This is a genomic window from Segatella copri (assembly GCF_024330485.1).
Classification (GTDB): Bacteria; Bacteroidota; Bacteroidia; order Bacteroidales; family Bacteroidaceae; genus Prevotella; species Prevotella copri_L.
Genome location: NZ_JANDWX010000005.1, coordinates 57,672 through 140,197 on the forward strand (window position 1 = coordinate 57,672; position 82,526 = coordinate 140,197).

61 protein-coding genes are annotated in these 82,526 nt (G+C 45.3%); 27 read left to right on the forward strand and 34 right to left on the reverse strand.

What is annotated here, in order from left to right; all coding sequences use genetic code 11:
• Positions 1-64: 64 nt before the first annotated feature.
• Positions 65-1,522 carry an AAA family ATPase gene (locus tag NNC77_RS04810; protein ID WP_254970198.1) on the reverse strand — a complete coding sequence of 486 codons (1,458 nt, stop codon included), beginning with the start codon at positions 1,520-1,522 and terminating at the stop codon, positions 65-67.
• Between the two features lie 403 nt (positions 1,523-1,925).
• On the opposite strand from NNC77_RS04810, the gene xpt reads away from it, so the two are divergent.
• Complete coding sequence (xpt, locus tag NNC77_RS04815) at positions 1,926-2,492, forward strand: xanthine phosphoribosyltransferase (RefSeq protein ID WP_022120760.1); 567 nt, start codon at positions 1,926-1,928, stop codon at positions 2,490-2,492.
• A gap of 51 nt (positions 2,493-2,543) precedes the next feature.
• On the opposite strand, the gene NNC77_RS04820 is transcribed toward xpt, so the two are convergent.
• Both NNC77_RS04820 and NNC77_RS04825 read right to left on the reverse strand, forming a co-directional pair.
• The gene (locus tag NNC77_RS04820; RefSeq protein ID WP_437183275.1) at positions 2,544-3,737 is read right to left on the reverse strand and encodes an SGNH/GDSL hydrolase family protein; all 1,194 of its coding nucleotides are present in this window, start codon (positions 3,735-3,737) and stop codon (positions 2,544-2,546) included.
• Positions 3,738-4,100: 363 nt separating this feature from the next.
• Positions 4,101-4,244, reverse strand: coding sequence for a hypothetical protein (locus NNC77_RS04825; RefSeq protein WP_006847677.1), 144 nt, complete (start codon positions 4,242-4,244; stop codon positions 4,101-4,103).
• Positions 4,245-4,791: 547 nt separating this feature from the next.
• Between NNC77_RS04825 and NNC77_RS04830 the strand changes: the two genes are divergently transcribed.
• Positions 4,792-6,549, forward strand: a complete 1,758-nt coding sequence (locus NNC77_RS04830) for an ATP-binding protein (RefSeq protein WP_181976428.1) — start codon at positions 4,792-4,794, stop codon at positions 6,547-6,549.
• Between the two features lie 312 nt (positions 6,550-6,861).
• Here NNC77_RS04830 and NNC77_RS04835 read toward each other — a convergent pair whose 3' ends face one another.
• Together NNC77_RS04835 and NNC77_RS04840 are read right to left on the reverse strand one after the other, a co-directional pair.
• Positions 6,862-7,482 carry a hypothetical protein gene (locus NNC77_RS04835; protein WP_117588248.1) on the reverse strand — a complete coding sequence of 207 codons (621 nt, stop codon included), beginning with the start codon at positions 7,480-7,482 and terminating at the stop codon, positions 6,862-6,864.
• On the reverse strand, positions 7,479-7,622 hold the full coding sequence (locus NNC77_RS04840; RefSeq protein ID WP_153089775.1) for a hypothetical protein: 144 nt from the start codon (positions 7,620-7,622) through the stop codon (positions 7,479-7,481). The genes NNC77_RS04835 and NNC77_RS04840 overlap by 4 nt, the downstream gene beginning before the upstream one ends.
• A 266-nt stretch (positions 7,623-7,888) precedes the next feature.
• Between NNC77_RS04840 and NNC77_RS04845 the strand changes: the two genes are divergently transcribed.
• Positions 7,889-8,386, forward strand: a complete 498-nt coding sequence (locus NNC77_RS04845; RefSeq protein WP_254970199.1) for a PD-(D/E)XK nuclease domain-containing protein — start codon at positions 7,889-7,891, stop codon at positions 8,384-8,386.
• 182 nt (positions 8,387-8,568) lie between these two features.
• On the opposite strand, the gene NNC77_RS04850 is transcribed toward NNC77_RS04845, so the two are convergent.
• The 6 genes from NNC77_RS04850 to NNC77_RS04875 all read right to left on the reverse strand — a co-directional run bounded on the left by NNC77_RS04850 (position 8,569) and on the right by NNC77_RS04875 (position 22,880).
• A complete protein-coding gene (locus NNC77_RS04850; protein WP_153119049.1) occupies positions 8,569-9,393 on the reverse strand; it encodes a hypothetical protein in 825 nt (274 codons plus the stop codon).
• A gap of 95 nt (positions 9,394-9,488) precedes the next feature.
• A complete protein-coding gene (locus tag NNC77_RS04855; RefSeq protein ID WP_367399912.1) occupies positions 9,489-11,012 on the reverse strand; it encodes a SusD/RagB family nutrient-binding outer membrane lipoprotein in 1,524 nt (507 codons plus the stop codon).
• 54 nt (positions 11,013-11,066) lie between these two features.
• Complete coding sequence (locus NNC77_RS04860; RefSeq protein ID WP_234564147.1) at positions 11,067-14,252, reverse strand: SusC/RagA family TonB-linked outer membrane protein; 3,186 nt, start codon at positions 14,250-14,252, stop codon at positions 11,067-11,069.
• A gap of 977 nt (positions 14,253-15,229) precedes the next feature.
• The gene (locus NNC77_RS04865) at positions 15,230-16,876 is read right to left on the reverse strand and encodes a DUF5597 domain-containing protein (protein ID WP_118139262.1); all 1,647 of its coding nucleotides are present in this window, start codon (positions 16,874-16,876) and stop codon (positions 15,230-15,232) included.
• Positions 16,869-18,875: an alpha-glucuronidase gene (locus NNC77_RS04870; RefSeq protein ID WP_118139263.1), complete on the reverse strand. Its 2,007-nt coding sequence runs from the start codon at positions 18,873-18,875 to the stop codon at positions 16,869-16,871. The genes NNC77_RS04865 and NNC77_RS04870 overlap by 8 nt, the downstream gene beginning before the upstream one ends.
• An 84-nt stretch (positions 18,876-18,959) precedes the next feature.
• Positions 18,960-22,880, reverse strand: coding sequence for a hybrid sensor histidine kinase/response regulator transcription factor (locus NNC77_RS04875; protein WP_234564117.1), 3,921 nt, complete (start codon positions 22,878-22,880; stop codon positions 18,960-18,962).
• 251 nt (positions 22,881-23,131) lie between these two features.
• Here NNC77_RS04875 and NNC77_RS04880 point away from each other — a divergent pair, with 251 nt between their 5' ends.
• The 7 genes from NNC77_RS04880 (at position 23,132) to trmB (ending at position 31,301) form a co-directional block, all read left to right on the forward strand.
• Positions 23,132-24,337, forward strand: coding sequence for an SGNH/GDSL hydrolase family protein (locus tag NNC77_RS04880; RefSeq protein ID WP_234564116.1), 1,206 nt, complete (start codon positions 23,132-23,134; stop codon positions 24,335-24,337).
• Between the two features lie 65 nt (positions 24,338-24,402).
• Positions 24,403-25,836, forward strand: a complete 1,434-nt coding sequence (locus tag NNC77_RS04885) for an MFS transporter (RefSeq protein WP_234564115.1) — start codon at positions 24,403-24,405, stop codon at positions 25,834-25,836.
• Between the two features lie 37 nt (positions 25,837-25,873).
• Positions 25,874-26,998 carry an endo-1,4-beta-xylanase gene (locus NNC77_RS04890; RefSeq protein WP_118079668.1) on the forward strand — a complete coding sequence of 375 codons (1,125 nt, stop codon included), beginning with the start codon at positions 25,874-25,876 and terminating at the stop codon, positions 26,996-26,998.
• A 46-nt stretch (positions 26,999-27,044) separates the two neighbouring features.
• Positions 27,045-28,007: a glycoside hydrolase family 43 protein gene (locus tag NNC77_RS04895; RefSeq protein ID WP_233339093.1), complete on the forward strand. Its 963-nt coding sequence runs from the start codon at positions 27,045-27,047 to the stop codon at positions 28,005-28,007.
• Positions 28,008-28,286: 279 nt separating this feature from the next.
• A complete protein-coding gene (locus NNC77_RS04900) occupies positions 28,287-29,687 on the forward strand; it encodes a DUF5687 family protein (RefSeq protein ID WP_254970200.1) in 1,401 nt (466 codons plus the stop codon).
• A gap of 36 nt (positions 29,688-29,723) precedes the next feature.
• On the forward strand, positions 29,724-30,434 hold the full coding sequence (locus tag NNC77_RS04905) for an ABC transporter ATP-binding protein (protein ID WP_153112300.1): 711 nt from the start codon (positions 29,724-29,726) through the stop codon (positions 30,432-30,434).
• 96 nt (positions 30,435-30,530) lie between these two features.
• Positions 30,531-31,301: a tRNA (guanosine(46)-N7)-methyltransferase TrmB gene (gene trmB / locus NNC77_RS04910; protein WP_040553112.1), complete on the forward strand. Its 771-nt coding sequence runs from the start codon at positions 30,531-30,533 to the stop codon at positions 31,299-31,301.
• A 259-nt stretch (positions 31,302-31,560) separates the two neighbouring features.
• On the opposite strand, the gene rhuM is transcribed toward trmB, so the two are convergent.
• The gene (gene rhuM / locus NNC77_RS04915; RefSeq protein ID WP_234564113.1) at positions 31,561-32,571 is read right to left on the reverse strand and encodes a RhuM family protein; all 1,011 of its coding nucleotides are present in this window, start codon (positions 32,569-32,571) and stop codon (positions 31,561-31,563) included.
• Positions 32,572-32,984: 413 nt separating this feature from the next.
• Here rhuM and NNC77_RS04920 point away from each other — a divergent pair, with 413 nt between their 5' ends.
• Positions 32,985-35,336, forward strand: a complete 2,352-nt coding sequence (locus NNC77_RS04920) for a beta-glucosidase (protein ID WP_234564160.1) — start codon at positions 32,985-32,987, stop codon at positions 35,334-35,336.
• A 132-nt stretch (positions 35,337-35,468) separates the two neighbouring features.
• Here NNC77_RS04920 and NNC77_RS04925 read toward each other — a convergent pair whose 3' ends face one another.
• The 4 genes from NNC77_RS04925 to NNC77_RS04940 form a co-directional block, all read right to left on the reverse strand.
• A complete protein-coding gene (locus tag NNC77_RS04925; protein ID WP_118079662.1) occupies positions 35,469-36,563 on the reverse strand; it encodes a type II toxin-antitoxin system HipA family toxin in 1,095 nt (364 codons plus the stop codon).
• Entirely contained in the window at positions 36,560-36,898 is a 339-nt protein-coding gene (locus NNC77_RS04930) for a helix-turn-helix domain-containing protein (RefSeq protein WP_022121265.1), read from the reverse strand. Before NNC77_RS04930 ends, NNC77_RS04925 begins: the two co-directional genes overlap by 4 nt.
• Before the next feature lie 163 nt (positions 36,899-37,061).
• Positions 37,062-39,572, reverse strand: a complete 2,511-nt coding sequence (locus tag NNC77_RS04935; protein ID WP_118079660.1) for a hypothetical protein — start codon at positions 39,570-39,572, stop codon at positions 37,062-37,064.
• Between the two features lie 86 nt (positions 39,573-39,658).
• Complete coding sequence (locus tag NNC77_RS04940) at positions 39,659-40,522, reverse strand: GLPGLI family protein (RefSeq protein WP_118079658.1); 864 nt, start codon at positions 40,520-40,522, stop codon at positions 39,659-39,661.
• A gap of 202 nt (positions 40,523-40,724) precedes the next feature.
• On the opposite strand from NNC77_RS04940, the gene NNC77_RS16770 reads away from it, so the two are divergent.
• The 4 genes from NNC77_RS16770 to NNC77_RS04960 all read left to right on the forward strand — a co-directional run bounded on the left by NNC77_RS16770 (position 40,725) and on the right by NNC77_RS04960 (position 44,896).
• Positions 40,725-41,804: a winged helix-turn-helix domain-containing protein gene (locus NNC77_RS16770; protein ID WP_420377671.1), complete on the forward strand. Its 1,080-nt coding sequence runs from the start codon at positions 40,725-40,727 to the stop codon at positions 41,802-41,804.
• Between the two features lie 124 nt (positions 41,805-41,928).
• A complete protein-coding gene (gpmI, locus tag NNC77_RS04950; protein WP_118079656.1) occupies positions 41,929-43,446 on the forward strand; it encodes a 2,3-bisphosphoglycerate-independent phosphoglycerate mutase in 1,518 nt (505 codons plus the stop codon).
• 57 nt (positions 43,447-43,503) lie between these two features.
• Positions 43,504-44,169 (forward strand): uracil-DNA glycosylase, encoded by a 666-nt coding sequence (locus NNC77_RS04955; protein WP_022121270.1) that lies wholly within the window; start codon positions 43,504-43,506, stop codon positions 44,167-44,169.
• Between the two features lie 91 nt (positions 44,170-44,260).
• The gene (locus tag NNC77_RS04960; protein WP_022121271.1) at positions 44,261-44,896 is read left to right on the forward strand and encodes a DUF3109 family protein; all 636 of its coding nucleotides are present in this window, start codon (positions 44,261-44,263) and stop codon (positions 44,894-44,896) included.
• A gap of 83 nt (positions 44,897-44,979) precedes the next feature.
• Here the strand turns inward: NNC77_RS04960 and NNC77_RS04965 are convergent, their stop codons facing one another.
• The 4 genes from NNC77_RS04965 to rpsT form a co-directional block, all read right to left on the reverse strand.
• Positions 44,980-45,873 (reverse strand): alpha-L-rhamnosidase N-terminal domain-containing protein, encoded by an 894-nt coding sequence (locus NNC77_RS04965; protein WP_234564110.1) that lies wholly within the window; start codon positions 45,871-45,873, stop codon positions 44,980-44,982.
• A gap of 14 nt (positions 45,874-45,887) precedes the next feature.
• Positions 45,888-48,263 carry a glycoside hydrolase family 95 protein gene (locus tag NNC77_RS04970; protein ID WP_254970201.1) on the reverse strand — a complete coding sequence of 792 codons (2,376 nt, stop codon included), beginning with the start codon at positions 48,261-48,263 and terminating at the stop codon, positions 45,888-45,890.
• A 131-nt stretch (positions 48,264-48,394) separates the two neighbouring features.
• Positions 48,395-50,365, reverse strand: a complete 1,971-nt coding sequence (gene gyrB, locus NNC77_RS04975) for a DNA topoisomerase (ATP-hydrolyzing) subunit B (protein ID WP_234564108.1) — start codon at positions 50,363-50,365, stop codon at positions 48,395-48,397.
• 308 nt (positions 50,366-50,673) lie between these two features.
• On the reverse strand, positions 50,674-50,928 hold the full coding sequence (rpsT, locus tag NNC77_RS04980) for a 30S ribosomal protein S20 (protein WP_006847644.1): 255 nt from the start codon (positions 50,926-50,928) through the stop codon (positions 50,674-50,676).
• A 233-nt stretch (positions 50,929-51,161) separates the two neighbouring features.
• On the opposite strand from rpsT, the gene recO reads away from it, so the two are divergent.
• Complete coding sequence (recO, locus tag NNC77_RS04985; protein ID WP_234564107.1) at positions 51,162-51,887, forward strand: DNA repair protein RecO; 726 nt, start codon at positions 51,162-51,164, stop codon at positions 51,885-51,887.
• Between the two features lie 63 nt (positions 51,888-51,950).
• Here the strand turns inward: recO and ftsZ are convergent, their stop codons facing one another.
• The 12 genes from ftsZ to rsmH form a co-directional block, all read right to left on the reverse strand.
• Positions 51,951-53,285 (reverse strand): cell division protein FtsZ, encoded by a 1,335-nt coding sequence (gene ftsZ / locus NNC77_RS04990; protein ID WP_153072552.1) that lies wholly within the window; start codon positions 53,283-53,285, stop codon positions 51,951-51,953.
• An 89-nt stretch (positions 53,286-53,374) separates the two neighbouring features.
• Complete coding sequence (gene ftsA / locus NNC77_RS04995) at positions 53,375-54,820, reverse strand: cell division protein FtsA (RefSeq protein WP_022121277.1); 1,446 nt, start codon at positions 54,818-54,820, stop codon at positions 53,375-53,377.
• A gap of 39 nt (positions 54,821-54,859) precedes the next feature.
• A complete protein-coding gene (locus NNC77_RS05000) occupies positions 54,860-55,654 on the reverse strand; it encodes a cell division protein FtsQ (protein WP_254970202.1) in 795 nt (264 codons plus the stop codon).
• Positions 55,655-57,031: a UDP-N-acetylmuramate--L-alanine ligase gene (gene murC, locus NNC77_RS05005; protein WP_006847639.1), complete on the reverse strand. Its 1,377-nt coding sequence runs from the start codon at positions 57,029-57,031 to the stop codon at positions 55,655-55,657.
• The gene (gene murG / locus NNC77_RS05010) at positions 57,031-58,137 is read right to left on the reverse strand and encodes an undecaprenyldiphospho-muramoylpentapeptide beta-N-acetylglucosaminyltransferase (RefSeq protein ID WP_022121279.1); all 1,107 of its coding nucleotides are present in this window, start codon (positions 58,135-58,137) and stop codon (positions 57,031-57,033) included. The genes murC and murG overlap by 1 nt, the downstream gene beginning before the upstream one ends.
• Before the next feature lie 91 nt (positions 58,138-58,228).
• Positions 58,229-59,506 (reverse strand): FtsW/RodA/SpoVE family cell cycle protein, encoded by a 1,278-nt coding sequence (locus tag NNC77_RS05015; protein WP_006847637.1) that lies wholly within the window; start codon positions 59,504-59,506, stop codon positions 58,229-58,231.
• A 38-nt stretch (positions 59,507-59,544) separates the two neighbouring features.
• The gene (gene murD, locus NNC77_RS05020) at positions 59,545-60,882 is read right to left on the reverse strand and encodes a UDP-N-acetylmuramoyl-L-alanine--D-glutamate ligase (RefSeq protein WP_254970203.1); all 1,338 of its coding nucleotides are present in this window, start codon (positions 60,880-60,882) and stop codon (positions 59,545-59,547) included.
• A 43-nt stretch (positions 60,883-60,925) separates the two neighbouring features.
• Positions 60,926-62,194 (reverse strand): phospho-N-acetylmuramoyl-pentapeptide-transferase, encoded by a 1,269-nt coding sequence (gene mraY / locus NNC77_RS05025; protein WP_117692957.1) that lies wholly within the window; start codon positions 62,192-62,194, stop codon positions 60,926-60,928.
• Positions 62,195-62,218: 24 nt separating this feature from the next.
• Positions 62,219-63,682 (reverse strand): UDP-N-acetylmuramoyl-L-alanyl-D-glutamate--2,6-diaminopimelate ligase, encoded by a 1,464-nt coding sequence (locus tag NNC77_RS05030; RefSeq protein ID WP_254970204.1) that lies wholly within the window; start codon positions 63,680-63,682, stop codon positions 62,219-62,221.
• Between the two features lie 82 nt (positions 63,683-63,764).
• Positions 63,765-65,924: a penicillin-binding protein gene (locus NNC77_RS05035; RefSeq protein ID WP_254970205.1), complete on the reverse strand. Its 2,160-nt coding sequence runs from the start codon at positions 65,922-65,924 to the stop codon at positions 63,765-63,767.
• Complete coding sequence (locus NNC77_RS05040) at positions 65,921-66,427, reverse strand: FtsL-like putative cell division protein (RefSeq protein WP_181993556.1); 507 nt, start codon at positions 66,425-66,427, stop codon at positions 65,921-65,923. The genes NNC77_RS05035 and NNC77_RS05040 overlap by 4 nt, the downstream gene beginning before the upstream one ends.
• Positions 66,424-67,338 (reverse strand): 16S rRNA (cytosine(1402)-N(4))-methyltransferase RsmH, encoded by a 915-nt coding sequence (gene rsmH / locus NNC77_RS05045; protein WP_117692963.1) that lies wholly within the window; start codon positions 67,336-67,338, stop codon positions 66,424-66,426. The genes NNC77_RS05040 and rsmH overlap by 4 nt, the downstream gene beginning before the upstream one ends.
• A 356-nt stretch (positions 67,339-67,694) precedes the next feature.
• Between rsmH and NNC77_RS05050 the strand changes: the two genes are divergently transcribed.
• From NNC77_RS05050 to fic, 3 genes are all read left to right on the forward strand, one after another.
• Positions 67,695-68,522, forward strand: coding sequence for a glycerol acyltransferase (locus tag NNC77_RS05050; protein ID WP_117728192.1), 828 nt, complete (start codon positions 67,695-67,697; stop codon positions 68,520-68,522).
• Between the two features lie 72 nt (positions 68,523-68,594).
• Entirely contained in the window at positions 68,595-69,590 is a 996-nt protein-coding gene (locus tag NNC77_RS05055) for a GNAT family N-acetyltransferase (protein ID WP_200756791.1), read from the forward strand.
• Between the two features lie 238 nt (positions 69,591-69,828).
• On the forward strand, positions 69,829-70,710 hold the full coding sequence (fic, locus tag NNC77_RS05060; RefSeq protein ID WP_117692967.1) for a protein adenylyltransferase Fic: 882 nt from the start codon (positions 69,829-69,831) through the stop codon (positions 70,708-70,710).
• Between the two features lie 84 nt (positions 70,711-70,794).
• On the opposite strand, the gene NNC77_RS05065 is transcribed toward fic, so the two are convergent.
• Positions 70,795-72,132 carry a deoxyguanosinetriphosphate triphosphohydrolase gene (locus NNC77_RS05065; RefSeq protein ID WP_200756793.1) on the reverse strand — a complete coding sequence of 446 codons (1,338 nt, stop codon included), beginning with the start codon at positions 72,130-72,132 and terminating at the stop codon, positions 70,795-70,797.
• 168 nt (positions 72,133-72,300) lie between these two features.
• Between NNC77_RS05065 and dut the strand changes: the two genes are divergently transcribed.
• The 4 genes from dut to NNC77_RS05085 all read left to right on the forward strand — a co-directional run bounded on the left by dut (position 72,301) and on the right by NNC77_RS05085 (position 77,702).
• Positions 72,301-72,738, forward strand: coding sequence for a dUTP diphosphatase (dut, locus tag NNC77_RS05070; RefSeq protein ID WP_117692971.1), 438 nt, complete (start codon positions 72,301-72,303; stop codon positions 72,736-72,738).
• Positions 72,739-72,780: 42 nt separating this feature from the next.
• Entirely contained in the window at positions 72,781-74,628 is a 1,848-nt protein-coding gene (locus NNC77_RS05075) for a tetratricopeptide repeat protein (protein ID WP_254970206.1), read from the forward strand.
• A gap of 327 nt (positions 74,629-74,955) precedes the next feature.
• Entirely contained in the window at positions 74,956-75,870 is a 915-nt protein-coding gene (locus NNC77_RS05080; RefSeq protein ID WP_254970207.1) for a DUF4292 domain-containing protein, read from the forward strand.
• A gap of 50 nt (positions 75,871-75,920) precedes the next feature.
• Complete coding sequence (locus NNC77_RS05085) at positions 75,921-77,702, forward strand: murein hydrolase activator EnvC family protein (RefSeq protein WP_254970208.1); 1,782 nt, start codon at positions 75,921-75,923, stop codon at positions 77,700-77,702.
• 197 nt (positions 77,703-77,899) lie between these two features.
• On the opposite strand, the gene NNC77_RS05090 is transcribed toward NNC77_RS05085, so the two are convergent.
• Positions 77,900-78,190, reverse strand: coding sequence for a hypothetical protein (locus NNC77_RS05090; RefSeq protein WP_254970209.1), 291 nt, complete (start codon positions 78,188-78,190; stop codon positions 77,900-77,902).
• A 148-nt stretch (positions 78,191-78,338) separates the two neighbouring features.
• Here NNC77_RS05090 and NNC77_RS05095 point away from each other — a divergent pair, with 148 nt between their 5' ends.
• The 4 genes from NNC77_RS05095 (at position 78,339) to NNC77_RS05110 (ending at position 82,335) form a co-directional block, all read left to right on the forward strand.
• Entirely contained in the window at positions 78,339-79,301 is a 963-nt protein-coding gene (locus tag NNC77_RS05095) for a DUF5119 domain-containing protein (RefSeq protein WP_254970210.1), read from the forward strand.
• Positions 79,302-79,376: 75 nt separating this feature from the next.
• Positions 79,377-80,495 (forward strand): fimbrillin family protein, encoded by a 1,119-nt coding sequence (locus NNC77_RS05100; protein WP_254970211.1) that lies wholly within the window; start codon positions 79,377-79,379, stop codon positions 80,493-80,495.
• Positions 80,492-81,610: a fimbrillin family protein gene (locus NNC77_RS05105; protein WP_254970212.1), complete on the forward strand. Its 1,119-nt coding sequence runs from the start codon at positions 80,492-80,494 to the stop codon at positions 81,608-81,610. The genes NNC77_RS05100 and NNC77_RS05105 overlap by 4 nt, the downstream gene beginning before the upstream one ends.
• 14 nt (positions 81,611-81,624) lie before the next feature.
• Positions 81,625-82,335 carry a fimbrillin family protein gene (locus tag NNC77_RS05110; protein WP_254970213.1) on the forward strand — a complete coding sequence of 237 codons (711 nt, stop codon included), beginning with the start codon at positions 81,625-81,627 and terminating at the stop codon, positions 82,333-82,335.
• Positions 82,336-82,526: the final 191 nt, after the last annotated feature.

Below are 82,526 nucleotides of genomic sequence, written 5' to 3' on the forward strand. Positions count from 1 at the left end.
TTGGAGGTCATTAAAAAAAGAGAACCACCCATCGCTGGCAGTCCTCTTTCATTATTCTTCTATTTTATCGTTGAAATAATTGCTCAAGAGTTATCAGGTGATTGATGATGCTTGCATGCATATTGGAACTAAGTCCCATTGTTGTCACCAAAACAGTTTGTATTGAGCGAGTTTTGTTATGCATCTTGCTATTTGCGAAAGCGTCTATCTTGTGACGTATATTCTCCTCGACATCTTGTGTGATAGTAAAATTACCTGTTGAAAATTTCATTTCGCAGAGATAATCTGTTTGAGTACTTTTACTCTCCATGACTAAATCTATTTGAGCACCTTTTCCGTCTTCAGCTTTCCCACACCAACTGTAGTTTCTTTCAACCGAATGGATACGTAGAGTGTCTTGTATGTTTTGCAGATGCTCTATGCTCAAAAGTTCAAACGTATCTCCAGCCCATGTGTAGAATGTGGCTGTCCCATGGATAGCGTTCCATCCTCCTTGTTTGACTTGTTTGCCATGAACAAATCTCAGATAGAATAGAGAAAAGAAATCTTTTAGCTGATATACGGTTTCGACTCTTTCCTTTCCATAGCGGGGATACTCTCTCGTAATTCCTGATTCTCTAAGGTTGTCAAGTAGCTTTGTCAGGGTACCCCCAGTTTTGATACCTGTAGCCTTGGAAAGCTCTGATTGTGTCATTCCATAGAACTTACTGCCAATAGCTTTAACGATGTCGACGTATTTCTCTTTGCTGGAATAAAGTCCTGTATAAACATCTTTGAATTCCTGATGAATCAATTCATCAGCAAAGAATATGCAGTCTATGTTGTCTGTCATTGTTCTGTCGTTGCGGAGCTTATCCAGATAATAGGGGATTCCACCTATAGCCATATAACTCACGCACATTTCATAGCGTGAGAGATGAAAACCATTTTTCTTGTAGTACTTTTCGCATTCTGCTAGAGTGAAAGGGAATAGTTTGATGGTTTCCGTGAGTCTTCCATGCAGACCTCCATAGTCATGTATCACATTATCAAGCATCCAACTTGTAGCCGATCCACAGACAATGAGTATAATATTTCGTTCACTGTCTGCCCATGAATTCCAAAAATATCCCAGTTCTGCTATCATTTCCGATGATTGCGGTCCTGCAAGCCATGGAAGTTCATCGATAAAGATGATTTTCCTTCTGTTTCTTTTTCCTTCCAGAACTTTTCTCAAAAGTAAAAATGCCTCTCTCCAACAAGTGGGTTTCGACTCCTTTGTCGATAATCCTGCAATCACTAGCGAATCATAGAAATGCGCAAGTTGAAGTTGACGGTAAGACTCATAGTCCTTGTCTCCGTCTTTAATATAAGTACCTACTGCTTTGAAGAGAATCTTCTTTCCAAAGCATTCGCTTACGAGATAAGATTTGCCTACTCTTCGACGGCCATAAATGGCTACAAGTTCAGATTTCTTAGACTTGTATATTCTGTCGAGTATATTTATCTCTTTATTTCTTCCTATGATATTTGCGTAACTCATTGTAAGATAGTTTTATAATGTTGGTTGCAAAGATACGTTTTTTTTAGGATAACACCAAGAAAACTACTTAGAAAATCAGCGAAAACGATTGAATTTTCTTGCTTTTCGCTGATTTTCTAGAAAAGAATAACACTTTTCTTATAGGTTTTGCTTTTCTCGGCGAGGGTGGCATCGTCATAATAGATGAAACCTTGCAACCAGTAGGTATAAGTGTCCATGTTTTATGCGCTCATGACGAGAGGAGAGTTCTCGTTGACCGTGACTCCTTGCTCTTGCACGATGATTTCTGCTGCAAAATTACGCTAAATTGCAGACAAAACAAAATTATTGGGCGATAAACTTCCTTGTTTGCGAAAAAAGTAGTAATTTTGCACCCAATAACCATATTAAAGTTCAAGTCATAATGGATTTACTGAAAGAAAGAATTATGCAGGAGGGCAGATGCTTTCCTGGTGGAATCTTAAAAGTAGACAGCTTTGTAAACCATCAGATGGACCCTATTCTGATGATGGACTTAGCTAAGGAATTCGTGCGCCTTTTCAAGGACATCAAGTACAACAAGATTATTACTATCGAGGCTTCGGGCATCGCGCCTGCCATCATGGTAGGTTATCTGACCAATCTTCCTGTTGTATTTGTGAAGAAAAAGCAGCCTAAGACTATGGAGGGTATGATTACCTCTGTGGTTCACTCTTTTACAAAGGACCGCGATTATACGGTTTGTGTGAGCAACAGTTATCTTACTCCTGAGGACCATGTTATCTTTATCGATGACTTCCTTGCCAATGGTAATGCGTCTAAGGGCGTGATGGACCTTTGCGAGAAGGCTGGTGCCAAGATAGAGGCGATGGGTTTCATCATCGAGAAGGCTTTCCAGCATGGTGGTGACTTCCTGCGCAAGGAGGGAATCCGTTATGAGGCGCTCGCTACCGTAGAGAGCCTGGATGATTGCAAGATTGTCTTGAAGTAAAACATCTTATTATATATAGTAAAAGCCGCCTGTAATAGGGCGGCTTTTTTCTTACTTGACGATATCAGCGGCATAGATTCCCATCGCCTTGTATCCTGCAGGGTTCGGATGGAGCCAGTCGTTGCTGGCATATTCCCGCTTCATCCTTCTGTCATCATTCGAATCTTGCAGGAGTTTGGCGAAGTCCAGGATGCCATCCACGTTCTTTGCCTGACTTCGAATCCAGTCGTTTACATAGAGTCGGGCTGCTTCGTGGAAGTGGCTGTAGTAGCCGGCACCCTTGAAAGGCGTGATGGTGCCCAGGTAAACTTTCATCTTCCGTGCCTTCGCCTTCCTCATCATTCCCTGTATGCTCTCTATAATCTGGCGGGCTACCGTCTCGCTGTTTCCGCTCTTGGCAGCACCTATGTCGTTGATGCCTTCAAAGATAATTACCTTCTTTACGCCGCTCTGCATCAGAATATCTCGGTCGAAGCGTTCCTTGGCGAGTGCCCCGAAACCGCCCGGCACGGTTACGCGGTTGTTGCCGATGCCCAGGTTCAGTACACCCTGGTTGGTTATCTTATGCTTCAGCTGCAGCATCTCCGACATTACATCGGGCCACCGGTTCTGGGCATTATCCGTAGAACATTTGCCGTCGGTGATGGAGTTGCCCATGATGGCGATGGCACTCATGTTGGTGCTCATCGTATACACATCGATACCGCTGATGTTGTACCAGTGGTTCTCGCGGAAAGCCTTTTCGAAGTTGGAGTGGGCATTGGTTACTCCCTTCATGATATAAGAGGTGGTACGTGAGCCCATGTGGACGGTAGGCACATCGGGAGCCGAGGTGTAGTTGATGGTGATGGCAACGCGCTCCAGGTTCTTGAGATTGAACTTCAGCGCATCGCTCACTATCTGTCTGCCGGCAGGGATAGTAGCCTTGTAGCTGTTGCCGAACTTGAAGTATTGGGCCGATTTGGCATCAATCTTGAAGGAGTCTTTGGCGTGGGCGATATAGATGGAGCGTATCACTACGGGTTGCATCGAGTAGATATTGCTCAGTTTCAGTCTTATCACGTCGCCTCCCACGCTTACTTTTACTATCTGGCGAACCGAACGGTTTGTCATGTTGTTATTATAGGGCATAAACGCTTTCACGACAGTCTGCGGTGCCGTAGCCCAAGTTCCAATCCATGTTTGTGCCGCCATCTGTAGTGTGTATGTGCAGATGAAGCATAGTATCATTATAAATCTTTTCACCTTGTTGTATTTTAAAAGTATATATTTGTATGTTAATGAGGTGTTGTCACTAGGCTCGGCAGACCTGCTGACTGCAGTCGGCAGAGCTGCTGACTAGGCTCAGCAGAGCTGCCGAGCCTAGTGGGAATCTTCAAGAAGCAGTCTGCTTGAACCTCAGATACAGTCTGCTTGAACCTCAGATACTGACTCCTTGAACCTCCTAATCTATATCTTTGCCCCAGCGCAGTCGTATCCTTGCGTCCGATGAGCCGTCTCGTTACGCTTATTCAGCCGCATTGTTATACTTGCTCAGCCGCCTTGTTGACCATGTTTTTCGTTTAAGGTCTCAATTTGCGACCTTAAACGTTTTGCTTTTGCATACCTTTATCTCAAATGTGGTGCAACTTCTCCATTAGGTAAAAGAATTCCTGCCCTAATTAAAAAGGCACGTGCTGCTTCTTTACTGGCAGTAGAAGCCTTTCTTGCAGCCTCTAATCTTTCTTGTCTTTTGCTATCAAATAAATCCATATTCTACCTCCTTGTTTTAAAAGTTGAACATTTCTTTTGCAAAGATTATGCAAACGAGCGCAATGTAAGCTTGCTTACAAATTGCCGAGCGCCGCTAATCTTCTGCAAAGATTATGCCAGCGAGTGCAATGAAAGTTTACTTTCAGATTGCCGAGCGCCACTAATCTTCTGCAAAGATACGCTTTTCTTCTGAAAGATGCAAGGAATTTTGGGAAAATGTTTGAGGATGAGGGAAATAAACAGAAGAATTAAAACCCCGGGGTCATCACCAGCATCGAATAATCTGGGAGAGGGCCTTACCGGGACTGCGCTGCAAAGATAATAATTAAAATGGAATATACTAAAGATCTTTTCGAAAAATTACGTCCGGACGTATCTGTTGCTACGTCCCGACGCGTCTGTTGCTACATCGGGACGTATCAAATGCTACATCGGGACGTAATTTTTGCTGCATCGTGTTAGAAGTTTTTCGGGAAAAGCTTTGGAGATTAGGAGATAAAGTATTATCTTTGCCATCAGATTCAAAAACGAATAATCAAACTGAGTTATGATAGTAAGACCAAAGCGCATTTATCGCAAGCGCATACCATACGGCATGCAGAATTTTGAGGATGTCATAAAAGAGGATTGTTACTATGTGGACAAGACTCCTTTCATAGAGCAAATAGAAGAATCCAACAAGTATTTCTTCTTCATTCGCCCTCGCCGTTTCGGCAAGACACTTACCCTCTCCATGCTTGAGAATTACTATGACATCAACAAGAAAGACAAGTTTGATGAAATCTTTGGCAAGCTATACATCGGGCAGAATCCTACACCAGAGCATAGTACATATCTCATCATCCACCTCAATTTTGCCGAGGTGGCAGCAGGATTGGATGATTATAAGGATGGATTGGACAACCATTGTCGCCTTGTATTCAATTTCTTCTGCGACATCTATGCACATATTCTTCCTGCCAATACCAAGGAAGGAATGGAAAAGTTAACAGATGCAGTGTCTCAACTGAGGTTTCTTTGCCAGAAGTGTCAGGAGGTGGGAAAGAAGATTTATCTCTTCATCGATGAGTACGACAACTTCACCAACATGATTCTCGCCCATGAGGAGCATCTCGTGAGGTATCGCAACCAGACCCACGGAGAGGGATACTTGCGCCAGTTCTTCAACACCATCAAGGGTGCGGCTGGCAATACTCTGGGCAGAGTGTTCGTCACAGGAGTAAGCCCTGTGACCATGGATGACCTGACCAGCGGATTCAACATCGGAACCAACTATTCGCTCTCACCCGACTTCAATGAGATGACGGGATTTACCGAGGAAGAGGTGAGAAAGATGCTGGATTATTACGGCAGCGTCCTGCCATTCAATCACACTACCGATGAGCTGATCAAGGTGATGAAGCCTTGGTACGACAACTATTGCTTCGCAGAGGATAGATATGGTGAGACCACCATGTACAACTCGGTAATGGTGCTCAACTTCGTAGATAATTACATCCGAAGCAATTACCAAATCCCTAAGAAGATGGTAGAGACCAACATCCGTATCGACTATGACAAGTTGCGAATGCTCATCCGCCACGACAAGGAGTTCGCCCACGATGCCAGCATCATCCAGCAGTTGGTAACCCAGGGATTCGTGATAGGCACGCTCAACGAGAACTTCCCTGCCGAGCGAATCAACGACCCAGACAACTTCCTCAGCCTGCTGTTCTATTTCGGCATGGTGACGATAGACGGAACATACAAGGGTGAGACCAAGTTCATCATCCCGAATGAGGTGGTGCGAGACCAGATGTACACCTACCTGCTCGACACCTACAAGGAGAACGACTTGGTATATGATAGATATAGCAAGGGTAAACTGGAGAGCAAACTGGCATACGATGGACAATTTAAGCCATACTTTGAGTATATCGCCGACTGCCTGAAGAAGTACTCCTCCCAGCGAGACAAGCAGAAGGGAGAGGCTTTCGTGCATGGCTTCACCTTGGCGATGACAAGCCAGAACAAGTTCTATCGCCCTATCTCTGAGCTGGACAATGACGGCGGCTATGCCGACATCTTCCTCTCTCCGCTCTGTGACATCTACAAGGACATGGTAGATTCATATATCATCGAGTTGAAATATTGCAAGAGCCCAACCACAGATGAGCAAGTGAAAAAGCTCTTCGAGGAGGCTTCGGCTCAAATCTCTCGCTATGCGGACAGTGATATGGTCAGAGAGGCAGTAAAGACTACAAAGCTCCACAAGCTGGTGGTTATCTACCGCGGAGCGGAAATGGTGGCTTGCGAGGAGATATAAAACTATTTCAACCATACAGGTGGGAAAATGTTTGAGAGAGATAAAAAGAATAAGGTGTATCCTCGCTTGCCCGATGTATGGGGCAAGAAGGATACACCTTATTACATTATAGTTTTCCCTTTCCCAGATCAAAGTACAGAATACTGATGGAATATATTATATACCAAAGCTTTTGCCCTTATAGGGTGTAGTTTGCATAGCGATATTTCACCTAGTGCGGTGTCCTGAGCTATGTGGCTCATTGCTCATTCAGCCCGCCTTGGCTGTTACTATCTGTAACTGTTCGTGTAGTTTTTTACAAACGAGTAATAGTTATGGATTAGGATAATCTGGATTAATACCTCTAGGCAGGAAATATCCCTTGATGCAGTTTGGATTGCAGACACATATCTGAATATGGTTCTTTTCTCTAAATCCCGCATTAGGATAAAGTTCTTGCCCCTCCCAAAATACACCCTTCACGGAATCGTAAGGATGCTGGTTGGCTTTTGCATTAATTCTTCTGGCTGTTTGAACAACAGCACAATCTAATTTTCTAATCAACAAATCTGTTGATTTGCCAATTGTTTCATTTCTTGGTAATGGCATGTTAGCATCAGCATAAAGTTCTTTGAGTACAGAATAAGAAGTTTTTAATTCTTGCAAATAAAAACTATCTGTTAAATCCAGACAATAGCCAAGGTCTATAATTGCACCTATTACGGCTGGTTCTTTTACACTGGAGCTTTTTCTTGTTGACAATTGTTTAGCCCATTGCCAGGCCCTATCTTCATTATTTTCCCAAAAATATATACCATTGCCTAGCCAGTCATAGTCATTGGCGCTAGCAAGAAGTTCTGTTTTGCCAGCAATCACTGCATCCACTACAGATTTGTCACAGCCATGAAACCCAACAACAAGGTTGGATCTTCTTGAATATAGAGACTCTTTCATCGTAGGTGTGGTGCTAATTGCCCATCAGGGAGCAGGATGCCTGCTTCCTTAAGAAACTTTATCGCATTTTCTTTGCTAGCAGTAATCTCTTTGATTACAGCTTGCATCCTTTCTTGTCTTTTGCTATCAAATAATTCCATATTTACCTCCTATTTTAAAGGATTAATACTATTCGACTGCAAAGATACACTTTTCTTCTGAAAGATGCAAGGAATTATTGGAAAATATTTGAGACTGAGGGAGATAAAAAGAAAAAGGTGTATCCCGCTTGCCCGACATGTTGGGCAAGAAGGATACACCTTATTGATATTTAAATCTTGTTCGGATTTTTATTTGTATGCATCAGTACAACTTGGATTGTTGTAGTCTCTAACTGCTGCATTGTTGTTTACTTCGTTGATAGAGATTGGTCAGTTCATCCAAGCAGGACGATTTGGTATACGATAGATATAGCAAGGGTAAACTGGAGAGCAAACTGGCTTATCATGGAGAATACAAACCATACTTTGAGTATATCGCTGACTGCCTGAAGAAGTATTCCTCCCAGCGAGACAAGCAGAAGGGAGAGGCTTTCGTGCATGGCTTCACCTTGGCGATGACAAGCCAGAACAAGTTCTATCGCCCTATCTCCGAGCTGGACAATGACGGCGGCTATGCCGACATCTTCCTCTCTCCGCTCTGTGACATCTACAAGGACATGGTAGATTCATATATCATCGAGTTGAAATATTGCAAGAGCCAAACCACAGATGAGCAAGTGAAAAAGCTCTTCGAGGAGGCTTCAGTTCAAATCTCTCGCTATGCGGACAGTGATATGGTCAGAGTAGCAGTAAAGACTACAAAGCTCCACAAGCTGGTGGTTATCTACCGCGGAGCGGAAATGGTGGCTTGCGAGGAGATATAAAACTATTCCAACTATACAGGTCGAAAATGTTTGAGAATGAGGATTATAAAAGGCAAGTCGCTTCCTTGTCTGACCAGTGATGGGGCGGCAAGGATGCAACTTTGACTTTAAAGGTTGGGTTTATCTTTTCCCTAGTATATCAGAAAGGAATTATTGATAATACTAGGCGTTTTAACTCCTTTTTAGGGGGCTACGTCTGGTAGCCTTTTGAGATATTCAAAATTGCACCATATAAGGTAATGGATTTTCTTAACTCTGTTAGGTATAACTAGTATCAACACTATACATAACAGCAGCAAAAATCCTTTCAATATACAGATGAATTCAGGATAAGGCATATATGGATATAAGCTTTTGGGCAAAATAAGAAATAATGAAATCGGTATAATCATACTTTGCATAAATGCGACTTGTCCTTCAATAATTGAAACGTCATTATTGTATCCATTCTTGCTTGCGTAATAATAGGCTTCGTAATATCGATTTAAAATTTCGTGATTTTCTTTACTTGGAGCTACCGATGTATCTATTCCCTTAAAACTAAAATATAAGAGAAAGCTAAATGCTGCCAACGAAAGCAATTCCGGAATATAGATGTAAACGTTTTCGACCTTAATGCTGCTAGCTTGTAAAAAGCAAGCAACAACAATAGCTGCTAGCAAATAAATGCAAGGAATGGTAACATGTAACTGCTTCGTGTAAGAATATTCTTTTTGAGGAAGGTATTTATAGTCTTTTATCTCTTTTTTTGTATTCTGTAAAGTCTCAGCTAAAAAGTCATGGCTATTTCTTGTCTTATTCCATATTCGTGATGTTAGTACATGGTTTATAATGCCGATAAGGTAAGCAGCAATAAGCCAAATTGCCCAGATTATAGAATTGTCAACTTCAAAAGTATTTGGCATCCATGACAATTTACACATAGATAATCCCCCTAAAAGGATAATGAATCCTGGTACAATCATCGCCAAGATGTCATATAAAGAAAGTTTCGATAGAAAATTCATTGCTTATGGATTTGTAATTATCTAAAAAGGTGTATCTTAAAAGTCCCCTAGATGGACAAGAAAGATACACCTTTTGTTGTTTTTATATTTTTGTATTAGCGACTACCACCAGCCCACCATACATTTTCGGTAAAGATATACTTACCGGCATCATTTCCTGAACCGAAAGCTTCCTTCACGTTAGGGTTTGAAAGAACATCACTTGAACCATAAGGCAAACGAAGTGGCAAACGGTTGCCAATTGAAGAATTATTCTTTGGGTTGGTCAAAGCTACTGGATAGCTGCCATCCACGTATTTACAACGACGTATATCGTTGAATGTCTCCAACTGTTCATCGCGAGTCTGTGCGATATACTTCTGTACCAAGATTTCGCTCAATGGGTTTGCTGCAAACTTTGTAGCTGTCACACCAGAGAGGTATGCTGCAACTTCATCGTTAGAGAATGTTTCTCCGCATGATGTCGCATAGTCTTCCAAAGAAGCCTTTACTGCAGTTTCAAAGTCTGCTTTTGCATCTTGTCCAAGACGGGTCTTAACCTCTGCTCGGATAAAGTACAATTCTGATTTGCTGAACATATGGCTGCCCTGCTTGTTCTCAAATCCATAATCCAACCATGCAGGTACGTTCAATTCCTCAATACTTTGAGCTTGTTCCTCATTGCCAGGTTCTCCGATGGTATTGGTTCCAAACTCATTATTATTGTAAAGTGGCTCACGAGGGTCATTTCTTTCTATCAGCAAGTCTTCAACGGTCTTTGAAGAAGCAATATACTCACGGCTAGCCCAGTAAGCAGACCAAGAGTTTGTCTGACCAGCTCCATAACCAGTAAACACATCTAAGAGAGCACCATCAAAACCATCAGCAATTGCTGCATCTGTCTCTGACAAAACCTGTGTATACAAAGTATTTTTATCATCTACACGACCTGCTTTATGCAAAAGATAGCGAGCCTTCAAAGCATGGGCCAAACCTCTCCACTTGCTGCAGTTACCATTGAAAAGTAGATCTTGGCTACCTGCATTTTTCATCTTTCCATCGATAGCCTTGCCTAAGTTCACAATGGCGGCATCAAGCAAGTTATTGATGTTTTCATAAATACTCTCTTGTGAATCGACTTTAGGTGCAGATGCCTTAAAAGCCTCAGAACAAGGAATGTTACCAAACATATCTGTCATAATGCCCCAGTCGTATGCTGCCAAAATTTGTGCCATACCTAAGATATCTGCTTGGCCAGCATTTGCACCACTTTCACACTTGGTAATCATCTGCTGAATGTTATTCAAGGAAAGATATGTTCCATCCCACTCATTGTTGAATGTGGCACTTGCTGCAGTTTCATTAGCATTTCTCAGCTCTGCATTTTTTAATTGATTATTACCACATCCGAATAACTGTTCTGTATACGAAGATACATACCATGCAAAGCTACCACCATTTGTCGTAAATACGCTTGATACGATAGCATCTGTCAACTGGAATTTTGCATCAACAAATTCAGCACTCGGATGCCCGTTATCTTTGTTGATTCTGTCCATTGTGTCCTCAGAGCATGAAACAGTTGTCATTGCTACTGCTGAGATAGCTAGAATGCCTAATATATTTTTAAATTTCATCATTGTTTTATCTTTTTGTTGTTTGATACTTTAATGATTCCGAGGGTGACTCTCTGATTAGAATGTAATCTTGAAACCACCACCGAAGCTTGAAGTATTAGGTATAGAGAAGCGCTCGAAGCAACCACTCATGTTACCATTACCCTGAGAAGATTCAGGATCAAGATCCTTCATCTTAGACCAAAGGAGCAAGTTGCGCGCGAAACCATATACGGAAATGTCGATGCCTGCAAACTTAGGAAGCTGATAGCTCAAGGTTACATCACGTAGCTTTACGTAACTACGGTCGTAGATACCTGATTCTGTTACGTCATGATATGCATACCAGTATGATTGCTTGCTTACCTCAATTTTATTAGGCTGGCCTGTAGCTTCGTCAATACCATCTACAACCATTGTACCCTCATGATATGGTAAAGATTCCTTTGTTGCACCAAACATGTTCATTGTCATAATGGTACCATTGTACATTTTGCCACCCTTCTGCCAATCTAATGTTGCAGACAAAGACAGACGCTTCCAACGAGCCTTCAAATTGAAGCCCATATTGAAGTCTGGAGTACACTCGCCCAAGTTCTGACTATCAGATGTACCTTGTGGAAGACCATCCTTAAGCAATAAACGACCTTGTTCGTCACGCTTGAAAGCAATACCATAGATGTTTGGGTAAGTATAACCTGCCTGAGCACGAACCTGCGGCTCAACGAAACCACCCAGCATGATACTCTCTACGCCATCAGCCAAAGACTTAACCTTGTTGGTCAGCTTGGTGAAGTTTACGCCAAGATCCAAATCCCAATCCTTAGTCTGAATGATGCTTGCATTGATGGCAAACTCATGTGACCATGTAGTCATCTCACCAGCATTGGTACAAAGATATTGGTAACCTGTAGAACCTGCTGTTGGTACATTAAAAATTTGATCTTTAATATCCTGGTAGCTGGCTGTATACTCCAAGCGGATGCGGTTGTCGAAGAAGTTCAAGTCTGCACCGAACTCCCAGTTCATTGTGTTCTGTGGCTTCAAATTTGGGTCATACTTTACATAATATGGGGTATATGATCCCTGACCTGCTAAAGGATAACTAACAGGGGTGAAGCCATACATACCACTTCCATAACTTGGAACATAGTAATAGTTTGCATAGTAGTGACCTGCCTGACCTACTTGTGCAAATGATGCACGAAGCTTACCATATGAAAGGATGTGATTACCCTTCAAAGCAGGAAGCTCTGTGAAAATCCAGCCGAGTGATACAGATGGGTAGAAGAAACTACGATTGCCACGTGGCATGGTAGAAACAATATCATTACGGCCTGTTACAGTCAAATAGAGTTGATTAGCATAACTCAAAGACAACTGACCAAAGAAACCTACTGTGCGCTCCTCTGATTTGTACTCAGAGTTATATGTCATTTTGCTTACATTTGATATAGTTGGCTGTCCGTAAAAAAGGAAATTATCACCAGCATAGTCCCAAGTTCTTGCATTCTCATGATTGAACTCTGAGCCCAATAAGAATCCTAAATCCCACTTTTGAGCTGCATCTAACTTTGCTGTGAAATTGGCAGTAAAGAGGTTGTTGAAAACATTTCGCTGTACGCCGTAATTCTCTATGCTACCACCTGTCTTGTTGCCAGAAACCAAAGTACCATACTCATTGATATCATCATTAGTCGTTGTATATACATCAAGACCTGCTTGCTCGCGGAATACAAGGTTGAAACGCTCTTTGTCCCAATTGAAATTAGGACGGAACTCAACGTATGCATTACCAAAAACACGATTTGTTGCCTGACGATATTCACTATTAGCTGCCCACCAGTAAGGGTTCTGGAATACACCAGAACGATAAAGAACCTGATCAGATGGAGAGTTTGGCTTGTGGTAAGGAGTACCCTTTAAATTAAACTCAGCAGGTGCACCATACAAGTAACTCATAAAACTATCGTTCGCACCAGGGGCAGATGTAATTTTTGTAGAACTATAGTTTGCAGAGAAACCAGTCTTCCACTGCTTGTTGATTTCAAAGTCGACTGCACCACGAGCTGTGGTACGCATCATACCAGTAGAAGGAATGATACCCTTCTGGTAAGTGTCACCAATACCAAAAGAGTAAGCCAAGTTGCCATTCTTCTGAGAAATACCAAAGTTGGAATTCTGTGTGAAACCTGTATTGAAGAAATCACCTACGTTGTCGTATGTCTGAGGCGTAGTCCAACCATCAAGGCCTGCTGCAGCGTATTTAGGGTTGTAGTACATACCCTCATGCTTACCATATTGTTGGGTATAAACATTGTCAGTGTTACCTCCATAAGTTGCATCATTAGCTAAGTCAGTAATCTTTGGACCCCAACTCATGGATGAATTAGGATTATATGCACCTGTAGAGCCACCCTTTCCCGTATTGCCTTGAGCATATACTGTCTGACGTTCGAACTTCTTGCTGACAGTCTGAGCACTCAAGTCGGTAGAGAATGTAATAACAGGGCGCCCTGCATTGGCCTTACCACGCTTAGTTGTGATGATAATTACACCATTAGAAGCACGGATACCATAGAGAGCTGAAGCTGCCTGACCCTTCAATACGTCGATGCTCTCGATGTCGTCTGGGTTGATATCGATAGAGCGGTTAGCTTTGTCTGCACCTGTTACTGACTGACCAGTACTGAAGTCCGCAGAAGAAGCGATAGGCATACCATCTACAACATAAAGAGGAGTGTTGTCGCCAGAGAATGAACGGGCACCACGAATTATAATCTGAGCAGATGCACCAGGAGCACCAGAAGACTGACGAATGTCAACACCAGTCAACTTACCCTGCATAGCGCTAGCCAAAGAGCTAGTACCAGCAATGTTCAGATCTTCAGAACCTAATTTCTGTGATGCATAACCGAGGGCTTTCTTGTCTCGGGAGATACCCATTGCGGTAACTACAACCTCGTCAAGAGTCTTGTTATCCGCTTCCAATACAATCTTCATCTTCTGTCCAGCCTTTACAGTCTGAGGCAACATGCCGAGGTATGTTACTTCCAACTTTGCACCAGCTGGAACATTCAATGAGAAGTTACCATCAACATCGGTAACTGTACCGGTATTGGTACCTGCTACTTTGATAGATGCACCAATGACTGGTTCACCATCCTCTGCAGAGGTTACTTTACCGGAAACTTGAGTTTGCGCCAACGCCATTCCTAAACTAAGGAAGAGGCAGGCAATAAACGTCATGAGTCTTTTTTCCATAAATCTCTCTCGTTTAATTAATTAATAAATATATAATGTTTTATATTTCTTTCTCACTACATATCCTCCCAACTTTTATTGAGCGTGGGGGCTCATTTCTTGTCTCCAACTCTTATCCCGAACTGGTGGGGGTGGGTATGTTGCCATACCTTATTATATATAGGGAAGTATCTCAAACTTCACTAAATTTTAATAATATTTTTAATCGGCTGCAAAAATAAGCATTTTTTAGGAAATCACCAAACTTTTTTCTAGAAAAGTTGCACTTTGCTCGATATTTTATTATAAATATGCGGTTTTTATACACTTTTGCTTATGAAAAACAAGCGAAAGCGGCAGTTTTGTCAAAAACTGCCGCTTTCGCTGAAATACTAACTTTCTGCCTTTAATTCTTTGTCTAGAACAAAGAGCATATAGAGGGGGATGTTGATGGTTTTTGAACTGTTGTTTCTCTCGTATGGCAAGAGACTGGTGCGAACCAACTTGTCTTGCACCTTCCAGTATGAGTGGCTTTCTTCCGTGACTGTCTTTCCATTTTAACAATTGGGATATAAGTAGTCTTTCCATACGCTAAAAATTATGTTTTGGCAAAGATACTAATAAACAGTGAATTACGCAAGGAAAATCACATTTTCCTAAGGACTTTTAAGTATATTTATCACATTTTCCTGAGGACTTTTCTGTTAAATCATCACATTTTCCTAAGGAGTTTTAGGGGCTTAAATCGAGAATTCTGTCGTAATCTCAGAAAAAAAGCAAGATTACGACAACTTTTAAACGAGAAATCTGTCGTAATCTCGATAAAAAAGTGAGATTACGACAGATTTTCATGATTTTTCTCTTTAAAAGATTAATTATCTTGTTTCGTCTTTACTAATCTGTGGATGGATTAGAAATCAGAAACGCTTACGGCTGTGATAGGCACGATGCGGAAGTTGTCCAGTGCAGATTCCCTTTATACCTTATTATATATATATTTAGTATTCGTATAGCTTGATGTGGAGTATTTTGTTGTCTCCACATGAGATGCGGGCATGGCGCCCCTGGTGGTCCTGATCGCCATTATCACGACGGATAAACTGTAATTTGCCGTTTTTGTCTATTTCAACCTGGTCTACATATCCGATACCGATACGCTTACCTTTGAAGGTTGTGGCTTGTTTCTTTGTTTCGGTTCCACCGTTGTCTACAAATCCGTCCTCACCGAGTTTCTTTTCTTCAGCTTGCGCTTTTTCAGTCTTGCTTTGGAAGACTACGACGATTCCATTACCTGCTATGATGTATTCGTTCTTGGCTAGTCTCACAATCAAGCCACCGCCTTCAGGCCATTTACTTCCATCTGTAGCGCGAGGATCCCATGGTAGCGTGAAGAAGTGGCGGCAAGTCATGGTAATATCTCCATCTTCAATGATGCGCTCTTTATCTTCCTGGTCGAAGAGTAATCCCCAGTTTTTTCCCTTTCCCTGATGCTGAAGCAGGATAGGAGAGAGTTGGTCGATAACCTTATATGAACGTCTGAGACTGTTCTTCACCTTGTAGTTAGCTTCATCGAGAGCAAACGGACTGAAACTGATGGCATCTGTTTCACCGAAGGTATAATATGCTTTTACACCGCTATTGATATCGCATTTCACTTCTGGAGTGAAGAAAGGATTGTCGGCACGCTTGTATTTCTCTACCCATCCCTTGTAACCGGTATCATAGATATCTGGTGCAAAGATGTCGATACTTGGTGCACCGCATTTCCAGATATCAAACAGATGGGCAAGTGGTCCGGCAGAAGGATATTCGCCTGGTTTTCTGCCACGACTGTTCATTGCTGCATTTACATACATCGGAATATTGTAGATGGCTTTGCCTGCTGAGGCTAGCTGCTCTACATACTTGGCATAATAATATGCTTGGAATTTCTCGTCAGCATAACGGTCTGTTCCGAAAACTTCTGCCCATGTACCTTTCTTCTTGAGCTTGAGTGCCTTGAGCAATGAAGCAGGAACGGGTTGTCTGTAAGCTTTTTCGGCAAGAGGAGAGTGGTCGCGGGCAGATTCGAGCATGCCGATTTCGTTTTCTACCTGCATCATGATAACGGTATTCTCCTGACTGTCTACTGCTTTAATGTGCTTCATCAGTTCGCAGAATGCTCGCTTGTCTGCTTGAAGCAGGTTATCGCTGAAGGCTGTGCATATCTCTAATGGCTTGCTGTTCTCTGTGAGTGAACGAGGGAAACGCTTGGTGTTTTCCTTTACCCATAATGGAGCATAGCAGCTCATGGAGTTCTTCCAGGCACCAAACCATAGGAAGACAATCTTCAAGTCATGCTTACGGGCAGTTGTGATGACGCTGTCTACAAGTGCGAAATCATATTTGCCCTCGTCAGGTTCAACAAACTCCCAATATGCAGGAACGAAGACAGAGTTGACTCCGCTATTCTTCATCTGTTTCAATGCTTTCCTGATGTCGGCAGGACTCGTTGCAGCAGAGTTGCTCAACTCACCAGCCAGGAGAAGCATCGGCTTGTCATTGACAACAAGCTGGGTTGCAGAGCCTTGCTTCTGCAGTTTCACTCCAGCTTGTATGTTGATGCAGCATAATAATGCAAGAAAAGATAATACAATCTTATTCATAGATCTTCATTTTAGAAAAGGTTTGAAAATACTTGAGACAGGTATTGCGCCATTCCTTTGCATTCTCCAACTGTACATTGAGCAGAGAGTCTGTATGTTGCCATTCCTGCTCATGCCCCTTCATATACTGCTTGGCTGAGGTATGCCAGAAGTCGCGGTATACTTCTACCATCGCCACACCCATGTTGTACTTCATGCAGAGTTCCTGCCAGAGGGTGCTGCCTGATTTCATCTTGTAAGTCCAAGGCACATGATGGAACCAGAGGAGATATTCTTCAGGGCAAGTTGCGATGTTGTCATACAGACTGCGATATGGTTCTGGGTACTGACCGACAGCATCTGTGCCCTTGGATGAACGGTCGAAACCTACACCCTGAGCATCAGCCTTGTGATAGTAGACCGGACACCATTCCAAAGGATAACTTGCGATGAAACCATCTGGCTCCGGACCGTAGTGGTGGTCGAACTTGAAGATGTGGTGCAAACCCAAAGGCATCATATAGTTGACGCAAGCTTCGCGCGAAGTCATCATCATCATCTCTACAGGCTTGGTAAATCGCTCGTCCTGGTTTTCGTAGGTCTGTACGAGCCATTCGTGAGCAATCTCTTCGGCTGTAAGTGAAGGATTCCATGCCAATCGGCCAAAAGCATACCAGTTAGCCTGAGAGAAAGGATGACCGCACCAGTTGGCATCATCACCGATATTGGCTACACCTGAGATTCCAACCAGTCTGTCTGGATTAACAAAGCCAAAGAATTCCTTCCACATAGGAGCGAGATAGGTGAGGTGCTTCGACTGACCAAGATATTCCTGGGTAATCTGAAGTTCTGCTATCTGAGGAGTCTGTTTGATGTTGTCGAAGATAGGAGCGTATGGCTCACGAGGCTGGAAGTCGAGCGGACCATTCTTAGACTGTAGGATTACGTTGTCACGGAACTTGCCATCCATACCTTTGAATTCGCTGACAGCTTGCTTTACACGGTCTTCTCCCTTATGGTTAGCACCATATACAAAGCTTCGCCACATGATGATGCCTCCGTATGGTTTGACGGCATCGGCAAGCATGTTGGCTCCATCGGCATGGGTACGGTGGTAATCGCCAGGACCAGGCTGTCCTTCAGAATTGGCTTTTACGAGGAAACCGCCAAAGTCAGGGATGGTAGCATATATCTCTTTTGCCTTCTTCTTCCACCACTGCTGAACCTTCTTATCCAGTGGGTCGGCAGTCTTGGTGTAGCCTAAAGCCATAGGCGAAGCGAAGTTGATGCTGAGGTATACCCGGATGCCATAAGGACGCAGGATGTTGGCGATGATCTTCACCTTATTAATATATTCTGCGGTCATCATCTTTGGCGATGCGTTTACATTGTTCAGTACGCTTCCGTTGATGCCCAAAGAGGCGTTGGCACGGGCGTAGGTGATAAGACGGTCGTGCAGACTCTTGCTGATGCTGCCGCCCTTACCGTTTTTGCCGAGTTTGATTTCTTCCCATTTGAAGATGCTCTTTCCGGCGTAGCCACGTTCGATGCTGCCATCGAGATTATCCCAATGGTTGAGAATGCGGAGACCCACTTGTGGTTTCTCGGTCTCATCGATAGCTTTGCTGAAGTTCTGCTGATTACCGCTACCTGTGTTGTAGGCATCGGTGTTCTGAAGTCGAATCAACTCGTAGGCACCATAGAGCAAACCGATAGGATTGCTGGCGGTGATAGTTGCTTCGTACTGAATGTTGTCGCCTTGCTGGGCAGGACGGGCGTAGATGTTATAGCCCTCGCCCAGGTTGAGACTCTTGTCTATCTTGAGCTCAACATTCTTGCCACGCCAGTTGTTTTCTAACTCCTGCTTGGCAATCTTGGCTGTTGCATCATCAGGCAACTGTGAGATGACTTGGCATGAGTTAGCATACTGCTTTCCGAGCCATAACTGTGAACAATCACTCTGTGCAGAAACATGGAGTGATGTAAGTACCGTAAATAATAAAATGAGGTATTTCTTCATATCTTTGCAGATCGTTAGTTTGTATTGTTATTGTTTCTGCTGCAAAGATACGAAAAAATACCTTTTTATATATATAGCGGTCGTTTATTTTTCATTTCTCTTTGTTTCAGCATACTCGCTAGGCGACATGCCATAGTGTTTTTTGAACACGGTAGAGAAGTGGGTCTGGTTGTTGAAACCTACAGAGTAGGCTACCTGCGTGATATTAATCTGCCCCTCTTCGATGAGTCGTGCCGCCTGTTCCAGTCGGAGGTTACGTATAAATTCTCCGGCAGAAACACCAGCAATCTCCTTCAGTTTACGGTGGAGCTGTGCACGGCTGATACCTACCTCCTCGGTAAGTTTCTCTACATTGAGGTCGGGATCGGCAAGGTGGCCGTTGATATATTTCATCACGCGTTCCATCAGGGCATCGTTATTGCCCTTTACCTGAATCTGCTCAATCTTCGCCTTCTGGCCCTGTGCTCCGCTGTATTTGCCGCGGATACGTCGCACATTATCCACCAGGTTGTCGATAAGGATATGCAACTCTTCCATGTCGAAAGGCTTTGCCAGGAAAGCATCGGCTCCTCTGCGAAGTCCCTCCAACCGGTGTTCCACCTCGCTCTTTGAGGTGAGCAGGATGACAGGAATATCGCTGATGTTGCTGTTGCTCTTGATGTTCTTGAGCATGGTGATTCCATCCATCTCCGGCATCATCACATCGCTTATCACGAGGTCGTACTTGCCGGTGAGCAGCATCTTCAAACCTTCCTTGCCGTTGCAGGCACGCTCAAAGCGGTACCAGTCGCTCAGTTCGGTCTTGATGTATTGGGCAATCTCGCTGTCATCGTCAACTATCAGGATATTGAAGTTGCGGTTGGCCTGTACTTTCTTTTTGGTAATCTCCTGCTCCTTCTTGTCTTCTTCTTCAAGTATCTCGCCTGGCTGCAGATGGCTGTTGCCCAGCGGAATGCTTACTTCGAAGCAGGAACCCTTGATGCCGTCGGTACGGTTGTAGGCCTTGATCTTGCCTCCGTGCATTTCTACAAACGCCTTACAGAGGTTGAGTCCGATACCGGTTCCTTCGATATGGAGACCGCTGCTGTTGTTTCCCTGATAGAAACGTTCGAAGAGGCGGTCGGTCTTCTCTTCCTTCAGTCCGATGCCTGTATCTTCTACCCTGATGGTGGCATTCTTTTCGTCTTTACCTATGATAACAGTAATCTCGCCGCCATCAAAGGTATACTTCATGGCATTGGAGAGCAGGTTGGAGATAACCTTGTCAAAGTTGATGCGGTCTATCCAAACCTTCAGCTTGCCTTTATCGCCGCTGAGGCTTTCGTCTTCTTTGAGCTCAAGGGTGATGTTGCGCTCCTGTGCATTGAAGCGGTAGAGCGATACGATGCCATGCAGGAAATCCTTGAGCGGAGTCTCCTGGCAGTGAAGATGCATCTGGTTCTTGTCTATCTTTCGCTCATCAAGTATCTGGTTTACCAGAAGCAGGAGGCGCTGGGCATTGCGGTCGATGGTATCGATATCCTGTTTGCTTTCGGCATCTGTTAATCTTGTTTTCAGCTTGTTGAGCGGTCCCATGATCAATGTCAGCGGCGAGCGGATATCGTGGGTGGCATTAATGAGGAACTGCATCTTGGTCTCTTCCAGGTCTGCCTTGCGGCGGCGCTCGTATGTATAGATGACATACAGGATGACGCTTGCTGTGATCAGGATATAGAGGAGATATGCCTCGGGTGATGCATACCAAGGGTCGCATACCTTGATGTTGATGATGGTAGGATTCTTGGAATATCTGCCATTGCTGGTAGCTCTCACCTCCAGCGTATAGTCGCCCGGTTTCAACTTGTTGAATGCTACGGCATTGGCTCCCTCATTGGTGCTGTTCCATTTGCCGTCGTTGATGCGGTATTGGAAACTGATATTGTCGGTGTTCCTGTAGTTGAGCAGCGAGAACTCCAGAGTGAATGAATTCTGGGAGTAAGGAATGCTGAAGTCTTTGACCATACAGTTGATTGGCTTTCCGTCGATGATGAAGTTGGTGAGATGTACATCTCCCAATTCCATCTTCTTGGCTCTGACAACGTCAGGATAGAAGGTTGTGATACCATCACTGGTTCCGAAGGCGATAAGGTCGCTGGCGGTATGCATGGAAGAGCCCAGCACGTACTCACGGGTAGTAAGTCCGTTGCCGTTGATGTGCCCGATAAACTGTCTGTTCTTCTGTTCATACTGCCAGATGCCCATGGTTGTACTTACCCACAAGTCACCCTTCCTGTCTTTGATGATGCTGCAGACCTGCTTGCCTTTCAACGCTTCCGCATGAGGAAAGTCTGAAATCTTATTGCTCTTTCTGTCAAACAGATAGAGTCCTTCTTCGGTACCGATGATAATATCGCCGTTCTTTCCTTCGCAGATACCATTCGCCTGTCTGTCTTTCAGAATGTTGTGCCATCCGAAATCCTTGAAACTGAGCGTTCTGGTATTGAGGCAGGAAACTCCATTAGAGGTTCCTATCCATAAATGTCCTGTATGGTCGAGTGCCATGCTTCGCACCCAGTCGTTGCAGAGGAATCCTCTGTTGCCTCTTTGCTGCATATTCAGAACGGTAACCTTGCCGCTTTCCACATTATATATATATAGGCCTTTGCTGTATACTGAAATGTAAAGGTTGCCCTGTGCATCGTCGGTCATACAGTAGATGCCGGCGCTGGTAAAGGTGAGTTTCTGCTGGTATGTACCTGTATGAGGGTTGTAGCTGTAGAGTGCGCTGCCATTGCTGATCCAGTAATCGCCACGTCGGTCTTTATAGATGATGCCGGTACCTGCAGGTGACTGAGGGTGGGCGATAATCTTGCCTGAAGCGTCAAAACAGAACACACCACTGTTCTGTACCGTACACCATGTTTCACCATTCTCGCCTTGTGCAATAGATGAAACGCTGCTGCCGATGATGTAGTTCTGTGCAGAGAAACTCCAGCTGTTGAAAGCCTGCTGGCGCTGGTTAATCAGGTACAGACCTTTCTTATAACAGCCTATCCAGAGATTGTTGTCCTTATCTTCGATGATATCGTTGACGAAGGCGGTAGCCAGATTGAAACTGCTGTTGCTGTTCTCCAACTGTTCTACCCTGTTGCTTCCCTTTCTGATCATGAGAACACCATGTTCAGAGGTGCTGATATAGAGGTTGCCTTCGTGGTCGAAGGTAGCATTGTTGATGGTTACATTATTCTGATAACCGCCAAAGTCGTAGCCGGCATCAGCGATACGGCCTGTGCGGTAATCATAATAGACGATGCCATACATACAGACGATGAGCATGGTCTGCGGGCGATGTTGGATGAAAGCCACAGGTGCTCCGCATGGCGATTTGAAGTCTTTGCGCTGCACCTTGCCTTGTTTCTTGATGAAACGGGTGAAGATAGAAAGGTGGCTACTCTGCCAGAGATAATGATGCTTATCTTCGTAGATATGGGTAAAGAATACATCAGAATCGCGCTCTGCGTATTGCCTTTCCTGTCTGATAGTGAAAAGGTCGTCTGTTCCTTTCTGGGTATTTCTGTCTTTTACAGAATAGAGACCATATCCTGCAGTACCCAGCAGGATATCGCCATTGTGACTTTCTACCATAGAATAGATACGTGGCTTTCTGCCATCAGGAAACTGGAGACGGGTGAAATCGTTTGTCTCATAATTATAGCGCATCAGTCCCTTGGCACAACCTATCCACAGATTACCTTTCTTATCTACCAGCAGGTCGGAGATAATGTTGTCAGTAATGGAGGTTGTGTCTTCTTCGTTGTGCAGATAGTTGGTAAAGCGGTAGCCGTCGAACTTGCTGAGTCCGTATTCGGTTCCCACCCAGATATATCCGTATTTATCCTGCACAATGCAGTTGATAAGCGAACTTGACAGTTTGCCCGAAGTGAAAAGTTCACCACTGTCAGCCCATACCATGAGCGAGATGGTGATAGCGAAGAGTGCCGTGAGGCAATGTCTGATATGCTTCATGTTTTCTGTCCGTTTTCTTGTTTAAAATAGGTTGTTACGGCTGCAAAAGTAACAAAAAACAATGAAAGAAACAAATTCTAATGCAACAAAATGTTTCATTTCTTTTTGTTTCTTTATCTTTTTGTGCCCTTTTTGTAGGTATGAAACAAATAGAAAAGTAATGGTAACTATTAAATGCCTGTTATTTCGTTACTTATTAGTAAATTTGCATCGTCAACAACAATAGAAACATTAAAAGCATCATAATAACAATGAATAGACAAGCAATCAAAATCTTATCGCTGGCGCTCGTATTGGCTACGTCAGGTTCTGTAGCTTTTGCTCAGAAGGTATGGAAAGGATCTTGGGCTACTGCAGTGGAATGGACTGGTAAAGGAGATATGCCTAAGGAAAGCTTGAGCAACCGTTCTTGTCGACAGATAGTTCATGTATCTTTTGGCGGAGAGGAACTCAGAGTGAAGCTCAGCAACGAGCAGAGCAAGGAGCCGGTAGAAATCAAATCGGTGTATATTGCAGATACTGATGTTCCAAGCAATTGGGGAATCAATTCCAAGACAGTGAAGTATCTCAAGTTTAATGGCAAGAAGAATGTAACCATTGCTCCTGGCAAGGCTATCTTCTCAGATGATTTGAAATATGCCTTGAAGAGTGGACAGCGTCTCACGATTACCATTGATTATGGCAAGCAGACTCCAGTGAATGCAACATCCCATCGTGGTTCGCGTACTACCTCTTATATAGTAAGTAATGTGAAGGGCAAGGCGGTGAAACCTGCAGATGCAGCTTTCGATAAGCAGGAGAAGGCTGATCACTGGTACAATCTTTCTGCCATTGATGTGAAGACCGATAAGGCTACCCCTGTGGTAGCTATCCTCGGAAACTCTATTACCGATGGTCGTGGAAGTACTACTAACCATCAGAACCGCTGGACCGATTTCCTCTCGGATGCCCTGAATGCAGAGAAGCCATACGGCGTATTGAATCTTGGAATCGGTGGCAACTGCGTGGTGCAGGGCGGATTGAGCGAACCAGCCATGAAACGTTTCGACCGTGATATCCTGGGACAGACAGGTGTAGATAAACTCATCATCTTCGAGGGAACCAACGATATCGGTTGCTGCAGCGGAAATTATGAGCATGTAACAGATACCCTGATTGCCTGCTACAAGGTGCTGATAGCGAAAGCCAAGGCAAAGGGAATCAAGGTGTATGGCGGAACCATCACCCCAACCAAGGGAAACGGATGGTATTCTTTCTGGCACGAGGCGATGCGACAGACCGTGAACGAATGGATCAGAAAAAGTGGTGCCTTCGACGAGGTCATCGATTTCGATGAGCTGACCCGCGATCCGAAAGACCCTCAGCGTCTGAAGGCTGAGTATTCTGACGACTGGCTGCATCTCAATCCGAAGGGATATGAGGCAATGGGCAAGTTTGCCGCAGAGAAATTGAAGTAAATATATTATATGCATCTTTTATGTTATATATATAATAAGGTGTAAACTTAATGACAGAATAAAATATGGAACAGACATCTGTAACACAGGAATCTAAAGGATTCTACAAACTGAATTGGCTACAACGCATCGGATTCGGATCTGGCGACTTGGCGCAAAACCTCATCTACCAGACCATCTGCATGTATCTGTTGTTCTTCTACACCGACATCTATGGACTTAATCCTGGTGTTGCTGCCACCATGTTCTTGGTGGTTCGCTTGGTCGATGTACTCTGGGACCCGTTGGTAGGAACTTATGTAGATAAGCATAATCCACGTTGGGGTAAGTATCGTTCATATCTCGTCCTGGCGGGTTTGCCACTCACCGTACTTGCCATCCTCTGTTTTTGGAATGGTATGGAAGGACAGACAGAAACCATCAAACTTATCTATGCCTATGTAACATACGTAGGCTTGTCTATGCTCTATACATTGATCAATGTGCCTTACGGAGCCTTGAACTCTTCGCTGACTCGCGATACAGACGAAATAACTATTCTTACCTCTGTACGTATGTTCATGGCAAATGTGGGTGGACTCTGTGTATCGGCAGGTGTTCCAATCCTGGTAGCGATGCTCGCAGCAGCCAAGGATCTCCCTATCGAGATGGCACTCTTCATGGGTTTGGGCTCTTTGCCATCTTTCATCTTTATGCCACTGGTTCCTGCCATCAAGAAAAAGGTGGGCAAGAAGAATATGTTCTACATCTTCCTTACTGTGGCTATCGTGGGTATGGCGATGCTTTATATCATCAGCAAGATGGGACCTGTAAAGGATCATATCACGCTGGTTTATATCGCTCAGTTCATCAAATCAACAGGCGTAATCGTAGCTACAGGATATATGTGGGCTCTGATTCCAGAGGTTATCTCTTTTGCAGAATTTACCAGCGGCAAGCGTATTGCCGGCATCGTCAATGCCCTGACCGGTATCTTCTATAAGGCAGGTATGGCTCTGGGTGGTGTTATTCCTGGTGCAGTTCTTGCATGGACCGGTTATCAGGCAGCAGCTGCTCAGGAGGGCAACTCTCTTCCTACCGACAGTAATGCTTGGTTTGTTGCCATGCTGATTTTTGCCCTGGTAGGTTTCGCCCTTCTGGTATTCTGCTTTACCCAAACCAAGGAGCGTGTGGTAATGGATGAGAAGGAAACCAAGAATGTTAAGGTGAGTGACCTGTGGACAGAATTCTTCCATAACCGTCCTCTCCGTATCGTGGCACTCTTCTTCATTACAGCCTTCGCCATGATGTCGGTAGGTAATGCTGCCGGTGCTTACTTCATGAACGATTTGGAGCAGCAGAGTGCGCTGGCACAGGAGGGTATCCGTTGGCTGGTATGTGTGATTCCTGCCATCTTGCTGGGCTTGGCGATGTTCATCATCTCTAAATATGAGTTGACCGATGAGGTTATCGACGACATCAACAAGAAGATTGAGGCCCGACACAAGGAAGAAAACTAGAGACTATAATTATTAACGAGAAAAATAGATATAAGATATGAAAAAGATCACAACTCTGGCACTGGGGCTGATGCTTGCTTCAACAGCTTTCGCTCAAAAAGCGAACTCAGCAGCTCAAATCCCAACATTCCAGGAAACTATGGGTAAGTACTTCCTGGTAGGTGCTGCCGTTAATACCGATTTGCCTGATGGACAAGACCCTGCAGGTGAGGAAGTAGTGAAGAAACAGTTTAACCAGGTAGTTGCCGAAAACTGTATGAAGGGTGAGAAGAATCATCCGGAGGTGAATCGCTTTGATTTCACAGATGGCGATAAACTCGCCGACTGGGCAGAGAAGAACGGCAAGACCTTGATCGGGCATTGTCTGGTTTGGCATTCTCAGCCACCTAAGTGGATGTTTACCGATGATAAGGGTAATCTGGTAAGCCGTGAAGTGCTTATCGGCAGAATGTATAACCATATTATGAATGTGGTTACTCATTATAAAGGTAGAGTAAAGGGTTGGGACGTTGTGAACGAGGCTTTCGAGGATGATGGCTCTTACCGCAAGTCTTTATATTATAAGATTATCGGTCCGGAGTTCATCGAACTGGCTTTCCGCTTTGCTCATGAGGCTGATCCAAACGTAGAACTCTACTACAATGATTATTCTACTTCGAAGCCAGCCAAGCGAGAGGCTATCTGCAAACTGGTTCGCGATTTGAAGGCGAAAGGTCTCCGCATCGATGCAGTAGGTATGCAGAGCCACAATGGTTTTGATTATCCTGACTATGCTGAGTATGAGAAGAGCATCGAGGCTTTTGCTGGTGAAGGCGTGAAGGTGATGCTGACGGAGTTGGATATGAACATGCTTCCTAATCCGGAAGGATTCGGCGGAGCGGAAATCAGCCAGAAGTTTGAACTTCAGAAAAAGTACAATCCATACGTGAAGGGACTTGACAAGAAGGCGCAGAAACTCTTCAACCAGCGTTATCTCGATCTCTTCAAGATTGTAGAGCGCCATAAGGATGTCATCAGTCGTGTTACCTTCTGGGGTGTCAACGATGGTCACTCTTGGTTGAATGGCTGGCCTATCCCTGGCAGAACCAACTATCCACTGCTCATCGATCGTAACAACAATGTGAAGCCGGTGGTGAAGGAAATCGTCAATCTCTTTAAGTAAAATCTCTTTAGATAATATTGTACATCTCTTAAAATAATAAACAACAATGAAAGCAAGATATTTGTTCCCAAAGGATTATATGGCAGATCCATCTGCCAATGTGTTTAACGGTCGCCTGTATGTTTACCCATCTCATGACTGGGATAGCGGCGAAAGCTTCGACGATGATGGCGGTCACTTCCAGATGAAAGACTATCATGTTCTCTCTATGGACGATGTGATGGAAGGTGAGGTAACCGATCATGGTGTGATTCTCGATGTGAAGGATGTGCCATGGGCTGAGAAGCAGATGTGGGACAACGATGTAGTAGAGAAGGATGGCAAGTACTATCTCATCTTCTCTGCCAAGGATTATAATGGCGTGTTCCATCTCGGTGTGGCTGTGGCTGATAAGCCTGAAGGTCCTTTCGTTCCGAATGCCGACCCAATCCGCAAGTCATACAGCATCGACCCTTGCGTGTTCAAGGATGATGATGGCAAGATTTACTGCTACTTCGGTGGTATCTGGGGCGGTCAGCTTCAGTGGTACAAGGACAACAAGGCACTGAAGGATGAGCATCTTCCAGAGGGCAAGGAGAATCCGTTACCATCTCGTGTAGCCCTGATGACAGATGATGTGCAGCAGTTTGCAGAAATGCCAAAGCCTGTTGTCATCGTTGACGAAAAGGGTAATGTATTGCCAGCTGATGATCCACATCGCTTCTTCGAGGCCAGCTGGATGCATAAGTATAAGGGCAAGTATTACTTCAGCTACTCTACCGGTGATACTCATTATCTCTGCTATGCTGTAGGTGATAATCCTTATGGTCCGTTCACTTACAAGGGCGTCATCCTGGAACCGGTAGTAGGTTGGACAACCCATCACAGTATCTGTGAGTACAAGGGACAGTGGTATCTGTTCCATCACGACTGTGTGCCATCAAATGATACAACCTGGCTTCGCAGCGTAAAGGTGGCTCCTCTCTTCTATGATGAGGATGATAACATCTTGCCGGTTCAGCCTGAATAAGAGTATTATAAGTTTTAGATGACATACGTTTGAGTTGACTTTTAGGTTTATAATAGTTTTGATGAATAGTTGATATATAAGTTAATGTTAGTTTGGATGAAACGGCATCTTCGTGAGGAGATGCCGTTTTTGCGTATGTTCCTATTCTTTCTTTTCTTCTCTTTCCGTTTTCTCTTACTTTTCATCTAATGTTATTTTTAAGTTATTTCTATCATTTTGTAGGAGATTTCGGATATTTTTGTTTACCTTTGTGCCCGTAAACCATAAAAAGAATAATTTATGTTGAGATTACTTTTAAGGCTTTGGTGGTTGCAGCAGCGCCGTAACTTCCACAAGCGAGATGCCTTCGTGGCGTGCTACATCATCTTCCTGTATGTGGTGATGGGTGTGAGCTTCTTTCTCAGCTTCACCGAGAATGGGGGAGAACTTGGGGGCGAAGACATGCCTGCCCTGTTGGGAGCCGGTATCGTTGTCGGTATGCTGATTCCAGACATCATCATGAAGATGGTGATGAAGCGGGATATTACGGCGATGGATGATTACGTGAAGTCGCGCCCTGTGCCAGAGAAAATCTGGAACAAGTTCCTGCTCACTACCAATCTCGTGAGCTTCTGGAACTATGTGCTTCCGGTGCTTACGCTTCCGGTGTTTATCTATTTCCTGCCTGTAGGTCAGGTTATTGCCAGCTTCTTTCTGTTCCTGGCATTTTCTTATATTGACGGCATCTACATCACCTGTTACCGCAAGGCTACGGAGTGGATTCTGAAATGGCCCTTGATATTGGGATGGATGGGAATGTTTGCCGTGCTGATAGGGTATATGTTTGTGGCTTCCTTCTTCCCGGTATGGATGGGATGGATAGGTATCTTCTTCCTTGCTGGAGCGGTATTCACCGGACTTACCGCCTATCTCTATCACGAAAAGATTTATAACGAGCAGAAGCAGAAGGTTTCCAAGTTCCGTGGTTTCAGCCATATCAACCTCTTCAGTCTGCAATATATCGGCACATTGAGAGCAAAGCGTGTCCGTACGATGGTGATTATGATTACTGCCATCTTCCTTTTCGATGCCTATCTCTTTGCCTTGCTTCCAGCAGAAGCGGGACAGGAAATGGGGGACAAGGTGGCTATGACTACCCTCTATGTGGCGGGTGCCATCCTGCTGCCATCGGTGGTGTTGTCGCAGTGGACCTTTGGCATTGAGGCAAACTTCTTCCATGGTTTGATGACCAAGCCTGTCAAGGTTAAACAGATGCTGCAGAATTGCTTCTATTATTATATGGTGGTGAGTGCAGTCGCTTTGCTGCTCACCCTTCCGTTCCTTTTCCTGCAGGCAGGAATCGGAATCCAGGTGCTTATCAGTGGTTTCTGTCTGGCTGTATTCATCAATCTCTTTAATCTGCCTACGGCACTCTTCTCTTCCCGTCTGGAGATATTCCAGACTTCCATGTTCAGCATGCAGGGAGCGAATCTGAAGATTAATCTTTATGCCATCGCCTTCCTCTTCCCGCTGGCAGGTGTCTGTGCTGTCTATTATTTCTTCGGTGAGACGGCATGGTTTATCACCTGCGTAGCGCTGGCAGTCTTCAGCATCGCCATCCACAAATGGTTCATCGCCAAGATAGCTGCCATCTTCGAGAAGAACAAGTATAAGCGCATGGAGAAGTTCATGGAAAGCTAAGTAAACATTAAACACTACACATTAAACATTAGAATAATGGATATCAAGATTCAGAATCTCAAGAAGATATATAATGGCAATACCGTACTCGATATTGATAATCTGGGTGTTGCAAAGGGCGAGCTGATAGGACTCGTAGGTAATAATGGTGCGGGCAAGACCACCTTGCTCCGTCTGATTCTCGACCTGATTCAGGCTGATGATGGTTTCGTGGAAAGCAATGGACAGAAGGTGAACGAGAGTGAAACCTGGAAGGAATATACCGGCAGTTACATCGATGGCAGATTCCTCATCGACTTCCTCACCCCTGAGGAATACTTCGATTTCATCGCTGATGTTTATCACATTGACGATGAAACCCTGCAGGAGCGATTGGCGCAGTTTGAGGGCTTTATGCACGATGAAATCATGGGAACCAAGAAGTATCTCCGTGATTTTTCTCAGGGCAACCGCCAGAAGATTGGTATCATCGGAGCGATGATTATTAATCCGAAGGTTCTTCTTCTAGATGAGCCGTTCAACTATCTCGACCCATCTTCTCAGATGACTATCGCCCACATGATTCAGCGCATCTGCAAGGAGCAGGGCACCACGGTCATCATCTCCAGCCACAACCTCAACTTCGTTGCCGACATCTCCACCCGCATCCTTCTGCTGGAGAAAGGCAAGCTGGTGAAGGATCTTCCTAATGCCGATGGTGCTGCCATCGCCGAACTCAACGAGTACTTCGGTATTCAGGCGGAATAAACTTTTTCCGTTAATATTATACAAATTCCATGATATGATTTGTATAATTATCGTTAAATGCTTACCTTTGCACTCAAACGAAGAAAAAAAGAATCAATGAGCAAAGGAAAATTAGCTAAGTTTGCGGATATGGAGCGTTTCGAGAACGTGTTCCAGTATCCATATAGTGTAGTAGATGACGTGCCTTTCGATATGAAGGGCAAGTGGCGTGAGATGTATTTCCACAATGATAATCCTATCGTGCTGGAGTTGGGATGCGGCAAGGGTGAATATACCGTGGAACTTGCCAAGCTCTATCCTGAGATGAACTTCATCGGTGTGGATATCAAGGGTGCACGAATGTGGACCGGTGCCAAGAAAGCGATAGAGGAAGGACAGAAGAACGTGGCTTTCCTCCGTACCAATATCGAGATTATCGACCGCTTCTTTGCTGCGGATGAGGTGCAGGAAATCTGGCTCACCTTCTCTGACCCGCAGATGAAGAATCCTCGTAAGCGTCTTACATCTACTTATTTCATGAACCGTTATCGCCATTTCCTCGTGGATGGCGGCATCATCCATCTGAAGACGGACTCCAACTTCCTCTTCACCTATACTACTTATATGGTGGATGGCAACCATCTGCCTGTGCTCTTCCGCACCGAGGACCTCTATCATCAGGAGGGCATCGATGAGGAAACCCGTAAGATTCTCTCTATCCAAACCTATTATGAGAGTATGTGGATAGAGCGTGGCTTGAACATCAAGTATCAGAAGTTCGCCTTGCCACGTGAGGGCGAGTTGGTGGAACCTGATATTGAGATTCCGCTGGATGATTATCGCAGTTATCGCCGTGATAAGCGAAGCTCAAAGGATACAGCGAAGTAGATTTCTACAATGATTTGAATAAGCTTCCGCAATGCTTTGAATGCCTTTCCTCAAGCGTTATTGGCGTTTGAAGAATGCGTCATAAGTATCTGAAAGAAGTAACTGAAGTTGTTCGGAGATACAATAGAAGTTGTTGGAACAGTAAGTATCTCGAAGCGCACAACAGCTGATATGCGGTCGCACATCAGCTGTTGTGCGCTTGTCTTTCAGCTGTTGTGCATGCGTAGAACAGCTGTTGTGCGGCTTTTTAATGGCAATTCTATTGATTGTCTTTGTTAATCAAGTTGACGACTACTTTTACCATAACATCTTTTTCCTCAGTTCTGCTTTCTGCAATCATCAGAGTCAGTGCTACGAGTGTGTTGTCGGCAATCCTCTTATGTCTATTTTCTGCATACAGAATGCCATTCTTCTCCATAAACCAAAGAAAAAGCATGGCCGCAATTCTCTTGTTGCCATCGCTGAATGAATGGTTTTTTACGACAAGGTAGAGCAGCATGGCTGCTTTTTCTTCTACCGAAGCGTAGAGTTCTTCACCGCCGAAGGTTTGGTAAATCTGACCTATGCTGCTCTTGAATGAATCATCCTTCTCATTGGCAAACCATTTACTGCCTCCAAACTTTTCTTTCAAAGCATTGATGGCTTCCATTGCATTTTCGTAGGTGGCATGGAACGGCTCGGCTTGAGTCGTCTTGTCTATGAGTAATGTCTGATAATCATATTTGTCGAGAGTATCCAGGGCATAAACATAGTCGCTGATGACATTGAATAGTCCGTTATATTCGCCTTCTGAAACCTGATCTTGTAATGTAATCGCACGTGACATCAAACGAACCACTTCTTTCAGTTCGTTGTAATTGTCTAGGCGCTTCTGGTTGATGGCATAACCCTTGATAATGTATTGCTTCAAGATGGAATTAGCCCATTGACGGAATCTGGTACCATTGATTGACTTTACACGATAGCCTACGGAGATAATGACGTCCAGGTTATAATATTCCGTTTCGACAACCTGTTCAAAGCCGTCGTGGCGACCATATTTCTTGGTATGTGCAAATTTTGCACATACCAAGGATTTGTCGAGTTCACCTTCTTTAAAACAGTTATTGACATGTCGTGAAATCACAGTTCTGTCACGGCCAAACAACTCTGCCATTTGGCTTTGTGTAAGCCAAACGGTATCATTCTCTAATTTTACATTCAGCTCTATGTTTCCCTCTGGAGAACGATAGATTTCGATGGAAGATTTTCTCTGCTCCATACCTTTCATTATTTAAATGTCCTTACCCTAGTACCCAACTTTTGGATAATTCGGCAAAGATACGATAATTGTTTGATTCCTACAAGGTTTTCGAGTATTTTTTCTTCTTTTTGATGAAATTTGCGAAAGATTTTAATGGAAGGAATGTTTTGTTTTTGATTATTTCCAGATTAAATATCAGGACTAGTCTTAGGATGGGGATATGTATAGTATGTTATGTTCTTCCTATACCTTTTGTTAAATCCGGGAATAATCTTGTTGAATTCAAGAAAAAAAGGTGGAAATGCTTGGCGTTTCCACCTTATTTTATTATATTTGCAGCAAGTTTTTGAAGAAATGCAGTATTCTCAGGGACTGCATGGAACTGACGAAACGACTAAAAGAACAGAAAAGTAATAACTAACGAAATAAACGACAAAATGATGAACTACAAGAAATTGGCTCTTACCGTTGCGGCTGGAGCGATGGCAACTACAATGATGGCGCAATCAGCACCAAAACTGAATGCCAATAACATCGAAGAAGTAATCAAGGCGATGACCTTGGAAGAAAAAGCCCAGATGCTGGTGGGCGGTGGTAACGATGGATTCGTGGGCAGCGGTGCTATGCTCGGACATCAGAAGAAGTTCGTGCCGGGTGCTGCGGGTACTACTGTAGCCATCCCTCGTCTCGGCATTCCTACTACCGTTCAGTGTGATGGTCCTGCCGGAGTTCATATCGATGCTCATCGCGAAGGTGACAGCCGTAGCTACTTTGCCACTGGTTTCCCTATCGGAACCTGTCTGGCTTCTACCTGGAACACCGACCTGGTGCGCAAGGTGGGTGAGGCTATCGGTAACGAAACCCTGGAGTATGGATGTGATGTCGTGCTCGGACCGGGTATGAACCTGCATCGTAATCCGCTCTGTGGCCGTAACTTTGAGTATTATTCAGAAGACCCAATCGTAACGGGTCTTATCGGAACCGCCTTTGTACAGGGTGTGCAGAGTCAGGGCGTGGGTGTAAGTGCCAAGCACTTTGCCGTGAACTCTCAGGAAACTGACCGTACCAAGGTGGATGAGCGATTGAGCCAGCGTGCTCTCCGTGAGTTGTATCTGAAGGGTTTCGAGATGATGGTTCGCAAGAGCAATCCTTGGACTATCATGTCTGCCTATAATAAGATTAACGGTGTTTATGCCCAGGGCAACAAGGGACTCTTGACCGATATTCTCCGCAACGACTGGGGATATAAGGGAATCGTGGAGACCGACTGGATTGGTAAGCGTGCCGACCTTCCGCTGGAACAGGAAGTAGAGGCTGGCAACGACCTGATGATGCCGGGTTATCCAGCACAGGTGCAGGATATTGTTGATGCCGTGAAGAATGGCAAGTTGGATATCAAGGATGTGGACCGCAATGTTCGCCGTATGCTCGAATATATCGTGAAGACTCCTCGATTCAAGGGATATAAATATAGTGGTGAGCCAGACTTGAAGGCTCATGCAGCTATCACCCGTCAGAGTTCTACCGAGGGTATGGTGCTCCTGAAGAATGATGCCGCTCTTCCTATCCAGGGCTTGAAGACCGTGGCACTCTTCGGTGTCAACTCTTACGATTTCATGTCGGGTGGTCTTGGTAGTGGAGCCGTTAATGTAGGCTATTCTGTAGATATGGTTACCGGTTTGAAGAATATCGGTGTGGCAACTACTCCTCAGCTTACGGAAATCTATCAGAATTATGTGAAGTATGCCAAGGCTAAGTTGAAGGCAGACAAGAATCCGATGATGTGGTTCCTGGATCAGGGGCAGCCAAAACTCGATGAAATCGAGATTACTGAGCGCTGTGTAGCTGGCGAGGAGCCAAAGGCAGACGCTGCCATCATCACCATCGGCCGTCAGGCAGGTGAGGGAATGGATCGCCAGATCAATGGTGAGTTCAACCTCAGTCAGATAGAGCAGGATATGATTTTCCGTGTATCTGATGCTTTCCATGCCAAGGGCAAGAAGGTGATTGTCATCATCAACTCTGGTTCTGTGATGGAGACTGCCAGTTGGAGAGACCGTGTGGATGCTATTCTCGTAGCTTGGCAGCCAGGTATCGAGGGCGGCAACTCTGTTGCTGATATCCTGACCGGTAAGGTGAATCCATCGGGTAAGTTGACCATGACCTGGCCTATCGCTGCTACCGATCATCCTTCTACTGCCAACTTTGCCAAGGATTACGATATGTACACCTACAAGAATCTGCTGGATTGGAGCAAGGGTAATATCAAGGGTTACGATTATAGCAACCACGAGGAGGATATCTACGTAGGTTATCGCTACTTTGATACCTTCAAGAAGAATGTGGCTTATCCTTTCGGTTATGGCTTGAGCTATACTACCTTCGAGTTTGGCAAGCCATCAGTCAAGGCTAAAGGCAACAATATCGAGGTTAGCGTAACTATCAAGAATACCGGTAAGGTTGCCGGCAAGGAAGTTGCTGAGGTTTATGTCACCGCTCCAAAGGGCGCTTATGAAAAGCCAGCCAAGGAACTCAAGACCTTCGGCAAGACCAAGTTGCTGAATCCAGGTGAGAGCCAGACTTTGAAGATGACCCTCGAAAAGCGCGATCTTGCCAGCTTCGATGAGGCTAACAGCCAGTGGAAGGTAGATGCAGGTAACTATCTCTTTAAGGTAGGTAGTGACGTAGAGAACATCAAGGGAACTGCCACATTGAAGGTGGCAGAATACACCGAGAAAACAAGCAATGCTTGCGCTCCTAATGTTCAGTTGAACTATCTGAAGCAGAAATAGTTCGTAGTTTGTGCAAAATGAAATAGATTAAACAGAAACGCCTCTATCCTAGAAAAAGAGATAGAGGCGTTTTTATTGTAATTCCGTTTAAGGAATAGACCACACAGCGCACGCAGATAGTTCGCTTTTATTCTAGCATTGTTCGGTTACCTCTTCGTAGATTTCGCGGCATCTCTTTTCCTTCATTTTGTTCTTTACGCCAACGGCAATCATATCCTCTACGGTCGGATGCCCAGTTCTATTTACAGATGTTGCGTGTTCACCATTATATCCCTCGGTGCAATGGGTGAGGTCGTAGGCTGGGGCTAAATGCCAGTGCCATTTGCCATCGCTCTCTTTCTGAACCAAGAAAGAGAAGTTCTTGCAGTGGTCATCCTTGTTGTCCATTATATAATTAAAAACCATGCGGCGGAACATCTCTTCCACATCCTCTTGGCTCTGAGTAAGATAACCAGTAAGCGCCAAAAGGTTGAGATAATCGAGAATGGGGTTGGAAAGGGAAACGTTGAGCAAGGCTCCAGCTGTGGCTACGTGAATGCGTTCGCCTGTTGGAGAAATGTCGAAGCGACGGCAGGCAAAATACTTGTCGTTTACCAGTTTGAAGTCTGGTACTTGAATACCACATTGCTTGGCTATCTCATTATAATGATACTCTTGCTTTCCCATATCTTGTGGGTCGTAGGTATGGCGAAACTTGACCAACCAATGACCATCCTCATTTGTAAAAATGGCTTTCGGGCGACAACCGCCACTATTACCACTATTATATAATAGCAATCCTGCGTCATTATCCTGTTGCTCCTTCAATACTTCCAAGGCTTTGGCTTGTAAAAGGTCAAAGTCCTCTATCTCGTGTCCAGTCTGGATAGAAGTAATAGGTTCGTAGGTCAATGCGCCCATACCTCCATTGCCCACGATGCTCAGTCGGTCAAGAGCAGATAGCTCAAAGTCGTTGATGCCCTCTTTTAGCAAGGTTTTATGCAATAGGTATCTACCATATCCATCGGGAAGGCTGTCTTCGAAGATGCCAAAGTTCCCGTTGAAAGGGGTGGCTTTGGCAATGAAAAGACCAGGCTTCAGTGGCAATTCCAACGGAGATATACTAAAGCCAGATGCCAACCACTGATTGTCATACTCGAATGTGCATACTTTTCCATCGGCACTCAATGACAGTGTGCCGACTTTCTCCTGGTGATATTTCACGGCTAAAGATTCTATATGTTTCATTGTCTGTAAGCCTTTTTCTTGTTAGCGTTTCTTTTTATCTGTTGCAACTCCTCCATGGTGGAGTACTTGGGTTGCGAGAAGACGTTCTTGATTTCTGAGGTGTAGTCCAAAGCTATGGCGATACCAATCAGATTTTTGAGGGAGATGAGGCCCTTTTGTTCGAATCTGGTGATGTTGCTGACGGCAACGCCTGACTTGTCTGCCACTTGCTCACGTGTCAGATTCTTCTCTATTCTTCGTTTTCTGAAGTCGTTTGCCATCTCCTTTGCAATCTCATCAGGATTGTCGTGGAGGTAGTTATCTAATATTGCTAATATATTATTCGTTTCTTGCATAATTATGGGGATAATAACAAGATATTATCAGTTGCAAAGATACAAATAATAATGTTATGTTCCAAATAAAAATCAACTAAAAAAGTTAAAATCCCTTATAACCTTGTCTCTTATCCTTAAAAGCAAAGAACTCCCGTCTCTTTTCTGAGATGGGAGTTCTTGTTTAGAAGGAATACTGGGCGGAAATCATCAGTTCGCGAGGGCGAAGATAATAGCAGTCGGTCAATGTACTGATGCCGCTATAGATGGTTTCCATATAATTCTTCTTATTGAATAGGTTTCGAAGCTCTGCTGAAAGGCGGAGCTTTTTCATTCTCCAAACTGCCGAGGCATCGCCAAGGAGGGTGTTAAGGTGGCTGCCCTCTTGCAGTTCATTGCGATAATGTACGAGCGAGAAGGAGAGGTCCACATGGCTGATGGTAGCGGTGGCAGATACGCTTTGGTGCCAATTAAATAACGATGACTTCGCCATTTTTTGACGTTTCGAGTTGTAAAAAGAGAATTCTCCCTCATAGCTAAAGGCGCACCAGGACGGCGAGAAGTCGATGCTAGGCTTTACAGTATAGTTGTCGGCGGTGTAGCTGATGGCTTTGCTGCTGCTGTATTGCTCACCCTTGCTGTAGTTGTAACTGCCCTCCAGGCGGGTCTTCAGATGAAGGTCGTAGAAGCCCTTCGATATGTAGAGTGATGCCCCTAGGTTGTTGCTCTTGCTGTCCTGCTTATATAATGAGGTATAGTATTTGCCATCCACGATGCGTAGGTCGGATGCTGTGTTCATCCAGTTTTTGCTGGCATTGACCGATGCGCTGAAGAAGATTTCCTTGATAGGGCGCTTGTAGTCGTAACTCAACTTGCCATAAAGAGAGCGAGTTATCGGAATGATGTCGCTCGAAGTGTACCAAGAACGATAACTTTGACGATATTGCTTCATGGCGTAGTTGGTGGCATTGCCTGTTCCTGTACTGTATCCTGTGTAGATAGTCAACTCTCTACGGAAATCCAATTTCTTATATAAGTAAAGGTAGGGTGATATGGTAAGTAGAGTTTTCTGTGGATAGGTGAAGCGTTCCCAGATGAAATCGGGAGAGAACGACATACGGAATGTCTCGGTCTTGTATTGCCAGTAAGGGGTGAACTTCCCTGTGATGTTAAGACTGTTTTTGCCGATTTCATCGCTTCTTTCCTGACATTTCGCATAGATGTTGTTGAGGTCGATACTCATTCTATATTCCTGTGTCCAGTGGAAGTGATTCCTCATCCACTGTAAGGCGTGGGCAGTATGCCAAAGGTTGGTGCGGATGCGATTGCGCTCGTCGTTAACGTAGAGGTCCGCCACACCATGGTGATAGTCGGCAGTGCTACGCCAAGAGAGTTGACTTTTCTTGAAGACGAAGAGACGGTAGATACTTGCCGAGAGGTCGAGCTTTGGGATGCGGACACGTTGGGTAAGCGTGTCGTTGATGTTTGACAAACCGTCGCTTTGTGCTGTGCTGAGGCTGATGCTCTCGTTGCCATAATGCTCAGCCTTGTTTACCTTGTTCTCCCATTGCAGATTGAAGGCATCGCTGATCATCGTCTTGTGGTTGTGTTCCGTGGTAACTGTGGGAGCTTCGCCGCCGAGGTCGTAGATACTCATGTTCTCTCGCTCTTGTCGAGTTACCGTACGAAGATAGTTGGCTTCTATGCGAGTCTCTGCATCGTCCTTGTTCTTCTTGATATGGTTGATGGAGTATTTTTGCGAGGTGTTGAAGCGCAGGCGTTCTTCGTCGATAGGAGCGTCAAGCGATGGTACTGATATCCATGATGGAAGGGAGGCAGGAGCCAGACGATTGCTGTAAGATGCGAGTTGGTTAAATGCATAGCCGAGATTTTTACCTGTTCTGTCGTATTCTGCATCATACATCATCTGTTTCTTCTTGCCAATTTGCATGATATTGATGCTTCCGCCTACGTGGGATGGATGCCCTACGAGTAAGTAGGGCTTGAGAGTAGGCATCAGTTTGTCGCGGGCACTGTCTTTCAGGGCGATGTTCATCGCTACATTATCTGTAAAGGTTTTGTTCTGGAGCGCCTTGATAGGTTGGTCATGCTCGATGACTTCGGCCTTTTTTACGTCTTTTGCCTTGATGTTCTCCTCTAGTTGGTTATATTTGCCACCGGTCAGGTCTAGACCTTCCACAGTGAATCGGTTGATGGGCTTACCATTGTAGTTGATACGGCCATTCTTCTCTATATCCACGCCTGGCAGCTTTTTCAATACATCCTTCAGACTGTTGTCCCGCTCATTGGCAAAGCGGGTGAGATCGAAAGAAATGGTATCCCGCCCTGTGATACGAGAGCCTTTTACTTGTACTTCCTTCAAGACAAAAGCTGTTGAAGCCATACTGATAATGGTTTCTTTTCCCGATGAAATCGATGTTTTTGTCTTTTTATACCCCATAAACGTGGCCTGCAGTTTGTCGTTGGCTTGCTTTTCGGTGATAGGAAGCACGAAGGTTCCGTCCTCCTTTGTTCTTGTAAACTTCAAAGGTTTGCCATTGCGGAGCAGTGTGATGGAGACGTTGGCTAGACGGTTATGGGTCAATGAATCTTCTACATAACCGCTAATCTTCTCTTGGGCAAACGCATGGCACGCCACGAACAGAATAGTGAAAAGAACTATTATTTTCTTCATCTTTTTCTCTCTTTTCTATTTTACCTTAGACACTTATCTTGCTAATGTCTTTAAGACGCTTGTCTGGCAAAAATGTAAACTGCTAATTATCTTTCAATCGGATTGTATGGCTCAGCACGCTTGGAATGCTTCAGGATATTTCCTTTTTCATCCTTGATCTTTACAATTGCAGCATACTTGGCATCTTGAAGCAGATAGCCGATAGGGTCGGCATAGTATTTCTTGTAAATGGAGGTCAATGATTTGCGGTCGATAGGCTCGAATGTCTTACCTTTATAATAGATAGGTGTGGAGCCTTTGTCTGTAGTGAGTCCTACAGCCGTAAATCCATAATCGTTCTCGGAGTCGTGAGCCTTGAGTATCAATCCCGGCAGTCCGCTCAGTTTCCAGGGACCATTGTCAATAGGGATGTCTTCCGTGTACCATGCAATCCATGTTCTACCCTTAAACTTGGCAATAGCCTGGTGGCACTCGTAACCGCAGATGGAATCGATACTGTCTGTGAGTTGCCAGTCTATCGGTTCCATCGGTTCAATGCACAAATATCTGTCAGCAGCAAAGAAATCGAGATAGGCAGTCTTGCCCTGTTCTGGATAGTTCTTATATACTTTCCAATTAATCTGTCCGCCATTACCGGAGAAATTGACAGGTATTCCTTTTGCCATATTTGCGGAGATGATAGAGTCTCTTTGGAATATCGGATAACTGTAGAATGCGGAATACTTGTTGCCAATCTGCAAGAGCATTTTCTCTTCGATGCGCCCAATGATGGTGTCGGTCTTGGTATATTTCTTTTCGTAAATATACTCGGCATCATATACTACCTGATACTTTACCTGATCAATGGAATCTCCCATGCCAATGCTTGATTCATCGAACAGGTTTACTGTTTGAGCTTGGAGCATGCATGCATATAATGCAAGCCATGCTATTAATAATACCTTTTTCATAATCTTCGTCTATTATTCATTATTTTATCTGTTTCATTCGTTTTTGTGATGCAAAGGTACTGAGCTCATCCGATGAAATCGATGATTTCTGTTACTGAGTTATTACTTTTGCTTCTTTTCGCCTATTATTATTTTATTACTCTTGCCTTTGTTTACGGATTTTTCAGTAACTTTGCCGTCAAATTCAAAAGATCAGGAATGTATGAAAAGTAACAGTAAGCTGAAAATAGTGTGGATGGTATGTGGGGTAGCAATCGTATTGTTGTTCTGCACGCAGGCATATTGGCTCCATCTTCAATGTCAATATAGCTTAGACCAGCAGGTAGAGCAATTCAAGAAGGATTGTGATGAAGTGTTAGCGCAAGATTTGAAGAATAGAAAAAAGTTGCAGGAGAATTCATCTACGAAAGGTAGAAGAGATACGGTTATGCTTAAAATAGAATCTGAATATGATATGAAGAAGGGATGTAGCCGTACTACGCTTTCTTTTTGGAACAATCACCGCTTTCTTGTCCGTTTGAATGATCCTGATCTTACGGGTGATGATGCTTATCTCATCATCAGCAGATATCTGGCTTATATAGGTAAGCATCCCTCGTTGGCTTCTTATCAAAGATTACTGGATGATAAGGGATATGGGAAGATATCCTTTTTTCGCCATCTGGATTACAAGACTGTCTTCCTGAATGCAAAATATGATGTCGAAGGCAGATGGTCACGTGTGGTGACGGTAAAGTATCAGACGAACCCAATGTTTCGCCAAGGTATTTCTTTTCAGGTGCCCATTCCTATTACTCGAACGCTCAAAGCCATGATGTGGCAATTGATAGGAAGCATCTTTCTCTTTTTCATATTGATAGGATGTCTGTATTATCTGGTTAAGACCATAGTCTTCCAGAAACGCATTGATGGCATTCGCCATGAGTTTCTGAAGAATATGATTTATGAGTTGAAGCAACCGAAAGAAGACGACAAAGGTGAAGAATCTGCTGTTTTTATCGGTTCCATTGCTTTCTACTATGCGCAAAATGAACTGCTATGTGGTAATTCCAGAGTAGTCATCACATCTCGTCAAGCTGAAATTCTGAAGCTTCTTGCCGAGAACCAGAACCAGCTTGTAGAGCGGGATTTCATACTGAATGAAGTCTGGGGGGATGACTCATACTCCAATTCCCTTGCCCTGAACGTGCAGATTACCTATCTTCGACGTGCATTGAATCTGGATGAAAAGGTAAGCATCGAAGCCGTCATCAAGAAGGGATATATCCTGCGAACCTGTTGATCTTGTAATCAACTCTCATCTTTTTAGAAAGGTGGAAGTTTTTTTATCTTAATTTATTTTGTCCTTCACCTATTTTGTTGTAACTTTGCAGTCGAAATTCGAATTTAAATTATTTTATGTAATTATGGCAAAAAAAGCTCTTTTAATGATTCTCGACGGATGGGGAATCGGTAAGCATGATAAGGGTGATGTTATCTTCAAGACTCCAACTCCTTATCTCGATTATTTGACAGCAGTTTCAGCACATTCTACTCTCCAGACTTGTGGCGAGGACGTAGGTCTTCCTAACGGTCAGATGGGTAATTCAGAGGTTGGTCACCTCAACATCGGTGCTGGTCGTGTGGTATATCAGGACCTCGTTAAGATCAACAAGGCTTGCGAGAGCGGTGACATCTTGAAGAATCAGGAGATCATCAACGCTTACAGCTATGCTCAGAAGACAGGTAAGAAGCTCCACTTGATGGGCTTGACTTCTACCGGTGGTGTTCACTCTTCTTTGGATCACCTCTTCAAGTTGATTGAGATTGGTAAGGAATATGGTTTGAAGGAGACATACGTTCACTGCTTCATGGATGGCCGTGATACAGACCCTAAGAGCGGTAAGGGCTTCATCGAGGAGGTTCAGGCTTGCTGCGACAAGAACGGTGCACACATCGCAAGCATCGTAGGTCGTTTCTATGCTATGGACCGTGACAAGCGCTGGAACCGTGTGAAGGAAGCATACGACTTGCTCGTTGAGGGTAAGGGTAAGCAGGCTGACGATATGGTGAAGGCAATGCAGGAGAGCTATGATGAGGACGTAACAGACGAGTTCATCAAGCCAATCAATAACTCAAAGGTTGACGGTACTATTCAGGAGGGTGATGTTGTTATCTTCATCAACTACCGTAACGACCGTGCCAAGGAGTTGACACAGGTATTGACTCAGCAGGATATGCCAGAGGAAGGCATGCACACCATCAAGGACTTGCAGTACTACTGCATGACTCCATACGATGCAAGCTTCCAGGGCGTTCACATCCTCTTCCCTAAGGAGAACGTAATGAATACCCTCGGTGAGTACTTGAGCGCACAGGGCAAGAAGCAGCTCCACACTGCAGAGACAGAGAAGTATGCTCACGTAACATTCTTCTTCAATGGTGGTCGTGAGACTCCATACGAGGGTGAGGACCGTATCCTGGTTCCTTCTCCAAAGGTGGCTACTTACGACTTGAAGCCAGAGATGAGCGCTTACGAGGTAAAGGATAAGTTGGTTGGTGCTATCAACACACAGGAGTACGACTTCATCGTTGTAAACTTCGCTAATGGTGATATGGTAGGTCACACAGGTATCTACAACGCTATCGCTAAGGCTGTTCACGCTGTTGACAACTGCGTAAAGGACGTTATCGAGGCTGCTAAGGCTAACGATTATGAGGCTATCATCATCGCTGACCACGGTAATGCAGACCACGCTATCAACGAGGACGGTACACCAAACACCGCTCACTCTTTGAACCCAGTTCCATTCATCTACGTAACTGACAACAACTCAGCTACCGTTAAGGATGGCCGTTTGGCAGACGTAGCTCCTTCTATCCTCCATATCATGGGCTTGGAGCAGCCAGCTGATATGACAGGTGAGAACTTGATTATTGACTAATAATAATTTCGGAAGTCAAGGCTTTTTGGAGCCTTGACTTCTTTAACTTAAATCATTATGGACGTAAAGATAGAAGAAAGTTGGAGACAGCATATAGGAGAAGAGTTCGACAAGCAGTATTTTGTTGACCTCACAAACTTCGTAAAAGAGGAATACTTGCGTACGCCCTGTTATCCTCCTGGCCGCTTGATTTTCAATGCCTTCAATCTCTGTCCTTTTGATGATGTAAAGGTAGTGATTATCGGACAGGATCCATACCATGAGCCGGGTCAGGCGATGGGACTGAGTTTCTCTGTGCCGGATGGAATCACTTTTCCACCATCATTGATTAATATATTCAAGGAGATTCAGATGGATCTCGGCACTCCGATGCCAGCCACGGGCGATTTGACCCGCTGGGCAAAACAGGGAGTACTGCTTCTCAACGCCACGTTGACCGTTCGTGCCCATCAGGCTGCGAGTCATCAGCGCAAGGGCTGGGAGGAATTCACAGATGCTGCCATCAAGGCGCTCAGCAAGGATAAGGAGCACCTGGTGTTTATCCTTTGGGGCGGTTATGCCCGGAGCAAGGCGAAGCTCATCGATACAAGCAAGCATCTGATATTGGAAAGCGTTCATCCTTCGCCATTATCAGCCAACAGAGGCGGATGGTTTGGTAATCATCATTTCTCCCGCTGCAATGCGTATCTGCAGCAGAACGGAATTGCGCCTATCCAATGGTAGGTACACCTATTAATATATAGCTATCCACTCATGGGTAGCTATCATTATTTTTATTATACACTCAAAGAAATTTATTCATCTCAAAAACATTATGAAGAAAGACGAACTTCGTATTCTGCAGGTGGGCAACGTGTTGGTTTCACCTGATATTATCACCGAAAAATTCTGTTGCGACCTTGATGCCTGCAAGGGCGAGTGCTGCATCGAAGGCGATGCGGGAGCTCCTGTTACCCTGGATGAGATTATGGAGATTGAGGATGCGCTGGATGTGGTTTGGGATGATCTCTCGGCTTCTGCCCAGGCTATCATAGATAAGCAGGGCGTGGCTTATACCGATATTGAAGGCGATTTGGTGACGAGCATCGTGAATGGTAAGGATTGTGTGTTTACCTGCTATCAGGACTTGAAAGATTTAGGCGATGGACATACGATTCCGAATTGTTGTCTCTGTGCCTTGGAGCGTGCTTATCGCGAAGGAAAGTCGAAGTTCAAGAAGCCTATCTCCTGTGCTTTGTATCCAATCCGTGCCAAGGATTTCGGCAACGAGGTGTATGGCATCAACTATAACAAGTGGCGCATCTGCAAGGATGCCATCAAGAAGGGTGAGGAGTTGAACCTTCCGGTTTATAAGTTCCTGGAGGGTCCGCTGGTAGAGAAGTTCGGTAAGGAATGGTATGATGAGCTTTGCGAAGTGGCAGAGCAAGTGCTTGCCGAATTGGAAGACTAAATTCAGTTAGAGACTTTGGAAGATAATAGTTCCGAAGTCTTTTTTTGTTTTATAAAAAAAGAGATTTCGAAACGCTGTTGAGCTTATTCCGAAATCTCTAATCCTTCTATATTTGTGATATTACTTCTTCTAAAACCTTTATCCCAAGTTATCACGAAATCTTTTTGATGCTCAGCATGGATGCGGTAATAGGCTTGCTCGTCCATTTCGCCACTGCATACATATTGGTTTCCGTTAATATGAAGTGTTGTTCCTTTGCTGGCATTGCGTATCGTGAGCCTGATGGTTCCACGGAACGGACGTCCGAAGTCTATACGGCATCCTTGATGATCAAATTCCTCCTGGTATGGTTCTAATACCATTTGAAGTTTGTTCTGGGTGAGGTATGGCAGCTGGTCAACAAAGATATAGTTTACCGTATCTTTGAAGGCGCCTGTCGGATGAACCCATCCTGAAGATTGGTATTCAGCCGATTTCCACTCAGTAGTGTATATTCTATTGTCAAAGTGTTCTTTTTCGTTGTAACTGCCGCCCTTCAGGGGCTTGCACCACCATGTTTCGTCTGCTTTATGATAAAAAGAAACAGAGTCTGTATACCAGCCATGAAGTTCCAACGAGAGTTGTTTGCTCTTATTTCTTATTCTTCCTGGTGCATACCAGACCGCAATAATATTTTCGCCCTTTTTCAGATATCTGGAGATATCTATGGTTTGCATCAGAAGGATGCTGTCTCTGGCTCCTTCGTTGAAAATGCTTGGCGTAGCATTTCTTTCGTTGATGTATAGGCGGGTATTTCCTCCACTTGCCATGTTTATCTCAGCCTTTAAAGGCTTTTGATCAAGATGATAGATTTTCCTGAATAATATCTCAGAAGAATCGTTGGGGAATGGATATGATACCCAATGGGTACCGAATTCCTGTGCATAGGAATTCAGCACCCAGAGAGTTGTAAAGATGAGAATTGTAAAATATCTCATAGATGATTATTTGTCTATTTTATGAGTTTTGTTTCGCCAGCCTTGAAACTAAATGTTTTCAACTTACCATTATACTTGACGGTCAGGTTTCCGGTATTCTTGCTAGTGATGGAAGCTTTGCTGACCTTTCCATTGTTCCATACGAGATTAATCTCGTAGTTTCCACGTGCTTTGATACCCTTAATTTCGCCTGTAGGCCATTCTTTAGGTAGAGCAGGAAGAAGATGCATAGTCTCGCCATCGCATTGCATCAGCATCTCGCATACGCCTGCTGTGCCTCCGAAGTTGCCATCTATCTGGAAAGGTGGATGGGCATCAAAGAGGTTAGGGTAGGTGCCACCGCTACGGTGTTTGCTGTCCTTGTAGACTTCAGGGCTTACGTAGGTGAGCAGCTTGCGGTATATCTGATAAGCTTTGTCGGCACGATGCAGACGAGCCCAAAGGTTGATTCTCCAGCCTGTACTCCAACCGGTGGAATTATCGCCCTTGATTTCCAGGGTCTTGGTTGCGGCAGCAGCAAGTTCCGGAGTCTTGTTTACCGAAATCTGATGGAAAGGATAGAGCCCCAGCAGGTGTGACTGGTGGCGATGATGCCAATCCTGGTCTTCCCAATCGTGGTACCACTCCATCAGATTGCCTCGCTTACCTATGTGGTAAGGGCGCAGGCGATTGAGGGCTGATTGCAACTGCTGCTGGTAATCGTTGTCGATGCCCAGGGCTTTTGCTCCCTTGATGGTATTCTTGAAGAGCTCGCGGATGATGGCGAGGTCGGCGGTTCCGCCATAGAAACTGCTGCCACGATAGCCCTTATCGTTGATGTAATCTGCCTCTGGCGATGTGCAAGGAGCAGTAATCAGCTCGTTTGGATTGTGTGGATTCGGAATGAGCCACGCAAGCATGAAGTCGGCAGTCCCCTTCATCAGCGGATAGGCTGTATTGCGAAGATATTCGGTATCGCGGGTATAGTCATAGTGATCCCAAAGGGTTTCTACAAGCCAGGCTCCACCCATAGCCCAGTTGCTCCATTGCGGACTTTCGTTTCCGGTTCCTACAGGATTGGTCATTGCCCAGGCATCAGTGTTGTGTCCAGCGCACCATCCCTTATCGATACCATAGAAGTGCTGGGCATTGTGGCGACCTGTCACAGCCATACCCTCTACCAATCCGTCTACTGGGGCTACCAGTTCTGAGAGGTTCGCAACTTCTGCCGGCCAGTAATTTTCTTCCAGGTTGATGTTGATGGTATAGTTGCCGCGCCATGGCGAACGGAGGGCTGGTGCCCAGAGTCCCTGCAGGTTGGCAGGCACTCCCTTGGTTCTACTGCTGCTGATGAGTAGGTATCTGCCATACTGGAAATAAAGCTGTTCCAGATAAGGGTTGCTCTCGTGGTTGTCGCTGTAGGCGAGCAACTGTTTGTCGGTAGGGCGGGTGGCATCAAACTTGGCTCCTTTCAGGTTCAAACTTACTCTATCAAAGAGTTTCTTGTAGTCGGCGATGTGACGCTGTTTGAATTCTTCGTAAGTGAAGTTGGCAAGGTGCCAGGCTTCATCGGTTACGTTCTCGATGTATGGAGCTCCTTCCTTCACAGGATGCTTGTCGAATCCGTTGTAACTTGTTTCGTTTACGAGATAGATGATAGCCTCGCTCACATCCTTCAGATGGAGTACAGAATCGCTTGCCCACACTTTTCCGTCGGTGTTCTTCACCTGAAGCATGGCACAGTAATGCGTACTGTTGGCTTCATCGCCGAGAACATGTCCCGTCATGGTGAGCTGTCCTCTGGATGCTTTTACCTGATGGGGAATGAGGGAAGTGAGTGAGATGTCGCTGTTGATGGATCTCTTCTGGGAGGCACTCAGCTTGATGGCAATCATCTTGTCGGGATGAGAAGCAAAATACTCTTTGGCGTATTGGATGCCGTTGCGCCTGTAATGAACAGTAGCCAGGGAGTTGTCGAGGCTCAGTTCGCGGTAATAATCCGTAAACTCGCCCTGGTTGCAGTCTTTGATATTGATCATGCCCAATGGCTGATAGAACTCCGAGTTATGGCCTTGCACATAGTGTTGCAGGGAATCGGCGGTCTTGTAATCCTCCTTGAACAGCGCCTCTCTGATTTTCGGAATCCACTTGTAGGCTTCGCCACCTTCGTTGGGATTCACAGGCACGCCCGTCCAAAGGGTGATGTCGTTGAGCTGGATAGAGTCATTATTGGCTCCACCATAAACCAGCGCACCCAGTTTGCCATTGCCTAATGGCAGTGACTCTTCGAAGGCGTATGCAGGCTTGTTGTACCACAACTTGTTGGGTTGCAACTCTTTACTTACTGTTGTTGCCTGGCAGTTCCACGTACTAGAGGCAGCTAACGCAATCGTAAAAAATATATGCTTCATAAAGATGGTATTGTTGGTTTTTAAATTCGGTGCCCAGAAACGAAGTCGGAAGGTGATGCTCATTGGATGAGGCTATCCAAAAAAGGGGGAAGACTCTCGCTGAGTCTACCCCCAATATGTTCGTGTTAACTTTAAGCGTCGATATTGGCGTAAGTAGCATTCTGTTCGATGAACTCGCGGCGTGGTTCTACATCATCACCCATCAACATAGAGAAAATCTCATCAGCCTGGGCTGCGTTCTCGATAGTAACCTGCTTGAGCAAGCGTGTAGATGGGTCCATAGTAGTTTCCCAAAGCTGTTCTGGGTTCATCTCGCCCAAACCTTTGTATCGCTGGGTGTGGATATTCTTGTCTTCTACTCCATCTCCATACTTGTCGATGAATGCCTGGCGCTGCTGCTCTGTATAGCAATACTCGCTTACCTTGCTGCGATAAGTACACTTGTAGAGTGGTGGGGTAGCGATATACAGATGGCCTTCTTCAATAACCTTTGGCATGAAACGATAGAAGAGTGTCATAATCAATGTGTCGATGTGAGAACCATCGACGTCGGCATCGGTCATGATGATAATCTTGTCGTAACGCAACTTGTCGGTATTAGCCTCCTTGCTGTCTTCGCCATCTACACCGAAGCGGACACCGATACTTTGGATGATGTTCATGACAGACTCAGCTTCGAATACCTTGTGCCACTGTACCTTTTCTACATTCAGAATTTTACCACGCAATGGGAGAATAGCCTGACGGAAACGGTCGCGACCCTGCTTGGCAGAACCACCGGCGGAATCACCCTCGACGAGGAAAATCTCGCATTCTTTAGGATCCTTCATTGAACAATCGGCAAGTTTACCAGGAAGACCACCACCTGTCATGAAGTTCTTGCGCTGTACACTCTCACGTGCCTTGCGGGCAGCTATGCGGGCCGTAGCAGCCAGGACAACCTTTTCGCAGATTCGCTTTGCCTCGTCTGGATGTTCTTCCAGGTAATCAGACAAAGCCTCGTTTACAGCCTGCTGAACGGCACCTTGTACCTCGCTGTTACCGAGCTTGGTCTTGGTCTGTCCCTCAAACTGAGGTTCAGCTACCTTGATGGAGATAACGGCAGTAAGACCCTCGCGGAAGTCTTCTGGTGCAATCTCTACCTTTGCCTTCTCAATCTGCTTAGAGATGGTTGGGTCAGCTTCTGCGTAAGCCTTCAAGGTGCGGGTCAATGCCATACGGAAACCAGTCAGGTGGGTACCACCCTCAATGGTGTTGATGTTATTGACGTATGAGTGGATATTCTCAGAGTAATCTGTGTTGTACATCACAGCAATCTCGATAGGAATACTCTGCTTTTCTGTCTTCAGATAGATAACATCATCGAAGAGATGAGTGCGGTGACGGTCTACGTAACGGACGAATTCCTTCAAACCATCCTTAGCGTGGAAAACCTGCTCCTTGGTCTTACCTTCCTCGTCAGGGCGCAAATCTTTCAAGGTAATCTTGATACCTGCATTGAGGAATGCCAACTCGCGCATACGGTTGGCAATGATGTCCCACTTATAGACAGTGTGAGTAAAGATGGTTGGATCTGGCCAGAACTGCTGGCGTGTACCGCGCTTGTTGGTTTCACCTACCACCTTAACCGGATAGAGAGGCTTACCCTTCTCATATTCCTGCTGGTAGATTTTGCCGCCACGGAACACCTGTGACAACATGTGGGTAGAAAGTGCATTCACACAACTTACACCCACACCATGTAAACCGCCAGATACCTTGTAAGAACCCTTGTCGAACTTACCACCTGCGTGAAGCACGGTCATAACGACTTCGAGGGCTGATTTATGTAGTTTCTCGTGCATATCCACAGGGATACCACGACCATTATCTTCTACGGTGATAGAGTTGTCTTCGTTGATGGTAACTTCGATGTCGGTACAGTAGCCCGCCATTGCTTCGTCAATAGAGTTGTCTACAGTTTCGTTTACCAAGTGATGAAGACCCTTTTCGGAGATGTCACCAATATACATCGCCGGACGTTTGCGAACAGCTTCCAGGCCTTCCAGAACCTGAATGTTACTCGCAGAGTAATTATTTGCGTTGTTTTGATTTTCTGCCATTTTAGTATTGTCTTATTTCCGTGCAAAGATACTAAAAAAAGCTGAGAAACAGGAACTTTTGTTTGTGAAAAATCACCAAAAAGTGAAGAAAAAACGTAGAATGTGAACTTTAGCGGCAAAAGTGTCTTGAAAAAGCTGTTTTATAATCGTTTTGCGCGTTTTTATAGGGTATGTTGTAGTATAAAACCGGTTGTGATGGGAAGATTTTATGATGCAGGAAATGGGTAGTCGGGTTCATAGAAATAGAATAAGGCTGCGACCCTATAAAGGATTGCAGCCTTATTTATTTCTTTGCTTTGACTTATAAGTTAGGCCAACTTAGCGATGTGCTTTGTAAGACCAGACTTCAAGTTTGCAGCCTTGTTGTCGTGGATAACGTTGATCTTAGCCAACTTGTCTAAAAGCTTCTGAACAGTAGGATAGAGCTTTGCAGCCTCTTCCTTGTCAGACATGTTGCGCAACTTGCGGACAGCATTGCGCATAGTCTTTGCATAATACTTGTTGTGCAAAGCCTTCTTCTTGTCCTGACGGATTCTCTTGATTGATGATTTGTGATTTGCCATCTTCTTTATGTTATTTTTTTTATTTCTTAAATGTTTGTAGTCCCTAGCAGAGTCGAACTGCTCTTTAGAGAATGAAAATCTCTCGTCCTAACCGATAGACGAAGGGACCATTGCTTATTTGCGGGTGCAAAGTTACTACTTTTATTTGAATCTAGCAAATTTTTCATAGAAAATTTTCGCTAAATGCGCATTTTTTTGTATTTTTGCCCTGTTTTTCACTAATATTAGGCAAAATGGAGATAAAAACTAGTGCTATCGTATTGCAAACCATCAAGTATGGGGACTCTCAACTTATCGTGGATTTCTTCACCGAAAAGTTGGGAAGACTCTCCTTTATGGTACGTGTGCCTAAGTCATCTAAGGGGAAGATGAAACGGCAGCTTTTCCAACCGCTCATGGTCTTGAATTTAGAATTTGATTATCGTCCCAAGTCAAATCTGCAGCGCCTTAGGGATGTTTCGATTCAGATTCCATTCTCTGATATCCCTTTTTCTCCATACAAACTTGGCATTTCCATGTTCTTGGCAGAACTGCTTTCATATGCTACCCGTCATGAGCAGGCTAATGGTGCGCTCTATCTTTTCATACAGGACAGTATCGAATGGTTAGACCATGCTAAAGGTGTTATTGCCAATTTCCATATAGTCTTTATGATTCAGCTCTCTTTTCATTTGGGTTTTATGCCCAATATTGAGAGCGGTATGTCTGGCGATTATTTTGATTTGGTAGATGGATGTTTTGCAGCTCATGTTCCTTCGCATGTACATTACTTAAATAAGGAAGATTCTATGCGGCTTGTGTCTTTGTTCCGTTTAGACTATAAAACAATGCACCTCTACACAATGTCCCGTATCGAACGGAACAGGTGTGTAGAGGTGATATTGGAGTATTATAAACTTCATTTGCCAGGTTTCCCGGAAATGAAGAGCTTTGCTGTTCTTCAGGAACTTTTTGCTTAGTCATTTTTGGTTTCCTCGCTTACTTGACGTAAAACTGAAATAAACCTAGCCTATATTCTCTGTTTAGGCAAAACTGATGACGCCCTGTACAGAAGAAGCATCATCGTTATTGTCTTCTTTTGGCTCAGTGTTGCCAGAAGCAATATTGCGGATCTCTTCCAAAGTCTGTCGGGTACGCTTATAGGTAGGCGTGTTTTCTACCTGAAGGATGACATCCTCGTTATCCAAATCTTCCTGGCGGAACAGGAATATGTGTGGATGACGCTTATACTGTGTCGTATTGCCATCGCTGCCATAATAGCGCTTGCGGCGGTCTTCTCTTTCAGCACGTTTCTCCTCTTCTTCAGCGAGACGGCGAGATTCTTCCTCAGTATGTTTCTTGAGGTGGCGGTTCATTCCCTCTACATCCTCGAGTCCGAAACCTGTTGCGAGAACGGTTACCTTTACGCGGCTTCCCAATTCAGGGTCAATAGCAAGACCCCATTTCAGCTCGAAGTCGTCACCGAATTTCTCCATAAAGTCGTTGACATCATTCATCTCGTCCATGGTCAAGCCAGGATTATCTTTCTTCTCGCTTGCAAATGCGATGCTGAGCAGAATCTTCTTAGAGTTGAATACGTCATTATCGTTAAGGAGTGGTGAGTTCAAGGCATCTTCTATCGCTTTCTTTACTCTTCCTTCTCCCTCACCGTAACCTGTACTCATGATAGCCACACCGCCATCTTTCAGTACGGTCTTCACATCATTGAAGTCGAGGTTGATGAGACCATGTACGGTAATGATTTCAGCGATACTCTTGGCAGCTACACTCAAGGTGTCGTCAGCTTTGCCGAAGGCATCGAGAACGGCAAGGTCTGGATAAATCTGGCGAAGACGTTCATTGTTGATTACCAGTAAGGCATCTACATGCTTCGACATTTCCTCTACACCATCCAATGCCTGGTCAATCTTCTTAGGACCTTCAAAACGGAATGGGATGGTTACGATACCAACGGTAAGAATACCTAACTCCTTACTTACTCTGGCGATGACAGGTGCTGCACCTGTACCGGTACCGCCACCCATACCCGCTGTGATGAATGCCATTTTTGTTCCATCGTTGAGCATGTTCTTGATATCTTCAAGAGTCTCTTCGGCAGCCTGGCGTGCCTTGGCAGGTTTGTTTCCTGCACCCAGACCTTCCTTACCTAGCTGCAGGTGTACAGGCACAGGTGAGTCGTTAAGTGCCTGGTTGTCTGTGTTGCAGAGTACGAATGTTACATCGTGTATACCTTCGCGGTACATGTGGTTGACGGCATTTCCACCGCCACCACCAACACCAATCACCTTGATGATGCTATTTTCTTTTTCAGGTTCCCCAAAGTCAAGAATATGAGGAGCGTTTCCATTATCTAGCATAGTCGTATAATCTTTATAGGGTTTATCTATCTGATTTTTTATTTAACCTGTTGTGAAATCTGTTTTCTGATAGCCTGGTCTTTGGCATCTTATTCTTCTTCAGAAATGGTATCTTTCACAAACTTCTTGAAACCTCTCATCATTTTATGGATGAGACTGTTTTCTTTGCGTCTCTTTTCTTCTTCTTCGGCTTCTTTTTCTGCCAGAAGTCTTGCCTCAGCTTCTTCCAGTTCTTTTTGCTTGCGGGCAGCCTCGTCAGCAGCCGCTTTTTCTGCCGCAGTAAGAACAACGCCCTTGCCGGCAGTCTCGTTAGGGTTTCTTGGAGCCTTGTGCTGCTCGGCTGCTACTGGCTTTTCTGCAGAATTGCTGAAGAGATCAGTGCCGATTTCGTCACCTGCACAGTTCATGTCTCCCTTTGCCAGGAGTCCCAATACGGTGTTCATTGTACCATCGTGATTGGTAATCTTAGGATCCTTTGAGTTGACTGTTTGAGAAACAAACTTGGCAATGCGTACTTTGTCGATGTGGGTATGTGTCTTGAAAACCTTATCGATTTCAGGCATGTTGCTGCCGCCACCTGTAAGGATGATACCACCCAACAGCTTATCTGAGAATTCCACAGGAATCTGGAACCATGCGTTTTCTACGATTTCCTCTACGCGTGCTTCTACGATTTCGATGAACTTCTTGCTTTCAACCACTCTATCCTTGTCGATTGGGTAGTTCAGGGTTGGGTCGATATTGTTGATATCGGTATAAGCCTTGGCATACTTGAGTTTCATCTTTTCAGCATCAGGCTCTTCAATCTGAAGACAAGTTAAGTCTTTGGTCACGTTGCCGCCGCCCAATGGGATGACAGAGAGATGACGAAGTATACCTTTATAATATACAGAAACGGTTGTCGTATCGGCACCCAAGTCAACAAGCATACAGCCTGCACGCTTTTCTGAGTCTGTCAAAACGCTGTCAGCCATAGCTAAAGGAGCCAGGTACATTTCTGCAATAGGAATGTTGGCATTTTCAAAACAGGTATTGATATTGTTATAGAAGTTCTTGCGCCAAAGTATATTCAGGAAGATACCTTCCAGATGGTTACACTGTATTCCTACAGGGTCTATCTGGTATTGGTTGTCTATCTTGTATTCCTGAGTTGCAGCATCCAGGATTTCCTGGTCCGGATAGGTCATGTTGCGGTTGATATCCATCAGTTCATTGATCATCTCTTGTGAGATGATGGTGTTACCTGGGAGATCCTTGACAATGACGTTCTTGATACTGCGTATAGAGCGACCGCCCACGCCTACATAGACCTGGGTAATATCCTGTTTCAGTATATTCTTCAACTTCTTGATGATGTTGGTCAAGCATTGGCAGGTTTTGTCAATGTTATAGATCACACCCTTTCTGATGCAAGAAGATGAATCTTCCTCTACGGTGGCAAGTACGGTGATGCTGCCGTCCAAATTCTTCTGACCTGCTATACCTGTCATCTTAGATGAGCCAAGTTCGATAGCTACAATAAATTCCTTTGGCATAGTTCTTATATGTTATCTTAATCTGTTTCTATTTTCTAATTAGCTATTTTGATGCTTTTTACATATGATCTGGTTGTCGAATTCGATATTGATATACGAATACTTGTTCCAGCCAGCTTGTGAGAGTCCATACTTATAGAATTTCTCTAATCGATTCATCTTCTTGTTGACGAAATCGTTGATGGCTTGCTCTCGTTTGTCGATGAGGTTGGTCTCTGGCAGGTTACCTATATATATAATGTGGTTGCCTACTCGCGGTACCAGTTCTATTCCTCTATCAGGCAGGACATTGATCTGTTCTATCTGGTTTCGCCAGAGTTCATTCGTCATCAGCGCTTTGCTTAGTAATGAGATGTATTTTTTAGCATACCACTTGTTGATGTAGCCCGTTGCGATGATAATGTCGCATGTATAGTTTGTGTTGGGCATGATCTGATTGTGGTCATCAATATAATAGTCCTCGTTGCTGATGCTTTTGATTCTGACGATTGGCATGCGTTGGGTGAGGTAGATGTCAACAAGACCATCCTGAGTCTTTGAACATTCTGCCGTCTTGACGAAAGGACTGGTCTTCAAGGTTTCTTCTATCATGCGGGCGTTCACCTCTTTGAGTGGTTCCCCCAGCGGATAGAGTTTCCTGGCTTCCAGTCGTTTCTTGATTTCCTTCGCATTCAGAAAGCCATTCGTCATCTCATCTTGAATGTTGATGTTCACCTTGGTGCATACCACCTTCGTTTCATCAGGTTTGTTAAACCTGGTGAAAGCGAATACCAGATAAGTACCGAGTACTAAATCCAGTGCGATGATGATGGTTTTCTTCCAATTGATATGCATTTATTTCTCTTCAAGTATTTTGGTAATTTGTGGAACATAGTTGTCCAAATCGCCAGCTCCTAAGATAACTAGAACATCGAAGTCTCGATTCTTTACCAGGTCAAGAACGTCTTCTTTGTGAATCATGCTCTTTTCTACACCTGGTTTCAGATTGTCATAGATAAGCTTGGAGGTTACTCCTGGAATAGGCTGCTCGCGAGCTGGATAGATGTCGCAGAGGATAACCTCGTCCAAGAGACTCAAACTGTTGGCGAAATCTTTATAGAAATCGCGGGTTCTAGTATACAAGTGAGGCTGGAAGATGGCTGTTATCTTACGGTCCTTGTATAACTCTCTGATACTCTTAGCACTCTGATATATCTCCTTTGGATGATGAGCATAATCAGACAGGAATACCAGTTTGTTATTCTTGATCTTAAAGTCGAAACGGCGGTCAACTCCTCCGTAGGTCTTCATGCCGTTACGGAGTTCATCGGCTGTGCAACCATTCAACTGTGCCATTGCCATTGCTGCCACACCATTTGTGATGTTGATAGGCACAGGCTGTCCGAGTTCTACGCCCGTTACGTTCTCGATAGGAGAGATGAAATCAAAGGTGATACCTCCATTCTCAATCTTGATGTTCTCAGCGTGGAAGTCGCCCTCGTCCTGGCTGTATTCGTATATCTTGACACCGTCTTGTACGTGTTGCTTCATCTCCAGACCTTTGTGGATGATGAGTGCACCGCCAGGTTGGATCAGTTCTGTATAGTGACGGAAACTCTCCAGATAAGCCTCCTTGGTGCCGTAGATGTCGAGATGGTCTGGGTCTGTAGCCGTGATGACGCTCATCCATGGGCGCAACCAGTGGAAACTGCGGTCAAACTCATCTGCTTCAATGACAACATAGTCGCTCTTGTCGGAGAGGATATAGTTGGTGCCATAGTTCTTTGAGATACCTCCCAGGAAGGCATTACAGTCAATATGGCTTTGGTGCATGATGTGAGCACACATGGTAGATGTTGATGTCTTTCCGTGTGTACCCGCTACGCACAGTCCCTTATGTGTACGGGTTAATGTACCCAGAACCTGAGCTCGCTTCTCGATGGTGAAGCCATTCTCATGGAAGAAAACCAGTTCCTTGTGTTCTGCAGGAATTGCCGGTGTGTAGACTACCAATGTTGTCTTGGCGTCCTTGCAGGCTTCTGGTATGAGGTCAACATTCTCCTCATAGTGGATAAGCATTCCCTCTTTCTCCAACTCATGAGTTAGATTGGATGGAGTCTTGTCATATCCGGCTACAACCAACTTCTTGCTGAGGAAGTATCTAGCGATGGCGCTCATTCCGATGCCGCCCGCTCCTACAAAATAAACTGCTTTAATATCTTTTATTTCCATTACTTTGTTGCTAATTTGATTACTTCGTCGGCGATGACGTCGGCAGAGTTCTTTAATCCTAATTTCTTGATATTCTCACAGAGCGAAGCAAGCTTAGCCTCGTCTTTTACCGTGTCAACTGCTTTCTTGAGCAATACCTCTGGTGCATCGGCATCCTTTACGTAGATGGCAGCATCTTTGTTGACTAATGCCATGGCGTTCTTGGTCTGGTGGTCTTCTGCCACATTAGGGCTTGGAACCAGGATAACCGGTTTGCCGATGAGGCAGAACTCGCTGATACTGCTGGCACCTGCGCGGCTGATAACCAGGTCGGCTGCCTTGTAAGCTGCACCCATGTCGCTGATGAAATCAGTAACCTTGAGCATTGGTAGCTCCTGACCTTTCAGTTGCTCCATGATGGCAGCATTATAGTATTTACCTGTTTGCCAGATAAACTGTACGCCGCTTTCTTTCACCAGGTCGAGGTGCTGGAGCACACTCTCGTTGATGGTTCTTGCGCCAAGGCTGCCACCTACGAGCAAGATGGTCTTCTTTTCAGGGTCGAGACCGAATTGCTTGCGTGCTTCTTCCTGGGTGATGGTAGTTTCCAATACATTCTGGCGAACAGGATTACCGGTCATGATAATCTTGTCTGCAGGGAAGAAACGCTCCATTCCTTCGTAAGCCACACAGATTTTTTCAGCTTTCTTGGCCAAGAGCTTATTGGTTACACCAGCGTATGAATTCTGCTCCTGGATGAGACAAGGTATTCCTTTGCTGGCACAAACATTGAGAGTCGGACCGCTAGCATAGCCACCTACGCCCACAGCTGCCATAGGCTTGAAGTTTTTGATGATGCTCTTTGCCATGTGCTGGCTCTTCCATATCTTGAAGAGTACGGCGATGTTCTTGAGCAGATGCTTTCTGTCGAAGCCGCAGATAGGCAAGCCCTTGATCTCATAACCTGCAGCAGGTACACGCTGCATTTCCATTCTGCCGAGTGCACCTACAAACAAAATCTTAGCATCAGGGCGCTTCGCCTTGATGGCATTTGCAATGGATACGGCAGGGAAGATGTGACCACCTGTGCCGCCTCCGCTTATGATAATTCTTAATTCATTATTCATATCCGTTCATGTTTATAACGCAAAGGTATAAAAAAATATCGATTTAACGGCATTTTCTGCCATTTTTTCACCTTAATTTATAAAACTCTTGTCAGGCAGCCACCATTTTGCTGTCGTCGAGCTCATTTTGAGGTATCTCTTTCTTCTTGGCTGTTCTACTGATACTCAGGATGATGCCCAGGTACAGACAGTTGATGATGGTAGATGTACCACCTCTACTGATGAGTGGCAGTGGCTGTCCTGTAACAGGAGCCAAACCTACTGCTACTGCCATGTTGAAGAGTGCCTGGGTAACCAGCATGATGGCGAGTCCCATGCAGAGAAAGGCAGGGAAATTGTTCTCACACCTGTTAGCTATTCTGCCAGCTCTGAACAGGAGGATGATGTAGAGGAATGCAACCAGTGCGGCTCCCCATATACCCATCTCTTCGATGATGATGGCATAGATGAAGTCTGAGAACGCCTGTGAGAGGAAGTCTCTTTCTACCGAGTTTCCAGGCCCTTTGCCTACGATGTTGGAAGAGGCGATGGCGATGTTGGCATGTGCCACTTGGGCATCTTTGTCGAGATCGACATCCTGTGGGGCTACAGGCTTTGAGTTCATAAACTTGTCAATACGGGCTTTCCAGGTGTCGGCTCTATGGAACATCTTTTCTGCCATGTTAGGCTTGTTCTGTTCCTGCTCAACCTTCTCGGTCAGCGTATTTTCCGGTTTATTGCCCTCTTCGCCCTTGTCCTGTCCTACTATCATGATACCTGCAAAGGCTGTGACGATGACAATCATGCACAGTCCCACCAGCTTGCCAATCTGGTTCATCGGCACTCGTCCGATGAGCATCATGGCTAAGATTGTGATACTGAGGAGCATGGCTGTGGATAAGTTTTCCAGTCCGATGAGAATAACAAATGGAGCAGTTGCTACAAGTATGAACTTGAAAGCCTTCCTGTTGGCTCCCTGAGTTGTTTGCATAGCACTAAGAATCTGAGCAACAGCCAGAACTACCGCTCCCTTCGCTATCTCAGAAGGCTGGAACTGTATGCCCATCAGAGAGAACCATCGGGAGGCTCCGTTGGTAGATTGACCGGTAGCCAAGACCAGGACGAGCAACAGTAATGAGATGCCCATCACGACGGGGGTAACAATCTTGAAGTACTTGCATTTCACCTTGAGCATGCAAATCATGGTGAACAGACCGCCTCCCAAGAGCAAGATGTGGCGGATGACAGGTGCCATGTAGTTTCCTGTCTTGTACGACAAGGAGCTGGAGGCAGAATATACCTCCACGATGCTTATCATACAGAGAAAGAAGAAGACCATCCAGATCACCTTGTCTCCCTTGAAAATATTACCAATGCTCTTGTTATTCATTTCTTTATAGTTCTATCTGTTCTATTTGTTGAAAACTGTTATTCTCCGATAGCTCTTGCCAGCGCCTTAAACTGCTCGCCTCTATCTTCCATGTTCTTGAAGAGGTCGAAACTTGCGCAGCATGGGCTGAGGAGTACGGTATCGCCCGGTTTTGCCAATTCCTGGCAGGCTGCCACGCAATCCTTCATGCTGTGAGTGTCGCGTACAGGGATGCCGAGTGAGTCAAAGTTGTCGTGCAACTTCTGGTTGTCGGCTCCGAGATATACGATACCAGCACATTTCTCCTTTACCAGGTCCTTGATCTGGTTATAGTCATTTCCCTTATCCTTACCGCCGATGATGAGGATGGTAGGGGTGGTCATACTCTCCAGCGCATACCAGCAGGCATCTACGTTGGTAGCCTTTGAATCGTTCACATAGTAAACGCCCTGGAACTTGCCCACTTTCTCCAGACGGTGCTCTACACCAGGGAAGTCGCTCAAGCCTTTGTGCAGGGTCTCGTGGTCGATGCCTACGATGTTACATGCCAGACCTGCAGCCAGACTGTTATAGATGTTGTGCTTGCCGCGTAGACTCATGTCTGCCTGTGGCATTTCGAAGTCTGAAGGGAAGTTGAGTTTGTATTTGCCGTCTTCGATAAAGCCAACACAACCCTCCTCCTTGAACTCAGAGAATGGGCAGAGATGTGACTTGAGGTTGTATTTAGCCAGCTCCTTTGTAACGATAGGATCATCGTTCCAGAAGATGAAGCTGTCTTCTTCTGTCTGGTTCTGGGTAATGCGCATCTTGGCATCGGTATAGTTCTGCATCTTAAACTCATAGCGGTCCAGATGGTCTGGAGTGATGTTGAGCAGGATGGCCACATTGGCACGGAACTTATACATATTGTCGAGTTGGAAACTGCTCAGCTCGATGACGTAGTACTTATGAGGAGTTTCAGCCACCTGAAGGGCCAGACTCTTTCCGATGTTGCCTGCCAGACCTACATCATAGCCAGCCGACTTGATGATGTGGTAAATCAGCGAGGTAGTGGTTGTCTTACCGTTACTTCCCGTGATACAGATCATCTTGGCATCAGTATATCTGCCCGCAAATTCTATTTCGCTGATGATAGGTGTACCCTTAGCCATCAGTTTCTGTATCATAGGTGCTTCCTTAGGAATACCCGGACTCTTGATGACTTCATCTGCATCTAAAATCTTTTCTTCTGTATGGTGACCTTCTTCCCATTCGATGTTGTGGTCATCCATCAACTTCTTGTAGTTATCCTTGATCTTTGACATGTCTGAAACAAAGACCTCGAATCCCTCTTTCTTTGCCAGCACGGCTGCACCTGCGCCACTTTCGCCAGCTCCTAAAATTACAATTTTGCTCATTGTCTTATTCTCTATACTTGTCGGGCTGATAAGAGCCTGTATTTTATCTGATCTTCAATGTGATGATGGTCAATGCTGCCAGAATGATGGTTACAATCCAGAAACGGATGGTAATCTTTGATTCATGGAAGCAGTTGCGAGGCTTCTTCCACAGATACTTGCAGTCAGGATCCAGCTGACTGTCCTGTGTGCGGAAGTTGTCGTGGATAGGTGTGCGCTTGAAGATACGCTGCTTCACACCTCTCCGCTTTCCTATCTTGTAATAGTAAACCTGCATCATCACGCTGAGGCTTTCTACGAAGAAAATACCGCAGAGGATAGGCAGCATCAGCTCCTTGTGGATGATGATGGCACCTACTGCGATGATACCGCCGATGGTCAGCGAACCCGTATCGCCCATGAATACCTGGGCAGGGTAGGCGTTGTACCAGAGGAAACCGATGAGGGCTCCGATGAAGGCACAGAAGAATACTACCAGTTCCTCAGAACCAGGAATATACATGATATTGAGGTAGGCGGCAAACTCGATGTGCGACGACACATACGCAAGTATGCCTAGCGCCACACCTATGATGGCGGAGTTTCCGGCACACATTCCGTCCATACCATCGTTGAGGTTGGCACCGTTTGATACGGCTGTTACAACGAAGATGGTCATGATGACGAAGAGAATCCAGCCTGCTGCTACCTTGTACTTACCGCAGAAACTGGTGATGCTGGAATAGTCGAGGTTGTGTCCCTTGACGAATGGGATGGTGGTCTTCAGCGATTTTCTTGCTTCCGTACGATGCTTTACCACCGTTTCCTGTCCCTGTTGCTCGATGGCGAGGTTCTCGTTCATCTTTACATCAGGTGAAGACCAGAGTACCAGTCCCACGATCAGGCCGATGCCAATCTGTCCTATTATCTTATATTTGCCCTTCAATCCCTCCTTGTCGCGCTTGAATATCTTGATGAAGTCGTCCATTCCACCGAGAAAGCCGAGCCATACGGTGGTGATGATCATCAGGATCAGATAGATGTTGCGCAAACGTCCGAGTAACAGTACCGGTACGAGGATAGCCAGGATGATGATGACACCACCCATAGAAGGAACGCCAATCTTCTTGACACCGAACGGGTCGATGCTGGCATCGCGCTGTGTCTCTGTAATTTGCTTGCTCTTGAGATACTTGATGAATTTCTCGCCGAACCAGGCAGAGATTACCAATGATAAAATCAGCGCAAGCAGGGCACGGAATGAGATGTAGCCCCACATGTGAGAACCTGTGATGCCCCACTGCTCCAGAAATCTAAAGAGATAGTATAACATTTTTCTTTCTTTTCTTGATTGATTTTACTTCTGTGAAATTCCGAAGATGTCGCGAATCACCTCCTTATCGTCAAAGTGGTGCTTTACGCCCTTGATTTCCTGGTAATCTTCGTGTCCCTTACCGGCTACAAGAATCACGTCGCCCTTCTTTGCCAGCATGCAGGCTGTGCGGATGGCTTCCTTGCGGTCTACGATGCTGATTACCTTCTTCATCTGCTGGGCATTGAGTCCGGCAAGCATGTCGTTGATGATGTCCTGTGGCTCTTCGAAACGTGGATTGTCGCTGGTGATGATTACCTTATCGCTCTGCTTTACAGCCTCCTGTGCCATCAATGGACGCTTGCCCTTGTCACGGTTGCCACCGGCACCGCAAACGGTGATGACTTCTCCGTCCTTGCCTTCGAGCACTTCGTGGATGGCGTTCAATACGTTCTCCAGTGCATCTGGTGTATGGGCATAGTCAACAATGGCGGTATAACCTTCTGGCGACTGGATTGGTTCCAGTCTTCCGCTTACGCTGTGAAGGGTACTCATCACTACGAGTACATCCTCTGGCTTCTTGCCGAGCATAATGGCTGCACCATATACGGCGAGCAGGTTGCTCACGTTGAACTTACCGATGAACTGTACGCCCACTTCTCTGCCGTCAATCTCCAGATACATGCCGCCGAAGTGACACTCCAGAATCCTGGCTCTGAAGTCTGCCATGCTGCGGGTAGAGTAGGTTTTCACGGTAGCCTTGGTGTTCTGTACCATGATCATGCCGTTCTTGTCGTCGGCATTGGTAATGGCAAAGGCAGTCTTAGGCAGTCCGTCGAAGAAAGCCTTCTTGGCGTTACGGTAGTTCTCGAATGTCTTGTGATAATCGAGATGATCGCGGGTGAGGTTGGTGAACAAGCCTCCGGCAAACTGTAGGCCTCCGATACGCTTCTGTGCGATGGCGTGAGAAGAGCACTCCATGAAGGTATACTCGCAGCCTGCCTCTACCATCTTGCCCAGGAGCATGTTCAGCTCGATAGGGTCTGGGGTGGTATGGTCGGCAGGGATAGCCTCGTCCTCAATGTAGTTGCAGACGGTAGAGAGCAAGCCACACTTATGGCCGAACTTGCGGAACATATTATATAATAAGGTGGCAATGGTGGTCTTACCATTGGTACCTGTTACGCCTACCAGTTTGAGCTTTCTTGAAGGGTCGCCGTAGAAGAGGGTTGCTACCTTGCCGACAGCATCCTCGGTCGAAGCGACCTGAATGTAAGTTACGCCCTCAACTTTCTCTTCAGGCATGTCTTCGCACAAAACCGACTTTGCGCCCAGTTCCAATGCCTTTGGAATAAACTTGTGACCGTCAACCTGCGTTCCCTTCATGGCAACGAAGAGATGACCTTCCTTAATCTTGCGAGAGTCGATGTTTACTCCCGTAACCTCTACATCAGCATCGCCGATTATCTGAACCGGCTTGATGTTTTTGAGTAATTCTTGTAACTTCATATCCTGTTTCTGTTTTATATTCTATATATTTCTTTATCTACACCTTATTATATATAGGGTTTCAGATAACTGTTTCTGAGATTTATTCGAGCACAATGCTGCATACGGCACCTTTCTTGATGACCGTTCCCGGCACCAGACTCTGCTTTACTACCTTTCCTCTACCTATAATCTGGGTCTTGATGCCCCGGCTCTCCATATTGTAGATAGCGTCTCGGGCTCCCATTCCTGTAATGTCAGGTACGATCGTCTTGCCGTATTGCTTCTCCCTGATGAGCTTGATGCTGTGGTTACCCACGCGCTCTGCCTTGCCCCAGATAGGGTTGCCGTCGGCATAGCTGCCACTCCAGTTGGCATTGGTCTTGATGCCGAGGTGGCTGAGCACATAGTTGGCAGCAAGGATATTGCCTGCCTTTACGTCAGGAACGAAGACTGATGCAGAGTCGCGGGCGTCCTTTACGTCAACTTTCAGACTCTGCGCCATGATGCCTTCTGAAATCTCATGGAACACCTTACCGCACATCGTACCGCCCGAAGCAGGCAAACCGGATTTCTGTATGCAGACGATACAGCTGTAGCGTGGCGCATCGGCAGGGAAGTAGCCTGCGAAACTGATGAGATAGCTGGTTCCGCCACTCTTATATCCACCGGCACCTTTTGAAATCTGGGCTGTACCGGTCTTTCCTGCCACTTTGAAGTTAGGCGAACCGGCTTTCTTTCCCAGTCCCAAGCTTACCACCTGTTCCAGGATGGTTTGCAGTTCCTTGATGCTCTTCTCCTTGGCTATCTGCTGGCGCATCACTTCAGGAGGAAATTCCATGATGGTTTCTCCGTTCTTCATTACCTTGCTCACGAATCTTGGTCGCATCATCTTGCCGTTGTTGGCGATGGTGTTGTAGAAGGTGAGGGTAGAGATAGGCGGTATCTGGGTCTCATATCCGATACTCATCCATGGCAAACTGGTCTTTGCCCAGTTGTCATATTGTCCGTTCTTGTTTCTGTGCGGCATGCGGATTCTGGCTGGCGTTGCTCCCACCAGCGGAATCTTCAGGTCGTCGTGCAGACCGGTACGGTAGATACCCTTTACGAATTTCTCCGGGTTGTTGCGGTAATGGTCGTCTATGATGCGGCTCACACCGATGTTCGAACTGTACCACAGGGTCTGTGCGAGGGTCAGCATTCCGTATCCTCCTTTTCGCCAGTTGTGGTCTTTCATTTCTCTGCCGTACATCGGCCATATACCGCCACCGGTTTCTACGTGATAGGTTGTGTCTACCACTCCGTCGTCCAGCGCTACGAGGATAGAGGCTGGCTTGAACACCGAACCTGGCTCCAGAAGGTCGCTCACGGCATGGTTGTGGATTTCTCTGTATTCGCCGTCGAAACATTTCTCCATGTTTACGATGGCCTTAATGTCGCCCGTAGGTACATCCATCACGATGGCTACACCCACATTGGCGTTGATTTCCTTCAGCTCGTCGATGAGTGAGCGTTCGGCAAGGTCTTGCATGCTCACATCGATGGTGGTCACGATATCGGCTCCGTCAATAGGAGGGGTATCGGTAATGTCGAGGAACTTGTTGCGCACCTTGCGGCGATGCACGATACCGTTGGTGCCTCGCAGGATGGAGTCGTAACTCAGCTCCAGACCGAAGCGGGCGGTATCCTTGGCGCCATACATGGCTCCGATGGTACGGCCTGCCAGCGAACCGTAAGTTCTGGTTCGGGCATTATATTCTTCCCAGTGGAAACCGCTCTGGTAGGGTTTCAGGCGGAATACAGGGATGTCCTTTATCTCGGTGAAGGTGTTATAGTCTACACGCTTCGGATAAACCGGCCAGTGGCGGCTCATCTTGGCGCGACCTTCGGTGAGGTGCTTCTTGAAATCAGCCTCGCTCAGGTTCGGGAATATCTGGTGCAGGCAAAGACAGATGGAGTCTTGCTTGGCATCCCACAGCGAGTCGTTTTCTGCATCTTTCAGCGCCTTGAAGTCCATGAAAACCTTAAACTCCGGCAGCGAACTTGCCATCAGCTGTCCTGTGCAGCTCAAGATGTTGCCTCGGTTTGGCTTTACGGTCACGGAATCCTTCTTCTGCCGTTCTGCCACCTTCATCCAGTAATCATGCTTGGCGGTCATGATGTAGAGCGCTTTACCCACTACGGCTATGGCGAAAATCGTCATGATGATGGCGATGGCGCTGTAGCGGGGCATTACTTTCTTGTGATCAAATTTGCTGCTCATTCTTCGGGTACGTTTATGATGTATGGAGGTTGGGTAGCGATGTGCAGCACGCTGTCTTTGTTGTTTTTCAGCATGTCGAGCACATTACTTTCACGACTCTTCTCTGTTATCTGGCTGCTTGTAGACAGCGCTTTGTATTTGGTGTCTTGCAGTTCTTTTTGCAGTTTGTCCAACTCGATGATATCGTTCTGGATATTGTATCGGTTGGATATGTAGATAATGACAAAAAACACGATGAGGATAACGAGCCATATCTGCCGGCGTATGATCTGTGCGGTAAGAATGTCTCCACCCAGAATCTTTCGCAGCGTAAAGCTCGATGATCCTGAAGCCTCTTCCTCTATGGCTTGCTTGGCAATCACTTCCTTGAGCGAAGCCTGTGGAGCCTCCTGCTGCTGTGGCTCCTGCTGCGGAGTTGCCTGCTTCGGCGGTTCCTGTGATGCCTGTGCCTTTTCTTCGGCTATAGGCTTCTCGCTGATGTTTATGTCTTTATCGTTTATCATTTCTTTTCTGCTATTCTTAGTTTGGCGCTTCTGCTCCTAGGGTTTCTTTCCTGCTCGTCGGCATCGGGAACGATTACCTTGTTGTTCACGAGTTTGAAAGGGGTTTCTATTCTTCCGAAGAAGTCCTGCTCTATCTTGCCTTCTGCATTGCCCGCTTTCATCATGTTCTTTACGATTCTGTCTTCCAGCGAGTGATAGGTGATGACGCTGAGTCGGCCTCCCGGTTTCAGAAGTTCCGTGGCTGAGCGGAGCATCTCTTTCAGGGCGTCCATCTCGTGGTTCACTTCTATGCGCAGCGCCTGGAAGAGCTTTGCCATGTCTTTCTTCTCGCGTTCCCGCTTGAAGAGGGGCTCTACGGCTGCCATGAAGTCTTTGGTGGTGAGGATGGGCTTCTCGGCTCTTGCCTTGACGAGTGCCGAGGCGATGCGGCGCGAGTTCTTCAGCTCACCGTATAGGTAGAAGATGTCGGCAAGGGCACCTTCGTCATATTCGTTTACGATGTCGGCAGCAGTCTTGCCCGCACGCTTGTTCATGCGCATGTCGAGTGGGGAGTCGAAACGGAAGGAGAAACCGCGGGTCTCGTCATCGAAGTGGTGGCTCGATACGCCCAGGTCGGCTAACAGTCCGTCGAGTCCGTCTACCCCGTAGTAGCGCATCCAGTTTTTCAGAAATCTGAAGTTGGAGCATACGAAGGTGAAGTTCTCGTTTGCCACCACGTTGCGCTCAGCATCGGCGTCCTGGTCGAAACTGTACAGGTGCGCTCCCTCCGTCAGGCGCGACAGAATCTCTCTGGAATGTCCGCCACCACCGAAGGTTACGTCTACATAGATGCCTCCTGGCTGTATGTTCAACCCGTCAACGCTCTCCTTGAGGAGCACCGGTACGTGATATGTTTCTGCTGTCTTTATCATATATCTTTTTGCTGTCTTATCGCATTATAATATTGCGTGCGTACTTATTAATGTATAAATTTGGGTTCAAAGGTACATAAAAATCTCCATATAGCCTTACATTTTCCCACAAAATTTATAAAACTTAATGAAAAAGTTGTTTTTGGTCAACTTCACCTTCCTGTTTCGGGCATCGCCTTTTTGTTCTCATCAAGTGTGATGTTTTTGCAAAAATACATGCAAAATGGGCTCGATTTGTCGTGATAGTTTTAAAAAACTAATAAATTTTCGCTTTTTTGCTATTTTTTTGGAAAAAATGGCACGTATTTGAAAAAGTTGAGTTACTTTTGCACTAACTTATATAAGTTTTAGCAAACATGAGTGATTCAATAGAGAAAACGATAGACATAGATAAGATTCTGAAGAGCAAGATGGGAAGCAAGGTGAAATTCGTACCGCGCTTCCTGGTTTCCTGGCTCAAGAAGATTATTCACGAGGACGAGGTGAACAGGTTCTTGTGGGAGAGCCGTGGCCTTTCGGGTACTGAATGGCTCACCGAATGTGTGCGCTATCTGAAGATGGATGTTGAAATCGTAGGCTTGGAAAACCTGCCTGACAAGAACGACGGCAAACTCTATACCTTTGTTTCCAATCATCCTCTGGGCGGACAGGACGGCGTATGTCTCGGTTCCATCATCGGCAAGCACTATGATGGCAAGTTCCGCTATCTGGTGAATGATCTTCTGCTCAACTTGCCGGGTTTGAAACCTGTAAGTATCGGCATCAACAAGACGGGTCGCCAGAGCCGCGATTTCCCACGTATGGTGGAGGCGGGCTTCCAGAGTGACAACCACATGCTGATGTTTCCGGCAGGCTTGAACAGCCGCAAGCGCAAGGATGGAACTATTCACGACCTGCCTTGGAAGAAGACGTTTATCTCTAAGAGTGTAGAATATCAGCGCGATGTGGTGCCTATCCATTTCGGAGGGCGCAACTCTGAGCGTTTCTACCGCATCGCCCGATTTAGCGACAAGTATCTGCCGTTCAATCTCGCCATGCTGTTCCTGGTTGACGAGATGTACAGGAATGTGGGCAAGCATTTCCGCATCTCCATCGGCAAACCGATTCCTTGGCAGACTTTTGATAAGAGCAAGTCGGCTACCGAGTGGGCGCAGTATGTTGAAGACAGGGTTTATGAACTTTAATGGTTTGCAAAACCTGGAAGAATTGTTTTATATTAACGAAATCGTAGAATCATAGCATATAAGAAGAGTAATATGGAAGAAGAAATCATCCAACCGATTGACCGTGAGCTCCTGAAGAGCGAGCTTACACCCGACAAACAACTGAGAATGACCAATAAGAGCCATAACGAGATTTACATCGTTACGGCAAAAGATTCGCCTAATGTGCTGAAAGAGATTGGTCGACTTCGTGAAATCGCATTCCGCGAAGCGGGAGGCGGAACGGGCAAATCTATGGATCTTGATGAGTTCGACTTTGGTGACAACTGTTACAAGCAGCTGATTGTCTGGAATCCTGAAGCCGATGAGATTATCGGCGGTTACCGTTATCTCCTGGGTAAGGACTGGCTGCTCGATGAGAAGGGACAGCCTAAGCTGGCAACCAGCCACATGTTCCATTTCTCCGACAAGTTCCTCAAGGAGTATATGCCTTATACCGTAGAGTTGGGCCGTTCCTTCGTTTCGCTCGAATATCAGAATGTGCGTACCAACACCAAGAGCATCTTTGCTCTTGACAATCTCTGGGATGGTTTGGGCGCTTTGACGGTTCTCTATCCGGAAGTAAAATATTTCTTCGGCAAGATGACGATGTATCCGTCTTACATCCGTCGTGGTCGCGACATGATTCTCTATTTCCTCAAGAAGCATTTTGATGACAAGGAGAACCTCGTAATCCCGATGAAACCGCTGAAATTGGATACTCCGGAGAGTGATTTGGCTGCCATCTTTACAGAAGATGACTTCAAGGCAGACTATCGTATCCTGAACCGTGAGGTTCGCAAGTTGGGTTATAATATCCCTCCTCTTGTTAATGCCTACATGAGTCTGAGTCCTACGATGAAGCTTTTCGGTACCGCCATCAACTATGGTTTTGGTGATGTGGAGGAGACCGGTATCCTCATTGCCATCGATGAGATTCTCGAAGAGAAGCGAGTTCGCCATATCAACAGTTTTATTAAGGAACATCCTGAGGCTCTGAAGATTACGAGCGGAGCCAATAAAGTAATTTATAAGGAAAAAAATATCTAACCTATACCGCAGAATCCCATGTTCTTATTGCTTATTGGCAATAGAAACATGGGATTTTTGTTTTCTGTAAAAACTGCTTGCCTCGGTTAAATAGTCTTAATGAATCTCTGAAAAGGCAGCGGAATTTTGGTTTTATGTGTCGAAAAGTGTATCTTTGCGCAGGTTTTATGTGTCAGAAAGTGTAAAGATATATCACCAACATGCCGTTATACGGGGTGTCTTTAAAATGAATTGCAATATGGACAGAAAATTATCAATCAGATTTTATAAAGACAGGGAAGTAAGAGCGGTTTGGGACGGGGAATACAACAAGTGGTGGTTCTCTGTGCTGGATATTATCGGCGTATTGAACGAGCAGGACGATTATAGCAAGAACCGTAATTACTGGAAGTATCTGAAAAATAAACTGAAGAAGGAAAATAATGAACTGGTTAGTGCTACTAACCAGTTGAAATTACAAGCTCCTGACGGCAAACTGCGTTTGACCGATGTCCTCGACAACGAAGGTATTATGTTGCTAGCCAGGAACTTTCCTAACAATAAAGCTGCCGACTTTCTGGATTGGTTTACCTATAGCGATAATACCATTGATGGCCAGAGCCGCAAGAAAGCATACACTCTTTTTGAGAGTGAACTGATTAATTCCATTACTGAAGGTTCTGTCAAAGGTTTGCAGCAGATTCATGCTTTCCTCTTTGGTGGTCTATACGATTTTGCGGGACAGATCCGAACTATGAACATTGCAAAGGGCGGTTTCCAATTTGCCATGGCGCAGTATCTTCCACAAACACTTGCTGGAATCGAACAGATGCCGGAAAGTACGCTGGATGAAATCATCGACAAATACGTAGAAATGAACATTGCTCATCCTTTCCGTGAGGGAAATGGCAGAGCTACGCGCATTTGGCTTGACTTGATATTGAAGCGCAGGCTGAAAAAATGCGTGGATTGGAGCCTTATTGACAAGAACGATTATTTGGCTGCGATGACACAAAGTGTTGTTGATAGTAGTAGCATCAAACAGCTTATTTCCAATGCTTTAACAGATCAAATTGAAGACCGTGAGGTCTTCATGAAGGGCATAGACTATTCTTATTATTATGAGCAGGTGGATGAATAAATAAAAAGAAAAATAACACGGACAAATTCAAATTGTCCGTGTTATTTTTTAGTTTAAGATCTGTTTTATCCCTTACATTTTCCCTTATACAATAGGCAGACTGATTCCGTTGATTTTCTGATAGATGTCGAGCGCATAGATGTCGGTCATGCCGCTGATATAATCAATTACCGCCATGATGCGCTCCTCCAGATTCTCGTTCTCTATATCATACTGGCTACTTACCCGGCGCAGGAGCTGTTTGGAGTAGAAGCGCGATGGGTTTACGGCAGCTTCGATGAAAACCTCCATCAGAGTTGCCATGATTTGATAACCCGACAGTTCTATGTCGAGTACCGGCTTGCTTTGGTAAATCTTTGAGTAGGAGATCTTCTCACATTCCTTGTATGCCTTTTTCTGGCGCTCGGAAATGTGGTCGATGAGACAGCCCTCGAAAGTTCCGGCAAGGATTTCCTCCTCGTGCGCCAGGAAGGCTGCCACACATTCGTTCTCCAGTTTGCCGATGACGCTGGCTCTCATGTAAACCACTTTCTCGTTTTCGTCAGTCAGTTCTTCGTCGATGATGCGCTGGCGTATCTTCTGCTGGATATCTTCATCGAAGAAACTCAGCAGCAAGTGCTCGGTCTCGGCAAAGGAAAGAATCTTGAGCTTATGGGAGTCTTCGATGTCCATGATTTCGTAGCAGATATCGTCGGCAGCTTCTACCATATATACAAGTGGATGGCGGGCGTATTTGAGAGGCTCACCCGGTGCAGATTTGCAAAAAATGCCCAATTCATCGGCAATTTTCCTATAAGATTCCGTTTCTGAAGCAAAGAAACCGAATTTTCCGTGGTTGCCGGCAAGACAGCTTGCAAACGGGTATTTCACGATGGAAGCAAGCATGGAATAGGTCATGACGAAACCACCCTGACGGCGCCCCTTGAATCGGTGGGTCAGGATTCTGAAGGCATTTGCGTTACCTTCGAAATGCGTAATATCATCCCAAAACTCCGATGAAACCATTGATTTTATCTTCTGACCCGGTCCTTCAGAGAAGAAAGTCTGGATGGCTTTCTCGCCGGAATGACCGAAAGGCGGATTGCCCAAATCATGTGCCAGACAGGCTGCACTTACGATGGTACCTATCTCTTCGACGAGCGTATCCTTCAGTTCAGGCCGCTTCTGGATGACACGTCGGGAAATGTCGTTACCTATCGACATGCCCACACTTGCCACCTCCAGACTGTGGGTGAGGCGGTTGTGAACGAAGATGCTGCCCGGCAAAGGGAAAACCTGCGTCTTGTTCTGCAGGCGGCGGAATGCCGATGAAAAGATAAGACGGTCGTAATCGCGCTTGAATTCAGAGCGATCATCATGGCGCTCGGCATGCTTATGCTCCTGTCCGAAACGCTTGTTGGATATCAGTTGTTTCCATTCCATATTATTGTATTACTTGATTCTGTAGCGCAAAAATACACTAAAGTAAGCACAAATCAAAATAAAATATGATAAATTACATGTTTTTATCCTCAAAAATTCATTTATTCCATCAAAATTGCTTATTTTTGCAGATTATTAAACTCAGACACAGATAAAAAAGAAGAAGTCATGATAAAAGTACAGATTATCAACAAGGGGCATCAGCCTCTACCTGCGTTTGCCACACCTCAGAGTGCCGGCATGGATTTGCGTGCAAACATCGATGAGGCAATCGTGCTTCATCCTATGGAGCGACGACTGGTGCCAACCGGTCTTTATATGGCTTTGCCTGCAGGTTATGAAGCGCAGATCCGTCCTCGCAGCGGTCTGGCTTTGAAGCATGGCATTACCGTATTGAATACGCCGGGAACCATCGATGCCGATTATCGCGGCGAAATCATGGTTCTGCTCATCAATTTCTCTACAGAGGATTTCGTTATCAACGATGGCGAACGTATAGCCCAGATGGTGCTGGCTAAGCACGAACAATGCGATTTCATCGAGGTTAATGAACTCGATGAAACCGAACGTGGAGCCGGCGGATACGGTCATACGGGTGTAAAATAACAGATTATTAAAGATAGAATAGAAAGGATTAGAATCGTGAAGATGAATCTTAGAAATATCAGTTGGGCAATGGGGCTGGTCTTGCTGGGTTCGGTAGCCATGCCGTCGCTTGCCCGTAAAAAGAAGGTGCAGCCGGTTCAGAAGCCGGCGGTTCAGGAGGACCATCTCTCTCCGAACGACCGCCAGCGCTACAACTATTTCTTCCTGGAGGGAGCGCGCCAGCAGGCTGCCGGCAATTATTCGGCAGCTTTCGACCTTTTTGAGCATGCCCGGAAGATTGACCCGAAGGCGGCTGAAACCTATTTCTATGAGTCGCTTTTCTATTCTCAGCTCAAGCAGGATTCCCTGGCACTTGCCTATATGCAGAAGGCAATAGAACTGAATCCGGAAAACCAGACCTATGCAGAGCAGTTGGGCAGATATTATATAGGTAGCCAGAAATACGATCTTGCCATCGATGCCTATGAGGATCTGTATGCCAAAAACCACGATAATACCGATGCCCTCCGCATCCTGGTTCAGCTTTATTCCCAGAATAAGGATTATAAATCGGTACTCAAAACCATTTCGCGTCTTGAGGTGGAAGAAGGTGAAAGCGAACAGTTCACCCTCTCTAAAATGAGAGTTTATGAACTGATGAACGACAAGAAGGCTGCCTATCAGGAACTGAAGTCGCTGGTAGACCAGCATCCGCTGGATATGCAGTACAAGACAATGCTGGGCAACTGGCTCGTACAGCACGACCGCAAGAAGGAAGCTTACAAGTGCTTTACCGATGTACTGAAGGAAGAGCCTGACAATTCCTATGCCCAGATGTCGCTTTACGACTATTATAATGCCACCCATCAGGAGCAGCTTGCCGAGCAGATGCTCGATAAGATATTGATGAGTCCGAAATCGGATCTGGAGACCAAGGTGATGATGTACCGCTCTTTCATTCAGAAAAACGAGAGCGAAGGTGGCGATTCTACCAAGGTGATTGCGCTGTTTGACAAGGCGCTCAACGTGGCTCATCCGTCAGCCGAAGTGGCAGAGATGAGAGCTGCTTATATGAGTTTGAAGAAGATGCCAGCCGACTCTGTTTGCCGTGCCTTCGAAAAGGTGCTTACCATAGCTCCGGATAACGTGAATGCCAGAATGCAACTTGTACAGATGCTCTGGAACGAGAAAAAATATGACCTGGTTTCCCAGCAATGTAAGGCGGCTCAGGAGTATAATCCCGAAGAAATGGTGTTCTATTACTTCGGTGGAATGGCGTATTATCAGAAAGATAAGGAAGACGAGGCGCTCCGTGAGTTCCGTCTCGGATTGGCGCAGGTGAATGCACAGTCGCCGGCTGACCTGGTTTCTGACCTCTATGCCGTAACCGGCGATATTCTTCATAAGAAAGGTGAAGAGCAGGAAGCCTTTGCGGCTTACGACTCCTGTCTGCAATGGAAAGATGACAACGTGATGGCGCTGAACAACTATGCCTACTATCTCAGCGAGAAGGGCGTTGACCTGCATAAGGCTGAGGCGATGAGCTACAAGACCATCAAGGCGGAGCCGAACAACGGTACTTATCTGGATACCTATGCCTGGATTCTCTTTATGGAAGAACGCTATGCTGATGCCAAGACCTATATAGACCAGGCACTCAAAAACCGCGATTCCACCGCAGATAACAGTACGGTTATTGAGCATGCCGGAGATATCTATTATATGAATGGTATGGCCGATGAATCCGTAGATTTCTGGAAAAAAGCCTATACCGGCGAGAACCAGACTGAGGTGCTGGCATGGAAGATTAAAAACAGACAATATATTACCGAAGAAGAACTGAAGAAGCGTAATGCGCCAAAGCAGAAACCTGCAGCTACGAAGAAGTCAGTTAGAAGAGGTAAGAACTGAACTTTCGCATGTGGTTCAAGTACGGGCTGAAGGCCCAAAAGCTCCAGAAGCAGCACGCCCTGAAAGGGCAGAAGCTCCTAGCCCAGGGCAGCGCCCTGGGTATAATAGCAATCAGCAAGGCGCCCTGTAAGGGCAAAAGCTTTGTATGTTGCCAGGTATTTGAAAGCTTTTGCCCTTACAGGGCGACAGGTTTGCGCCCATAAACACCCAGGGCGATGCCCTGGGCTAGGAGCTTCTGCCCTTTCAGGGCGTGTGGGGCTTACTTGCGAAACTTCAGTAAGAAGAAATAAACGGAAAGTAGAAAAATCAGGAAAGATGAAATATACAATGAAGAAGAATAAGATGATGCTGCTTGCCGCAGCCTGCAGCATCCTGCTCCTCGGTTCTTGCGGAACCAGCAAGAATGTACAGGGCTCTGGCTCCTCATCAGCCAGTCATCAGAAAGAGAATGCCACCAAGGGTTCTGGCTCCCGTCAGAGTGAGACGCTCAGGAAGTTGGCTTTCGTACAGAAGGTTTCAGACAATCAGGTGTATACCAGGAATATTGTAGGCAACATGTCGTTTACTCTCCAGGCTGGTGATAAGGACATTACTGTGCCGGGCAAACTGAGCATGCGCAAGGATGAAATCATCCGCATCCAGCTCTTTATTCCTATCTTGGGTACAGAGGTGGGCCGTCTGGAGTTTACTCCCGACCATGTACTTATCATCGACCGTCTGCACAAGGAATATATCAAGGCAGATTATACCCAGGTAGACTTCCTCAAGAAGCAGGGCATCTCCTTCTATTCTCTGCAGGCTCTCTTCTGGAACCAGCTGCTCCTGCCGGGCGAAAGGACTGTGAAGGAATCAGACCTGAAGAAGTTTGATGCCAGACTGGATGTGGCAGGAGATGCTGTGCCGGTTAGTTTCAGGAACGGCAATATGACCTATGCCTGGACAGCCAACCGCACTACCGGCCGTATCACAGCAGCAGATGTTGTCTATAAGAGTGCGCAGAACGGCACCTCCAATCTCCACGTCGACTATGGCAACTTCAAGAGTGTAGGCGTCAAGATGTTCCCTGCCTCCCTGAATTTGTCGATGACCACTACTGCTACCAGAAAAAAGCAGGAGGCTAAGATCAGTCTGCAATTGAATCAGGTGAAGACCGACAGCAAATGGAGCACTCAGACAGAGATTTCCAGCAAATACAAGCAGATTTCTCCAACAGATGTGCTCAGCAAGATATTGAGTATGTAGATGCTCATCAAGAGTTTGAAATTATAGAACATGGGTTTTTAATATAAGAAATGAAGCGAATCTTATTATTCATCATGGCAATCACCTTCTCGCTCGCACCTTTTGCGCAGAAGCATTCTGCCCAGAAGAAGCCGGTGAGAAAGACTGCCGTAACTGCGAAAAAGAAGGCTGCTACTCCTGCCAGAAAGACGAACAGCAGAAGTCATGCGGCCAGAAAGACATACAAACCAGCTGCGCCAACCAGAGCAGAACGCAAGGCGGCAACCTATAGCAATGCCTCTATCCGAGGTTTGCAGGGACAGCGCGCTTCTATCCGGAAGAAGATCAGAGAACAGGAGCAGGCTTTGCAGAGAAATAAGGCGGATGTGAAGAAACGTCTTGAAGACCTGATGGCGCTGAACGGAGAAATAGACCAGCGTCAGAAGAAGATTGACGGCATCCAGAAGGATATCCATCATATTGACGGCAATATCGGCATTCTGCAGGCACAGTTGAAAACGCTTCAGCAACAGTTGCAGGACCGCAAGAACAAGTATATCCGTTCCATGCGCTATATGAGCCGTCATCATACGGTTCAGGACAAGCTGATGTTCATCTTCAGTGCCAAGAATCTGACACAGATGTATCGCCGCCTTTCCTTCATACGCCAGTATTCTTCCTATCAGAAGGTGCAGGGCGAGGCTGTAAAGGCTAAGCAGAAGCAGGTGAACGAGAAGCACCAGCAGTTGCAGCATGTAAAGGGACATAAGAACACCTTATTATATAAGGGTAAGCAGGAGAAGACGGCATTGGAAGGCAAGCAGACCCAGCAGCAGGAAATGGTGCAGGGACTGCAGAAACAGCAGAAGACCATTCAGGCTGTGATTGCCGACCAGCGTCAGAAAGATGCGGCAATCAACGCTCAGATTGACCGCTTGATTGCTCAGGAAGTAGCCAAGGCTCGTGCCCGTGCTGCTGCCGAGGCTAAGAAGAAGGCCGCTGCCGCTGCTGCCGCCAAGAAACGTGCCGAGGAACTGGCTCGCAAGAAAGCTGCTGCCGAGGCTGCTGCCAGGGAGAATGCCCGTCGTATAGCCGAAGCCAAGGCGCGTGAGGCTGCTGCCGAAGCTGCCCGCAGAAAGGCTGCCGAAGAAGCAAGACTGGCTGCCGAGGCAGCAAGAAAGGCTCAGGAGGAGGCTGCTGCCCAGGCAGAAGCAAAGGCGAAGGCTAAAGCGCAGGCTAGGGCGCGTGCTGCTGCCGAGGCTGCCAAGCGTGCTGCCGCAGAGCAGGCTGCCCGTGAGGCTGCTGCCGAACAGGCTGCAAGAAAGGCGGAGGCTGAAAGACAGGCTGCCGAGTTGAAGGCGAAGATGGATGCGGAACGCAGTACCCGTGAGATTGCCGCTGCCAAGAAGGAGGCACAGGAGGCTTCTACCTTGAGTTCGGTAGACCGCATGCTGAGCGGTGGATTCGAGGCTAACCGTGGTAGATTGCCGATGCCTATCAGCGGCAGTTACCGTGTGGTGAGTCATTTCGGTCAGTATAACGTGGAAGGCTTGAAGGGCGTAACGCTCGACAATAAGGGTATCAATATCCAGGGCAAGCCGGGTTGTGTGGCTCGCAGCATCTACGATGGTGAGGTGAGTGCCGTCTTCGGTTATGGTGGCATGTGGAACGTGCTGGTCCGTCATGGAGCCTACATCTCTGTTTACTGTAATCTGAAATCGGTCAGCGTTCATAAGGGTCAGAAGGTACGTACCCGTCAGGCTTTGGGTAGTGTTGGCTCTGAAAACATCCTCCAGTTCCAGCTTCGCAAGGAGACTGCCAAGCTCAATCCGGAGGCTTGGCTGAGCAGATAATGTATGAATAGTTCCCCCACACGCCCTGAAAGGGCAGAAGCTCCTAGCCCAGGGCATCGCCCTGGGTATAATAGCAATCAGCAAGGCGCCCTGTAAGGGCAAAAGCTTTGTATGTTGCCAGGTATTTGAAAGCTTTTGCCCTTACAGGGCGACAGGTTTGCGTCCGTAATTGCCCTGGGCTAGGAGCTTCTGCCCTTTCAGGGCGTGTGGGGCAAAACAGGGCGTGCTGTTTCTGGGAACTTCTGGGTCTTCAGGGCGTGCTGCTTCTGCTCTTTCAGGGCGTGCTGCTTCTGGGCTTTTGCCCTTTCAGGGCGTGCTTCTGGGGCTTTTGGGCCTTCAGCCCGTAAACTACTTGCGAAACTTGAATAAATGATAGAAATGAAACCTCCAATCAATAGGTTTGATTGTAGGTTTTTTAATTGCTTACTAAACCGGTAGCTACTGGCATTTTTTTTGTGTTGTAACAAAAATGTTATCTTATGTATCATTTAATTTTTATTAAATATTGCTTTAAGACCTAAATAAATTTTATATTGTACTTTTGCACCCAGAAATTTTGAAATGAATATGATAATTAGATAAGAATATAAAGATGAAGCATTCATGAAAAGATGTAAAAGATGTATAGAACTATTCTTGTACTGTTGGCTCCTTATCATTTCGCTTACTTCTTGCGTTTATGATGACTATTCCAGTTGTCCGCCAAAGGATGGCCGTAGATTGGTGCGGATTAATGTAGATTGGCGTTTGTTTGATAAAGAGGTGCCTACAGGTATGACGGTCATGGTGTTTCCCTGGTCAGGTGGTGCTCCGCATACTGCCTTGACTAATGATATAACACATGCCGACTTTTTCTTGGAACCTGGAAAATATCATGTACTGGTATTCAACCAGAGTACGACCGAGTTTGGTACACTCGAATTTCAGGGAATGGACTCTTACGAGACGGCGCGAGCTCTGGTACTGCATACAACATCGCGCTGGTACTCACGTGGAGATAATGAACTGATAGGGGTTGAGCCCGAGTGGCTTGCCTCTGATAAACTCGATGAATTCGATGTTTCTGGAGACTTTTCTGAGGCTACTTTAACGCCAAGGAATGTGCTTTCGCATATCCGGGTCAACGTGAAAGTTCCAGGTATAGGAAACCTGTATTCTGCGAGAGGATCCTTAACTGGTATTTCAGAAGGATTTCTGCTGGGACAGGGAAAGCCGCTTCAGAGTAGTAAGGTGACTTATCTTCTGGAGTCCTGGACGAAAACGATAGATAAGAATGACGCAACACTAGGAACGTTGACGACATCGTTTAAATGTTTTGGCCTACCAGAAACTGCCCATCCTGATGCAGAAAACAATAAGCTGTCTTTTTCAGCTTTGTTGATAGACAAAAAGACGCAGGTAGATTATCAGTTTGCGGTAGGAGATAAGTTTCAGGAAGATGAAAATTCATCGGAGTTAGGTTATTTTTCTTCTCTCCATGTTGATGTTGAGTTGCCGAACCCTTTACCTGATGTGAAGCCTTCGGAAGGAAGTTCTGGCGGTTTTGACGTCACGGTCAAGGATTGGGGTAAACCTGAGGATATTGATATGGAACTGTAGAAAAAGTGATAAGAATCAGATAAAAATAGTAAAAGATTAATAATAGATTAGTTTAATTTAAAAATCCAAAAAGATATGGATAAGAAATTTGTTATGAGTATTGCTGCAATGGCAGCGTTGACATTGGTAAGTTGTTCAAGCGATGACTTGGATAGTTTTTCAGACAATTCTTCTAAGAATGAGGCTATCAGCTTTGATGGCTACTTGGGAAGAAGTGCAGTTGCTGTAAATGGTTCACGTGGTAGCGTGGAGACAGCGAATACGCTTAAGACTAATGGTTTTGGTGTGTTTGGTAGGTATAACGCTGGTGCTGGTCAGACTTCTGATCCTGATTTCTTCAAAAATCAGAAGGTAACTTATTCAAATAAAAAGTGGACATATTCTCCTCTTAAGTATTGGCCGACAAATGGTCAAATTGATTTCTTGGCGTATGCTCCTTATGATAGTGAACAAAAATTGATCGAAAATTCTAAACTTGCATTCGAAGTTAAGCCAACAGCTACAGAGCAGAAAGATTTGTTGTGGGCTAATGCTACGGGTAAGATAACAGAAAATTTCGAAGGTACAACAAAAGAGAAAGTGAAGTTTCAATTTCATCATGCTTTGTCTAGACTTGGTTATACTGTAAAGTTATCTGGAGATTATTCTTCTAATGCAACTTTTACATTGAAAAAGATAACATTGGCAGGATCTCCTGATGAAACAACGAAGGCTTTCTATACAAAGGGTACCATAGATTTGTCTACGGTAAAAGATCCAACATCAAGTGTAACAACAGGTCTTTGGAATACATCATCATCTGATAAGCAGAATTTTGATTGGGTCTCTACCCCTTATGATTTAACTAGTACAGATAAATATAATAATCCTGATAAAGATAATAATTATTTGTTTGTAATTCCACAGGATTTCTCTAAAGATAAAACACCAGGAGGTTCAAATGTAGATGAACTTTATGTTATCGTACAGTACACTATAAAGTATAATGGTGGTGGAGAGCAAACAAATACGGTTTATAAGCGACTTAAACAGAACTTCTTGCAGGGTAAGGCATATATGCTTAACTTGACCATTGGTCTTCCAATCGAATTCGATGTTGATGTTGATACTGTTAATGGTGTTGATCCTTGGGATGAAGTAAATGATGGTAAGGGCGATATTGATTCTTGGGATGATATCGAACATAAAAAATGAATTTAAATTATCATAAGATGAAGTTTCTTCGTTTAGCTTTTTATGTTTTGATAGCACAGCTGGTATTATCTGGCTGTGCCGGCGAAGCTGTGGAAGAAACTTCATCTTCTTCAGCTTCTGAAATCAACTTTGATGCTTATGTGGGTCGGAATGCTTCAACCCGTTCTAATATAACCGATATTGATTTTCTCCGAAGTGGGGAATGGAACGCCGGATTTGGTGTCTTTGCAAGATACGGCAATACTCATCTGATGGATACTGAACACGTAACCTGGAGAGGAGATCATTGGGGATATGACCATATCCGATTTTGGCCAAGTAGTGGAAAAGTGGATTTCTATGCCTTTGCGCGTTATGTTCCAATCGTAACAATGGGCTGCCTACCTGATACTCTGGGTGGTAATCGTACAGAAGAAACTTATATAAATTTTCCTTCTAACGAATCTCCTATAGATTTGATATGGGCCAAAAAAACAGGTCAAGAAGCACCAACATCTCCTGGTAGTAAAGTGACATTTCAATTTAAGCATGCTTTGTCTCGTTTGAGCTTTAAAATCACAGCCAATCAGAAATTATTGGAAGATGGTGCAGTTATAAATGTTAAAGAGGTGAGACTGTATGGCGCCGAAGAACATAAAGGCATCTTTCGTATGGCGGGCTATCTGAATCTTAATTCTAATTCGGGAGATTGGAGGCCCTACAATAATGGTGTTAGTTGGTTTTATACTTGGACAGAAACTGGCAAAAAAGATGGCGTAAATGATTCTATCCAAAAAATAGATGGTCCCGTATTAAAGTTAAGTGCAGCTAAGTTAGACAGAGACAATAAAAGTATAACAAATGATGAAAATTCTTATATCTTTATAATCCCTCAGGATCTGCCCGAAAACTTTAATCTAATGATAACTTATACGGTAACGCAGGGAGATTTTGTGGAAGAGTTGACGGTAAAGAAAAATCTGCGAGACGTTCTTCTTAAAAAAGATAGCAATTTTAAGTTTGAACAAGGAAAAGCGTATGTCTTTAATTTGAAACTGCTTGATCCTGTCAATTTCAGCGTAACGACAGATGTCGTGAAGTGGGGACCGGGTGACGATAAAACAATACCTTTATAATGATAATCGGGAATATGAAGCGGAATATTTATAGTTATAGTAAGTTATGGATGATTCTCTTTGTCTTGATGGGTGCAGCCTGTACCAATCAAGTGGAGGATGCTATTCCTGTATCTGGTCAGCCTATTGAGTTTTCTGTGCAATCAGATTGGAAGGAAATTCCCAATACTCGCTCGGATGATAAAACGCAATTTATCGGAGGTGACGAGATTCAGATTTTCGGTTTTCATAAATCTTCTCAATGGGCGGTTGAGAATGTTCAGTTTATGTATGATGTAAAAAATCCGAATAATGGTCAGATAGTAGAATTAGATGGAGATGGTAAAACCTGGAATTATACCCCCAAGCGTTTCTGGCCTAAAGAGGGACTGCTAGATTTTTATGCCAGTTATCCATGCAATACATACAACTCTATTCACTATGACGTAGAAAAGAAGTGGATGACTTATGAAAATAATTTGACACAAGATCTGTTGTATGGCTTAGCTACCGATCGTGATTGTGCAAGAAAAGATGACGTACCGATCTGGATGGTGCATGCCTTGGCTAAGGTGAAAATTATTTTTGACACGTCGTCTTTGGGTGATATCGGACAAGTTACAGTCTCGGGTTACAAAGCTGGCCATTTCTCTCCAATGAGCAATAATGATGGAGTCCCTGTTTGGACAATTGATGATGATAACACGCATATTAAAGCTGACTTTGGATATAACGAAATTCACTAGTGTCCCGTTAAAACGAGACGATTATTAAATAAGTTATTAATACTCAAAAGTTTACGGACTTTTTGTAGTGTATTCGATTTGATTTTGTATCTTTGCACGCATATTTAAAATACGTGTGCGATGAACAAAGGCAAAACTATATTCTCTCAGATTATGTCACTTATACCAGAACGTGATTTCAAAACTTGTGT

What these genes read in the sequence shown, in the direction of transcription:
- NNC77_RS04810 (WP_254970198.1), bottom strand. Translation starts at nt 1,522, where the DNA reads ATGAGTTACGCAAATATCATAGGAAGAAATAAAGAGATAAATATACTC.
- xpt (WP_022120760.1), top strand. Translation starts at nt 1,926, where the DNA reads ATGGATTTACTGAAAGAAAGAATTATGCAGGAGGGCAGATGCTTTCCT.
- NNC77_RS04825 (WP_006847677.1), bottom strand. Translation starts at nt 4,244, where the DNA reads ATGGATTTATTTGATAGCAAAAGACAAGAAAGATTAGAGGCTGCAAGA.
- NNC77_RS04830 (WP_181976428.1), top strand. Translation starts at nt 4,792, where the DNA reads ATGATAGTAAGACCAAAGCGCATTTATCGCAAGCGCATACCATACGGC.
- NNC77_RS04835 (WP_117588248.1), bottom strand. Translation starts at nt 7,482, where the DNA reads ATGAAAGAGTCTCTATATTCAAGAAGATCCAACCTTGTTGTTGGGTTT.
- NNC77_RS04840 (WP_153089775.1), bottom strand. Translation starts at nt 7,622, where the DNA reads ATGGAATTATTTGATAGCAAAAGACAAGAAAGGATGCAAGCTGTAATC.
- NNC77_RS04850 (WP_153119049.1), bottom strand. Translation starts at nt 9,393, where the DNA reads ATGAATTTTCTATCGAAACTTTCTTTATATGACATCTTGGCGATGATT.
- NNC77_RS04855 (WP_367399912.1), bottom strand. Translation starts at nt 11,012, where the DNA reads ATGATGAAATTTAAAAATATATTAGGCATTCTAGCTATCTCAGCAGTA.
- NNC77_RS04860 (WP_234564147.1), bottom strand. Translation starts at nt 14,252, where the DNA reads ATGGAAAAAAGACTCATGACGTTTATTGCCTGCCTCTTCCTTAGTTTA.
- NNC77_RS04865 (WP_118139262.1), bottom strand. Translation starts at nt 16,876, where the DNA reads ATGAATAAGATTGTATTATCTTTTCTTGCATTATTATGCTGCATCAAC.
- NNC77_RS04870 (WP_118139263.1), bottom strand. Translation starts at nt 18,875, where the DNA reads ATGAAGAAATACCTCATTTTATTATTTACGGTACTTACATCACTCCAT.
- NNC77_RS04875 (WP_234564117.1), bottom strand. Translation starts at nt 22,880, where the DNA reads ATGAAGCATATCAGACATTGCCTCACGGCACTCTTCGCTATCACCATC.
- NNC77_RS04880 (WP_234564116.1), top strand. Translation starts at nt 23,132, where the DNA reads ATGAATAGACAAGCAATCAAAATCTTATCGCTGGCGCTCGTATTGGCT.
- NNC77_RS04885 (WP_234564115.1), top strand. Translation starts at nt 24,403, where the DNA reads ATGGAACAGACATCTGTAACACAGGAATCTAAAGGATTCTACAAACTG.
- NNC77_RS04890 (WP_118079668.1), top strand. Translation starts at nt 25,874, where the DNA reads ATGAAAAAGATCACAACTCTGGCACTGGGGCTGATGCTTGCTTCAACA.
- NNC77_RS04895 (WP_233339093.1), top strand. Translation starts at nt 27,045, where the DNA reads ATGAAAGCAAGATATTTGTTCCCAAAGGATTATATGGCAGATCCATCT.
- NNC77_RS04900 (WP_254970200.1), top strand. Translation starts at nt 28,287, where the DNA reads ATGTTGAGATTACTTTTAAGGCTTTGGTGGTTGCAGCAGCGCCGTAAC.
- NNC77_RS04905 (WP_153112300.1), top strand. Translation starts at nt 29,724, where the DNA reads ATGGATATCAAGATTCAGAATCTCAAGAAGATATATAATGGCAATACC.
- trmB (WP_040553112.1), top strand. Translation starts at nt 30,531, where the DNA reads ATGAGCAAAGGAAAATTAGCTAAGTTTGCGGATATGGAGCGTTTCGAG.
- rhuM (WP_234564113.1), bottom strand. Translation starts at nt 32,571, where the DNA reads ATGAAAGGTATGGAGCAGAGAAAATCTTCCATCGAAATCTATCGTTCT.
- NNC77_RS04920 (WP_234564160.1), top strand. Translation starts at nt 32,985, where the DNA reads ATGAACTACAAGAAATTGGCTCTTACCGTTGCGGCTGGAGCGATGGCA.
- NNC77_RS04925 (WP_118079662.1), bottom strand. Translation starts at nt 36,563, where the DNA reads ATGAAACATATAGAATCTTTAGCCGTGAAATATCACCAGGAGAAAGTC.
- NNC77_RS04930 (WP_022121265.1), bottom strand. Translation starts at nt 36,898, where the DNA reads ATGCAAGAAACGAATAATATATTAGCAATATTAGATAACTACCTCCAC.
- NNC77_RS04935 (WP_118079660.1), bottom strand. Translation starts at nt 39,572, where the DNA reads ATGAAGAAAATAATAGTTCTTTTCACTATTCTGTTCGTGGCGTGCCAT.
- NNC77_RS04940 (WP_118079658.1), bottom strand. Translation starts at nt 40,522, where the DNA reads ATGAAAAAGGTATTATTAATAGCATGGCTTGCATTATATGCATGCATG.
- NNC77_RS16770 (WP_420377671.1), top strand. Translation starts at nt 40,725, where the DNA reads ATGAAAAGTAACAGTAAGCTGAAAATAGTGTGGATGGTATGTGGGGTA.
- gpmI (WP_118079656.1), top strand. Translation starts at nt 41,929, where the DNA reads ATGGCAAAAAAAGCTCTTTTAATGATTCTCGACGGATGGGGAATCGGT.
- NNC77_RS04955 (WP_022121270.1), top strand. Translation starts at nt 43,504, where the DNA reads ATGGACGTAAAGATAGAAGAAAGTTGGAGACAGCATATAGGAGAAGAG.
- NNC77_RS04960 (WP_022121271.1), top strand. Translation starts at nt 44,261, where the DNA reads ATGAAGAAAGACGAACTTCGTATTCTGCAGGTGGGCAACGTGTTGGTT.
- NNC77_RS04965 (WP_234564110.1), bottom strand. Translation starts at nt 45,873, where the DNA reads ATGAGATATTTTACAATTCTCATCTTTACAACTCTCTGGGTGCTGAAT.
- NNC77_RS04970 (WP_254970201.1), bottom strand. Translation starts at nt 48,263, where the DNA reads ATGAAGCATATATTTTTTACGATTGCGTTAGCTGCCTCTAGTACGTGG.
- gyrB (WP_234564108.1), bottom strand. Translation starts at nt 50,365, where the DNA reads ATGGCAGAAAATCAAAACAACGCAAATAATTACTCTGCGAGTAACATT.
- rpsT (WP_006847644.1), bottom strand. Translation starts at nt 50,928, where the DNA reads ATGGCAAATCACAAATCATCAATCAAGAGAATCCGTCAGGACAAGAAG.
- recO (WP_234564107.1), top strand. Translation starts at nt 51,162, where the DNA reads ATGGAGATAAAAACTAGTGCTATCGTATTGCAAACCATCAAGTATGGG.
- ftsZ (WP_153072552.1), bottom strand. Translation starts at nt 53,285, where the DNA reads ATGCTAGATAATGGAAACGCTCCTCATATTCTTGACTTTGGGGAACCT.
- ftsA (WP_022121277.1), bottom strand. Translation starts at nt 54,820, where the DNA reads ATGCCAAAGGAATTTATTGTAGCTATCGAACTTGGCTCATCTAAGATG.
- NNC77_RS05000 (WP_254970202.1), bottom strand. Translation starts at nt 55,654, where the DNA reads ATGCATATCAATTGGAAGAAAACCATCATCATCGCACTGGATTTAGTA.
- murC (WP_006847639.1), bottom strand. Translation starts at nt 57,031, where the DNA reads ATGGAAATAAAAGATATTAAAGCAGTTTATTTTGTAGGAGCGGGCGGC.
- murG (WP_022121279.1), bottom strand. Translation starts at nt 58,137, where the DNA reads ATGAATAATGAATTAAGAATTATCATAAGCGGAGGCGGCACAGGTGGT.
- NNC77_RS05015 (WP_006847637.1), bottom strand. Translation starts at nt 59,506, where the DNA reads ATGAATAACAAGAGCATTGGTAATATTTTCAAGGGAGACAAGGTGATC.
- murD (WP_254970203.1), bottom strand. Translation starts at nt 60,882, where the DNA reads ATGAGCAAAATTGTAATTTTAGGAGCTGGCGAAAGTGGCGCAGGTGCA.
- mraY (WP_117692957.1), bottom strand. Translation starts at nt 62,194, where the DNA reads ATGTTATACTATCTCTTTAGATTTCTGGAGCAGTGGGGCATCACAGGT.
- NNC77_RS05030 (WP_254970204.1), bottom strand. Translation starts at nt 63,682, where the DNA reads ATGAAGTTACAAGAATTACTCAAAAACATCAAGCCGGTTCAGATAATC.
- NNC77_RS05035 (WP_254970205.1), bottom strand. Translation starts at nt 65,924, where the DNA reads ATGAGCAGCAAATTTGATCACAAGAAAGTAATGCCCCGCTACAGCGCC.
- NNC77_RS05040 (WP_181993556.1), bottom strand. Translation starts at nt 66,427, where the DNA reads ATGATAAACGATAAAGACATAAACATCAGCGAGAAGCCTATAGCCGAA.
- rsmH (WP_117692963.1), bottom strand. Translation starts at nt 67,338, where the DNA reads ATGATAAAGACAGCAGAAACATATCACGTACCGGTGCTCCTCAAGGAG.
- NNC77_RS05050 (WP_117728192.1), top strand. Translation starts at nt 67,695, where the DNA reads ATGAGTGATTCAATAGAGAAAACGATAGACATAGATAAGATTCTGAAG.
- NNC77_RS05055 (WP_200756791.1), top strand. Translation starts at nt 68,595, where the DNA reads ATGGAAGAAGAAATCATCCAACCGATTGACCGTGAGCTCCTGAAGAGC.
- fic (WP_117692967.1), top strand. Translation starts at nt 69,829, where the DNA reads ATGGACAGAAAATTATCAATCAGATTTTATAAAGACAGGGAAGTAAGA.
- NNC77_RS05065 (WP_200756793.1), bottom strand. Translation starts at nt 72,132, where the DNA reads ATGGAATGGAAACAACTGATATCCAACAAGCGTTTCGGACAGGAGCAT.
- dut (WP_117692971.1), top strand. Translation starts at nt 72,301, where the DNA reads ATGATAAAAGTACAGATTATCAACAAGGGGCATCAGCCTCTACCTGCG.
- NNC77_RS05075 (WP_254970206.1), top strand. Translation starts at nt 72,781, where the DNA reads ATGAATCTTAGAAATATCAGTTGGGCAATGGGGCTGGTCTTGCTGGGT.
- NNC77_RS05080 (WP_254970207.1), top strand. Translation starts at nt 74,956, where the DNA reads ATGAAGAAGAATAAGATGATGCTGCTTGCCGCAGCCTGCAGCATCCTG.
- NNC77_RS05085 (WP_254970208.1), top strand. Translation starts at nt 75,921, where the DNA reads ATGAAGCGAATCTTATTATTCATCATGGCAATCACCTTCTCGCTCGCA.
- NNC77_RS05090 (WP_254970209.1), bottom strand. Translation starts at nt 78,190, where the DNA reads ATGATACATAAGATAACATTTTTGTTACAACACAAAAAAAATGCCAGT.
- NNC77_RS05100 (WP_254970211.1), top strand. Translation starts at nt 79,377, where the DNA reads ATGGATAAGAAATTTGTTATGAGTATTGCTGCAATGGCAGCGTTGACA.
- NNC77_RS05105 (WP_254970212.1), top strand. Translation starts at nt 80,492, where the DNA reads ATGAATTTAAATTATCATAAGATGAAGTTTCTTCGTTTAGCTTTTTAT.
- NNC77_RS05110 (WP_254970213.1), top strand. Translation starts at nt 81,625, where the DNA reads ATGAAGCGGAATATTTATAGTTATAGTAAGTTATGGATGATTCTCTTT.